Consider the following 115,343-nt stretch of genomic DNA (forward strand, 5'->3'; position numbering starts at 1 on the left):
GGATGCTCGACCTGTCCGGCGGGGACGTGACGGCGCTGGAGGAGATCGCCGTCGCGCACGAGGCGCTGCTGACCCGCGACGAGCCGGATCTGGTGGCGATGGCCCGGCTTGCCGTGCACCGCGACCGGATGACCGACCGGAACCGGCGGATCCCGGAGCACCTGCCCGGAGTGTGGGCGGCGCTGGGCCAGGTGGAACGAGCCGACGCCCTGCTGCGCTCCATCCTCGCGCCGCCGCGGCGCGCCATGGCGCTCGGCCACGTCATGACCGCGCTGGCCGCCCGCGGGTCGATCGACCGAGCCGAACAGCTCGCCCGGGACATCGCCGACGGCAGCCAGCTCGACGAGATCCTCCTCGGCCTGGCGAGTGCGGCCGCCGAGCGGGGCGGTCTGGTGCACGCCGAACGGATCGTCGGCTCGATGTCGAACCCCGGTGCTGACGCCTGGCGGCGGCTGGCGAGGGCGACGTTGGTGGCCGGTGACCTGACAGGTGGCCGCCGGCTGGCAGGCCGGGCGCTGAGAGCGGCATCCGACCTGCCGTACGCGGGCTCCCGGGCGCACCAGGGGGCCACCCTGGTCCCCCTGCTGCTGCACTGCGGCTACTGGGCGGCCGGCGAGCGCGTCGCCGAGCGTCTCGACGCCGAGGCGCGCGTCGCCACCGACCGGGCGCAGCGGGGCGAGGTGGTGATCGCGCTCGCCGAGGCGCTCGCCAAGTTGGGCGCCGGGTCGTACACCCGGGACCGGCTCCCTGCCGTCGTGGACCGGGCCGTCGCCTCGGCCCCCTCCTGGCGGCTGCCGGCGTTGGCGGGCACACTCGCCGGCGGCGGCTGGTACGAGCTGGCCGAACGGGTCGTGGCCGCGTCGCAAACGCCTCGCGACCAGGTTCGCGTACTGGCCCGGATGGTCGAGGCGGCGCCGGTCTGGTCCGACGCCGCTGCCGAGCGGATCGATCGGATGCGGATGCTCACCGACACCCTGAGGGCCGGCGAGGACCGCTCTGCCGCGTTGCGCGACGTCGCCGACGCGGTGGCCGCCCACGGCGACGAGTTCCGCGCCCTCAATCTGGCGCGGCTGCTGAGCCAACCGTCGGAGCGGATCGACCTGTGGTGCCGGCTGGGCCAGTCGTTGCAACGCGCCGGTCAGTCGCGGCGCGCCTACCTGGCGGCGGCCGCGGCGATCCGGCTGCTGCCGTTGGTCGACGACGCCGGTCAGCGGCGCGCCGCGGGTCGCGGGATGCTGCGGCTGCTCGTCGCGTGTGGCCGGCCCGAGGAGGCGACGACCCTGGCGTCGGCCGTGGAGGAATCCGACGAGCGGGCCGACGCCCTCGCGCTCGTCGCCGCGGAACTGGCCCGGGCCGGCGACCCGGTGACCGCCGGCACGCTGGCCCGGCAGGCCGAGGCGGCGTACGCGGCGGCGGCCGGTGGTGACGGCGGCAGGTCGGCGGTGGTCGCCGGGGTGGTCGGCCTCGCCGCCGGGGAGTCCGTCGACCGCTCCCTGGCGGTGGTGGAGCTGGCGCCGAGCACCGAGGACCGCGCGTGGGCGCTGGTCGGGCTGGCGCGGTGGTGCGCGGCGACCGGCGGCCCGGAGCTCGCCGACACGCTGGCCCGGCGGGCCCGGCAGGCCGCCGGGCAGATCCGGGACCGACGTGACCGGGGACTGCCGCTGACCGTCCTGCTGCCGCCTCCTCCGGCGCCGCCACCGGCCGTGAACTGGGATCCCTACCCAACCGCCCGTTCGGTGCACGACCCCGACGCGGGCCCGCTGCTGCGCCGGCTTGAGGAGGACCCGGCCCCGCCCGGGCTGGTCGATCAGGCGGAGGCGGTGACCCGCGCGGTCAGCGACCCGGACGACCGGGACCAGGCGCTGGCGGTGCTGACCGGCCTGCTCGGCCGGGCCGGCGAAATGGACCGGGCGGAACGGCTGGCCGCGCAGATCGAGGACCGGCGGATACGGGCAGAGGCGCTGACCGCGCTGACCAGAGCCGCGACCGAGCGCGGCGCGACGGACCGGGCGCAGCGGCTGGCCGGCTCGATCGACGAGGGGCACTCGATCGACGAGGAGTACCACGGAACGTGGGCGCTCACCGCGCTGGCCGAGACATTGGCACAGGCCGGCGCCCCGGACCGCGCCGAGGCCGTGATCCGCTCGATCTCGGCGGACGAGCGTGGCGACGCCGTGGGCCGGTTGGCCGAGGCGCTGGCCCGACACGGTCATCCGGGCCGGGCCGAGCAACTGGCCCGATCCATACCCGAGCGCCACCGTCAGGCCAAGGCGCTGACCGCGGTGGCCGGGTGGGCGCCGCCGGCTCAGGCACGTCGCCTGCTCGCCGCCGCGCTGCACCTGGGCGGCTGGACCATCTCGTCCGAGGTGCTGGCCCGGGTGGAGCCGGCCGCCGGGCTGGCCGTCGCCGACGAGTACTTCGCCCTCACCGGGGCGTCGTGGTGGCGGGAGGCGCTGGCCGCGCAACCGGGCCCGGACACATCGGGCACCGCGGTCGGGTGAGCCGCTCGTAGCCGAGCACCGCCACCCCGAGCGCGACGCCCCAGGCGAGGAACACCAGCTCGGTGCCGGCCGCTGCCCAGCCACGACCCAGCTCCGCCCAGTCGGTCCGGCCGTCGGCCAGCGCCGTGCCCATCAGCCACACGCCGATCAGCCCGTACGAGGTGAGCGCCACCGCCACCACCGCCGCCGGCCCGAGCACCAGCGGCCGGGGCACCGGTCGGCCGGCCCACGGCGTCCAGCGTGGAAACACCTGACCCCACCGGTGGGTCAGCCCGAGGGTGAGCAGCCCGCCGGCCGCCGGTGCCGCGGTCAACGCCGCTACCAGGGCCGGTGACAGGTCCCGTCGGGCCGCGTCGAGCACGGATGCCGGGATGCCCAGCGGCACGCCCCACCACCACAGCAGGTGCGGCAGGGTGAACCCGAGCAGCGGCAGCGCGGCGGCAGCGTACGCCCAGCCGCGCAGCGAGGCCGGGACCGGCCGCGGCCCGCGGGCGCCGGGATGGCCGCACCCGGGCCGGCGGGCGGCCACCGCGACCCGCGCGAAGAGCAGTCCCCCGGCGAGCATGGCCACCCGGTGCAGCACGTCCCGCCAGTCGGTGGGCCGCCCGGCCGCTCCCGCCGGCAGTTCGAAGAGCAGATGGCCCGGGAAGGAGAGCACCACCAGAGCGAGCGCCGCCGCGGCGGCGGACCCGGCGGTGACCCGACCGGGCCGCCGCGCCGCCGCCGCGGCGACGACCAGCAGCAGTACGCACAGGACGACCGCGCCCCAACCGGTCACCAGCGGCAGCGTCGTCACGTCGTCGGCGCCACAGCCGCTGGCCAGTTCCGCCCTCCCGGGTGACCGGGTGCGGTCACACGCCGTCCAGCCCCAGCGTCCACCGGTGGCCCAGTAGAGCCGGACCAGCCCGTAGGCGGTGGCGAAGCCGAGCGCGGCGAGCGCCTGTCGTCGATGTCTCGTCAGCATGCCTCCACGCTGCCCATGCTGGACGCGGCGAGGATGACCCGGCCGGGGGACCTGCCTCCCCGACCGGAGGGATCGCCCCGGGGCGACTTCGGCCCAGGGAATATCGGGTCGACACCGACCGGCGGCGATGTGGATCGTGGCGGCATGACGAACACCTGGCCTCGCCCGTTCCGCTGGTTGTACGCCGCCGACCTCGCCACCGGCCTCGGCAACCAGGTCGGCATGATCGCCGTGCCGGTGCTGGCGGTGGAGGTGCTGCGCGCCGGTCCTGGCCAGGTGGGTCTGCTCGGCGCGCTGGCCTGGGTGGCGTTCCTGTTGATCGGGCTGCCTGCCGGGGTCTGGGTCGACCGGGCTCCCCGACGGACCGTGATCATCGTGGCGGACCTGGTCCGGGCCCTGCTCTACGCCTCGATCCCGGTGGCCTGGTGGGCCGGCTGGCTCGGCATCGGCCAGCTCTACGCGGTGGTGCTGCTCACCGGGGCGGCCACGGTCTTCGGGGACGTGGCGGCGCAGAGCCTGGTGCCGCAGCTGGTCGGCCGGGACCGGCTGGTGGCGGCGAACTCGTTGATCGTCTCCACCTGGGGAGTGCTACAGGTCGGCGGGCGGGGCCTCGGCGGCGTCCTGGTGCAGCTGCTCACCGCGCCGGTGTCGCTGGCCGTGAACGCCGTCGCGCACCTGGTCTCGGCCGCCGCGCTGACCCGCATCCCGGTCCCTCCCGCACCGGCTGACGACGGCTCCCGCCCGCACTTCGGCCGGCAGCTCGGCGAGGGCGTACGGCACGTGCTGGGCAGTCCGCTGCTGCGCCCGCTGGCCGTGTCGACCAGCGGCATCAACCTGTCGGTCAACCTGATCACCGTCCTGCTCCCGGTGGTGCTCCTGGGCGACCTGGGCCTCTCCCCCGGGATGCTCGGGCTCTTCCTGGCCGTCGGCGGGGTGGGGTCGGTGCTGGGCGCGGTGACGGCCCGTCGGCTCGCCGACCGGATCGGGCCGGGCCGCTCGCTGTGGCTGCCGGGCCTGCTGGTGGCGCCGGCCGGGGCGCTGGTGGCGATGGTCGACACCGGGGCGGCGTTCTGGCTGGCGACGCTCGGCTGGCTGGCCATCGCCTGGCGGACCGGGATCGGCAACGTGATCGGGGTGAGCCTGCGCCAGACCTCCACCCCGGACGCCCTGCTCGGCCGGATGAACGCGACCTTCCGGTTCCTGCTCACCGGCGCCCTCGCCGTCGGCGCCGCGCTGGCCGGCCTGCTCGGCACGTACGTCAGCGTGCGGGCCACCCTGTGGATCGGCGCGATCGGCAACGCGCTGACCTGGCTGCCGATCCTGCTCTCGCCGCTGCGCAACTGGCGGCAGCCGGCCACGACTCCCCCGCAGCCGGTCGCGCAGCCCGGCGGCGCCCGTCGCTGAGCACTGTTACTCCCGTGTTACGCCACGGCGAAGCTGCTGCCGTACGCCGGGCGGACCGTGGAGTCGGAGCCGACGAGCGACCCGGAGTCGACCGGTCGCCGATGGCCCGACGACGGGAGGGAACCCGACCATGAGGATCAGAAACGCACTGCTGGCGGCGGTGCTGCTGTTGGCCGCGCTGGTGGCCGGCGGCGCCGCCAGCGCCTCGGCGGCGACCGCGTACTGCGGGATCACCTGGGGTAGCGGGGCGAAGACGGCCGGCACGCTCAGCGGCAGCCCGCTGGTCGACGTCCGGGCCGGGCAGGACACCTGCTGGGACCGGGTGGTGTTCGAGTTCGCCGGCCCGGTGACCGGCTACTCGGTGGCCTACGGCGAGACGTACACCGAGGGGCAGGGGACGGCGATGTCGCCGTACACCGCCGGTGGCGCGCTGCTGAGCGTGTCGCTGCGCGCGCCCGCGTACGACGGGTCGCAGGTGGCGACCGTGCCGTACCGGGTGGGCGACCACGAGCTGAACGCTCTCGGGTACCGGACGCTGCGGGACGTGGTGTTCGGCGGCAGCTTCGAGGGTTACACCACCTTCGCGGTGGGCGTGCGGGCTAACCTGCCGTTCCGGGTGTTCGTCCTGGCCGGGCCGGGCACCCACAGCCGGATCGTGCTGGACGTCGCCCACCAGTGGCAGGCGTGATCCGCGCCGGTGCCGAGGGGCCGCCCGGCCCCTCGGCACCGGCCGTTCCGGCAGGTCCGCCCGGTCGCAACCGGCTCTACGCTGGGGTGGTGGAGGGCCGCGTGCTGGTCGTCGAGGACGATGCCTCCATCCGGGAGGTCACCGCCCTCGGTCTGCGCCGGGCCGGTTTCCGGGTCGGCACCGCCGCCGACGGACCGGCGGCGCTGGCCGCGTGGCGGGCCGGACCGGTCGACCTGATCGTGCTGGACGTCATGCTGCCCGGCCTCGACGGGTTGGCGGTCTGCCGGGAGATCCGGCGCACCAGCCAGGTGCCGATCCTGATGCTGACCGCCCGCACCGACACCATCGACGTGGTGGTGGGGCTGGAGTGCGGCGCCGACGACTACCTCCGTAAACCGTTCGACCTGCCGGAGCTGGTGGCCCGGGTGCGGGCCGTGCTGCGCCGGGCCACCGTCGCGGCCGAGGAGGACAGCCTGCTGGTCGGGCGGCTGGAGGTGGACGCCGCCCGCTTCACCGCCCGCAAGGACGGCCAGGAACTGCCCCTGACCGCCACCGAGTTCCGGTTGCTGCTGGAGCTGGCCCGCCACCCCGGTCGGGTGTTCACCCGCGAGGTGCTGCTGGACCGGGTGTGGCAGCACTCCCACCTGGGGGACACCCGGCTGGTGGACGTGGCGGTGCAGCGGCTGCGGGCCAAGGTCGAGGACGACCCCGCCCACCCTGTGCTGGTCCGCACGGTCCGCGGCGCCGGCTACAAGCTGTCCCCCTGACGGGAGCGCCGATGGCCACCGCCGCCGTCTCCCCGGGCCGCCTGCGCCGCCGGCTGGTGGTGGCCTTCGTGCTGGTCGCCGGGGTGTCCGCCGGGGTGCTGGCCGTCGGGTCGTACCTGCTGCTGCGGCAGGCCCGCCTGGACGGCTCGGTGCAGCAGGCGGCCGCCGACACCCGCTACGAGCTGGTGCTGGCCGCGCAGTTCGTGCCGCTGACCGATGCCCACCGCGCCGACCTGCTGACCAGCTTCGCCGCCGGCGGCCGGCAGGTGCTGCTGCTCGACGGCGACGGCCCGGCCGCCGCCCCGGGACCCACGCCGGGCACGACGGTGCGGTCCGCGGTCGCTGCCGGCCAGCTCGGGTACGAACGCCGCCGCGACCACGGCCGGCAGTTGCTGCTGGTGGGTGGCCGGATCCCCGGCTCGACGGCGCAGCTCTACTCGGTCACCGTCGAGGACGGCATCCTGGCCGACCTGCGCCAGCTGCGCACCGCGCTCGGGGCGGGCTGGGCGGCGGCGGTGCTGCTCGCCGCGGCGGTCGGGCACACCCTGGCCCGGCGCACCCTGGAGCCCGTGGGCCGGGCCAGCCGGGCCGCCCGGGACGTCGCCGAGGGCCTGCTCGACACCCGCCTGCCGGTACGCGGCCGCGACGAGTTCGCCGACTGGGCCGCGGCGTTCAACGAGATGGCGCAGGCGTTGCAGGCGAAGATCGAGGCGCTGTCCCGGGCGCAGGCGCGGGAGCGGCGGTTCACCGCCGACGTGGCGCACGAGCTGCGTACCCCGGTCACCGCCCTGGCGGTCGCGGCCTCGCTGCTGGACGAGCACCTGGACGTGCTGCCCGACGACGCCCGCTCCGGCGCGCGGGTGCTGGTCGCCGACGTGGTGCGGTTGCGCCGGTTGGTCGAGGAGCTGATGGAGGTCTCCCGGCTGGACGCCGGCGGGGAGCCGGTACGGCCGCAGCCGGTGGACGTGCCCGCCCTGCTGCACGCGATCGTCGACGTCCGGGGCTGGTCGGACCGGGTGACCGTGGTCGGCGCCGGCCGCCGGTTCGTGGCGCACACCGACCCCCGGCGGCTGGAGCGGGTGCTGGCGAACCTGGTCGGCAACGCCGTCGAGCACAGCACCGGCGAGCGGCGGGCCACCGTGCGCCGTGCCGGCGAAACGCTGGTCGTCACGGTGACCGACCAGGGGCCGGGGATCCCCGCCGCGCACCTGCCGCACCTGTTCGACCGCTTCTACAAGGCCGACCCGGCCCGCAGCGGCCCGGGCAGCGGGCTGGGCCTGGCCATCGCCCGGGAGAACGCCCGACTGCTGGGGGCCCGGCTGACGGTGCGCAGCCAGGTCGGTGTCGGCACCGAGTTCCGGCTGGACCTTCCGGTCGACCCCGACGGGGGCGCCCGATGAACCGAACCTGCGCCGCGCTGCTGGTAGCCGCGCTGCTGCTGACCGGCTGCGCCGACGACCGGACCGGGACGCTCGGGCCGGCGCCCACGCTGCCCGTTCCGGCCAGCACCACCGGCCCGGCGGCACCCGCCACGCCGACCGCCCCGATCGCCACGGGCACCTCCGCGGCCGGACCGGTTCGGAGCGGGCCCGCGACGGCCGGGCCGACTCCCGTCGGCCCGGTGCCGGCCAGCACGGCCCCCACCGGGGCGGCTCCGGCCGGCACGGTGACCGTGCAGCTGTGGCTGGTGCGCGACGGCCGGCTGGCACCGGTCACGCGCACCCGGCCGCAGACGCCGGCCACCTCCGCGTTGGCCTTGGACGAGCTGGCCGCCGGGCCGTCGGCGGCCGAGGCGTCCACCGCGCTCACCACGCTGGTGCCCGAGGGAGTTCGGATGGTCCGGATCAGCGGGGGCACCGCCACCGTCGCCGCGCCGCCGGCCCTCACCGACGGGCCGGCCGGCACCGTACGGCTGCGCCGCGCGCAGCTGGTCTGGACGCTGACCCAGTTCCCCGCCGTGCGGCGGGTCGACCTCGGCGACGGCCGGGGGCCGACCAGCCGCGCCGACTACGCCGACCTGCTGCCGCCGATCGTGGTCACCGGGCCGGCGATCGGGCAACGGGTCGGCAGCCCGGTCACCGTCACCGGCAGCGCGCAGGTCTTCGAGGCCACGGTGAGCGTCCGGGTCCTCGACCGCGACCGCCACGTGATCGGCGCCGGCTTCACCACCGCCACCTGCGGCACCGGCTGCCGCGGCGACTACCGGGTGGCCGTGCGCTACCGCCTGGCCGCGACCGGCCAGGGCACCGTCGAGGTGTACGAGGTGTCGGCGCGGGACGGCTCCCGGATCAACGTGGTCGCGGTGCCGGTCGTGCTCGCATCTGCTGAGTGACAGGACGCGGCCGGGGCCCGGTCACTGGCCGCGCAGCGGTGGCGCCTCGTAGATCCAGCCTTCGCCGTCCGGGTCCCGCCCGACCAGCTGGTAGACGAACGTCTCCGCGCCCTCGTGCGGCCCGTGCAGCTTCAGGTCGTACGTCTGCGGCGGGCTGTCACCGTCCGGGACGTCCCAACGGACGCGCTGCCCGTCGTACGGTCCGCCACGCAGGCGCAGGTTCACCTCGGCCATGTCCCGGACGCTAGTCGAGGCGGACAGGCGCCGGGGCCGGCTCGGTCGGGCATCCGCCCACAGGGGTGAGCTCTGGGTGACCTGCCGCCATCAGACAAGGCGCTGGATGCTCACCTCAGCCAGCCGAGGAAGCGTCGGTGCAGAGCCCCCGCCCGCACCCAGCTGCTGGCCGAGCCGACGGGCCGGCGGATGGCCGGCAAGTGGGTCGGGTTCGGCGAGGACATGGACGTCAACACCGGGCCGTGGGAGCTCGTCTTCCAGGACGCCTCGACCTCCAAGGCAACGCTCGACCGGTACAACACGGGGGCGACGTAGCAGCTGCGGCGAGATGCTCCTGCCTTTCACTGCCGGACCCGGAACCGATGTCTCCCGTGATCGCCCCAGCGGCAGAGCCGGTGAAGAGGGCGTTGGCGCAGTCGGGGCAGACCTGACGGCCGGTGATCGTCTCCTGGAACGGCTCCTTCACCCGTCGTCCGCAGTCCGGGCACTCACGGCTTGACAGACCCATCAGTCCCTCCCCGCTTCCGGTGTCGACCAGGCTAAATGAGCGTCGCCAGCGAGCCTGCCGAGCGAAGGCCCGGGTGGCGACGGGCCGGCCAAGTCGACGCCAAGCGGTCGCCAGGCGGCACGACCGAGAGTCGGGCAGGACAACGCGCCTGCCGATGTCGGCCGGCGCCGGGCCGGTCCGCCAGGGCCGGTCCGCCCCGAGTGGGCCGCGGAGCGCAGCGGCCGGAGGAGACCATGGACACGAGCATCACCGAGAGCGAGCCGAACCTCGTCGGCTTCCGGATCAACCACCGCACCATGCGCGCCGACACCCGCCGGCTGGCAGACCTGGCCGAGCGCGTCGCTGACGGCCGGATCGCGTACGACCTGCGTCGCGGGAAGGCGCTGCGGACGTACGTGCGGCTGCTCTGCGACGGCATCCACCATCACCACCGGATGGAGGACGAGGTGCTCTGGCCTGTGCTGACCCGGTCGGCCGCCACCGAGGTCGAGCTCCGGGACCTCAGCGACGACCACGCGTCGCTCGATCCGGTGCTGGACGAGACGCGCGGCGCGGTGGACGGGCTGGTCGCCGTCCTCACTCCGGGCGGCCCCGAGCAACGGGTACGGTCCGCCGCGGGTCGCCTCGCCACGGTCCTGGCCCAGCTGCGCGACCTCCTCGACGAACACATCGAGGAAGAGGAGCGGTTGATCTTCCCGGTGATCCGGCGGTACGTCAGCGTGGCGGACTGGACCACGGTGGAGCGGGCCGTGCGCAAGGGTGGTGCGCTGCGTTTCGAGCTTCCCAGGATCGAGCGCTACGCCCGGCCGGAGGAGTTGGCGGAGCTGAAGCGGATCGCGGGCCCGGTGCTGCGGTTGATGCTCGCGGCGTTGCGGCCGGGCTTCCGCCGCCGGGAGGCGACCGTGTTCGGCGGCTGACCGGATGGACGCCGCCGGGTCAGTGCACCGCCGCCACGTACGCCGACTCGTCGCTCCACGGCACTGCGCCGACGGCGCGGGCCAGCCGGAGCCCGGCGGCGCGGTGCCTGGCGGCGGCCGCCGGGTCGCCCAGGGTGGCGGCGAGTTCGGCGAGGGTCTGGTCGACCGGCCCGAGTGAGATCGAGCCGCACTCCAACCCGGCGAACCGCCCGGCCCACGGCAGCAGCTCGCGATAGCAATGACGTGCGGCCGGGGCGTCGCCGATCCGGGCCGCGACCTGTCCGCGCAGCGTCGTCCAGTACAGCCACAGGTAGTCGGGGCGGATCGGCGCCTGCGGTCGCCAGACCCGCCGGGCCTCGGCGTGGTCACCGGCGGAGAGCAGAGCGTGGGCCAGCACATCGTGCGCGTCGTCCGGCATCCGGGCATGCACCTGCCGGATCTCCCCGAGCACCTCGTGGCCACGTCCGACGGTGCTGAGCACCGTGAACCGGCCCATGAGCCCCATCGCCGCCGCGTTCGGGCCGCCGACCCGGCCCATCCGGTCGCTGACCTCGGCGTACCGGCGCAACGCCTCCTCGAGGTCACCCCGGAAGAGGGCGCTCAGGCCGGTGAACCACCCCATCACGGCCAGGATCAGGCCGAGCTGTCCGGTGGTGGCCTCCTCGACGGCCCGGTCGACGTGGTGCCTGGCCCGGTCGAAGTCGGCGTCGGCGAGGGCCGCCTGATGGAGGATGTGGTGGGCCTCGCAACGGTACGCGGTGAGGCCGGCGGCCTCGGCCGTCGCAAGCAGTTCCCGGCCGACGACGGGCAACTCGGCGCGGAACGCCGGGGCGACCGTGACGAAATAGCGGGCGTTGAGGGCTCGGCAGAGCACCTCCGGGTCGTCCTGCCGGCGGGCCAGCGCGAGACCCTCCCGGGTGACCTGGTCGGCGCGCTCCTGGTCGGCGCCCTCGATCTCGAAGGCGAGCACGCTCAGCAGCCGGGAGCGCAGCACCGGACGGTCGTCGCCGACCCGGGACAGCTCCTGCTCCAGGAGCCGGACCAGCGGCTCGTCGACCAGGCGGTCGGGCCGGATGGTCCAGGTGACCGGGGCGTCGAAGCAGGTCAGCGCGGCGTGCACGGCGGCGGGGTCACCGATGCCGGTGGCCAGCCGGATGGCCTCGGCCCGAGCGGCGCGGGCGGTGAGCACGTCACCGGCAAGCGCGGCGGCCGCCGCCAGGTGGCAGTGGACGTCCAGACGGATCCGGTCGGGGGTGTTCGGGGCCAGGTCGACGGCGCGCAGCGCGCCGGCCCAGAGCGCGGCGGCCTCCCGCGGCGCACCGAGGTCGCCGGCACGGCGGGCAGCGGCGGCGAGATGGCTGATCGCGTCGGCGGCGGTGGCCGGGGTGAGGGCGGCGAGCGCGTGCCGTCCCTTCCCCGCCACGTCGTCGACCCGCCGCTGCTGGAGCACGGCGAGGATCCGGTTGTGCAGCCGGGTGCGCCGCAGCAGCGGAACGCTGTGGTAGAGCGCCTCCCGCATCAGCGCGTGGGCGAAGCGGACCCGGCCCGGTTCGGGTTCGACGAGCAGCCCGGCGGTCACCCCGGCCTCCAGTCCGTCGAGGACGGGTTCCTCCGGGCCGCCGTCGACCGCGAGCAGCAGGTCGACGTCGGCGTCCGGTCCGAAGACAGCGGCGTGCCGCAGCACCGTCCGGGCGGCGGCCGGCAACCGCGCCAGCCGGCGGGCCAGGACGTGGCCGAGCCCGGCGGGAATGCCGTCCAGTGCGGCCGTCGGCCCTTCGGCCGCGATCAGCTTGGCCAGCTCGACGGTGAACAGCGGGTTGCCCGCGGACCGTTCCCGGACGCTGCGCAGCAGCTCAGAGTCGGTGCTGTCCACCCCGTGCCGCCGGAGGAGTTCGGTGACCGCGTCCGCGTCGAGCCCACCGAGCTCCAGTTCGACCGCCGGTACGCCGGCCAGCGCGGCCCGGGCCGCCACCAGGTCGTCGGTCACCTCGTGCGGCCGGTACGTCGCCACGACCAGGACGGGTGATCGGGCCAGGGCGGTGGCGAGGTGGCGCAGGATCTGCAGGGTCTCACCGTCGGCGCGGTGGACGTCCTCGACCAGCACCAGCAGGGGGCCGTGCCGGGTCAACCGGGACAGGTAGGCGGCCAGCGCCCGGCGGAGGTGGAACTCGTCGTACTCGCCGCGGGTGCCGGTCGGCGGGGCGCTGTGCAGCAGCAGGCGCAGGCCGTGGGCCTCCGTCTCGTCGAGCGGGAGGTGCCGGCGGGCGGCGGTGACCACCTCGTGCCAGGCCCAGGCCGGTGGCGCACCGGCCACCTGCGGGCAGGTCCCGGTGACCGAACGCCAGCCCGCAGCCACGAGCGTGTCGGCGAGGTGACGGGCCACCGTGGACTTTCCCGCTCCCGCATCCGCGCCCACCCAGCAGAGGCCGAGGCCCGCCCCGGCGGCCCGGTCCGCCGCGGCACGCAGGCGGGCCAGTTCCGCCGTCCGGCCCACCGGCCGACCCGCGCGGCCCTCGGCGGCGGGCATCTCCCCCGGTTCGGCCGCCACGGCCAGGGACTCCGGTCGGGTGATCCGGGTGGTGACCTCCAGCCGGGGGCTCTGCCGCAGCAGGTCGGTCTCCAGACTCCGTAACTCGCGGCTGGCGTCGATGCCCAACTGCTCGGCCAGCGTGGCGCGGACCGTACGCAGGACGTCGAGCGCGTCGGCCTGTCGCCCGAGCCGGTACAACGCCACCGCGAGCAGCATCGCGGCCTGCTCGCGCAGCGGATGGTCCCGCACGTGTGGGTGGAGGTCGAGGACGACCTCGCTGGGACGGTCCAGGTCGAGCAGCAGCTTCGCCCGCTGCTCGACGGCGCCCAGCCGTAGCTGGGCGAGCCGCTCGGCCTCCCGCTGCGCCCACGGCTCCCCGGCGAACTCGGGGTACGCCGTCGCCCCGGCCCAACAGGCCAGCGCCTCGTCGAGGCCGGCCACCGCCGCGACCGGCCGATTGTCGACCGCCGGCGTCGCGGCCCGCAGCGCCGCCTCGAACCGCCAGGCGTCCACGTCCCGGGTCGGCAGCCGCAGGGCGTACCCGGGGGCGACGGTGACGAGGGTCCGGGCGGGGGTACGGGCCGGGCGATCGGGTTCCAGCGCCCGGCGGAGGTTCGACACGTACACCTGCAGAGCCGCCTGCGCGCGCGGGGGCGGGTCGCCCGACCACAGGTCCTCGACGAGCCGGTCGACCGAGACCGGATGGCCGCCGCCGGCGACCAGCCGGGCCAGCACCGCCCGCTGCCGGGGCGCGCCCAGGTCGATCGGGACGTCGGCGCGGGTCGCCCGCACCGGGCCGAGGACGCCGATTGTCGTCACGCCGTGACCCTAGCCAGGTGCGCCCACCGTGGAGATCCGGCATCCGACAGTCGCGCCCGGCAATCCCGGCCGGCCCGCCAAGGCGGGCTTAAGCCTGCGCCAACCGCGTCCCGGCCTCATGGAGTCCACGCCTCGTCCCGCGCCCGTGGGACACCGGAGGAAGGACACCCATGAGAACCAGGAAGGGCCACCTGCACCGGTGGCTCGCGGCCGTGACCGCAGCCGGCCTGCTCGTCGGATCGGCCGGGCCGGCGGTCGCCGCCGACCCGGTCGGCTATGACGAGCAGGCCGTCCACCACTCGCTGTTCGCCGCCGTGGTGCAGGTCCGTGAAGGCGGCACCCCCGCACTGGTGGACGCCGTACTCGCCGCCGAACTGAGCGACTGGCGCACCGCGCACCCCACCGCCGACACCGCCACGACCAACGCCCACCTCACTGCCACCACCGCCCTCGTCGGGCAGGCCGTCACCGCATCCGACGAGTCACCGGGGAAGCTGCACCTGCTGGGCGCGGCGGTGGAGAAGCTCGCCGGCAGCGGTGAGGCGCAGCCCGGCGGCACCACGCTCACCGCACTGCTGCGCAGCGTGACCGGTGAGGAGCTCGGCGGAATCGTCCCGCCGATCGAACAGATCCGCAGCGGCACCCAGGACTCCATGTGGGAGATGCTGTCCCGCGGCGCGCTCACCCAGGTCTGGGCGACGCTGCACGCCCGGGCCGCCGCCGACCCCGTGCTCGCCGAGGTCTGGAACGCCGCCGCCGGCGCCCGACTCGGCGTACGGCTGGACACCCCCGCGGACGATCTGGCGCAACTTCCCGAACTCAGCGGCCACCTCGACCTCGCCGCGATCACCGCGAAGCGGTACGACAAGGACGCCTACCGGGCAGAGATCCAGGCCCAGCTCGACAAGGCGCTCGCCGAGCTGCGGGAGCGGACGGCGGCCGCGGTGACCGACGCGGTGGCCCGGTCCGACCGGTTCCCGATCGACGGACCGGACAAGCCGACCAGCGCCGACGAGGCCGCCGCCAAGGCCAAGGCGGAGGCCGACCGCAAGCTCAACGAGAAGCTCGGCCAGGCCGTCACCGTGCTCGGCAAGCTCGCCGGCATGGTGGACAAGCAGTTCGGCAGGCAGATCGAGACCATTGCCAAGGCCGTCGTCGGCGCGATCTCCGCCATCACCACCTACACCGCGGCGATCTCCGCCGCCGGGATCACCACCGCGGCGCTGGCGATGTCCACGTTCACCCTGGTCGGTGGCCTGGTCGGGGCCGCCATGATCCTGCTTCCGCTGTTCACCTCCGGCGGCGGCGCCGACGACGCCACCGGGGCGCAGATCGCCGCGTTGCGCGACCAGATCAGCCGGCTCGCGGCCGGCATGGACCGGCGGTTCGACCGGATCGAGAAGATGCTCGGCGCCCTGTACGACGGGTTGACCGCCCAGCTCACCGCGCTCGCCCGGGAGCTCACCGAGGTACGCGCCCAGCTCACCGTGATCGCCGGACAATTGATCGTGCTCGACCAGCGGGTGGACGGCCTGGCGTTGGCGAGCCAGGCGGCGTTCGAACAGATCGCCCAGCAGCCGCTGCGCACCGGCATCGACCGGTACGTGCACCGGGAGGCGCGCACCGGATCGACGATCGACTCCTTCGCCACCTACTTCGACCAGGCCGACTCACCGACGCGTACGTTCGCGGTCGACTCGGCACGGCAGGCGCCCTTCGTCGTCCCGACCGGCACGTCGCTGACCGACCCGGTCGCGACCGTCGGCCTCCACCTGCCGGCCGGCGCAATCGACTACCTGGCCCAGTGGGCGGGCGCCCGCGGGGTGGCACTGCCACCCGCGCCCGGCGATTCGCCGACCGCCGGAGTGGCGAACCCGTCGGCGTGGCTGCTGGGCGCCCGGGCGAACCTGATCCTGCAGCTGCAGAACCCGCAGTACGCCGCGCAGGTCGGCGCCGCCGAGACCCAGAGCACGATCGCCGCCGGCGAGGCGGTGAACCGCCGGGTGCGGCAGTTCAGCGCCCCGGGCCCGGACGGTGGCACCAACGCGCTGTTCCAGCGGCTCATCACCGACTACCGGGCGGCGACCGGCCAGTGGAAGGCGGCCCTCGACGAGGTCGGCCGGGCGGTGCGCTGGGTGGAGACCGACCGCGACTACGACATGTGGGGCAGCGTCGACCAGGACATCCCGGCGGCGGGCCGGATCGCCGACGTGCCCCGCATCCCCTACTGCGGGGGTGGCGGCTCGGTCAGCACCCCGACCCGGGTCAACCGGGCGGCCCTGCCGAACGTCTACCACCTCGCCAACTACGCCATGCCGCCCGGGCACCGGCCGGAACTGCGCTCCTGCCTGGACGCCGACTTCGTCGACGTGGAGGTGATCGACGGCCCGCGTACCCAGCGGACCAACGGCGACCTGCGACTGGTGGTCCGGCAGCAGGCCAAGTGGCTCGGCGGCGACTGGCAGGACGTCCGCACCGTGACGTGGCGGACCCACCTGACCGACATCTGCCTGTGGGACCAGCGGTCCAACCCGCCGAGCGGCTACTGCCGGGAGCCCGACTACTACGTCAACCAGAAGTGGGAGTCGACGTACCGGCCGGCGCTGGACAACACCGGGGCGGTGGTGGACAACGACGCCGCGCCGGCTCAGGCGCGTACCAAGACGCGGGCCATGCTCACCGGCAAGCAGCGCTACTACTACCGGGTGGCGGCGCTCGGCACCGGCGTCGACCGTCCGGCGGCCGGCACCTGGTCGGTCTCCCAACAGCTGTGGGACGCCGGGAAGAAGGTCTCCGACGCGGTCCGTATGCTGCAGATCTTCTCCGAACTCGGCTGGTCGTCGGCGTTGGAACGCGACGACGTGCTGCACGGGCAACTCTTCGGTGACCGGTCGCTGCCCGCGGACTACCGGTTGCCCCGCAGCCAGGACAGCTACAACACCGGTTCGCTGCACCTGGCCAACGCCTACCAGCGGGCACTGGCGAACTACGCCACCTGCGCACAGCCCCTGGACTGGGATCCCTGTCAGGCAGACGTCTCCGGGCTCGACCCGATGCTCGGGCAGGAACGCTTCGGCGCCGGGTGCGCCCCCGCTCCGGCCGGTCAGGCGCCGCAGGATCCGCTCGGCTCGTGCATCATGCAGGCCGCGACGGTGGGTGCCGGCACTCTGGCCGACCGGTACGGCTACTGGTCCGGCCGGATCAGGGCCGGCGGTCACCAGGAGGGCCTGACGTCGGTCAAGACCGTCGTCGGCCTGCTGCGGGCGACGAACGTCAGCGTGCACGCCGGCTGACCGGAGGGGACCGGGGGCGCACCGTGGGGTGTGCCCCCGGACGACCCGCTGAGGGCCGACGCGGACCAGGGCACCGTGACGGAGGCGGCAGCTCGAATTGGCGGCCCAGTGGGCGCACACCTCGAAGCGGGTCAGCCGCGCGTCAGGTCCAGTCGAAGCCAGTCGGCCAGCGCCGCGATCTCGGTGTCGACGGCGTCGGCCTCCTCCGCCGTGAACGGCTCGTCCTGGTGCACCGCGTCCACCCGCAGCACGCCCGCCCGACGATCGGCGGTGGCGTCGAGCTTGCCGACCAGGCGGTCGCCGTGCAGGAGCGGCAACGCGTAGTAGCCCCACCGCCTCTTGCCGGCCGGCTTGTACATCTCCAGCCCGTACTCGAAGCCGAAGAGCTCCAGGGTGCGTCGGCGGTCGTGGACCAGCCGGTCGAACGGTGACAGCAGGGCGGCACGACCGGTGAAGGGCTGCCCGAGCCGCGCCGGGTCGACCCGCCACCGCCCCTTGACGCCCGCCACCTCCGCCGGCTCACCGGCCTCGCCGACGTCGTACGGCTCGATCGGGACCTTGGTCGTGCGGGCGCGGGCGATCCCCAGGGCGCGCAGTCGGCGCTCGTCGCGGCGGCGCAGCGCGTCGGCCAGCGGCACCACCGGATCGTCGGGGTAGACCCGTTCGGCGAGGTCCCACAGCCGGTCGCGGCCCGACCGGCCGGCGACGGCGACCTCTCCGCGCGCGGACATCACCTCCAGCAGCCGGATGACGTTCTGGTCGTTGGTCCAGCCGGTCGACTTCCAGGGCACGACGCAGGTGTCCGGGAGCCGGCGCGAGGGCAGCGGCCCCTCGGCGGTCAGCCGGGCGAGGATGTCCCGGCGGCACGCGTCGTTGGCCCGCACCCACTCCCGCTGCCGGGCCTGCCAGCCGACCGCCGGTCCGTCCCGCCGCTCGGTCATCTCGGCCCGGTACAGCGCCAGGTCCTCGGCCGGCCGGATAGTCGCCGCCAGCTCGATCAGCGCCCGGCCGCCCAGCGCCGCGACCAGGTCGGCCGCCGCGTACGCCGGGCCGAGGCGGCTCCACGCCACCAGGTCGGCCGTCGGTGCGACCGCCGCCGTCGGGTCGATCTGCAGCAGGGTCAGGTGCCGCACCGTCTCGACCAGCCCCGCCGGGCGCGCCGCGTCCAGCAGCTGCGCGCGGACGGCGATGCGACGCGCGTCTGCGAGCGAGAGCTGGTGGACGGTCATCCCCGGAGGCTAGCCGGACGGTGACGCCGAGGCTGCCCGGTGGGAGCCGCCGAAATCGGTTGCCGGGCACGACCCGGACCGACAGGGTGTACGCCATGACGTTCTGACGGCCCGCCTCCGGTCCTCCCGCACGCCACGGCGCCCATCGGTGCCGTGCCGCCGTCCGTCCATCCTCTCCGCGAGAAGTGAGCCTTCTTGTCCGCGTACCCCACGCTGCCCGGATCCGCCGCCAGTGTCACCGTGTTCGCCTCCCCCACCAGCTGGATCGAGTCCGCCGCGCTCGACCAGTGCCGACAGGTGGCCGCCCTGCCCGGCATGGTCCACGTCGCCGGCATGCCGGACCTGCACCCCGGTAAGGGCGCCCCGATCGGCGCCGCGATGACCTCGACCGTGCTCTACCCGCTGCTGGTCGGCTCCGACATCGGCTGCGGGATCGCCGTGTTCCCGATCCGGCTCAAGCGGGCCGTACCGGAGCGGCTCGCCGCCCGCTTCCCCGACCTGGACCGGGCCCTGGACCCGGAGCGGGACGCCGACGACCCGGCCTGGGCCGTCGTCGAGGGCGACGTGCCGGCCGGCCACCTCGACGGGCTGGGTACGGTCGGCCGCGGCAACCACTTCGTCGAGCTGGCCCGGATCGGGACGGTCCTCGACCCGTCGCACGCGCGGCGGCTCGGCCTCGACGCAGGCGACCTGGTGCTCGTCGTCCACAGTGGCTCGCGCGGCCTCGGCGAGCGGATCCTGCGGGAGCACACCGAGGTCCACGGCGCGGGCCCCGCGCCCGATCCGGCGGCCTACCTGGCCCGGCACGACGCGGCCGTGCGGTGGGGTGCGCTGAACCGGCGGGTGCTGGCCGCCCGGGTGGCGTACGCCCTCGGGGTGCAGCCCTCCGCCCCGGTCGTCGACCAGTGCCACAACCTGGTCGAGGTGCGCGACGGGCACTACCTGCACCGCAAGGGCGCCGCCCCGGGCGACGGCCGGGACGTGCTGGTCGCCGGCACCCGCGGCACACCGTCCTACCTGGTCGCCGCGCACGCCGGACCGCAGGCGAACCACTCGGTGGCGCACGGCGCCGGCCGCAAGATGTCCCGCGCCGACGCCCTGCGCCGGGGGCGGGCCAAGCACACCGTCGAGGAGCTGCGCCGCACCGCGCTCGGGTCGGTGGTGGTGTGCGGCGAGCGGCAGCTGCTGTTCGAGGAGGCGCCGACGGCGTACAAGCGGATCGAGCAGGTGATCGGTGACCTGGTCGACCACGGCCTGGCCACCCCGGTGGCCACCACCGTCCCGCTGGTCACCTACAAGACACCCGACGCCGGCACCGGGTCGCGGCCGGACCGGCGGCGGGGGCGGCGATGAGCGTCCACCTGCTGCTGTCGGCCGGGCGTGGTCCGCAGGAGTGCGCCTGGGCGCTGGCCCGGCTGCTGCGCCGGCTGGAGGCCGACGCCGCCCGGCACACCCTGACCGTCCACCGGTTGGAGACCGTTGCCGGGGAGCGGCCCGGCACCCACCGCTCGGTCCGGTTGCGGATCTCCGGCGCCGACGCCGAGGCGTTCGCCGCCGGCTGGACCGGCACCCTGTGCTGGCAGGCGCCCAGCCCCTACCGTGCCGGCGTGGGCCGGAAGAACTGGTACGTGCTGGCCCGACCGTACGAGCCGGGCGGGCCGGCGACACCGTTCTCCGAGGCGGACGTCGAGGTGGTGCCCTGCCGCACCGGCGGGCCCGGCGGGCAGCACCGCAACAAGGCCAGCACGGCGGTCCGCGCCACCCACCGCCCGTCGGGTCTCGTCGTCGTGGTCGACACCGAACGCCAGTTCACCCTGAACCGGCGCCTGGCGGTGCGGCGGCTGCGGGAGCGGCTGGCCCACGGCGACGAGGCGGCCCGGGCGGCGCTCGACGCGGCGCGCTGGCAGGTCCACGACGACCTGGTACGCGGCGATCCGGTTCGCGTCGAGCGTCCCTGACCGGCCCGCCGCCACGCCTCCGGTCCGGGGCGCCGCCCGCCGATGGCCAGGACGACGGTCGCGGTGGCGAGGGGCCGGAGTCTCGTGTGGTCTCCCGAGATCGACGCACGTGCACCTCCTGCCTACTCACCCGGCCGGGGCGGGGCAACCTCAACGGGCCCCCTTCCCTACGGTGCGCGGGGCGACTACGGTCGCTCTCAGCTGCTCACACGTCCTCTCCGGTCACCGCACCGGCCCGGCGAAGGGAGCCATCATGACGATCGGTCACGTCGGTGTCGGTCACGGGCCACGCCGGGTACTGGCCCTGCACGGCTGGTTCGGCTCGGCGCGCGGCTGGGGCTGGCTGCCCGAGCTGATCGACGGCGAGCGTTTCACCTGGGCTTTCCTCGACTACCGGGGCTACGGCGAGCGGATGGCCGTGGCCGGCGAGCACAGCATCGCCGAGATCTCCGCGGACGCGTTGGCGTTGGCCGACTCCCTCGGCTGGGAGACGTTCTCGGTGGTCGGGCACTCGATGGGTGGCAGCGCCGCCCAGCGGGTGCTCGCCGACGCCCCCGACCGGGTGGAACGCCTGGTCGGCATCAGCCCGGTCCCGGCCGGCGGGGTCCCCTTCGACCTGCGGAGCTGGGCGCTCTTCGACGGCGCGGCGGGCAACCCGGACAACCGGCGGGCGATCATCGACCTGACCACCGGCAACCGGCTCGCCGGGCACTGGCTGGACGCGATGGTCCGCTTCTCCCTCGACCAGTCCACCCCGGAGGCGTTCGGCGCGTACCTCACCGCCTGGGCGCGGACCGACTTCACCGACGAGGTGAAGGGCAACCCGGTGCCGGCGCTCGCCGTCGTCGGCGCGCACGACCCGGCGTTGGGCGCGGACACCATCCGGGAGACGTGGATGCGGCACTATCCCAACGCCGACCTGGAGGTGCTCGCGGAGGCCGGGCACTACGCGATGTACGAGACGCCGGTCCGGCTGGTCACGGTGGTCGAGGAGTTCCTCGGCCGGTGACCGTCGACCCGACGCCGCTGGTCGACCCGCGCACCTACCTGCACGGCGTCCCGTACGACCTGCTCGCCGCGCTGCGGGCGGCCGGGCCGGTGGCGTGGGTGGACGAGCCGCCGCTGCTGGGGCTGCCCGGCGGCCCCGGCTTCTGGCTGGTGCTGCGGCACGCCGAGGTGGCCGGGGTGCTCAAGCAGCCGCAGGTCTTCTCCTCCCGGCTGGGCGCCACCCAGGTCCGCGACCCGGCCACGCCGGACGACCTGGCCTACGTGCGCCGGATGATGCTCAACATGGACCTGCCGGAGCACGGCCGGCTGCGTCGCCCGGTGGCCCGGGCGTTCACCCCGCGCGCGGTCGCCGCGCTGGAGGCGTCGATCCGCGCGAACGCGGTGACGCTGGTCGAGCGGGTGCTCGGCGACGCGGACGAGGGCACGTTCGACTTCGCCCGGGACCTCGCCGCCGACCTGCCGCTGCTGACCCTCGCCGACGTGCTCGGGGTGCCGGAGCCGGACCGCTGGCTGCTCTACGACTGGTCGAACCGGGTGATCGGCTTCCAGGACCCCGAGTACGCCGGGTCGGCGGCGTTCGACCCGGACGCCGGCACCGCCCTGGCACGCCAGGCGCTGCGGCACCGGCCGGCCCCGGACGCCGACGGGCGGATGCCGGACCCGCGTACCCGGGCCGGGATGGCCGATCTCTACGCGTACGCGCACCTGCTGGCCGAGTCCAGACGCCGCGACCCGGGGCCGGACGTGATGTCGGTGCTGCTCGCCGAGCGGGGCGACGAGCGGCTGTCGGTGGCCGAGTTCGAGAACATGTTCTGGCTGTTCGCGGTGGCCGGCAACGAGACGGTCCGCAACGGCCTGCCCGGGGCGATGATCGCCCTGCTGGAACACCCGGCCGAGCTGGCCCGGCTGCGCCGGGACCCGGCGCTGCTCGACACGGCGGTCGACGAGCTGCTGCGCTGGTGGACGCCGGTGATGGTGTTCCGGCGCACGGCGGCCCGGGACACCGAGATCGGCGGGCGGCCGGTGCGGGCCGGCGAGAAGGTGGTGGTGTCGTTCACGTCGGCGAACCGGGACGAGCGGGTGTTCGCCGACCCGGACCGGCTGGACCTGGGCCGCCGGCCGAACCCGCACCTGACCTTCGGGCACGGGCCGCACTTCTGCCTCGGCGCGCAGCTGGCCCGGTGCCAGCTGCGGGCGCTGTTCGAGGCGCTGCTCGCCCGCACCACCGACCTCGGGTACGCGGGTGAGCCGGTCTATCTGCGGTCGACCTTCCAGCGTGGGGTGAAGCGGCTGCCGGTGCGGTGGCGGCGCGCTGCGGCACGCCCGTCGCTCCCTTAGGTCCATCGGCTACGTGGTGATCCAGGCGTTCGCCACCCACCGGCACCGCCTGTGGGCCGTGCTTGCTGCCGCCGGGCTCGCCCTGGTGGTCGGCACGGTCGCCTGGACGAGACTGCGCCCGCCCCGCTGACCGCGGCGCGGTCGGCGCCCGCCCCCCGACGGGCGCCGACCGGTGTCACCCCTTGACGCAGACCACCTGCTTGAGGTGCGCCACCACCTCGACCAGGTCCTCCTGCTGCGCCATCACCTCGGTGATGTCCTTGTACGCGCCGGGGATCTCGTCGACCACCCCGGCGTCCTTGCGGCACTCCACCCCGGCGGTCTGCCGCTCCAGGTCCTCGGTGCTGTACGTGCGCTTCGCCTGCGCCCGCGACATCCGCCGGCCCGCGCCGTGCGAGGCCGAGCAGTACGCCGCCGGGTTGCCCCTGCCCCGCACGATGTACGAGCCGGTGCCCATCGAGCCGGGGATGATGCCCAGGTCCCCCGCGCCGGCCCGGATCGCCCCCTTCCGGGTGACCAGCACCTCCACCCCGTCGTAGGTCTCCTCGGCCACGTAGTTGTGGTGGCAGGAGATCGGCGCGTCGTAGCTCACCTGCGGCAGCTGCTCGCGGACCACCTCGCAGAGCACCGCGAGCATGACCGCCCGGTTGCGCCGCGCGTACTCCTGCGCCCACCACAGGTCACGCCGGTAGGCGTCCATCTCCGGGGTGCCGGTGAGGAAGACCGCCAGGTCCCGGTCGGGCAGGTCGGTGTTGTGCGGCAGCGCCTGCGCCACCCGGATGTGCCGCTCGGCCAGTTCCTTGCCGATGTTGCGGGAGCCGGAGTGCAGCATCAGCCACACCCGGCCGGCGTCCGGGCCGTCCTGCTCCAGGCACACCTCGATGAAGTGGTTGCCGCCCCCGAGGGTGCCCAGCTGGTGCCGGGCCCGGCTCTCCAGCTGCCGGACCCGACGGTCCAGGTCACCGAAGCCGGTCCAGAAGGCGTCCCAGCCGCCCTGCTCCAGGCCGCGGACCCGCCGCGGGTCGACCGGGTCGTCGCGCTTGGCGAAGCCGACCGGGATGGCCGCCTCGATCGCCGACCGCAGCGCCGACAGGTCGTCGGGCAGGTCGGCCGCGGTCAGCGAGGTCCGCACCGCGGACATGCCGCAGCCGATGTCGACGCCGACCGCGGCCGGCGAGACCGCCTGCCGCATCGCGATCACCGAGCCGACCGTCGCGCCCTTGCCGAAGTGCACGTCCGGCATGACGGCGACGCCCTGCACCCAGGGCAGGGCGCCGATGTTGCGCAGCTGCTTCGCCGCCTGCGGCTCGATGGCGTACGGGTCGGTCCAGACCCGTACCGGGGCGCGGGTGCCGGGCAGCGGGGTGAAACCCATGATCGTCTCCTCGTGCGGGGGTGGGGTGCGGCCGGTGGTGGCCGGGCGGGAGCCGGGTGACGAAAAAGCCGCCCGGACCCGTCGTGCGGGTGGGCGGCTGCGCGTGTCGCGCGGGCGCTAGGAGCGCCGCCACCCGGGTCGGTACCGCTGCCACGAGCAGGGGTACGGGTTTCGTTCGCCGGCCGGCAGCCGGACACCGCCGCGCGGCATGGACCGCGGGGTCTCGGTGCGGGCGCGCTGCGACACGGCGTACTCCCTCGGGGTGGGTCTCGGATGACCTTGCGGCATTGACGGTAGGCCCGCGGCGGGACCACCGCAATCGATATCGGACCGGCGTCAGCTGCGGGGCGACGCGGCGGTTCCGGCCCTTTCGAACAGACGCTCGCCCTGGTGCTGGACGGTCGCCGAGCCCAACGTGACCAGGGTGAGCACGACGGCGAGCACGGCGAGCGCCGGGCCGCGCCGGGTGGCGGGCGGGTCGAGCAGGGCGCGTACCCGGTCGGGGACGTCCCCGCCGGTGGCGGCGGGGAGCGGGCCGGCGTCGTGCCGGTGGCGGGCCAGGGCGGCGCGGGCCAGGGCACGGGCGACCACCCGACGGTCCCCCAACCGGGCAGCGGCGTCCTCGTCGGCCCACCGCTCGACGGCGTTGCGCAGCGACCGGGCGGTGGTGCCGAGGGTGGGGTTGGTAGCGGCGACCAGGTCGATCACGGTGACCCACCAGGCGTGCCGGTGGGCCAGGTGGGAACCCTCGTGGGCCAGAAGCGCGCGGCGCTCATCGGCCGGCAGGGCACGCAGCATGCCCCGGGTGACCACGATGCGGCCGGTGGCCTCGGGGGTGGTGAAGGCGTCGGGCCGGTCGGTGTCGAGCACCACCAGCGCGCCCGGTTCACCGAGGCGCCCGCACTCGCGGTGGGCGGCCCGCATGGCGGCGCCCCGCCGAACCAGGAAGACGCCGGCGCGGGCGACGGCGACGGCGAGCACCGTGAGGGTCACGGCGGCGACGGGCCAGGGCAGCGGCGCCTGCGAGCGCAGCGCCTGGGCGGACCAGGCGCCGGCGGCGGCCACCTCGGCGTCCTGCCCGACCCAGGTGGCGGCGGTGACGGCGGCGGCGAACCAGAGCGCCGCGGTGACCAGCAGCCCGGCGGGTGCGAGCAGGCGCACCGCGAGGGCCGGTCGGAGGGTACGGCTGAGCCACGGCCCGCAGCAGGCGTATGCCGCGGCGGAGGCCAGCACCACCAGCAGGGCGATGATCACGAGTGGTCCGGTTCAGCGCGCTGGAGGAGGGTGACCAGGAGCGCCTCGTCCTCCGGGGTGAGCGCGCCGACGAAGCGGGTCAGCACGGCGGAGCGGTCGGCGTCGTCGTCCAGCAGCCGCCGCATCTGGTGGGCGACCACCTGGGCCCGGTCGCGTACCGCCTGGTAGGTGTAGCCGCGGCCGGCGGGCAGCCGGGTGACCCGCCCCTTGTCGTGCAGCCGTCCCAGCACGGTGGTGACGGTGTTGTAGGCGAGAGCGGGATCGAGGCGCTCCCGGACGGCGGCCGGCGCCAGTGGGGCCTCGGCGGCGGCGAGCACCGCGAGGATCTCATGTTCGAGGTCGCCGTGCCCGCGGCGTCTGCTCTTCACCCATCCCCCGAAACTACGAATCTTGTAGGAGTAAGCTGCGAACTACAAACATTGTAGGTGCGACCCAGGGAGTGTGATGGACGTCGGAGTGTTCGACGAGGTCAACCGGTTCGCCGAGGCAACCCCCTGGCTGCACGCGGCGGTGACCGGATACGCCGCCTACGGCGTGGCGCTCTTCGGGTTCCTCATGCTGGTCGGGTGGTGGGACGCCCGCGCGGGCGGCAGCCCGGAACGGGTGGCGGTCGCGCTGCTGGCTCCGGTGGCCACCGGGGTGGCGATCGCGGTCAACCAGCCACTGGTGGCCCTGTTCCACGAGCCCCGCCCCTACACCGACCACCCCGGGATCCTGGTGCTGGCCACCCGCAGCACGGACTTCTCGTTCCCCTCCGACCACTCGGTGATGGCCGGCGCCGCGGCGGCCGCCCTGTGGTTCGTCTCCTGGCGTCTGGGGCTGGTCACCGCGGTGGCCGCGGCGCTGATGGGGTTCTCCCGGATCTACATCGCCGCGCACTACCCGCACGACGTGCTGGCCGGCCTGGCCCTGGGGGCAGTGGTGGCGGTCGTCGTCGTGCCGCTCACCCGGCCACTGGCCACCCGGCTGGTGACGGCCGCCGGCCACACACCGCTGCGCCCCCTCGTCACCGCCGGCTCCCGGGCGGTGCCCGCACAGCTCACCGCCGGCGGCCCCGGCCGCACTCCGCCGGGCACCGGTCACTGACCCCCACCGGCACCCGCACCGGTCCCGCACGACGCCGGGGCCCGGTCGGACGTCTCGTTCGCGCCGCTCAGTCCTTCTTGCACTTCAGGAAGGAGAAGCGCCCGGCCAGCTCGGGCAGCTCGGTCCCGCCGCACCAGGCCTGCGCCAGCTCGGCGATCGGCAGCAGGTCGCAGGCGTCGCCGTAGGCGCGGGCCCGGCCGCCCTCGGAGATGTCCACCATGAAGTAGCGGGCCTCCCGGGCGACCCGGATCCGGATCACGCCACGTTCGCAGGCGATCTCGGCGTGGGCGTACCGCCCGGGGCCGGTCTCGGGGCCGGTGACCCGGCCGATCGAGATGCCGTGCCGGTCGGCACACTCGGTGAGCGCGGCGGCGAGCCCGTCGTGCTCGGCCAGGTCCGGGTAGAGGCGGACACCCAGCGCGGTGGACGCGTCGCTCATGACTGACTCCCACTTCCTCGTGACAGAGACCAGCAGCGCGCAGGTTACGGGGATGTTTCCGGCGCGCCTGGCCATCCTGTCCCTCCCGTGCGCCCCTGGGCAATAGGAACCGTCGATTTCCTCCGTGCGGAGGACGAACGACCCGGGCCGGTCGACCCCGCGTACGATCCACGCCCATGGCGCGGATCCGTTGTGACTTCTTCTCCGAGGCCCTCGGCATGGGCACGTCCATGACGGTGCTCCTGCCCGACCCGGCCGGCGCCGGGATCGGCATGGCCGGTGGCGCGCCGGCCGGCGACCCGCCCGTGCTGTACCTGCTGCACGGCCTGACCGACGACGACACCGCCTGGACCCGGCGCACCTCGATCGAGCGGTACGTCGCCCCGCTGGGGCTGGCCGTGGTGATGCCGAACGCCGGGCGCAGCTTCTACACCGACGAGGCGCACGGCAACCGGTACTGGGAGTTCCTCAGCGAGGAGCTGCCGCGGGTCTGCCGGTCGTTCTTCCGGCTGTCGGACCGCCGGGAGGACACCTTCGTCGCCGGCCTGTCGATGGGCGGCTACGGCGCGCTGAAGTGGGCGCTGCGCCACCCCGAACGGTTCGCCGCCGCCGCCAGCCTCTCCGGCGCCCTGGACGTCGCCAACCGGCGTGACCACCCGACCAACCCGCTGAACCCGGCGGTCTGGCACACCGTCTTCGGTGACCGGCCGGTGCCGCCGGAGGACGACACCATCGCCCTGCTGGAGGCCGCCGGCGCCGACCTGCCGGCCCTCTACCTCGGCTGCGGCACCGAGGACCACCTGCGCGAGGACAACGAACGCTTCCTCGCCGTCGCGCGGCGCCGGGGCGTACCGGTGGAGGCGCGCTGGTCCCCCGGCGCCCACGACTGGGACTACTGGGACGCCGCCATCCGCGACGTGCTGGCCTGGTTGCCGCTGCGCTGAGCGCGGGCCCGGCCGGTCGCCGCCGGCCAGGCCCGCAGCCAGCGGGGCACCGGCATCGGGTACGCGACCACCGCGGCGGCCGCCATCACCGCCAACCCACCGGCGGTACGCAGCGCTCGTGCGCTCATCGTCTCGTTCCTTCCCGTGCGGGCGGGGGTCAGCCGCGGGTCAGCACGACCTTGAGGGCCCCGGTCTCCGCCGGCCGGGCGAAGACGTCGTACGCCTCGACGATCTGGTCCAGACCGAACCGGTGGGTCACCAGGTGGCCGGTGTCCAGCTGGCCGGCGACCAGCATGTCCAGCAGCTTCGGGGTGGAGTGCGTGTCGACCAGCCCGGTGGTGATGGTGACGTTGCGGATCCAGAGCTGTTCCAGGTGCAGCGTGGCCGGCCTGCCGTGCACGCCGGCCGAGCACCCGGCCGGGCCGCGTCTCGGGCACGTCGCCACCGAGGATGTGCAGGTCGGTGCCGCAGATGGTGACCGCGTCGACCCGGATGACCGCGTCCCGGGGGTCGGCGACGGTCGGATCGGGCACCTCGGTCCAGGACTTCTCGCCCGGCCCGCCGTACACCAGTGCCTTCATGGTTCCTCCTCACGCCGTTGTCGCCTCCCACGTTTCTCCGCGGGAACGGCGGCGGGCAGGGTCGGAGGACCCTTCGGCGGGGACCTGGGACCCGCTCAGTGCCGGGGCGTGAGCGCCAGCGCGGCGAGGGCGGCCACCCCGGCGGTCAGCGCGGCCTCGTCGAGGCGCATCTCGGCGGAGTGCACCGGCGCCACCGGACCGTCCGCCGGTCGGGTGCCCAGGATCAGCATCGCGCCGGGCGTACGTTGCAGCAGGTAGGCGAAGTCCTCGCTGGCCGGGATCGGTGTCGGCAGTTCGCTGACCCGGTCGTGGCCGAGGACGCCGGCGACCGCGTCGAGCGCCCAGCGGGCCTCCGCCGCGTCGTTGACCGTCGGCGGGTAGCCCGGGTCGATCCGGACCTCGGCGGTGCAGCCGTGGGCGGCGGCGACCCCGGTGGCCACGGTGGTGAGGGCCTCGGTCACCAGGGCCCGGGCCGCGTCGCTGAAGGTGCGGACGGTGCCCTGGGCGGTGGCCGTGTCCGGGATGATTCCGGCGCCGGGGGTGCCGGCGTCGAGCCGGTTGACGGTGACGACCACCGGGTCGAAGACGTTGAACCGGCGGGTGACCATCTGCTGCACGGCCAGGACGATGGCGCAGAGCACCGGCACCGGGTCGGCGCCCAGGTGGGGAAGGGCCACGTGCCCGCCGACGCCGCGTACCGTGACGGTGAGCCCGTCCGCGCCGGCCAGCAGCGGGCCGGGCCGGGTGGTGACGCTCCCGGACGGCAGCCCCGGCACCTGGTGCAGGGCGTACGCCCGGGCCGGCGCGAAGTCACCGTCGAGCAGACCGTCGGCGAGCACCGTCCGGGCGCCGTCGTGCCCCTCCTCGCCGGGCTGGAACATGAGGATCACGTCGCCGGGCGGTCCCGGCCGGGCGGCGGCGATCAGGTGGGCGGCCTCCACCAGCATGGCGGTGTGCGCGTCGTGGCCGCAGGCGTGCATGGCGCCGGCCACCTCGGAGGCGTACGGCAGGCCGGTGCGCTCGGCCAGCGGCAGCGCGTCCATGTCGGCACGCAACAGCACCGGCGGCCCGTCCCCGCGGCCCGCAAGCCGGGCCACCACCGCCGAGGAGGTCGTGCCGGTGCGCACCTCCAGAGACAGCGGACGCAGGGCGTCGAGCACCGCGGCCTGGGTAAGCGGCAGCCGCAACCCCAGCTCGGGGTGGCGGTGCAGCCGCCGGTACAGCTCGGTGAGCGGGGCGCGGCGACGCTCCGCGAGGGCCGGCAGCCCGGCCAGGTCGACGCTGGGAGACGCCATGGGTCGAGGATCGGCGGACCGGTCCGGCGGGTCAAGCCTCCGGCCGCCCGGGTCGCCCTTCGGACACCGGCCACCCGGGCAGCTCGTGGAACTCGGGCCGGTGTCAGGCGCCGACGCTGCCGTCGATCGCCTCCCGCAGCAGGTCGGCGTGGCCGTTGTGCCGGGCGTACTCGTGCATCATGTGCAGCATCACCAGCCGCAACGACACGTCCTCGCCCCAGCGCGCCTGGTGACCGGTGACGTCGAGCGACTCGGCCTCCCGCTCGATCCGGCGGGAGTGCTCGACCTCGGCCTGCCACACCGCGAACGCCTCCGGGCCGGTCGACCCGTCCGGGTCGTACGCGGCCTGGAAGTCGCCGGTGGCAGACCAGATCAGCCCGATCTCCTCACCGGCGATCACCCGCCGGAACCAGGTCCGCTCCACCTCGGCCAGGTGCCGCAGCAGGCCGAGCAGGCTGAGCGTGGACGGCGGCGAGGAGCGGCGGCGCAGCTCCTCGTCGCCGAGCCCGGCGCACTTCATGGCCAGGGTGGCGCGGTGGAAGTCCAGGAAGGCGCGCAGGGTCTCGCGCTCCCCCGCCCGCAGCGGCGGCCCGATCCGGTCGATCTCCATGTGGTTCCCCTCCCGTGCGGACGCCCCCCGCTGGTCGTCGAAGGTATTGGCAGCGTCCGACCGGGAGCCTAGTGTCGGCGGATCGATCCACCCTCGAAGGGACGATCATGAACCCCCAGATCCGACGTTCCGCGCTGCTCGCCTCGGCGGTCGCCGCGGCGCTGGTCGCCGGCGGCACCACCGTGCAGGCGGCCGGCGACCCCTACTCCGGCACCGCCGGCGCCACGGTCTTCGCGCCGAACCCGGTGCAGCAGCTCGGCGACCAGACGCTGACCGACGCCAAGGACGCCGACTACCCGGCGCTGGCCGGCGCGTACCGGTCGGTGTCGCTGACAAACCTGGACGGCTCCGGCACCCTCACCGGCCGCTACGTCCGGGTCAGGAGCGACACCGGCACGCCCGCCCGGGCCGTGGGCGGCTCCTTCCCCGCCTGGCACCGCGACGCCGACCAGTTCGAGCAGGTCATGGGGTATCACTGGGTCAACACGGCCCAGGCGTACCTCCAGTCGCTGGGCTTCGGCAGCACGCTGCGCCCGGTCAACCAGCGGCAGATCGAACTGCGGGTCAACCAGTACGGCGGGGACAACTCGTTCTTCCGCGACGACAAGGCCAACATCACCCTCGGCAAGGGTGGCGTGGACGACGCCGAGGACGCCGAGGTGATCGTGCACGAGTACGGCCACTCGGTGCAGGACGGGCAGGTCCCCGGCTTCGGCACCAACCTGGAGTCCGGCGCGATCGGTGAGGCGTTCGGCGACTACCTGGCCGTCGCGGTGAGCAGCTGGGCCACCGGCGTGCCCACGAGGACCCCGCAGGCGTGCGTCGCCGACTGGGACTCGGTGTCGTACACCAGCAAGGCCCCGCACTGCCTGCGCCGGCTCGACGGCACCAAGGTCTACCCCGCGGACGTACGCGGCGAGGTGCACGCCGACGGGGAGATCTGGTCCCGGGCCCTGTGGGACATCCGCACCGCCCTCGGCGACCGCCGGGCCAGCACCCTGATCGTCGAGGCCCAGTTCGACTTCGCGCCGGACACCTCGTTCCGGGACGCCGCGCTGGCCACCGTGGCAGCCGCCGAGCGCCTCTACGGCGCCTCCGCCGCCACGGCGACCCGCTCGGCGTTCGCCGCCCGCGGCATCCTCTGACCGTCGGCCTGCCTGCTCCCAGGGTTTGCGGGGTGGCGGCGAGGGTAGCGGTGGCGGTGCACCCGGCCGCGTCCGCGCGCCGCCACCTGCGTACCCCTGGAGGCCACCGATGTCCTCGATCCTCGCGTCGCCCGCCGCGGGCCCGGGCCTCCTCGCCCCCGAGTCGCTGATCTCGACGTTCGGGCTGATCGGCATCCTCGCCGTGGTCTTCGCCGAGTCCGGCCTGCTGATCGGTTTCTTCCTGCCCGGTGACTCGCTGCTGTTCACCGCCGGCCTGCTGGTGGCCGGTGGCCGCTACCTGAGCCAGCCGCTCTGGCTGGTCTGCCTGCTGGTGGCGGTCGCCGCGATCGCCGGTGACCAGGTCGGTTACCTGTTCGGCAAGCGGGTCGGCCCGGCGCTGTTCCGTCGGCCCAACTCGCGGCTGTTCAAGCAGCAGAACGTGGAGCGGGCCAACCGGTTCTTCGCCCGGCACGGCGCCCGCTCGGTGGTGCTGGCCCGGTTCATCCCGGTGGTGCGCACCTTCACCCCGATCATCGCCGGGGTGAGCCGGATGCCGTACCGCACCTTCCTCGCCTTCAACGTGATCGGCGGGGCGCTGTGGGGCACCGGCGTCACCGTGCTCGGCTTCTATCTGGGGCGGATCCCGTTCGTCCGGGACAACATCGAGTTCATCCTGATCGGCATCGTGCTGGTCTCGGTGGTGCCGATCGGGATCCAGCTGCTGCGCTCCCGCCACGCGGGTCACCGCCACGACGCCGACCGGGCCCGGGCCGCCGCGACCCCACAGGACGCCTGAGCGGGCCGCGCCGGTCGAGCGGTCAGCCGGGCCGCAGCGCCGAGCGGGCCACCGGGAAGTCGAAGTAGGTGTCCGGGTACGGCTCGGCGGTCCACCGGTAGTGCCACCACTCGCGCGGGTAGTTCTCGAAGCCCTGCGCGGTCATCAGCCGCCGCAGCCGGTCCCGCTCCGCCCGGGGCGTGCCGCTGATCCGGGGGTCGTCGGTGTGCGCGAGCGGGTCGAAGCAGTCGAACCCGGTGCCCATGTCGACGCTGTCGTCGCCGAACCGGCGACCGGCCGGGCCGGTGCAGGCCACCAGCGGTTGCCCGGGCGAGTAGCCGGGCTGCGCCGGGGTCGGCACCGGGACCAGGGTCAGGTCCAGCGTGCTGCCGCGGCTGTGCGCGGTGGGCGCCCCGACGTATCCGTCGGCGAAGAGCCGCGACTTGGCCACGGTCGGATAGAACTCGGCCTTCATCCGCTGCTCGCCGGGCTGCTTCGCCCAGGCCACGAAGTCGTCCACGGCCCGGCGGGGCCGGTAGCAGTCGTACACCTTGAGGCTGTGGCCCTGCGCCAGCGCGGCGGCCTGCACCCGGCGCAGCGCGTCGGCGGCTCCCCTGGTGAGCAGGCAGAGCGGCTCGGCGTAGCCGGCGATCGGCCGGCCGACGAAGTTGTGCGGGCCGGCGTAGCGGATGTCCGCGCGGATGCTCGGGTCGATGTCGGTGAGCACCACGAAGTCGGCCGGGGCGCGCGGGCCGGTGGGGCTGGGGCTGGGGCTGGGGGTGGGGGTGGGGGTCAGGGTGAGGGTGGGCGGTGGCGGCGCGGGCCGCTGGCAGCCGGCGACCAGCGCGGCGGCCACGACCGCCAGGGCCGCCAGCCGCCGGGCGGTGCTGGGCGGCCCGGACCTCACCCTGCCCTGTCTACCGCACCGCCGGGCGGTCCGAGCGGTAACGGCCGGAGCGGGAGATCTTCCGACCGCCGGGGCGCGAGATGGCCGGGGCCGGCGCGGCCCCGCGGTCAGCGGGTGAGGGCCGCGCGCAGGAAGGTGAGCGCCGCCGCGTCGTCGTCCACACCGCCGGCCTCGTGGCCGTTGTACCGCCACACCGCCAGCTCGGCCGGCCCCCGGTAGGCGTTCACCGCCGCGTAGACCGTCGACGGCGGCACGATCTCGTCCATCAGGGCGACGGAGAACCGGGCCGGGACGGTGGCCCGGCGGGCGAAGGCCACCCCGTCGACGTACCCGAGGGTGCGCAGCGCCCGCTCCTCCGCGTCGCGGTGCACGGCCAGCCAGTCGCGGATCTCCCGGTAGGGATGGGTGTCGGTGACCAGCACCGCCCGGGGGATGTCGCAGAGGAACGGCACGTACGACACCAGCGCCCGGACCTGCGGCGCCAGGGCGGCCACCGCCAGGGCGATCCCGCCACCCTGGCTGTGGCCGAGCACCGCCACCCGCTGCGGGTCGACGGCGGGCAGCGTGCGGGCCGCGTCGACGGCGCGGACCGCGTCGGTGATCAACCGGCGGTAGTAGTAGCGACGGGGGTCGTCGAGGCCGCGGGTGACAACGCCCGGCGCCTCCGGGCCGGCCGCCGCCGGATCGGGGGTGTCACCACGGCTCCACCCCGAGCCCTGGCCCCGGGTGTCCATCTGGAGGTGGGCGAAGCCGGCGCACGCCCACAGCAGGTTCTCCAGCGGGTGGCCGCGGCCGCCGCCGTAGCCGACGTACTGCACCACGGTGGGCAGCGGACCGGGCGACCCGGCGGGCACCCGCAGCCAGGCCCGCACCGGCTGCCCGGCGAAACCGGGAAGGGTCACGTCGTGGACCTCGACGGCGGCCAGCCCGGTCTGGACCGGGACCGACCGCACGGCGTCGTCGCAGGCCCGCGCCTCGGCGAGCGTCTCGGCCCAGAACCGGTCGAAGTCCGCCGGCTCCCGCAGCGCGCTGCGGTAGCCGCGTAACTGCTCCTCGGGCAGGTCGGTGTGCACCGTCGGCCCGCCGGCGCCTACCGGTGCGGCCGCTGCGGCACGCGCGGCAGCACGAAGGGCGGCCCGGAATAGATCAACTCGGCCTTCAACTCCTGGTACGCCAGCTTGGGCCGGTAGTTCTCGTCGTACACCGTGGCCAGCCCCTCCGGCGGGTCACTGAACCAGCCCGGCACCCAGGAGTGCCGGTCGGTGAACCCCCAGAGCGTGAACGACAGGCAGTGCGGGGAGGACAGGCAGGCCCGCAACAGCACTCCGAAGTTCGCCGCCGAGGCCTGCAACCTCGGGTTGATCTCGGCGGAGTCGCCGGCCCGTACGCCCTCGGTGAGCTGGCTGCGCACGTCGACCTCGGTGAACGCGGTGGCCAGCCCCAGCCCCGCGAACCGCTTCAGCGCGGCGGAGACACCGAAGGTGTCGTAGTTGACGTACTGGGTGCCCAGGTGGCCCTGGCTGCCGATCCCGTCGATCGGCACGCCCCGGGCCCGCAGGTCGCGGGCCATCTCGTAGACGAACTGGGTCTTGTCGTTCGCCGGGTCCCCCGACCCGAAGGCCTCGATGTTGTAGTCGTTGTAGAACAGCAGCGCCTTCGGGTCGGCAGCGCGGGCCCAGCGGAACGCGTCGGCGATGTAGCCCGGACCGAGGTGCTCGGCCCAGAAGCCCTTGTAGTGCAGGGTGGCCGGGGTGTCCCAGGGGTCGCTGACCGCCTCGTTGACCACGTCCCACTGCCAGATCCGGCCCCTGAAGTGGGTCACCACGGCGGTGACGTGGTCGCGCAGGATCGCGCGCAGCTCGGCGGTGCCGATCGAGCCGTCGACGACCCCGTCGGTCAGCCAGGTCGGCAGCTGGTTGTGCCAGACCAGCACGTGCCCGCGTACCCGCTGGTGGTGCGCGGCGGCGAAGGCGACCAACTGGTCGGCCGGTCCCCAGTCGTAGCTGCCGCGGGTGGGTTCCAGGCTCTCCCACTTCATCTCGTTCTCGGCGGTGACGGTGGAGAACTCCGACCCGGCGAGTTCGCGGTAGCGGGGGTCGGCGGGGTCGGCCAGCGCCTTCGTGTCGACGGCGGTGCCGATGTGGAGGCCGTGCCGCTGGGCCAGGTCGCGCAGGCTCTGCCTGGTGGGGTCGTACGGGCGCCCCGCGGCGGCGGGGGCGACGTTGAGGGCGGCGACGGTCGCGACGGCGACCGCTCCCGCGGCGATCCAGCGTCTGAGGGTCATCGGGACTCCTTCTCGGATCGACTCCGGGGAGTCGGCTCCGCCGCCGGTTTCCGGAACGTCGGTGCGGACGTTTCGGGAATCCCGCTCACCGTAGCGGCTCACGTCGATGGAGAAAAGAGCCTTGTCCTCGGTTTATTCTGTCCGTCCTGATACCGGCGAGTTCCGGCGCCGCGCCGAAACTTTCGGAGCCGCGGCGGGGGCCGCCGCCAGGGTCAGCGGCAGGGGCGGCAGGACGAGCGGACGACCAACTCGGTCGGGAGCCGGATGTGGCTGTCGCGTTCGACGCCGGCGATCAGGTCGATGAGCAGGCGCAGCGCCTCGGCGCCCATGCTCTGCAGGGGCTGGCTGATCGTGGTCAGCGGCGGGTCGACCAACGCCGACTCCGGGACGTTGTCGAAACCGATCACCGACAGGTCGTCGGGAACCCCGATGCCCATCCGCCGGGCGACGTCCATGGTGGAGATCGCCGAGAGGTCGTTGCCCGCGAAGATCGCGGTCGGCCGGTCGGCGAGCCCGAGCAGCTCGGCCGCGGTGCCGGCGGCGCTCTCGATCCGGTAGCCGCCGACCCGGACCAGCCGCTCGTCCACCGGCACGCCCGCGTCGGCCATCGCCCGGCGGAAACCGGCCTCCCGCAGCCGGGCCGACTCCAGGTCCGGCCGGCCGCTCATGTGCCCGATCCGCCGATGACCGAGGGAGAGCAGGTAGTTGGTCGCCAGGACGGCGCCGGCGAAGTTGTCCGAGTCCACGGTGGGCAGACCGGACGGGCCGGTGTGCGGGTCGACGGCGACCACGTGGAAGCCGTGCTTGGTCTCCACGACGGTCGGCGTGACGATGACGGCCCCGTCGATCAGGGTGCCGGAGAGCCGGGCCAGCGAGCGGCGTTCCCACCCGACGGCGGCGCCCTCGCCGTCGCCGCTGGAGTAGGCGAGCAGTTGGTAGCCGCTGCCGGCGACCTCCCGGGACGCCCCCTTGAGCAGCTCGGTGGAGAACGGCTCGAACTCGGCGACCAGGATGCCGAGCACGTTCGTCCGGTGGCTGCGCAGGCTCTGCGCGCCCAGGCTGGCCTCGTAGCCGAGGTCACGGATGACCTGCTCGACGCGCTCCACGGTCGCCTGCGCCACGCCGTAGCGGCCATTGACAACCTTCGATACGGTCGCCACCGAGACACCGGCCGTACGTGCCACGTCCGACATCTTGACGCGTTCCGGGAACACCACGCCGACGAGTGTAGAGCCGGCGCGGGGAGCGCGTCACGATGGATAGAAAACGTTATCGATAACGATTGACATCGAGTTACGTGACTGTAAAACTCCCCCGCAACAACCCGACTGACTGGTCGAGGAGACATCGATGACTACGAAGCGTCGTGTGGGCGCACTCCTGGCACTGTTGATGACCAGCGCTTCCCTCGTCGCCGGCTGCGGCGGCGGTGGCGAGGAGGAGGCAGCCCCGCCGGGCGAGCTGTACAAGAACCCGGTGACCCTGACCTGGTGGCACAACGCGCCCCAGGACGGGCCGGGCAAGACCTACTGGGCGAAGGTCGCCAAGGACTTCTCCGCCCTGCACCCGAGCGTCACGATCAAGATCGAGGCGATCGAGACCAACCAGCTCCAGCGCACCCGGATCCCGGCCGCGCTGCTGAGCAACGACCCACCCGACGTCTTCATGTCCTGGGGCGGCGGCGAGCTGCGCGAGCAGGTGGAGGCCGGCTACCTCAAGGACATCACCGACCAGGTCAGGACCGAGGTCGGCAACATCGGCAGCGCCGCCGAGATCTGGCAGGTGAACGGCAAGCAGTACGGTCTGCCGTTCCGGATGGGCATCGAGGGCATCTGGTACAACAAGGACCTCTTCGCGAAGGCCGGCATCACGGCGCCGCCGACCACCTTCGAGGAGCTCAACGCCGCGGTCACCAAGCTCAAGGCGATCAACGTCGTCCCGATCGCCGTGGGCGCCGGCGACAAGTGGCCCGCCGCGCACTGGTGGTACAACTTCGCGCTGCGCGACTGCCCGGTGGACGTCCTGAAGAAGGCCTCCACCGACAAGGTCTTCGACGACCCGTGCTTCGTCAAGGCCGGCCAGGACCTGAAGGCCTTCATCGACACCAGGCCGTTCCAGAACAACTTCATCGCCACCCCGGGGCAGAACGACCCGACCAGCGCGAACGGTCTGCTCGCCAACGGCCGGGCCGCGATGGAGCTGATGGGCGACTGGAACCGCGGCACGCTGGACAACGTCGCCACCGACAAGGCCAAGCTCGCGCAGTTCATCGGCTGGTTCCCCGTACCGGCGATCTCCGGTTCCGCCGGTGACCCGAAGGCGGCCCTCGGCGGCGGCGACGGCTTCGCCTGCGCCAAGGACGCCCCCGCCGAGTGCGTCGAGTTCCTGAAGTACATCGCGAGCCCCGAGGTGCAGAAGGGCTACGCCGAGACCGGCACCGGCCTGCCCGTGGTCAAGGGCGCGGAGGCCGGCATCAAGGACCCGGCGCTGAAGTCCATCCTCCAGGCCACCTCCGAGGCGAGCTACGTGCAGCTGTGGCTGGACACCGCCTACGGCAGCACCGTCGGCACCGCGATGAACGACGGGATCGTCGCCATCTTCTCGGGGAGCGGGACGCCTGAGAAGGTCGTCTCGGCCATGAAGGCAGCCGCGAGCAAGTGACGTCGGCAAACCAGACCCGGAACCCCGCCGGCGGCGTCGCCACGCCGCCGGCGGCCCGCCGGCCCGCCGCACCCGCGTCCTCCCGCCGGGCCGAGACCCGCCGCAAGTGGTACGAGATCATCGGGCTCACCACCCCGGCGCTCGCCGTCTACGTGATGTTCGTGCTGGTCCCGATGGGCTTCGCGGTCTACTACAGCCTGTTCCGGTGGCGTGGGGTCGGACCACCGACCGAGTACGTGGGCCTGCGGAACTACGTCCTCGCCTTCGGCGACCCGATCTTCCTCGACGCGCTGCGCAACAACGCGATCATCGTCGCCGGGTCGCTGCTGATCCAGGGACCCCTCGCCCTGGGCATCGCCCTGCTGCTCAACCGCCACTTCCGGGGGCGGGCGCTGTTCCGGCTGCTGGCGTTCGTGCCGTACGTGCTGGCCGAGGTCACCGTCGGCATCATGTGGAAGCTGCTCCTCACCGACGGCGGCACGGTCGACGCGCTGCTGCGGTCGGTCGGCCTGGGCGGCCTGGTGCGGGCGTGGCTCGCCGACCTCGACGTCGTCATCTGGACGCTGCTGTTCGTCCTCACCTGGAAGTACGTCGGCTTCGCCATCATCCTGCTGCTCGCCGGGCTGTCGAACGTGCCGCAGGAGCTGACCGAGGCCGCGGCGATCGACGGGGCGGGCTGGTGGCAGACCCAGCGGCACGTCACGCTCCCGCTGCTCGGCCCGACGATCCGGATCTGGATGTTCCTGTCGATGATCGGCGCGCTCCAGGTCTTCGACGTGGTCTGGGTGACCTCGGTGCCCGCGGTGCGCTCGCTCGGGGCGTCGGGAACCATGGCGACGTACATGGTGGACAACGGGTTCTTCGCCCGGCTCTGGGGCTACGGCAACGCGGTCGCCGTCATCCTCTTCGTCATCTCCTTCGTCGCGGCGCTGCTGTTCCAGCGCTTCATCCTGCGCCGGGACATCGAGGGCGCCATCACCGGAAGGGCGAACCGACCGTGACCACGCACCCCGTCCACTCCCCGTCCGCCGGGCGCCGCCCGCTGTCCTGGGGCACACCGCTGACCTACGCCCTGGCGCTCGCGGTCGCCGCCGTGTCGATCACCCCGATCCTCTACGTGGTCGTCGGTGGTTTCCGCACCACGCCGCAGATCGTGGCCGACCCGGCCGGCCTGCCCGACCCGTGGGTCTTCGACAACTACGCCCGGGTGCTGACCCAGAGCAACTTCTGGCGGCAGGCGTTCAACAGCGCGGTGGTCGCCCTCGGCACCACGCTCGGTGTCGTGGTGCTCGGGTTGTCCGCCGCCTTCGTGCTCGCCCGGTACGTCTTCCGCGGGCGGGAGGCGCTCTACACCTTCTTCACCCTCGGCCTGCTCTTCCCGGCCGGGGCGGCGATCCTGCCGCTCTACCTCATGCTGCGCGACCTGGGCCTGGTCAACTCCTACTACGCGGTGATCCTCCCGCAGGTCGCCTTCCAGCTGCCGCTGACGATCGTCATCCTGCGCCCCTTCCTCGCCGCCATCCCCCGCGAGCTGGAGGACGCGGCCGCGATCGACGGCGCCGGCCGGATCGGCTTCCTCTGGCGGATCGCGCTGCCGCTGTCCCGGCCCGCGCTCGTCACCGTCGGGGTCCTCGCCTTCGTGGCCAGCTGGAACGCGTTCCTGCTGCCGCTGCTGGTCCTCGGCGACGTCAACCTGCACACCCTGCCGCTCGGCGTGCAGAACTTCTCCAGCCAGTTCTCCACCGACACCGCGGGCGTCCTCGCCTTCACCAGCCTGGCGATGCTGCCCGCACTGCTCTTCTTCACCCTCGCCGAGAGGCACATCGTCGGCGGCCTCCAGGGCGCGGTCAAGGGCTGAGCGGCGGCGGTACGAGCACAACCAGAAAGGCACACCATGACAGAGGTCCACGCGGTGGTGGACGGGCCGGCCCCGGCCCGGGCGCCCGGCGACCACGACCGGCCGGCCGGCGAGGCACGCGTACGCGAACTGCTCGGCCGGATGACGCTCGAGGAGAAGGTCGCCCAGCTCGTCGGCTTCTGGGAGAAGGAGGACGGTGAGGCGGTCGCGCCCCTGCAGGGCGAGTTCGGCGACGCCCTGCGGCTCGAGGACTTCGCCCGGCACGGACTCGGCCACGTCACCCGGGCGTACGGCACCCGCCCGGTCGACCCGGTCGCCCGCGCCGAGGAGCTGTGGCGGTTCCAGCGGAACCTGGTCACCGGCACCCGGCTCGGCATACCCGCCATCGTCCACGAGGAGTGCCTCACCGGGCTCTCGGCCTGGCGGGCCGCCACCTTCCCCACCCCGCTGGCCTGGGGCGCCGCGTGGCACCCCGAACTCGTCGGCGAGATGGCCGCCGCGATCGGGGCCTCGATGCGGGCGCTCGGCGTCCACCAGGGTCTGGCCCCGGTGCTCGACGTGATCAGGGACCCGCGTTGGGGCCGGGTCGACGAGTGCGTCGCCGAGGACCCGTACCTGGTCGGCACGATCGGCACGTCGTACGTGCGGGGCCTCCAGTCGCAGGGGGTGCACGCGACCGTGAAGCACTTCGCCGGCTACTCCGCCTCGCGCGCCGGACGCAACTTCGCCCCGGTGCACGCCGGCCCCCGGGAACTCGCCGACGTGCTGCTCCCCCCGTTCGAGATGGCCGTCCTCGACGGCGACGTCCGCAGCGTGATGCACTCCTACGCCGAGATCGACGGCGTGCCGGTCGCCGCCGACCCGACCATGCTGACCGGCGTGCTGCGCGACCGGTGGGGCTTCGACGGCACCGCGGTGGCCGACTACTACGGCGTCGCGTTCCTGCACCTGCTGCACCACGTGGCGGGTGACCACGCGGAGGCGGCCGGGCAGGCGCTCACCGCCGGGGTCGACATCGAACTCCCCACCGGCGACGCCTACCTCACCCTGCCGGAGGCGGTCCGCGCCGGCCGGGTCGACGAGGCGCTCGTCGACCGGGCGGTGCTCCGGGTCCTGCGCCAGAAGCGGGACCTGGGGCTGCTCGACGCCGACTTCACCGACGAGCCACCGCGGGCGGTCGACCTCGACTCCCCGGCGCACCGGTCGATCGCCCGCCGGCTCGCGGAGGAGTCGGTCGTGCTGGTCGCCAACCGGGACGTCCTCCCGCTGCCCGCCGGCCGGCGACTGGCGGTCGTCGGCCCGAACGCCGACCGGCAGGCGGCGCTGTTCGGGTGCTACTCGTTCCTCAACCACGTACTGGTCCAGCATCCCGGCGTGGCGACCGGCATCGACGTGCCGACCGTCCTCGACGCGGTCCGCGACGAGTTCGACGCCGACCTGGTCACCTGGGCGCGCGGCTGCGACGTGGACGGCGACGACCGCTCCGGGATCGCCGAGGCCGTCGCCACCGCGTCCGCCGCCCAGGTGGCCGTCCTGGTCGTCGGCGACCACGCCGGTCTGTTCGGGCGGGGCACCGTCGGCGAGGGATGCGACCGGGAGGACCTGGAGCTGCCCGGCGTCCAGCGCGAGCTGGTCGAGGCGGTCCTGGCGACCGGCACACCGGTGGTCCTGGTGCTGCTCACCGGCCGGCCGTACGCGGTCGACTGGGCGCTGTCGCGTTGCGCGGCGGTGGTGCAGGCGTTCTTCCCCGGCGAGGAGGGCGCCGGGGCGATCGCCCGGGTCCTCTCCGGGCGGGTGAACCCGTCCGGGCGGCTGCCGGTCAGCCTGCCCCGCTCGGCGGGGGCCCAGCCGTACTCCTACCTGCACCCGGCGCTCGGCCAGGGCAGCGAGGTGACCAACCTGCCGGCGACACCGGTGGCGGAGTTCGGCCACGGCCTGTCCTATACGACGTTCGGGTACGCCGACCTCACCGTGCCGGCCACCGTGCCGACCGACGGGGCGCTGTCCGTGACGGTGCGCGTGACGAACACCGGCCCGGTCGCCGGCGACGACGTGGTGCAGCTCTACGGCCACGACCCGGTCGCCTCGGTGACCCGGCCGGTGGCGCAGCTGCTGGGCTACCGGCGGGTCCACCTGGAGCCGGGCCGGTCGGTCACCGTCGCGCTGACCGTGCCCACCACCCGGCTGGCGTTCTCCGACCGCACGCTCACCCGGGTCGTGGAGCCCGGCGACGTCGAGCTCTGGGTGGGCACCAGCGCGCGGCGGGAGACCGAGGCGTCGACCGTCCTGGTCGGCCGGACCGTGCCGGTCACCAACGACTCCCCGCGGTGGACGACCACCACGATCGGTTGAGCCGGGTTCGCCGGTCGTCCCCGCGGGGACGACCGGCGGACCGGGCCCGTCCCGCCGGCCGGTTCCCGGAACGTCTCCGGAACCTCCGCGGCCCTTCCACGCTGTCGACGACCGCCACGGGTACGGCAAGATGACCGGGTGGGCGGCCGGGGCGGCACGGTGGGGTGAAGGAGACGCGGTGGGCGCGGACGACGAACGCAGGGTGACCATCACCGCGATCGCGCGGGAGGCCGGCGTTTCCGTGCCGACGGTGTCGCGGGTGCTCAACGGCCGCTCCGACGTGGCCCCCGGCACCCGGGAACGGGTGGAGGAGCTGCTGCGCCACCACGGCTACCGACGCCGCTCCGCCCGTACGGTGACCCGCGCCGAGCTGGTCGACCTGGTCTTCAACGACCTGGACAGCCCGTGGGCGGTGGAGATCATCCGTGGGGTGGAGGACGTCGGGCACAACGCCGGCGTCGGCACCGTGGTCTCGGCCATCCACAGCCGGTCCACCTCGACCCGGCAGTGGTTGCAGAACCTGCGGGCCCGGGCCAGCGACGGGGTCATCCTGGTGACCTCGGACGTCACCCAGCCGCTGCACACCCAACTGCGCCGGCTCAACGTGCCGGTGGTGGTGGTCGACCCGGCAGGAGCCCCGGCCACGGACGTGCCGACCGTCGGCGCGACCAACTGGGCCGGCGGGATCGCCGCCACCCAGCACCTGCTCGAGCTCGGGCACCGCCGGATCGGCTTCGTCGCCGGCCCCACCCACCTGCTGTGCAGCCGGGCCCGGCTGGACGGCTACCGGGCGGCGCTGGAGGGGGCCGGCGTGCCGCTGGACGACCGGCTGGTCCAGCCGGGCGACTTCTACCACGCCTCCGGCTTCGCCGCGGGCGCCGCGCTGCTGGAGCTGGCCGACCCGCCGACCGCGATCTTCGCCGCCAGCGACCAGATGGCCTTCGGGGTGTACGAGGCGATCCGCCGGCACGGGTCGCGGGTGGCCGACGACGTCAGCGTGGTCGGCTTCGACGACCTGCCGGAGGCCCGCTGGGCCTCGCCCCCGCTGACCACCGTCCGGCAGCCGCTTGTCGAGATGGGTCGGCTCGCCGCCCGCACCGTGCTGCGGCTCGCCCGGGGCGAGCAGATCGAGTCACCCCGGGTGGAGCTGGCCACCGAACTGGTGGTCCGGGACAGCTCGGCGGTCCCGCGCCGGCCGGGGCGGCGCTGAGGGGACCGCCCCCTTTCAGTCGGGTTCCGGAAGTTCCGGCGCCGGCAGGGCGGTCGACGAGGCGGCGAGCCGGGTGGCCTGTCGGCGGCGGCGGGCCAGCAGGACCGCTCCCCCGGCGACCACCAGGGCGCCCACCGCGGCGGCCGGTGTGCTGCCGGGCCACCCGCCGCCACCGCCGGCGGCCGTCCCGTTCAGCCCCGCGGCCCCGGCGAGCGCCGACGCCGCCACCGTGACCGACGGGCTCGGCGAGGTCGCCTCGCCGGGGCGTACCAGCCGGCCGACCGCCGCGTCGCGGGGCAGCGCGAACCCCCAGTCGAGCAGGGACGCGCCCTGCTGCCAGCCACGCTGGGTGGGGATCTCCGCGCCGAGCAGGGTCACCACCAACCGCCGGCCGCCCCGCTCGGCCGCCCCGACGTAGGTGTGCCGGGCGACGTCGGTGAAGCCGGTCTTGCCGCCCAGCGCCCCCGGGTAGTGGTCGAGCAGCTGGTTGTCGTTCTGAATCTGGAACGGCTTCTCGTGCAGGGCCGGCTGGCCGGGGATCTCCGCCACCCGGGTCGCGGTGTACCGGCGGAACGCCGGATCGGCGAAGCAGGCCCGGGCGATCAACGCCAGGTCGTACGCGCTGGTGAACTGGCCCGGGCCGTCCAGGCCGGACGGGGTGACCGCGTGGGTCTGGAGCGCGCCGAGCCGGCTGGCCTCCTCGTTCATCGCCCGCACCCCGCCGGCCAGCCCGTCGGGCCCCCCGCCGAGCCGGGCCAGGGCGTTGGCGGCCTCGTTGCCGGACTTCAGCAGCAGCCCCAGCCAGATCGTCTCGATCCGGTACCGGCCGCCCTCGGCCAGGCCCACCGCCGAGCTGCCGGGCTCGATGGCCAGGTCCCCGGCGGTCAGGGTGACCTCCCGGTTCGGGTCCAGCCGGGGCAGCATCGTGGCGGTGAGCAGCAGCTTCTGCACGCTGGCCGGGCTCGCGTACTCATGTGGGCCGCAACCGCCGAGCACCGCGCCGCTGTCCAGGTCGGCGACCACCCACGAGGTCGCGGTGACCGGGGGTGGCGCGGGCGCCGACGGGGGCGTCACCAGACCGGCGGTGGCCAGCGCCGCGCCACCCACGGCCCGGGCGGCCGGGTCGGGCGCGGGAGGCGGCTGCGGCGGCGGGCTGGCCGGGGCGGGGACGTTCGGGCACGGCGGCCCGGCGGCCGGTCGACCGGCCCTGGTCGGCGTCCCGGCCCGCGCCTGGGCCAGGCCGGCGGTCGGCGTGCCCGCCGGGCCCTGGGCCAGGGCGGGCGCCGGCACGGTCGACGCCGGGGCGAGGAGGGCGGCGGCCAGCGCCGCGAGCAGGCCTCTCATGGTCGCCGAGGCTAGCCACGCCCACCCGGACGGGTTGCCCGCTCAGCCGTTCGCGTCCGGCCGTTGCGGTCAGCGGGTAGCCTGCCGCCCACCCGGAGGCGGGCTGCCGGGACGCCGGGCACGCCACCGTCGCCCGCCCGCGCCGAGCACCACACCGGTCGCGACGGCCGCCAGCAGCAGCGCCGCCCGGTCCAGCACCGGTCGTAGCGGGGCCGCCGAGACGCGTACCGGCCCGGCGGTGGACGCGCCGGCCGGGACGGTCCACGGGTGGGTGTCGGTGACCGGGGGCAGGCCGTCGCGGAGCACGGTCACCCCCACCCGCCACCGGCCGGGGCTGTGGATGTCGTCCACGGTCACCACCCAACCGTCGCCGGTGCGGGTGACCGGGTGCACCGCCCGTTCCCCGTTCGGGCCGGTGAGCAGCAGCGACACACCGGTCACCGGGCCGGGGGCCGGGCGGCGGGTGTCGTCGACGCCGACGCTGACGATATTGCGTCCCGGCCGGTTCGGTCGCAGGGCCACGGTGTCGACCAGGTCGGACATCTGGCCGGTGACCTGCGGCTCGGCGCCCGCGACGGCGGTCTGCGGGAACGCCGGCCCCCGGCCCGGACCGGCGGCGGCGAGCGCCCCGGCCAGGCCGAGCGCGACGGCGAGCAGACCGGCCTCGACGCGCAGCCCGCGGCGGGGCAGGTCGGTGCGGCGCAGCCGCCGGGCGGTCCGCGCGCCGAGCAGCACGGCACCGACGGCCACGGCGACCTTGGCCATGAGCAGCAGCCCGTACGGGGAGCCGACCAGGGCGTCCACCGAGGCCACCTGGGGGCCGGTGAGCAGCAGGCCGGTGACGACCAGCAGGGCGAGGCAGGCCACGGCGAGGGTGGCGAAGGCGCGCAGCAGGGCGCGTACCTGCGGGCCACGGTCGGGGGCGTGCCGCAGCCGGGGCAGCAGGGCCAGGGCGGCGGCCAGCACACTGCCCGCCCAGCCGCCGGCGGCCAGCACGTGCACCCCGCCGACCAGGGCGGTCCGCCCGGGGCCGCCCATCGGGTGACCGAGCAGTGCGGTGCCGCTGGCCGCGGCGACGGCCCCGATCGCGCCGACGACCACGGTCGCGGGCATCCGGCCGCCGGTCGTCGGCGCGCCCGGTGCACGAGCGAGCCCGACAGCTGGGAGGATGCCCGGCGGGTCGTCCACGGCGGTCGGGAGGACTCCCGGAGCGTCGACCGTGGAAGGCGGGAGGAAGCCCACCGGGTCGTCGGGAGACAGGACGACGGGCGACGGGCCGTCGGCGGGTCGGCGGGCGGCGAGCAGCGCCACCACGACCAGCGCGGCCGTGCCGGCCTCGCGGAGCAGCCAACGACCGCCGGTGAGCTGCGCGGCCAGCAGCCGCCACCGGTCGCCCGCCCCGGCCAGCTGGACGGCCAGCAGCAGGGGCCCGGCGAGCAGGGCGACGATGCCCGCGTACCCGGCGACGATGAGCAACCGGCGGCGCAGCGCGACGGCCCCCGGGTCGGCGCGGCGGCGGCCGGCGGCGTGCAGCAGCGCGAGCGCGGCGCCGCCGATCAGCACCGACAGGCCGAGCAGGCCGACGGCGCGGGCGACGGTCTCCCGGGGGCCGGGGCCGACCGGACCGGCCACGCCGACGGCGGTGACCTGCCGGCCGACGCCGAAGACCAGGGTGCCCCGGGTGGTGTGCAGGTCGTCGGAGGAGAGCGTCCGCCAGGAGACGTGGTAGGTGTTCGGCGGCAGCGCGGGCAGCCCGGCGACCAGGGTGACCGGTTCCTCGCTGTCGGCGTCGTCGGCGGCGGGCGCGCCGTCGGCGTCGCGCAGCGCCAGCCCGGTCACCGCCCAGTGCCGGCCGTCCCCGTCGACCAGGCCGACCCGGGCGGCCGCGAGTTCCACGTGCTCGGTGAAGGCCAGGGTCAGCGTCTCCGGCGCCCGGTCCAGGACCGCGCCGTCGGCCGGCGCGCTGCTGGCCAGGTAGGCGTGGGCCTGCGCCGGCGCGGGCCCGGCCAGCACCGTCAGGGCGGCGACGCCGACGGCGAGGAGCAGCCGGCCGATCCGGGGCACGCCGGTCACCGCACCGGCACGTGGGCCAGGCGGCGCTGCCCCGACGTGATCTCGATGGTGTCGCCGCGCCGCACCGCGCCGCCGTTGTTCAGGTAGAGCAGGTAGTAGCTCTGGCCGGGGCGCAGCTCGTGGCCCTGCTTCATCAGCGCCGCCCGCCAGGCAAGCTTGCCGGAGCGCTCGTTGCGCAGCCGGGGCGGATGCTTCGTGTCGTTCTGGAAGGCGGACGCCTTCTGGGTGTCCAGCACCAGGTAGCGCAGCTCCACCAGGCCGCCGTCGCCCACCACGGCCGCCTGGGTGAAGCGGACGCCCAGGGCGGCCTCCAACTGCCCGTCGTGCGGGACCGCGTAACCCGGTCGGGCGGCGGCGTACCCGCCGAAGCGGACGATCGAGACCGCGACCAGCGCCAGCACGAGCAGCGGGAGCACCAGCCGGCCAGGGCGGGGACGGGGGATGCGGAACGGGATCGCGGCCATCGTCGGGCCTCCTCGGGGGGACGGTGGGGCCGGGCGGGAACCCGGCCCCACGTGGCGTCAGGGTGCGGTGTAGCGGGTGGAGGCGTAGTTGTCGAAGCTGAGCGAGCCGGTGGTGGCGGCGGTGCGGGCGACCAGGCCCAGGGCCGCCGCCTCCACCGGGTAGCCGCTGGTGTCGCCGGTCAGGGTGCCGACCGTGACGGCGCCGACCTTGAGGGTGGCCGACCCCGCGGTGGCCGAGACCCAGTCCAACCGGACCGTGCCGCCGTTCGCGGCAACCCAACCGGTGTACGTCCAGCCGGCCGGCCGCAGCAGACCCAGCCGGAACTGGTTGGTGGTGCCGTTACGCCGGTACTGGACGACGGCCACCGCCGCGCCCGACGCGTTGGTCAACTGCTCCACGGTCACCACGGCGGTCTGCGGGTTGAAGGTGCCGAGGACGACGTCCGCCCTGGTGTGGACGGTGCGCTCCGCGGCGGGGGTGTCGTCGACGACGTACCCGACGGTGCCGGCGACCAGTTGGCCGGTGCCGGACGACACCGTGCCGACCACTCGGGACCAGGCGCCGGTGCCGGTGGTGAACCCGTCGGCGAAGATGGCGTTCGGCGGCTCGACGGCGACGGTGACCGCACCGGCCGTACCCCAGTTGCCCAGCGCGTCGCGGGCGCGGACCCGCAGGGTGCGGTTGCCGGCGCCGAACCCGTTGAGGGCGACCGTGGCGGTGACGGCCGTGCCGGCGACCGTCATCGGGTGGCCGTGGCCGACGCCGGGGTCGGCGCCCTCGTACCACTCGGCGGCGGTGACCGCGGAGGCCGCGTCGGTGGCGGTGGCGCTCAGGGTGAGCGTCGCCGCCCCGGCGGTCGGGTTCGGGGTGGCGGTGACCGCGGTGACCACCGGTCCGGTGCGGTCCAGGGTGAAGGTGACCGGGGCCAGCGGGCCCCAGTTGCCGGCGCTGTCGCGGGCGTGCACCAGCACCTGGTGGGCGCCGTCGGTCAGCCCGGTCAGCTCGGTCAGCGGCAGCAGCCCGTAGGTGTTCTCGGTGGCTCCGTTGAACGACCCGTCGAGGGCGACGAAGGTGAACCCGGTGCCGTCGGCCCCGGCCACGTCGAGGAAGCCCTCCGCCGCGCTGACCACCGAGTGCACCCCACCGGCGGTGGGGTCGGTGAACGCGGCGTTGACCCGCAGGTCGGTCGGGTCGGACGCGGAGCCCTTGCGCCCGTCGGTGGCGGCCGGGTCGACCGCGCCGGAGAGCAGCGTCGGCACGGTCCGGTCGACGACCAGGTCGGCGGTGGCGTACGGGCCCCACAGGCCGAACGAGTCGCGGGTGTGCACCAGCACGGTGTGTCGTCCCTCGGCCAGGGCGGCGGCCACCACGGCCGGGATGCTGCCCGACTCGCCGGTGGCGGCGGCGCCCGGGTTGGCCACAATGAGCGGGGTGCCGGTGCCGTTGTCGCCGGTGGTGTCCACGAAGTACTCGGCGGCGGTGACGGTGCCGCCGAGGCCGGAGTCGTCGGCGGAGGCGGCGATCGTGATGTCCCCGGTTCCAGGTGTGGGGGTCGGGGTGAGCGTCACCCCGGTGGTGACCGCCCCGGTGACGGCCAGGTTGAGGGTGGTGCTGCCGACCACGCCCCAGTTGCCGGCGGCGTCGTGGCCGCGTACCCAGATGGTGTGCCGGCCCTGGGTGAGGGTGGTGAGCAGGTCGGCGGGGAGGGTGGCGGTGGCTCCGGTGACGGTGGGGCCGGCGCCGAAGGCGGCGCCGGTGAACGCCAGGCCGGTCCCCTCGGCGATCCGCAGGTCGTCGAGGACCGCCTCGGCCCGGTCCACCACCGAGTTGCCGTTGCGGGCGTCGGTGAAGTCGGCGGTGACCGTCACCGTGTCCCGTACGCTCGCCGGGTTCGGGGCGGCCCGCACGTTGCCGGCGGTCGGCCCGACGTGGTCGCCGCCGTCGGCGGGCGGGTTGGTGTCGAGGAAGGTCAGCATGCCGCCGAAGGCCTGCTGCGGGCTGACCCCGGTGACGGTGGTGCCGTAGCGCTGGCCGGCGTTGTTGAGCTGACCGCCGGACTCGGCGAGGGCGAAGCGCCGCCCGTCCGGGCCGGCCGGGACGGCGACCACGGCGTCGACCGCCTGCCCGGGTTGCAGCGGCACGGTCACCGCGGCCTCCGGGTAGGCGGCCGGCCGGGCGTCCTGCCCGACGATCGCCTGGTCGAGGCCGAACAGGGTCATCGGGTGCGGCTGCACCCCGGCGGCGACGTAGCGCAGCAGCACCCGCCGGCCGACGTCGGTGGCGACCACGTCGGTCTCCGGGAACGCCTTGCCGTTGATCAGCCGGTACTTCGGCGCGTAGGCGCGCAGGTCGTAGCTGAGCGGGGCGGCGTTGAACGCCGGGTCCAGCTCGGTGAGCACCAGCACCGCCTCGTCGTCGTAGACGCTGGCGGCGTCCCCGTACGCGCTGGGCCGCCCGCCGACCGCGGGGGCCCGGACCACCAGCGCCCCGACCAGGCCCATGGCGACCTGCCGGGCGCCGAGGGCGGTGTGGCCCGCCTCGTAGAGGTAGGTGCCGGGGCGGGTCGCGGTGAAGGTGTAGCCGCGGGTGCCGCCGGGTGGTGCGCCGGCGCGGTCCGGGGCGAGCCCGGTGACCGCCGGGAAGGCCAGCGACAAGGCGTCGGCGAGTCCGTTGTGCACGGTGACGGTCACCCGCTGGCCCTGGTCGACCACGAGCACCGGGCCGGGCACCGTGGCTGGTGCGGTGTCGGTGCCGGCGAACCCCCAGATCGGCACCGGAGCCGACGCGCCGGGCAGCACCACCGTGCCGGGCTTCGCCCACACGTCGCAGGTGGCCGTGCCGTCGCCGAGCCGGCAGCCGGTCTGCGGCAGCACCCCCTGCGGCGGGGCGGGGTCACCGGCCAGGGTCGCCGCCCGCCCGGTGGGGGCCGTCGCCGGTGGGGCCGGGGCCGGACCGAACGCCAGCACCGCCGCCGCGACCCCGGCGAGCAGCCGACGCGTACGGGTCGATCTCATCGTCGCCCTCCCCTGCCTGGTCACGCCGGGCACCCGGCGGGCGGGTCGATGCGGATCAGCGTCATCATCCCGCCGAAGCTCGCCCCGTAGTTGGTGGCCTGTTCCAGCGCGTGGCTGTGCGCCACGTGGTAGTACTCGCCGCACTGGTTGTTCTGCACCACGCCGGGCGGCAGCTCGCCGGGCGTCCCGCCGAGGTACGGGTTCTCCGCGAACCAGGTCTCCGGGCCGGGGCCGACGATCTGGTCCTGCAACGAGGGCAGCGGCACCGGGATCGGATTGCCCTGCGGGTCCCAGTGCTCGGCGTCCTTCCAGATCATCAGGGTGTCGACGGTCTGGCCCGGGGAGACGTCGATGAGGAAGTTGGAGAAGGACAGGTCCTGCCCCGCGGGGCCCTGCGCGGGCCGGCCGTCCCGGGCGATCAGCTGCTCGTCACTGCCGTGCGGGTGGAACGGGTAGGCCACCGATCCGGCGTTGAGATATCGGATCAGCGCCGGCTTCGGGTTGCCCACCGGGTCGTACGGCCGGATGTGGATCAACGCCCCGTACGGCTGGGCGGGCAGCCACTCGGCGTGGTTGGGGGCGATGGTGTCCGGCATGCTGCGCCCGTTGATGGTGAAGTAGCGGGCCTTGTACCTGGTGAAGTCGTACGCCCGCCTACGCTCGACGGCCAGGTGCAGGTCGGGGTCGATCTCACCGAGCAGGTAGAGGTACTCGTGGTCGGGGTCGAACGCCGAGTCGGCCCGGTCGTTCTCCCGGTCCGGGTGGCCGGCCGGGCGCACCACGAGGGCGCCGTAGAGGCCCATCTGCACCTGCTTCTGCACGTCGGTTCCGGACTGGTAGAGGTAGGTGCCCGGCGGGCCCGCGGTGAAGGTGTAGGTGACGGCGCCGCTGTTCGCCGCGGCCGTGGTGGTCAGCGAGGTGAGGGTGCCGGCGGCGTCGGTCTCCGGCTGGGCCGGCCGCCCGTCGGCGAGCACCTGCGCCTGGCCGGGGAAGGTGATCGAGGTGGGCTCCGGCAGGCTGTTGTGCAGCACGACGGTCACCTTCGTGCCGGAGGTGACGCAGAGCGTCGGGCCGGGCAGCTGGAACTCCCCGCCGCCGGAGGCGTAGCTCCACATGTAGATCGTGTTGCCGTCGGGCATCGCCGCGTACCCCCCGGTGGCGGTGAGGTCGAAGGCGTTGTCGGCGGCGGTCCGGCACTCCAGGCCGGCGGGCGGGCTGGCGGCCACCCGGTCCGGCCCGGGGACGACGAGCACGGCGACGACGGCCGCCGCGAGCGGCACCGCGCTCAGCCGCTTCCACCGGCCGAGGTCTGCAGGAAGCATCGGTACCCCCATCTCAGGCGTTCGCCCGGGTCTGCGCCGGGAGCGTGCCGGGCGGCGAGATCCGGATCTCGGTGAGCTGGCCGCCACGCCCGCCGCCGGCGTTGGCCAGCGACGTCAGGTCGCGGTCGTAGAGCAGGTACGTGCCGGGTTCCGGTGCGGTGAGGATGACGTCGCGGCTCTCCCCCGGTCCGATCTGCACGGTGCTGGTGACCTGGTACTCGGCGCTGCCGTCGCGGCCGCGCAGCAACGCGGCGTCCTTGCCGACCACCAGCAGGTCGACACCGTCCACGGTGAGGGTGTGGTTTCGGTAGCCGAGGTTGGCCAGCCGCAGCAGCACCCGCTCCCCCGCGTTGGCGGTGATCAGCGACGAGATCGGCTGGTAGCGCAGCCGCCCGGCGGCCTGGCTGAGCGGATCGCCGTTGGGGGCCAGGGTGTCCGGGTAGCAGCGCCCGTTGAAGGCGAAGAAGGACGGCTTGTAGTCGGTCCAGTCGGTGGTCTGGATGTGCGCGTCCCGGTAGTGCGCCTCGGCCCACACCTCGGTGAGCATCAGCGCGAACTCCCGGTCGTAGCGGGTGGAGCCGTCGCCGTCGTTGTAGACGTAGCGCCCGGGGGGCACGTCGGCGGTGCCGGAGTTCTGGGCCGGCCGGACGTAGACGATCCCGGTCATCCCCATCTGGACGTGTTCGACGTCCTCGAAGTGGCAGTGGTACATGTACGTTCCGGCGTCGTGCGGCCGGTAGAAGTAGGTGAACTCGCGGCCGATCGGCACCGAGATGGACAGCTCGGGCACGCCGTCGAAGAGCGGGATGGCGTTGCGGAAGCCGTGCCAGTGCACGGTGTGCCCGTCGACGAGGTCGGGGCGTTGTGACAGTCCGAGATTGGTCAGCTTGATCTTGATGTCGGTCTCCTGGTCGAAGCCGAGCAGCGGGGCAGTGATCTGCGCCTTTCCCCGCTGGCCGGTCACCTCCGTCGCCGACAGGCCGGTGACGTCGCGGAAGCCGAAGACGTACAGGTCGGAGCCGGCCGGGGCGAGCGGGTCCGGCCAGAACGGGCTGATCGGTGGGGAGCCCTGCGGCATGGAGACCCAGCCGTCGGTGGCGGCCAGGTGCAGGCTGGCCGTCGGGTTCGGCACCGCCCGGGGCAGCAGGGCCGCCGGCCGGCGCGGCTGGGCGTCGGAGCCGCTCTCCGGCAGGACCGCCCAGGTGCCCAGACCGGTGAGGCCGGCCAGCAGGGCACGCCGGCTGATGCTCCCCTGCCGTACGGGATCGGTCACGATCTCCTCCTCGATGGGTCGGGGTCCGGGGGCGGCCGCTGTGGGTCGACCGCCCCCGGCGTACCGGCCGGTCCTGGCCGGCCGGGTGCCGGTACGGGTCAGCGGGGCCGGCGGGTCGGTGCGAGCGGGACCACGGGCAGTTCGTCGGCGCCCGCGTCGGGGTGCGGGAGCGCCCGGGGCTGCCCGTCGATGTCGGTGGGCGGGGCGACGACGGTGGTGCCGCCATAGGTGCGGGTGAGGACGCCCAGGTCGCTGGCGGACGAGGTGGCGTCGGTCAGGTGCCAGTCGCCCATCCGGGTCAGCGGCACCTGCTGGAGCACGATCACCGCCTGCCGGAAGGTCGGGAAGGTGCGGGAGGTGAGCACCGACACCGACACCGGGAACGGGTTGCGGAACCTGGGGTCGAGGCCCACCCGGTTGGTGGCGCTCGGCGCGGTGCCGGTGGTGTCCTGCAACACCGACTCGGTCGGGGTGAGCGGTCCGACCCCGTCGGCGGAGCCCATGTCCCAGTGCCGCACCGCCTCGCCGGCGGGGGCGCCGGCCGCGCCGATGCCGGTGACCGAGACGCCGTTCCACTCGCCGGCCCGGTTGTCCCAGAAGACGTTGTCGAACATCTTCGGCCTGCTGAACGTGGGCGAGCCGGCCGGCAGGACGGCCTGGAGCTGGTCGCTGTTCGCGGCGGTGGACAGACCCGCCGGGGCGGCGCGGCCGGTGCTGGTGGCCGCCGTCGCGGTGGTGAGGTTTCCGGCCACCGTGTTCGCCACGAACCGCACGTCCGGCGCGTCGTCGAGGGCGATGCCGCCGCCCTCGTGGGTGGAGATGTTGTCCACCAGCATGTTGTCGGTCACCGTGACCGGCACGTTGCCGACCTGGAGCAGCCGTACCCCACCGCCGTCGTCGTTGGCCAGGTTCGCCTCCACCAGGTTGCGGTCGATCGTGACCGCGCCGGAGCCGGGCGACAGCTTCGTCGGGTCCGCGGGCAGCTCCCCGGCGACCATCACCCCGCCGGCCTCGTCATACGACTGGTTGAGCCAGATCCGGTTCTCGGTGATCCGCCCACCGGCGGAGCGGCCGTAGTGGCTGATCCCGCCGCCGTACTCGGCGGAGAAGTTGCCGCAGACCGCGTTGTGGTCCACCGAGTAACCCGCGCTGCCGGCGAAGACGCCGACGCCACCGGCGAGGTTGGTGCCGCCGTTGTCCCGGATCTGGTTGCGGGAGACGCTGACGTGGTCGTTGCCGGTGTCCACGTACGGCGTGCCGATCCGGACGCCGCCCGCGTACGCGCCGCTGTTGGCGGCGATCACGTTGTCGGTGATCTCCGCGTAGTGCAGCTGGGAGTGCAGGTAGACGCCGCCACCCTGGGTGATCAGGGCGCCGTCCGCGCCGACCGGGGTGTGCACGCTGCCGTTGGCGTTGACGTTGCCGGGGAAGTCGGACTGGTTGCCGCCGGTGATCCGGAAACCGGAGACGGCCGGGGCGTTGAGCCGGGTGAACTGGTTCTCCCGGCCGAGCAGGGTGACCACCGCCCCGTCGGGCACCTGCGCCGGTGCGGCGTGCGGGATGGCCTGGACCAGGTTCACCCAGGCGGTGCCGGCCGGGTTGTCGATGCCGAAGCCACGCCCGTCGAGCACCGACCCGGGGACGTACGTGCCGTCGGCGTACCGGCCGCCGGGGCCGACCCCGCGCAGCCACACCGAGGAGTGCACGACCACGTTCTCGTAGTAGGCGCCGTACGGGTTGTCGATGCCGGCGGCGTGCGGCCAGACCGCGACGACGGCGGTGCCGCCGGCCCGGCTCGCCGCCTCCAGCGCCGCCTGGACGGTGGCGTACGTGGTCTCCCCGGCGCGGACCGCCGAGGTGGGCGGGTTGACCTGGAGCACCCGGGGGTTGCCGCGGGTGCCGGTGCCCGCCCCGTTGCCGACGATCTGGAGGGTGAGGCCGTCGACGGTCCGCTGGCCGTTGGCGGCGGTCACGCTGAGCACCGCCGCGCCGCGGGTCAGCTCGTCGGTCGGGTTGTTGCGGTTGGTCAGGGTGAGGGTGATCCGCCGGTCCGACCAGGAGGTCACGGTGACCCGCGGCGCCTCGGTGGGGTCGGTGAAGCCGGTGACGTCGACCCGGCCCGGGGTGGCGCCGAAGCCGGTCCCGGTCAGGGTGAGCTGCCGGTTCGGGTCGTTGCCGCGCAGGATCGGCCGGGAGGCGGCGTAGACCTGCGGGACGTCGGCGGCCGGGTCGCAGACCACCGCGCCGAGCTGCCCGGAGTCACCGCCGATGGCCACCGCCGCGACCTGGGTGGGCGCGGTGTCGGTCACCGTGTACAGCCCCGGCCAGGCCTGGAAGTTGGTGGCGATGGTGCGGTAGCGGGGGTTCCAGTTGGCGTTGAGGTGCCCCGGCTGGCCGGGGTCGTTGCCGACGAACCGGTACATGTTCGGGCACGGCCCGGCCGGCAGCGGGCAGTTGTAGGTGCTGGTCGACGGCTCGATCGCCTCGTACATGCCGTTGAAGTCGGTGTCCACGGTGTCCACCAGCCGCCCGGCCCAGTCGTAGAGGCCGACCGGGACGTTCGGCAGGCCCTCCGCCTCGCCGAAGTTGCTGCTGCGCTTGTCCCGGGTGAGGCCGAGGTCGTTGATGACCAGCCCCCAGAAGTGGGTGGGCGGCGGGACCGGGGTGAAGAGGTTGAAGTTGGGGGCGCTGGCCTGCCCGGCGCGCACCTCGACCAGCTTGGTGTCGCAGAGCGGGCGCGACTGGCCCTCGAACGGGCTGCCCCCGGCGTCGCGGAAGCCCGGGTCGGTGACGTGCACGGTGTGCAGCGCGCCGGCGCAGGAGGAGGTGATGCCGTTACCCTGCGACGGCGGCTCACCCGGATCGGGCTGCGGGTCCGGCGGCGCCGGCTGCTCACCGGCCTGGTCCGCCGAGGGCGGGAAGTTCTCCTGGGGCAGGAAGCCGTCGCCGGCGAAGACGTTGACGTCCTCCTCCCGGGTGGGCTGGTACATCGCGCCACCGCCGACCGGGTTGTCCGGGCTCTCCACGGCGACCAGGTAGTCGTCGGGCAGCAGCGGCTCGGTCTGCCCGTCGGGCAGCGGCGCGTACAGCGGCAGGTCGTGGTCGGGGGCCGGGTTGGCCGGGTCGCCCGGCGGGACCAGGTTCAGCTTCGAGTCGGCGAAGGCGTAGTTGCCGTTGACGGTCTGCCCGAAGTTGGTCGGGTCGTTGTCGGTGGGCGCGGCCTGGAAGCCCATCATCGGGGCCTCCACGCACATCTGGTCCGCCTCCCGGCCGAAGTCCGGCAGGGCCTGCTGGTCGGTAAGCGGCCGCCCGTCGAACATCCGCGCGGTGCAGCCACGCCCGGGCTGCCAGGTCTCCGAGGTGTACGCGTCGTTGAGCTCCGGGCCCTTCCGCAGCGACCCGTCCGCCTCGCGGACCGGCTCGCCGTCGGCGTCCCGCACCACCGCGTACAGGTGGACCTTCAGCCCGGGGATGCCCGGCTGGTACGGCTCGGTGACCGCGTACGCGGGGTCCAGCTCGTTGCGGGTGGTGTCGTAGGTGACGGTGCCGGCGATGCCGCCGTTCTCCGTCCCCCGGTACGGCTGGACACCCCAGTCGACCCGGCCGGTGAGCCCGATGATGGGCAGCACGTCGACGTCGACGGCCGCGCCGAGCAGGGTGGTCGGGGTCGGCTCGTTGGGCGCCTGGACGGTGATGCCGGTGGTCCGGTAGCGGGTGTTGAACGCCTCCAGCACCAGCCATTTGGTCAGCGGGTACGCCTCCTTGATGGCGTAGTGCCCGGCGCTGTCGGTGACGACGCTGTTGGTGCCCTGGTCCATCAGGGAGTTGTCGCGTTCCTTGAGGACCACCGGGAAGCGCGGCACGCCCTTCTCCCCCGGGTCCTGCCGGCCGTTGCCGTTGGTGTCGACGAAGACCGTGCCGGTGATCTCGGTGAACCAGCCGACCAGCGGCTTCGCCCCGACGTCGACGGTCCGCCCGCCGCTGACCGTGACGTTGAACGAGTCGAGCAGCATCTCCTGCGGGCCGTCCCACAGGGTCAGCTGGTAGTCGCCGTCGGGCACGTTCGAAATCCGGAACGAGCCGTCCGCGCCACCGCGGTCCAGGTAGACCATCCGGTCGCCGTCGCCCAGGTCGGACAGGGCCACCCAGGGCCGGGCCACCGGCCCGGCGATCTTCGCCCCGGCCACCCCGTCGGCCGGCAGCGTGACCCCGCCCTGGCCACCGACATAGGTGTACGCCTGCACGGCGGTGCCGGTGATCGCCCCGGTGGCGGTGCCGGACAGCGACGTCGGGGAGACGAACCCGAAGTCGACGTACGGCACCGGCTCACCGCCGAGGGTCTGCTCGGTGTCGTAGCCGGTGTCGCCCTCCTGCACCCAGACGTCCCAGTCGTGGCCGCCCTCCAGGGTGGTGGTCTGCACCCAGCTGCGTCCGCCCGGCGCGACGACCTGCGCCGCGTACCGGTCGGGGCCGAGGTTGGGGATGGTGATGTCGCCGTCGGCGTCGCTGCGGCAGCCGGTGGACTCCTCCGCGATCACCGGCCGGCCGTCGTCGTCGAAGACGACCCGACCGGTCGGGTGGTCGACGTCCGGCGCGGTGTGCGCGTACCGCGTGCACAGCGGGTTGCCGTAGTAGTCGACGGTCACCTCGCCCATCACGTCGGCCAGGTGCGCGGTGAACCCGGCCAGCCCGTGTTCCGCGCCGACCTCGTACGTGCCGTCGACCGGTGCGGCGTCCTCGAAGACACGCAGCCGGACGGTGCCCAGCGGCAGCGGGTACGGCTGCATGCCGACGCTCACGTCGGTGGTCCGGCCCGGCGTCACGGTGAAGTGCTCACCGTCGATCTTGTAGCCGTCGGCGGTGACCGAGATCAGGTAGCGGCCGGCGGGCAGCTCGTCCAGGGGCGTACCGGCGGCCAGGGTGCCCTGGTCGCCCTGGGCGACCACCGGCACCGCCCCGGGGGTGTTGCGGATGGACGGCCAGCGGCAGCGGTCGGCGAAGTCCGGCGCGCTGGCCACCCCGGCGCGGGCCGGCAGGCAGTGCTCCGGGGCGTCGTGCGGGTCGCCGGCGTCGTCGGCGGTGATCAGCCAGTGGTAGTCGGGCACCGGGTCACCCCGCTGGATCTGCGGCTGCGGCCCGACCGTGCGGGCGCTCACCACGGCCAGGGTGATCGCGCCGGTGGTCGGTTCGGCGGCGGCCGGTCGCGGCGGTACGACGATCCCGACGAGCAGCAGGCAACAGGCGGACACGAACCAGCGCGGCCAGGTGGAACGACGCGGCATGCCCTCACCCCCTCGGTCAGCGGTGGCCCGCCGCGACGGGTGCGCGGCCGGACTGGTGTGAGGAGCATGGGTCGCGATCCGGCGCCGGGGACCGTTCATGACGAGGCCGTCATCCGACCGTCATCCGCCCGGCGTCGCTGCGTGTCGGAACCGCGACAGAAGTGAGCCCCGTTCGGCGGACGCGTGAACGACCGTGAGGCGGGCTTCATAGAGGCGCCGGATTTTCACCGACGGCTGTGGGGGCACGGTGGGACGGGTACTGGTTATCGAGGACGACGAGCGGATCGGACGGTTGGTCACCCGGGCGCTGGAGGGCGGTGGCCTGCTGACCGAGCGGGCGTCCTCCGGCAGCGCCGGGCTCGACGCGGCGCTGCGCCGCGACTTCGACCTGGTGGTGCTGGACCTGATGCTGCCCGGCCTGGACGGGCGCCAGGTGCTGGACCAGTTGCGCGAGCGGCGACCGGAGCAGCCGGTGCTGGTCCTGTCCGCCGTGCCGGAGATCAGCACCCGGGTCGCGGTGCTGGAGGCGGGCGCCGCCGACTTTCTCGGCAAGCCGTTCGCCGTGGCCGAGCTGCTGGCCCGGGTCCGGGCCCGGATGCGCCCCGCGCCGGGCGGCGACGGCGGCCGGTGGCTGCGGATCGGCCCGGTGCACCTGGACCTGCACCGGCGGCGGGTGACGGTCGACGGCGTCCGGGTGGAGCTGCCACTACGGGAGTTCCTACTGTTGCAGCACCTGATGACCCGGGCCGGCCGGCCGTGCAGCCGCGACGAGCTGCTGGCCGACGTGTGGGGGCTGCACTTCGACCCGGGCAGCAACGTGGTCGACGTGTCGGTGCGCCGGCTGCGCGGCCGGCTCGACCGGGCCGACCGGATCGAGACCGTACGCGGCGTGGGTTATGCGTACGCCGCCGACTGACCGCCTGCTGGCCTGGATCTGGATCGTCTTCGCCACCGTCAACGTGGCGCTGATGTGGTTCCTGCCGGGCGAGGAGACCGTCCCGTTCCACCTGGTCTGGATCAGCCTCGCGCTGGTCTACGGCTTCACCACCTGGCGGTTGTCCCGGATGGTCGCGGCGCTGGCCGCCGTGACCACCACGACCGGGGTGATCCTGGCCCACCACGCGGCCGTCGGCGAGATCCGCTGGGAGGAGACCGCCGAGGAGCCGCTGATGGCGGTGATCTTCATCGTGATGGCCTGGCACGTGCACCGCCGGCACCTGCTGCTGCGCCAGATGCGGGTGCTGCGGGAGGCCGAGCGGGACCGCGCGCACCAACGGGAACTGCTGGTCCGGCTCGCGTCACACGAGCTGCGGACCCCGCTGACCATCGCCCGCGGCTACACCGAACTGCTGCGCGCCACCCACGACCAGCCGTCGACGGTGGAAGACACCACGGTGGTCCTCGACGAGTTGGACAAGGCCACCCGCATCGCGCACCGCCTGGTCACGCTGATGCAGCTGGAGCAGCAGCCCCAGGCCCGGCTGGTCGACCTCGACGCGGAACTGGCCCGGATCGTCCGCCGCTGGGCGCCGGCCGCCGACCGCGACTGGTCCTGCCGGTCGGCCGTCGGCCGGAGCCGGGTGGACCCTGAGCGGCTGGAGGCGGCCCTGGACTGCCTGATCGAGAACGCGGTGAAGTTCACCGCGGCCGGCGACCGGATCGCGCTGGTCGGCCGGCGCGACGCCGGCGGCTGGACGGTGGAGGTGGTCGACTCGGGCGCCGGCATCCCGCCGGAGGTCGTACCCCGGCTCGTCAACGGCCGGCCGGGCCGGCCCACCGCCACCGGCACCGGTCTGGGGCTGGCCATCGTGCGGGCGGTCGCCGGGGCGCTCGGCGGCCGGGTGGTGGTGGGCGTCGGGCCGGACGGCGGCGCCCGGGTCGGCCTGTGGGTGCCCGAACGCGAGCCGGCCGGTACGCCCCGGCCGGGACCGGTCCGGCCGCGGTCGCCGGACGGTCCGGCCACCCCGGCAGGACCGGACCGGTCGGCCCGCAGGCCGGCCGGCCTGCGGCACCCGGTGCGCAGCGTGGCGGACGGTGAGCGGGGCGGCACGCGGCAGGTGTCGTGACGAGGCGCCTGGGGTAGCCCGGGGGAAGGACATCGAAGGAGGAGCCATGACCGACCCCCGATACGCCCCGCTCGGCCTCGCCGCCGCCGGGGACCTGACCGAGGACGCCGGCGAGCGCGACGGTGGTCCCGTCGTCGGCGCCGACGACGCCCGGGCGGACGCCGCGAACGCCGGCGCGGACACCGATCTCACCGGCGCCAGCCGCGACTCCGACGGCACGCCGGTCGGCACGGCCGACGCCGACGCGGACCGGGCCCGGGCCGCCGGCGAGGAGCCGCTCCGGCCGTGACCCTGCCCCGGGGGCGGCCGGTCCGGCCGCTTCCCGGGCACCGGCGGGTCACCGGGTGGCCGGCGCGGAACCTCCGGCCAGCCGGACGCCCACCACGATGGCCGCGGCGGCGACCAGGAGCAGCGGGACCCGCGCACCTGCCAGGGAGAGCGTCTCGTGGAAGGCGGTCACCCCGATCAGCACCCCGGCCACCGGCTCGGTCAGGGTGAGCGCGGTCAGCGGGGCGGCGATCCGACCGCTCTGGAACGCGTTCTGGTTGAGCTGCACGCCCAGCAGGCCCACCACGACCAGCGCGGCCAGGCGCGGATCGGTCAGCAGCGCCAGCGGGTCGCCGGGCCGACCGGACGCCACCGCCTTGAGCAGGGCCGCGGCCATGCCGTACAGGGCGCCGGTGGCGACGCCGAGCAGCGCCCCCCGGGCCCCGCCGGCGCTGGTGCGGGCCGCCAGGAGGCAGAGGGCCACCACGCCACCCACGCCGGCCGCCACCCACCACCAGGCCGTGGTGGTCGGGGCGTCGACCCCCGCCCGAGGGTCCGCGACGGCCAGAAAGCCGATCAACCCGGCGAGGCCGACCAGGGTCGCCACCAGGTCGCGGCGGCGCGCCCGCCGCCGGTTCCAGGCGGCCTCCAGCAGGACGGCCATGAAGAGTCCGGTGGCCATCAGCGGCTGCACCACGGCCAGTGGCCCGTACCGCAGCGCGAGGGCCTGGGCCAGCGTGCCGACGACGTCCGGGACCCAGCCGAGCTGCCACAACCGGGTGCCCAGCAGCCGCCAGAGCAATCGGGGATCCAGCGCCCGCCGCGCCGGCTGCCGCTTCGCCGCGCGCTCGTGCATGGTGGTGGAGAGCGCATAGGCGAAGGCCGCCACCAGGGCGGCCAGCACCGCGACGATCACCGGTCGAGTGCCCGCTGCTCGCCCAGCGGTCCCACCGTCCAGCCCTGCCGCCGGCAGTGGGCGAGCAGCCGGGGCAGCGCGGCGAGGCTGGACCGCCAGGCGCCGGGGACGGCCGTGCAGTCCGAGTCGTGCAGCAGGATCGTCCCGCCCGACCCGAGCCCCGCCCGGACGGTGTCGTGGACGCTGTCGCCGGTGGCGGTGCGGGTCCAGTCCCGACCCCAGCAGGTCCAGAGCACGGGCCGCAGGTCGAGTCGGCGCGCCGCCAGCAGCGCCGCGCCGGTGAGCACCCCGTACGGGGGACGGAAGAACAGCGGCCGGCGGCCGGTCACGGCGGTCACCAGGTCCCGGGTGCGGGACAGCTCCCGCCAGGTCGCCACCGGCCCGCGCAACAGCAGGTTGCGGTGGTCCCAACCGTGTACGCCGATCTCGTGCCCGGCGTCGACGATCCGCCGGCCCAGCTCCGGGGAGCGTTCCAGCATGGAGCCGAGCACGAAGAACGTCGCCCGTGCCGAGTGCTCGGCCAGGACCGCCAGGAACCAGGGGGTCGACTCCGGGTCCGGGCCGTCGTCGAAGGTCAACGCCACCCGGCCCGATCCCACGCCACCGTTCAGCCCGGGCAGGCACCACGACCGCAGCCCGGGCACGGCGAGGAGGGCCGGCGCGACCTGCGCCGCGGCGAGCGACGCGGCGGCGGTACGCAGTGCCGGGGTCGCCCGGTTGAGCGCGACGGCCCAGGGCGGCGCCCCGCCCGGGTGCGGCCTCACCGTCGTCCGGTCCTGGTCAGGGCCGCCGACTGGGCCACGGCGACCAGCACGGCCATCGCGTCACCCACGGTGTCCGCCAGCGCGGTCACCAGGGTGCGGACCCGCCCGGCGGACACCCCTGCCGGCGGGGGAGCCACGGCCAGCTCGGCGACCAGCCGGGCTGGATCGGCCGGGCCGGCCGGGCGGGCGCTCCCCCGGACGGGCGGCGCCGCGGGTCCACCGTGACCGGGGCGGCGCGGTGCGGTGTCGTCGTCGAAGGCGGCGGCCAGCGCGTCGAAGGCCGGCCGCAGCTGCTCCGGCGAGGGCACCCACCGGGTCAGCCCGTGCCGGGCCAGCACCGAGGCGTTGGCCCGGCCGTGCCCGGGGATCGGCCGGTAGGTGACCACGGGCAGCCCGCTGACCAGCGCCTCCTGGCAGGTCAGACCGCCGGCGTTCTCCACCACCAGGTCGACGGCGCGCATCAGCGACGGCATGTCGTCGACCCAGCCGAGCACGTGCTCGTGGTGGCGGAGCAACCGTTCCCGCAGCGCCTCGTTGCGCCCGCAGACCACCACCGGCCGGACCCGACCGGTCGCGGCGACCTCGGCCACCGTGGTCTCCACCTCACCGGCCCCCCAGGCGCCCGCCACGATCAACGCCAGCCGGGCGTCGCGGGGCAACCCGAACCGGTCCCGCGCCCGGGCCCGGTTCCCGGCCGGCGGGGTGGCGAAGGCGGCCGGGACCAGTGGTTGCACCTCGCGCAGTTCGACCGGGTCCGACACGTCGCGCAGCTCGGCGTGGCGCAGCGCGCAGTACACGTCCACGCCGGGTGACACCCAGGTCGGGTGGACCACGAAGTCCGTCACGTAGGTGACCACCGGCACCCGTAGCCGGCGGCGCATCGGCCCGAGGAGCTGGTTGGCGAAGGGATAGGTGGTGACCACCGCCCGGGTGTCCGGCGGGATGCGGCGGCGCATCCGGCGACGGACCGGGCGCAGCAGGGCCCGGACCAGCACCACCGACGCCCGGGAGCGGCTGGTGACGGTGAACAGCGCCTCGTAGCCCCACGGCAGCCACCGCAGCATCCCCCGGTACGCCTCCCGGAACGCCCAGCCCACCGGCGCGGGAAGGGTGTCCAGCAGGTTCACCCGGTCGACCAGGAAGCCGTGCTCGCGCAGCCGCCGGGACAGCTCGGCGGCCGCGGTGTCGTGGCCCGCGCCCACGTCGGCCGACACCACGACGACCCGGCCGCGGCCCTGCTCCCTCATCCGCCGCGCATTCCCACCGCCGGGTGATCCAATCCGGTCACCTGCCGGTCGGCAGTCAGACCAGTTGCCGCCGCACCAGCAGCCGCAGCGCGACGTACCCCGGGGCCACCGGGATCCAGAAGCTGGCCAGCCGGTAGACCAGCACGCCGGCCACGGCCGTCGCCACCGGGATCCCGGCCAGCAGCAGACCGGACACCAGGGCGGCCTCGGTGGCGCCGAGGCCGCCCGGGGTGGGTGCGGCCGTTGCCACCCCCTCCCCCACGATGCACACCAGCACCACCGCGGGCACCGGTGACAGCGCCACCGGCAGCCCCACGGCGAGCAGGGCGAACCACAGACAGGCGCCGTAGGAGAGGGTGAGGCCAACGCTCACCACGATCAACCGGCGGATCCGCCCGCTGCCCCGCAGCACCCGGACCGCGTCGGCGACCTGGTGGCGCGCGGAGCGCACCCGGCCGCGCAGCCGGGGCACGGCGAGCGCCGCCGCCACCAGCGCCAGCACCCCCGAGGCGACCAGCAGCACGGTCGTGGACCGGCCGGTGGCCGCCCCGGTGAGGTGCCGGCCGGTGGTCCGGGCGAACGGCAGCAGCACCGGCAGCAGCAGGAGCACCGACAGGACGCCGGCCGCCCGGGTCACCGCGACCGCCGTGGCCGCGGCCGGCACCGACAACCCTCGCCGGCGCAGGTACCGCACGCCGAGCGCGACGCCGCCGACGCTGCCGGGCGCGACCCGGTTCGCGAAGGCCGCGGCGACCTGCACCAGCACCGCCTCCCGCAGCGGCACCCGCTCGGCGGTGGCGAGCCGCAGCGCGGCGGCGCTGAGCGGGTAGGTGGCGGCGGCGGCGCACAGGGTGGCGGTGGCCCACCCCGGTTGGGCGTGCGCCGACGCGTGCGCGGCGAGCCGGACCTGGGGGAGCTGGCGCAGCAGGAGGTACGCCAGCACGCCCAGCATCACCACCAGGAAGACGTCCCGCCGGCCGACCCGGCCCAGCCACCCCCGGCGACCGGGCGGGTGGTCCCGGCGCCCGTCGTCCGCGGGGTGGCCGGGGAGCAGTCGGGTCAGGCCGGCCGCGAACCAGCCGACCAGCAGCCCACCCAGCACGTCGACCGGCAGGTGCGCGCCGACGTAGATCCGGGCGAGGCCGACCGCCCCGATCGCCGTCCAGACCAGCCAGCGCCACCGCCGGGGCAGCGCGGGGGCCAGTACCAGGCCCAGCGCGGTCGCCACCGCCACGTGCCCGGAGGGGTAGCCGTAGCCGTCGGGGACGTGGGCGTGGAGGCGGACGTCCGGCAGGTATCCGGCCGGCCGTCGGCGGGCCACCACCGACCGGATCGCCACCGCGGACCAGTAGCCGAGGTTCCCCGCGAGCAGCAGGTCCAGGGCCAGGCGGAACCGCCGGGCGGCCGTCGCCGTCGCGGCCGCCACGAGGACGGCCGGGTACGAGCCGAGGGACATCACCGCCACCAGCGCCGGGGTGGACGCCGTCGGCAGCCGGTTGAGCAGCCGGAACAGGTCGCGTTCCACGGGTCCCGGTGGGCGGTGCCGGGCCCAGAGGCTGAGCGCGGCGAGCAGAGCGCCGGACAGGGCCAGGCTGAGCAGGGACGCCGGGGAGGGTCGGTGGGGCCGGGCCGTCACCTGTGGGCTACCGGCGCGGCGTCGGTGGCCCGGCACGGCCGACCGGCGCGGTCGGCGCCAGGCTGGAACGGTCCATGGGTCGACCATAGGCGCGGCCCCGGCGCCGGGACCCCGCAACCGGTCAGCCGGCCGGCGTCGTCGTACGGGCCTGGTGGGCGGTGTGGTCGTCGCGGGGGTGGTCGGGCAGGTCCCGGTCGGCGTGGGTCAGGCGGCCCGGCGCCGGCCCGGACCGCGACGGCGCCGACCGCGATCCCCCCGGCTGCGGATCAGGAGCACCGTCACCAGCACGAACAGCACCACGCCCGCCCCGGCCGCCACCGGCCACCACCGTCGGGTCCAGTCCTCGGCGGCCCGGTACGCCGCCGCCGTCCCCGGGGTGTCGGCCGGGTCCGGCTCGGAGGCCGCCGGCGGGGGCGAGGCGGCCGGTGCCGCCTCTTCCGCGGTCAGCTCCCCCGGCTTCACCAGCCGGCCCACCGAGGCGTCCTTCGGCAGGGAGAAACCCCAGTCCAGCAGGGCGGCCCCCTGCTTCCAGCCGGCCAACGGGTAGCGCTCCGCGCCGAGCAGGGTCACCACCAGCCGCCGGCCGGCGCGTTGCGCCGCGCCGACGTAGGTGTGCCGGGCCAGCTCGGTGAAGCCGGTCTTGCCGCCCAGCGCCCCCGGGTAGTTGTAGATGAGCTTGTTCTCGTTCTGGATCTGGAAACCGGTCTGCTTCAGCGCCGGCTGGGCCGGGATCGTGGTGCTGCGGGTCAGCGCGTACCGGCGGAAGTCGGGGATGGCGAAACACGCCCGGCCGATCAACGCCAGGTCGTACGCGCTGGTGAACTGGCCCCTGCCGTCCAGGCCGGAGGGGGTCACCGCGTGGGTCTGCAACGCGCCCAGCTCGCGGGCCTTGGCGTTCATCGCCGCGACCCCGGCGGGCACCGACCCGGCGCCGAGTCGGGCGAGCAGGTTGGCCGCCTCGTTGCCGGAGTTGAGCAGCAGCCCCAGCCAGAGGGTCTCCACCCGGTAGCGGCCGCCCTGCACCAGGCCGACCGCCGAGCTGCCCGGTTCGATGTCCAGGTCGGGCCGGGTGACGGTGGCCAGCTGTTTCGGGTCGAGCTTCGGCATCATGGTGGCCGCCAGCAGCAGCTTCTGGGTGCTGGCCGGGGTGCCGTACTCGTGCGGGCCGCAGGCGCCGAGCACGGCGCCGCTGTCCAGGTCGGCGACCACCCAGGAGGTCGCGGTGAGCGCCGGCGGCGCGGGCGTGCCGGGCGGGACGATCAGGCCGGGGGTGGCCAGGGCGTCGCCGCCCACCCGCTGCGCCTCGGGCACCGCGGGCGGCGGCACGGGCCTGGGCGGCCGGGCCGCCGCCGGTGGCACCGTGTGCGGGCACGGCACCGGCGTGCCGGCCGGGGCGGCGGCGGCCCGGGGGCCGGCGACCGCCGGGACCGGCGTCGTCACGAGTACGGCGGCGGTGACCGCGGCTGCCAGGGCCCGTCCTCTCATGGATGAGGAGGGTAGCGGGGAAGATCGGATGGCGGGTGACCCACCCCGGCGTGGCGCGCGATCAGCCCGGCAGGGCCGTCCCGCCGGAGTTGAGGTGGAATGCCCGCTCCTCGGCCACCTCCCGCGCACGCAGGAACCGGGTGGTCCACTCCGGATCGGCCTGCGGGATCCGGTCCACCACGTGCTCGTCGAGCGGAGCGCCGCCGCGGCGGGGCAGCAGCCCCACCGCGACGACCGTGTGCCCGTCCCGGCCGTAGTGCACCACCTGCCAGCGGGCCGCGCGGGCGGCCCGCCGGTCCACCGCCCGCCCGACCGCGAGGCAGAGCGGGAGGATCGCGACGACCAGCGGGAGGAGCAGGATCAGCACCCGCACCACCGGGCCACCCCCCTCACTTCAGCGGTACGGTGGCTCCGGCGCCCGGCGCGTACGTGGTGACGCCGGGCGGCAGCGCCTTGATGATGTCGATCTGCGCGCACGCGGAGCAGGCGTTGTAGCCCTGCTGGCGGGTCTTGTTCGCGTCGGCCTCGGCCCGGGCCTGGGCCACCTTGGCCTGGGCCTCGCTGACCGCCGCGTACGCCGCCTGGGCCTTGTTGACCGCCTCCTGGACGGCCTGCGGCAGGGTCACCCGGGCCAGGTTGAACTTTATGCCCTCGAAGAAGTCACCGCCGAGCATCTCGGCGAGGTCCTTGGGCAGGCTCTCGTTCACCGCCTCCTGGACCTTGGCGATGTTGGTGTTGTTGGCCTGTCCCGCCGCGTCCGGGTCGCCCGGGCCGGCGGCCGGGGCCCGCTGGGCGCCGTTCTGGACCAGGGCGCAGCTGGAGACCAGCTCGGCGCAGCGGAACTTGCTGATCTGGATGCGCAGGTCGTTGTCGATGACCGGCCGGACGATCGCGTCGAGGAAGCTGCTCCAGCCCTCGTCGCCGTCGTAGGCGTAGCGCAGGGTGCCGTCGACGCCGCGGAACTGCCGGGTGCCGAACTTGGTGTCGAACTGCTCGAGCGCCTTGGCGTTCAGGTTGAGGGTGAAGTAGATGGTGCCCTCGATGCCCATCTCCACGCCGTCGCTGGAGGGGGTGTTCACCACGTCCACGCCGGTCTTGTCGCCCCGGGCGGGGTCGGCGGTGATGGTGTAGAAGCGCTGCTGGGCCGGATAGCGGTGCATGGTGGAGTAGAGGCCGGTCCAGGTGCGGGCCGACCCGGCGGGCACCACCTGACGGACCCGGTTGTCGTCCAGCCAGCCGCCGTTGCGCACCACGCCGACCTCCCCGCCGGCGGTCTTGTCGAAGCCGCTGACCAGGGCGCCGGCGGCGACGATCAGCACGAGCACCGCGGCCAGCACCGATCCGACGATCGCGAACGCCCGGGACGGGACCCCGGACGGCATTCCGGCCGGCGCGCGGCGGTACTGCGACGTGTTCATGGCGGACCTCCCCGATGTGGCGGGCGACGCCCGCGCTCCGGCATCAGGTTGACAGCCGCCGTCAACCCGCCGGCCCCGCCGCGTTCGGCGGCGGCAGCTCGGTTGCCGGACGGCGCAGGGAGCGCAGCCAGCGCCGCTGCCACGGGGTCTCGATGGCCCGGCGGTGGTAGTTGGCACGCGTCCAGGTCACCGCCCGGTCCACCGGCAGCCCGTCCAGCACGGCCAGCGCGGCCAGCGCCGTCCCAGTCCGGCCGATGCCGCCCCGACAGGCCACCTCGACCCGCTCCCCCGCGTACGCCCGGCGCAGCGCCTCACCCAGCGCGTCCAGCGCGTCGGCCCGGTCCAGCGGTATCCAGAAGTCGGGCCACCGTACCCGCCGCCACGCCCACTCGGGCACCGGCCCGTCGACGAGGAGCAGGGTGAAGTCGGCCGGTGACGCCGGCGCCCGGGCGGGCCGGCCGCGTACCCGCGCCCCGCTGGGCAACACCACCACACCGGTACGGTCCGACCAGGAGGCGACAGCCATTCCGGCATCCTGCCCGCCGATCCGCCCGATGTCCCGCACCGCCGGGCCGCGGGGCGTGTCGGCAGCGGCGGACCCGCCATCCGCTGCGACACACGGGCGGGCGCCCGCCGGATCTCGAGGATCCGACGGGCGCCCACCTGTTTCCAGGGAAGGAAAACGTTCGGTCGTGCTCAGCCGTCCAGCCGACGGCGCCGCCAGGCCAGGGTCAGCAGCACCATGACCGCCCCGGCGCCGACCAGGCCGCCACCGAGCTTCATCGGCGTGCCGAGGCTGGCGCCGGTGACCGGCAGCCGGTGGTGCGGCGGCCTGGTGGCGGGCGGGCCGGCGATGACGGTCAGCGTCGCCTGGGCGGTCCGCCCGGACGTCCGGCCGGTCGCGGTGAAGGTGTAGACGCCCGGACGGGTCGCCCGGTAGGAGGTGACGAAGTCGTCGAAGGCGTCGGCCCGCACGGTGAAGTGCAGGACCGGTGGCGCCCCACCGCCGCTGTAGCTGGGGGCGGGGTTCGGCGCCGCGGCGTACGCCACGGCGGCCATCGCAACCGTGCTGCCGTCAGCGCGCCGGGCGGTCACCGCGGCGGGCGCGGCGATCGGCAGCCCGGTGATGGTGACGTCGATGTCGACGAGCTCGTTCGGCAGGAAGCCGGTGCCGTTCAGCGTGACCAGCTGACCCGGGGTGGTGGTCGTCGGATCCACCGTCAGGGTGGTGACCGGCGGGTAGTCCGGCGGTGGTTGGGTCACGCTCGCCGACGGTGTCGGATCCGGCAGCGGTTGCGGCTGCGCCGCTCCTGCCGCCACCGGCACGGCGGCCACCAGGGCCAAGCCGGCCGCGAGCGCCATGATGATGCGGTTTCGCCGCATGATGGGTTCCCTCCTACTGTGCACAGCTTGGTGCGGTGACAACTTGGGTGGTCCATGGGGTGGCGGTGGGGGTGAGTCGTAGCGCCGCACTGTCCGCCGGGTTCTTGCCGGTGAGCAGGCCGACGTCGAGGGTCCGGGTCCGCCCGGGCCGTACCTCGACGGTGGCGAGGGCGACCTGGCGTGGCCCGTCGAAGCCGCCGCCGAGCCCGAGCGTCCGGCCGTCGAGCCGGCCGTCGAGCACGGAGCCGCCGGCCGGGCTGTAGACGGAGACGAGGGTGCGGATGGTGTACGGGTCGCCGGCCAGTCCGAGTCCGAGTACCGACTTGCTGAGCCCGGACGAGGGGGCGACGGAGTGGAGCGTGAAGCGCAGGCGCAGCTCGCGTCGGCCGTCGGCGCGGCAGGCCCCGACCGTGAGCGTCGCTCCCGGACGCAGGTAGTAGCCGAGCTTCGCGCCGCTGCCGTCGTTGAGGAAGATCCCGACGGTCGGCACGGCGTCCTTCAGCGGAAGGGCTCCGGTCAACCGGCTGTCGTCCAGCATCTTCTGCTCCTCAGATCGGGCACTCCAGAACAGTAACCTCCCTTCCGTGATCGATCGGTCAAAAGCCGACAAAAGCACTCGGGGATCTACATTTCTGGTGAACAGGGCGTTGAACACCGCGGCGGCGGAGGCGGCGAAGTAGCCGTCCTGCTGTTCGTCGTCGAGGTCCCGGTACGCGTCGCTGAGCAACGTCCGGACCGCCCCGTCGCCGGTGAGCGCGGGCCCACCGGCGACGGTGACCGGGCCGATCGCCGTGAGCAGGTACGACAGCACCACCGGGTCGACCGCCAGCACCCCGTCGACCGTCGAGCCGCCGCGCCGCCGGTACATCTCCCGGTAGAGGGCGGCCGCCGTCGGGAAGTGCGGGGTGAGGTTGACGTCGGCCGGATACATGCCCGGCAGGTCGCTCCAGAGCGCCCGAGCCTGCTTCGGGACCGGCAGCGGCGGCACGAACCGGCCGATCTTCACGCTGGTGCCCTGCTCGACCATGCGGATCCGGCCGTCCTCGGCCCGGACCACGGCGTACGCGCCGATCATGCCGCCGGTCGCCCGCAACTCGGCCGGGTTCTGCGACAGCAGCAGATAGCTTCGCGGCCCGTCGGCGCCGAGCAGCGGCGGCAGCAGCTTCGCGCCCCGCTCGGCGGCGCCGGTCAGCCCCGCCAACCGGTCCATCTCGGTGCGCAACGCGGCGAGCGCCACCCGGATCTGGCTGACCAGACTCTCCTGCGGCACGGCGGCCAGCCGTGACCGGACCTCCTGGACCACCCGGTCGGCCGCGGTGAGCTCACCCGACACGGCGGTCAGCCGGTCCAGGTCCAGCCGTCCGCCGCGGGGCACCAGCGACGCCAGGTCCGTGCGCAGCAGGCTGGGAAACGCGCCCCGAGCCAACTCGTCGACGGCGACCGCGATCTGGCGTACGGCGCTGAGGTCGTCACCGGCCCAGGGGGCGCGCTCGCCGAGCCGCCAGCCGGGGTCCCCGGTCGCCGAGCGGGCCTTGGCGGACTGCTCCTGGAGGGCCGCCAGGGTGCGCTGCGCCCGGTCGACGTCGCCGGAGATCACGTCGGCGCTGAGCTCGCGGGCCAGCCCCGCCGCGTTCACCAGGTGCGCCCGGGCCTGCCAGCCACGGAAGGCGACCCAGCCGACGCCGAGCAGCACCAGCGAGCCGACGACCAGGGACCCGAGCAGGGCCCGACGGATCTTCGCCCTCCTGCGCCGCCGCGACCGCCGGCGATCCGACACACCCTTCTCGGTCACACCACACTCCACTCCGAAACGGACACACGCCATCGAACGCGTCTTCCGCGATGAACAACGATCGTCGACCGCGATCCGGACGGACCGCCGCCGAAATCCCCTATCCGAGGGCGCTGGGCTCCGCCGCGGCGGTGCCCCGGGCCGGGTGGCCGGCCTCCTGCAACATCCGCTCGATCCGGTCCACCCCGGCCCGCAACGACATCTCCCGCAGGTACGCCTCCCGGCCGCGCCGGCCCATCTCGGTCCGCGCCTCGGCCGGGATGGTGGAGGCCAGCCAGAAGCGGTCCGCCAGCGCCGCCCAGTCCTCCGGCCCGCAGGACAGGCCCGCGCGGGCCCGTTCCACCAGCTCCACGGTGTCCCCGCCGGCCGACGCGACCACCGGCGCCGCGCAGCAGAGGGCGGCCTGGAGCTTGCCGGGCACGCTCCCGCGCAGCTCCGGCAGGTCCCGCAGCATCACCAGCTGATAGTCCGCCGCCGCGTAGAGATCCGGCATCTCCAGCGCGGAGCGCCGCTCGACGAAGCGCACGTTGTCGGCCCGGAGCTGGTCGGCGAGCCCCCGCACCCGCCGCTCCTCCCCGCCCGAGCCGACCAGCACCAGGTCCATCCGGTCGCCGAGCGCCGCCGCGGCGCGTACCGCGGTCTCCAGGCCCTGACGCCGGCCGATGGTGCCGGCGTGCATCACCACGGTGCGGTCGCCCCGGCGGACCAGGTCCCGCGCCGCCCGGGACGGCTCCGTCGGGCGGAAGATCCGCTCGTCGGTCCAGTTGAGCACCAGCTTCACCCGGGCCGGGTCGGCGCCGGCGGCCGTCACCAGCTCCCCCATCGCCGGCGCGGCGACCGCGATCGCGTCGGCCTCCCGGTAGACCCGGGACATCGTCGCGCCCATCCGCCCCGCCCAGCGGCGCTGCTCGGCGGGCCGGGCGGCCTCGTCCTCGTCCGCCCAGACGTCCTGCACGTGCAGCACGGTCGGCACCCGGCCCAGCAACCGCAGCAGGGCGGCGGTGGCGAAGGTGGTGGGCGGAAGCTGGAAGACGTACAAGGCGTCGATGTCGGCGAAGTACCGCCGGCCGGCCACCGCGACACTACCGGCGAAGGAGAGGTACGCGGCCATCCGGGAGCCGGCCGAGCCGTCGCCGCGGGCGTACCGGGGCACCCGGCGGACGGTGAGCCGCTCGCTGTGCGTCTGGTGCCGCCAACGCTGCCGCCAGCCCGGATAGACGTGACCGCCGGGATAGTCCGGAAAGCCGGTGAGCACCCGCACCTCGTGGCCGCGGGCGGCCAACTCCTCGGCGAGGCTCCCCGGGACGAACGCCGGCTCCGGCGGGAAGTGGTACGACAGGACACCGATCTTCATCGGGCGCCTCCGGATCGGTCCGGCGCGGCGGGGCCCGGTCCCGCCGGTGCGTCGGCATAGGATCTGGTCCGCCCCTCACCGGCCGGCCGACCCGCGCCGGCCGGCGCAGCCGTCACCCCGACGCCGTCGGAAGGGGCCTCCGTGGCCGACCGCATCCTCTTCGTCTGCCATGCCAACCTGTGCCGGTCCCCGATGGCCGAGTACCTGGCCGCGAAGCTGATGGAGAAGCTTCCGGTCGAGGTCGCCAGCGCCGGCACCGCCGCCGAGGACGGCCGGGCGATGCATCCGTACGCCGCGCAGGTCGCCGCCGGGACCGGAACCGACCCGGCGGGCTTCCGCAGCCGCCGGCTGCGACCCGAGCACCTCCTCGACGCCGGGCTGGTGCTCACCGCGAGCCGGCGGCAGCGCTCCCTGTGCGTCTCGCTGGCTCCCGCCGCGCTGCACCGCACCTTCACCCTGCACCAGTTCGCCCGTCTCGCCGAGGCCGCCGGGCGACCGGCCGGCGCGGACGGCGGCGTGCTGCGCACGGCGGTGCAGGCCGCCGCCCGCTGCCGGGGGCGGCTGCAACCCGCCGCCCCCGGCGCCGACGACCTCTTCGACCCGATCGGCGGCACCGCCGAGGACTTCCGGCGCTGCGCCCGGCAGATCGAGCGCGCCGTACTGCCGGTCGCGGCGCTCATCGAGGCAACCGGGTGAGCTGCTGGGTCTCGTCGTGGACGGGACCGCCGCGGGCGTGCGCCCCGGCGGTCGCGGACCGGGCGCCGTCCACCGGGACGGCACCCCCCTGCGGCGGCACCAGCACCTTGTAGCTCTCGTAGCCGTACGCGTCGGCCTTGGCCATCTTCGCCATGTTCAGGACGCAGCCGAGCAGCCGGACGGAGACCGACTGCAACGACTGGGCGGCCGCGGCCACGTGCGTGCGGTCGGTGCGCCCGTGCTGGCTGACCAGCAGCGCGCCGTCGGCCTGCACGGCGACCACCACGCCGTCGGTGACCGTGCGCAGCGGCGCGGTGTCGATGACCACGATGTCGGCCGACTGGCGCAGCACCACCAGCAGGTCGGCCATCGCCTTGGAACCGAGCAGCTCGCTGGGGTTGGGCGGGGTCGAGCCGCTGGGCAGCACCAGCAGGGACTTGTCCCCCCAGCGCTGCACGACGTCGCCGACCTGCACGTCGCCGAGGAGCACGTCGGTCAGGCCGACCCCGGACTCCAGGCCGAGGTAGTCGGCGACCTTCGGCCGGCGCAGGTCGGCGTCGACCAGCGCCACCCGCCAGCCCGCCTCGGCCAGCGCGATGGCCAGGTTGCAGGAGAGCGTGGTCTTCCCCTCCCCCTGGAGCGCGCTGGTCACCGCGATCACCCGGGCCGGCTCGTGGACGTCGACGAAGCGCAGGTTGGTACGCAGCTTGCGGACCGCCTCCGCGCGCGCCGAGTTGGCCGCGTCCCCGATGATCAGCGGCGCCGAGCGGGCGCTGCTGTCGAAGGGGATCTCGCCCAGCAGCGGGCTGCCGGTCACCCGTTGCAGGGTCAGCGAGTCGCGCAGGCGGGTGTCGAGGCGGGTACGCAGCACCGCCAGCGCCAGGCCGGCGAGCAGCCCGGCCAGTGCCCCGAGGGTCAGGTTGCGGACCGGGTTCGGCGACACCGGCGTCGAGCCGACCCGGGGACCGCTGATCACCTCGACCTTGATCGTCGCCCCGCCGCCGTCGGGGGGCGTCTCGACCTGCTTGACCAGGCTCACGAACTCGGCGGAGACGGCCTCGGTGAGCTTGAGGGCGCGGGCGGCCTCGGTGTCGGTGACGGTGGCCCGCAGCAGCACCGTGTCCGGCACGGAGGCGGCGGTGATCCGGCTCTGGACCTGGTCGGCGGTGAGCCCGAGCGGGGTCCTCGCCACGACGGTCTGCGCCAGGCGGTCGCTGCGCAGCAGGTCGACGTAGGACTTGACGCGCTGCTGCATCAGGAAGTTGCCCTGGTACGCCTCGCCGACCCCCTTGCTGGACGTGGTGACGAAGAACGTCGCCGAGGCTTCGTACCGGGGCACGCTGCGCACGGTGACGAGGGCGGAAGCGCCGAGGGCGACCATCACCGTGACCACCACGACCCACCAGTTGCGGCGAATCAGGCGCAGGCTGCTGCGTACGTCCATCAGGCCGCCCTCCCCTCGGAACGGACAACACCGCTGAGCTGCACGAAAAACCCCCTAGTAGCGACACTCGTCGTGTAAGGATGAAAACCCCCACAGGACGCTAGACGAGCACGAACCGAATGTAGACGATTTAGAACTCAAATTGCCGCAAACCCCCTCAGGCGGCTACCCGCAACCAGAGGGAGCCCATGAACCCCGCATCGCCCACCTCGACGAACCCGGCCACACCCATGGCGAACCACCGGCGCGTCCGGGCCCTGTCTCTGTTAACGCTGGACGCCGCCGCCTGGTGCGCGGGTTTTCTGGCCGCCGCCACCACCCGGTACGAATTCGACCTCACCGAGCGGATCAGCGCGCTCGTCCTGGGCGCCGCCCTCGCCTGCGCGGCCGTGCACGCCGGCCTCAACCGGGTCCGCCTCGTGCTGTGGGGGCGGCACCCCCTGGGCAGCGCCGGAGACGTCCGGGACCTGGCCGCCGCCGGCGCGGTGACCATCGCCCTCGCGCTGGCGGTGCTGCTGCCGGTGCACTCCCGGCCGATCCCGGCCAGCACGCCGCTGGTCGGCGGCGCGATCGCCCTGCTGCTGATGATGGGCAGCCGGGCGACCTTCCGGTTCCACCGTGAGCAGCGGGCGCAGGCCGTCCCCTCCACCTCGCGGGCCCTGGTCTACGGCGTCGACGGCACCAGCGAGCGGCTGCTCCGCGTGCTGCTCGACGACCCCGCCGGCCGGTACCGCCCGGTCGGCCTCCTCGACGACGACCGCGAGCACCGGAACATGCGGCTCGCCGGAGTCCGGGTGCTCGGCGGTCGCGAGCAGCTCGCCGACGCCGTCCGGGCCACCGGCGCGGACACCGTCATCCTCGCCACCGGGCACGCCGACCCGGAGCTGGTGCGGGACGTCCGCGGGCGCACGCTGCAGGCCGGGGCGGCCTTCAAGGTGCTCCCCCCGGTGCACGAGCTGCTCGACCGCCCGGTGGCGGTGACCGACGTACGCGATGTGCAGATCACCGACCTGCTCGGCCGCGCCCAGCGGGTCGCCGAACTGGCGGTGGACCGCAACGGGCTGGCCGGGCGGCGGGTGCTGGTCACCGGCGCGGGCGGCTCCATCGGCTCCGAGCTGTGCCGGCAGATCGCCCGCTGCGACCCCGGCGAGCTGATGATGCTCGACCGGGACGAGTCCGCGCTGCACGCCCTGCAGATGTCGCTGGACGGCCGGGCGATGCTGGACGGGCCGGAGCTGATCCTGGCCGACATCCGGGACCGGGACGGGATCGCCCGGGTGATCGCCGACCGGCAGCCGGACGTGGTCTTCCACGCCGCCGCGCTGAAGCACCTCACCCTCCTGCAGCGCCACCCCGGTGAGGCGGTCAAGACCAACCTGCTGGGCACCCTGAACGTGCTCGACGCGTGCCGGGACGTGGCCGAGTTCGTGAACATCTCCACCGACAAGGCGGCCGACCCGGTCAGCGTGCTCGGCTACTCCAAGCGGCTCACCGAGCGGCTCACCGCCCACTACGCCGAGCGGTTCGGCGGGGCGTACCTGAGCGTCCGGTTCGGCAACGTGCTGGCCAGCCGGGGCTCGGTGCTCACCGCGTTCGAGGCCCAGCTGCGCGCCGGACTGCCGATCACCGTCACCCACCCGGACGTCACCCGGTACTTCATGACCGTGCAGGAGGCGGTGCAGCTGGTGCTCCAGGCCGCCTCGATCGGCCGGGGCGGGGAGGCGCTGGTGCTGGACATGGGCGAGCCGGTCCGAATCGCCGACGTGGCGCGGCGGCTCGCCGACGAGGCGCCGGGCGGCGCCGAGATCGTCTTCACCGGGCTGCGCCCCGGCGAGAAGCTGCACGAGGACCTCTTCGGCGCCGACGAGGTCGACAGCCGCCCGCTGCACCCGCTGATCTCGCACGTGCGGGTGCCGGCGCTGCGCCCGGAGGAGGTTCGCGCGCTGGACCCGTACGGCGACGCGGCGGAGCTGGTGAAGCGGATGGAGGCGCTCTGCACCCACCGGTCCGCGATCCGGGAGGCGCTGCCGACCCCCCGGTGAGGCCCAGGTCGCAGCTCGTCGACTCGGCGGTGCCGGGGCAGCGGCCCCGGCCTGGCCGAGCACCTGGAACACCGCTGGCGGCCGGTCTCCGCCGGCTTCGCGGTGCCCGTCTTCGCCTTCTTCGCCGCCGGCGTGTCCCTGCGCGAAGCCGACCTCGGGGCGGTGCTCACCGACCCGATCGTGCTCGGCATCGCGGCCGGTCTGGTGCTGGGCAAGGCGATCGGGATCTTCGGCTCGACCTACCTGCTGGCCCGCTTCACCCGCGCCGAACTCGACGAGGACATCAGCTGGACGGAGCTGGTCGGGGTGGCGTTGCTGGCCGGCATCGGGTTCACCGTGTCCCTGCTGATCGGGGAGCTGGCGTTCGGGGTGGGCAGTGCCGCGGACGAACGGGTCAAGCTCGCCGTACTGGCGGGGTCGGTCACCGCAGCCGTGCTGGCCTCGATCGTGCTGGTCCGGCGGAACAGGGTCTACCGGCGGATCGCCGAGCTGGAGGCCCGCGACGCCGACGGCGACGGGGTGCCGGCGTCTACCAGGAGCGGCCCGGCCGGGAGGCCTGAGCCGCCGTCGGGGAGGTCCGGTGGCGCGTCGACCGCGCCACCGGACCTGCGGTCACCGGCGGTGCTGCCCGGCGCGCTGCTCGCGCTCCTCCTCGGTGTCGCCGAGCGCGTCGGTCAGCGGTTCGGTGAGGTCGTCGCCGGGGACGGCCACGGCCTCGGCCCGGTCCTGCTCGTCCGGGCGTCCGCCGGGCGGCGGCTCGGGGGCGGTGGCACCACCGGCGAAGCCGTACTCGTTGGGCTCGTCATGCTTGCTCATGCGGTGATCCTCCCGCTTTCTCCCGGTTCGCGGAGCACTGTCCAACCGTGATCGTTCCCGCCTCCGGAGCGCCGAAACAACGGCGCCCGTGGCCCGGCCGCCAGCACGGACCAGAGCACCCGGCGCAGCCCGATGATCGCCGCCGCGCCGGCCAGCTCGGTCCAGCCCTGGTCGACGCCGAGGCGCAGCAGACCGGCGGCGGTCAGCAGGTCCAGCAGCACCCGCAGCGCGGTCCGCCAGGATCCGGTGCCGATCAACACCGCCAGCCCGGAGACCAGCCCCGCCGCGGCGACCAGCGCCGCGATCACGGCGGCGGCCCGGGCCGGCCCACCTGCTGCTGCTCCTGGGCGATCTCCCGGCGCAGGAAGAAGTTGAGCGCCGTCCGGATGGTGGCGATCGCGGCCAGCTTGGCGATCTGGTCGAAGGTCGGCGAGACCGCCGTACGCAGGATGTCCGCGGCGAGCTGGAACTCCAGGCCCAGGGTGAGGAACCGGCCCAGCGACAACCGGATCGGGGTGAACACGGCGGCGTCGCGGCGCCGCAGCCCGTCGACGACGAACCGCAGCGCCGCCCAGACCGCACCGACGAAGATGATCACTGCGCCGGCGATCTCCACCACGGCGACCACGACCTGGTCGCCCTGGTGCAGCAGCTCCTCCAGCCTCACCCGCAGGCGTTACCCGTCCCCGGGGCCGGTAGTCGGCGCTCAGGTCAGCTCGCGCACCGCCTCCAGGATCAGCCACAGGCCGCTGATCGCGAAGAGCACCGCGGCGCCGTACTTGATGGCCTTCTCCGGCAGCTTCTTGCCGAGCAGCCGGCCCACCAGGATGGCCAGCGCGTCCGCGGCGACCATGCCGACCGTCGAGCCGAGCCAGGTGCCGAACCAGCCGTACTTGGTGGCCAGGGTGATGGTGGCCAGCATGGTCTTGTCACCCAGCTCGGCCAGGAAGAACGCCACCCCGACCGCGATGATCGCGGACTTGCTGGACTGCTCGGCCTTGCGCCGTTCGGCCTCGGTCAGCTCGTCCCCGCGCAGGGTCCAGGCGCCGAAGGCGAGGAACGCAAGACCGGCGATGAGCGAGATCCAGCCGGTAGGCAGGGTGGCGCCGAGGCCGTAGCCGATGCCGACCGAGACCAGGTGCACCACCGCGGTGGCGACGGTGATGCCGATCAGAACGGTGACCGGCTTGTAGCGCGTGGCGAAGGCCAGCGCCATCAGCTGGGACTTGTCGCCCAGTTCGGCGACGAAGATGACGCCGAAGCTGACGACCAGCGCGACGAGGAAACCTTCCATGACAACCTTCCCGATCCGAGCCGGGACAAGGTACGGGGCGCCCTCGACCCGGCTGCGTGTGCACAGCCTGAGTCGAAGGTCTCGCCCGCCCCACCGCCGGTGGGGCCGCGTGGCCGGACGCGGAACGCGTCAGCATGTCGACCACGACATTGGGGGCTACTCCCCTTCGCGCCGACCAGCCTAGCCGACCCACCCCGGATCGGCCGGCCGGGGTGAACGGGCTCACCGCCGGCCGACCGCCACCCGGGCCGGGCGGGGCTCAGTCCGCGCGGGCCAGGCTCACCCCGAACAGGCCACCCGGGTCGGTCCAGAAGTGTTCGGTGACGAAGCCCGACGCCGCCAGCTCCGCCCGGATCCGCTCGGGCCGGAACTTCGCCGAGATCTCCGTACGCAGCTCCTCCCCCGCGGCGAACTCCACGTCCAGGTCCAGCACGCGTACCCGCATCGGCCGGCGGGCCCGCAGCCGCATCTCGATCCACTCCTGCTCCGGGTCCCACGCCGCCACGTGGTCGAACGCCTCCGGGTCGAAGTCCGCGCCCAGCTCGCGGTTGATCACCCGCAGCACGTTGCGGTTGAAGTCCGCCGTCACCCCGGCCGCGTCGTCGTACGCCGGCACGATCACCGCCGGGTCCTTCACCAGGTCGGTGCCGATCAGCAGCCAGTCACCGGCCTCCAGGGCGGCGCGCATGGCGGTGAGGAACTCGACCCGCTCGATCGGCAGCAGGTTGCCGATCGTGCCGCCGAGGAAGGCGACCAGCCGCCGCCCACCGGTCGGCAGCCGGTCCAGCTGCCGGGTGAAGTCGCCGACGATGCCGCGGACCCGCAACTGCGGATAGTCGGTGGCGATCTGCGCCGTGGACTGGCGCAGCGCGCTGACCGAGACGTCCAGCGGGACGAAGGTGCCCAGGCCGCCGCGCCGGGTGAAGGCGTCCAGCAGCAGCCGGGTCTTCTCCGACGAGCCCGAACCGAGCTCGATCAGGGTCTTCGCACCGGTGCAGTCGGCGATCTCACCGGCCCGCTCGGCCAGCACCGCCCGCTCGGCCCGGGTCGGGTAGTACTCCGGCAGCCGGGTGATCTCCTCGAACAGCTCGCTGCCCCGGGCGTCGTAGAACCACTTCGGTGGCAGCCACTTGGGTCGGGCGGTCAGCCCGGCCCGGACGTCCTCCCGCAGGCTCCGCCCGATGTCCTGCTCCTCCAGGTAGATCTCCAGTGGCTCCGCGCTCATCAGCCGTCCCTTCGCCTCGATGCGTGTCTGCCTGTTGCGGTACCGCGAACCGGGCCGGTGGGGTGCCGCCGCCGGCCGGAGGTCATGCGCCCACCAGGGCGCTCAGCCGGACGCCGGACGTGGTGGCCACCACCAGCCGCCCGTCCGGCACCGGACGCCAGGCCGGGTCGTCGTCGCAGGGCTCGGAGGCCACCAGGACCGAGTCCGCGGTGGCGAGCACCGACAGGGCGTGCCCGGCCACGCTGGCCACCACCGTGCTGCCGTCGGTGAGCAGCAGGTTGAGCCGCGAACCGGGGGCGACCCCGGTCACCGCCGCGACGGTCCCGGCGACCGCATCCGCCAGCTCGGCGCCGGCCCGCAGCCGGTGCCGGACCAAGGCCCAGAGCAGCGCCGAGTCGGTCGGCGCGTCGAGGGTGAGCAGGTCGCGCACCGGCAGCTCGGCGGCGAGCCCGGCCACCGAGTCCGGCCAGCCCCGGACCACCCCGTTGTGGCTGAACAGCCAGCGGCCGTCGGCGAACGGCGCCGCGGCGGTGGCCACCACCGGCATCCCCACGGTGGCCGACCGGACGGCGGCCAGCACCGCGCCGCTGCTGGTCGCCGCCGCCAGCTCCGGCAGCGTCGGGTCGCTCCAGATCGGCGTGTCCCGCCGGTAGCGCACCGGCGTGCCGCCGCCGCGCGCCGGCTCGCCCCCGCCGTCGCGTCGCTGCCCCGGCGCCGGGTCGCGGGGATACCAGCCGACCCCGAACCCGTCGGCGTTGACCGTCCCGCCGCCGCGCATGTCGCGCGGCGCCCAGGACTGGCGCAGCAGCGAGTACGGCGGGTCGAGCAGCAGGGTGCGCAGGGCGACCGGCGGCCCGAGGTACGCCAGGTGCCGGCACATCAGCGGCCCGCCCCCGACCCCGGGTGGCCGGCCGTCACCCGCGGGCCTCCTCGGCGGTGGCGTCCCGGGCGCAGCGGAAGCCGCTGAAGATCTGCCGCCGGATCGGGTAGTCCCAGTTGCGGAAGGTGCCCCGGCAGGCGGACCGGTCGGTGCCGAACGAGCCGCCGCGCAGCACCCGGTGGTCGTCGCCGAAGAAGACCTCGGAGTACTCCCGGTACGGGAAGGCGGTGAAGCCGGGATGCCCGCGGAAGGTCGTCGAGGTCCACTCCCACACGTCGCCGACGAGCTGGTGCACCCCGAGCGGCGAGGCGCCGGCCGGGTACGCGCCCACCGGCGCCGGCCACAGGTGCCGCTGGTCCAGGTTGGCGTGGGCGGAGGTGGGATCCTCGTCGCCCCACGGGTAGCGGCGGGACCGACCGGTGGCCGGATCCCAGCGGGCCGCCTTCTCCCACTCGGCCTCGGTCGGCAGCCGCCGGCCCGCCCAGGCCGCGTACGCCTGCGCCTCGTGGAAGCAGACGTGCACCACCGGCTCGTCGTCGCGCACCGCCGACCAGCGGCCGAAGCGCCGGTACGCCCAGCCGTCGCCGTCGCGCCGCCAGTGCATCGGCGCGGTCAGGTCCGCCTCGACCCGGTGCCGCCACCCCTCGGTGCTCCACCAGCGCGGGTCGTCGTACCCGCCCTCGGCGATGAACCGCCGGTAGTCCCCGTTGGTCACCGGGGCGGCGTCGATGACGTACGCGGGCAGCTCGACGGTGTGCGCCGGGCGCTCGTTGTCCAGCGCCCACGGGTCGGTCGAGGTGCCCATGGTGAACGGCCCGGCCGGCACCAGCACCTCGCCGGCCACCCGCGCGGTCGGCTCGGGCGGCGGTGGGGCGTGCAGGACCGGCGGCCCGGAGCGCAGCTGGTGGGTGGCGAGCATGGTCTCGTCGTGCTGCTGCTCGTGCTGCACGATCATCCCGAACGCGAACCCGTCCTCGACCAGCTTCCGGTCGGTGAACCGGGCGGCGTCGAGCAGGTCGTACACCTTGTCCCGGACCTGCGCCACGTACGCCCGCGCCTCGGCCGGCGGGAGCAGCGGCAGGGACGGGCGGTCCTTGCGGGGCTGTTTGAAGGCGTCGTAGAGGTCGTCGATGTCCTGGCGGACCGGTGGACGCCGGCCGACGTCCCGGACCAGCCAGAGCTCCTCCTGGTTGCCCACGTGGGCGAGGTCCCAGACCAGCGGCGACATCAGCGGTGAGTGCTGCCGCACCAGGTCCGCGTCGTCCACCGCGTCGGTCAGCAGGGCGGTCCGCTCCCGGGTACGCCCCAGCTCCGTCGCGATCCGGCCGCGCAGCCGCTCGGCCTCCGGTTGGTCGGTGATGGTCACCGCAGTCCCCTCTCCGCGGCGGCGAGCCGCCGCCGGATCCCTCGGCTGGTCTCCTCGTGCACGTCGGCGGGCAGGTGCAGTCTCGGCAGCGCGGACAGCGCCAGCTCGAACAGCGCCGCGGCGGCCCGGGCCAGCGGCGGGTCGGACAGCCCGTAGCGGGCGGCGGCGTGCCACCGGTCGCCGACCGGACCGGCGGCGTCGAGAGCCGCGGCGACCGTGCCGGGCTCGGCGAACAGCGCCGTCAGCACCGCGAGGGGGATCCGCCAGTCCCGGTCGGGCTGGGCGTCGAGGTAGCGGATCTCCAGGTAGCCGCGGGGGCGTACCGGTGGGAACAGGGTGCTGACGTGGTAGTCCAGGTCGTCGGTGGTGGGTGGCCGGGGCAGCGCGCCGTCGATCCAGTCGGCGAAGGTCACCCCGGCCGGCGGGGTCCAGTCGGGGCCGGCGCCCCGCACGCACAGCAGCGGCGCGGCCAGCACGTACTCCGTCCAGGCGGCGACGGGATCCCGGTCGGCGCGGTGCGGTGACCAGACCGGCCGGGTCCGGGCCGGGTCGATGGCCAGCCAGGCGGCCATCCGGGCCGACGCCCATCCGGTCCGGCGGCCGGCGTGCCGGTCGGCGGTGGCGAACGCGGCGAGCAGCGGCGGGCCGACCGCGTGCACCGCCGCCCACCGGACCGGCAGCTCCGCCGCCTCCCCCGCGTCGAGGCAGACCTGGAGGCCGGCGGTGCTGTACATCATGGTGCGGCCGGCCGGGCCGCGGCGGTCGAACACGCATCGCATGGCCCGGTAGCGGGGAGTCTCGACCACCGGCCGCGGGACCCGCCAGGGGTCGATGCCGGTGCCGCCGAGGACCAGTCCGGCCGCATCCAGCAGGCCGGTCAACTGGTCGATGTCCCCCTCGGTGGCGCTGATCAGCGCGGCGACCGAGGGTCGCGGTGGGGTGGAGATCTCCACCTGCCCGCCGGGCTCCACCGTCACGGCCCCGCCGTGGGCCAGTGGCTCCGCCGGACTGCCACCGTCGAGCGTGGTCGGGCTGTGCCGCCCCAGCGCCCGGCGGAGCCGGTCCCGATCCACCGGGCGCGCCGGGTCGGCGGCGTCGTGCACGGTCCATTCCAGTTCCACGCCGGTGTGCACCGGCGGCCCGGTCTTGAAGCAGATCCGGGCGAGGTGACTGGCGGCGGTGTCCGCCTCCCGCAGGACGGGCCGGTCCAGCTCGGGCATCGTCACCAACGGTCCGGCTCCTCCCCCGCGCTGGGTCCGCCTCTGCCGTCGGGCGCCACCCATCGTCGCCGGGGGCGGTGTCCGCGGTCTCACCATCTTCTGTCTAGCAGACGAATTTCGCCGGCCGGGCTGGACGGGTTTTTGTCCGGGTCGGTCGGCCGGGGTGGCCCGGCCCGTCGGCCCGCGCGGGCTCAGTCGGTGCGGCGGGCGGTCGGCTGGGCGCCGGCGGTGGACTCCGGCCCGGCGGGACGGGTGGCGGGGGCGGACGCCGCGCGGGTGGCCCGGGCCGACGGGCCGGTGGCCGGCTTCGACCGGTGCGGGGAGGCGCCCGGGGCGGGTGCGGTGCGGTGCGGTGTGCCACCGGGCGCCGGCGAGGTGCGGTCCGGCCCCGGGGTGCCGTCCCCGCCGGAGGGCGGGACCATCTGCCGGCAGTACCCGTCGACCCGCTCGGCGCCGCCGGCCGCCTCGACCAGGGGCCGGAACCCCGGGGTGCGCAGCACGGTGACCCGCTGCCCGGCCGGCTTGGCCAGGTAGGCCCGGCACAGGCCGGAGACCTGGGCCGGGGTGGGTCGGACACCGCCACCGGGCGCTCCCGGCGTCGGGCCGGCGCCCGGCGTGGGAGTGGGCGTGGGGGTACCGGAACCAGGTCCGGATCCGGTGCCGGTGCCGGGCCCGGTGCCGGGCCTGGTGCCGGTGCCGGTGGGCGAGGACCCGCCGGTCGGGCCGGGGCCGGCCCCGGAGGTGCCCGGCCGGGGTGTCGGGTCGTCCTGCCGATCCAGGGTCACGGCCGCGAACGCCGCGCCGGCTGTCGCGGTGGCGGCGACCCCGGCGATCCAGGCCAACGCGCCGGTGGTCAGCCGCCGGCCGGTCGTCCGCGTCGGCGCGGGCGCCGGTGCGGCCCGGGCCGCGCGGAAGGCGGCCAGCGCCTGCTCCTCCCCGGCCAGTTCCCCCGGACGCGGGGGTGCCGCGGCGGCGGCGAGCAGCCGGGCCAGCGGGTCGGCGGGCGTCGCCGGGCGCGGGGTCGCCGCACCGTCGAGCAGCCGCTCGCTCTCGTCGCGGTCGACGGGTCGGTCGGACCGGTCGGGCCGACGCGGAAAGATCATCCGGAATCCCCTCACCTCAGCCGTCCGCCGGTTCGGCCCGCGAGGTGTCGGGCGCCTGCCGGCCCCGGCCGCTGCGCGGCCGAGGGGGCGCCCCCTCGGCCGTGGCGGGCGGTGGGGACTGGTCGTGTCGTTCCATCATCGCGGCGAGCCGGCGCAGGCCACGGTGGGCGGCGGTGCGCACGGCCCCGGGTCGGCGGCCCAGCACCCGGCCGGCGGTCTGGGCGTCCAGCCCGATGACCGCGCGCAGCAGCACCGCCTCGGCCTCCCGCGGGGGCAGGGTGGCGATCATGGCCAGCGCCGACTCGGTGCCGATCGTCTCGCCGGCCCGCTCCTCGGTGTCGGCGTCCCCGGCCAGCTCACTGAGCGCCTGCACCGGCACCGGCAGCGAGGGGCGCCGGCGCTGGCGGCGCAGATGGTCCATCGCCCGGTTGCGGGCGATGGTCACCGTCCAGGCGCGGAACTCGCCCCCGGCGAAGGTCGGCAGGTCGCGGGAGATCTGCAACCACGCCTCCGAGGCGACGTCCTCGGCATCCACGCCGACCAGCGCGGTCAGGTAGCGCAGCAGGCCCGGCTGGAGACTGCGGTAGAGGAAGCGGAACGCCTCCTCGTCCCCGGCCTGAGCGGCGGTGACGGCCTCGTTCAGCTCACCGGTCATGGAGCCGCCGTCCCGGCCGTGACGCGGCGGTCCGGTCCGACGCCGTGCGCCACCGGACGCACGGTCCCGGTTCCCAGCACCACCTTCAGCCCCCCGCTGACCTGATCACCCCCGACGTCGTCCGCCCGGGCGACAGGTGCGTCGCCCGGCACCGGGCACGGCCGGCGTCGGGCACGGCGTACCGGAGCCGTGGGGTCGGCCCGAGCCGCGCTAACGGTAGGAGCGCACGCGGACGGGAACAAGCCACCGCAACGCCAGCCGGGAGTGACATATCTCAACTTGCGCGTACGGGGTGTCGCCGTAACGAACGATGGTCCGTTGACGCTCCGTCGCGTACGCCCCCCGGACCGGCTCAGTCGGAATGACCGTTGTGCCTGCGCAACGGCCCCCTTGATCGATTTGCGTTACCACTCGCCTGCACGCGGTGACAGACTAGCCGTGGCGTCAAGGGGCGCCGGAAACCGTCCGGTCCCGCCCGTCGGCCCGTCACCGAGACGCTGGCACATCCTTTTCGCCGACGCTGGGTACCGTAGTCCCCGTGTTGTCTTCGGGAGTCGTGCTCAGCGGTCGGTACCGCCTGGACGAACGTGTCGCCACCGGCGGCATGGGTGACGTCTGGCGCGCCACCGACCAGGTGCTCGGGCGCCAGGTCGCCGTAAAGGTCCTGCTCCCGGCGCTGGTGTCCGACCCCGACTTCATCGCCCGCTTCCGGGCCGAGGCCCGGATCATGGCGGCGCTGCGCAACCCCGGCATCGTGCAGGTCTTCGACAGCGGCGAGGACCAGCTCCCCGACGGCGCCCGGGCCGACTACCTGGTCATGGAGTTCGTCGAGGGCGAGCCGCTGTCCCGGCGGATCGAGGCCGCCGGCCGGCTCGGCGTGGCCGAGACCATGTCGGTGGTGGCCCAGGCTGCGCAGGCGTTGCACGCCGCGCACGCCGGCGGGATCGTGCACCGGGACGTCAAGCCGAGCAACCTGCTGGTGCAGGAGGACGGCACCGTCGTCCTGGTCGACTTCGGCGTCGCCCGGTCGACCAACGTCACCAGCATCACCAGCACCAACGCGGTACCTGGCACCGCGCTCTACATGGCGCCCGAGCAGGCCTCCGGCCGTCCCGTCTCGGGCGCGACGGACATCTACGCCCTCGGCGCGGTGGCCTTCTGCTGCCTGACCGGCGGCCCGCCCTTCACCGGGGAGAACCCGCTCCAGGTCGCCGTGCGGCACCTGGACGACGAGCCGCCGCCGCTGCCGGACGAGATCCCGGCGCCGGTGCGGGACCTGGTGACCCGGGCCCTCGCCAAGGATCCCGCCGATCGCTTCGCCACCGGCGCCGCGATGGCCGAGGCCGCCCGGGCCGCCGTGGGCGACCCGTCCGCGCCGACCACCGTGGCGGCGGTTCCGCTGCGCGGGGCCACCGGCACCACCCGCGACGACATTCCGGCCGTCCCGGCCGGCGCCACCGTGGCGGGCCCGGCGAACCGTCGACTCCGGCGCGGCCCGCTGGTCGGGGCGGTGGCCGCGGTGGTGCTCGCCATGGCGAGCCTCGCCGCCGCGCTGAGCGCCATGAATCCGCCCGACGGCGAGAAGGCGGTTGACATCCGGAGCACGACGCCCGCGACGGCGCCCAGCGGCGAACCGGCCCCACCCCGGCAGGGCGGCGGCGGGAACGCCGAGGACGAGGTGGTCCAGCCGATCGGCCGGCCGGGCGGCGGCGGCTACAACCGGCCCACCGGGGCCACCAGCGGATCGCCCCGACCCACGACGTCCACCAGCGCCTCGCCCTCGCCGAGCGCGTCCAGCGCGCCGGCGACGCCGTCCCCCACCACCACGACCAGCGCCCCGGAGCCGACCGTCACCAGCACCTCCCCGGCCGCCCCGGTCGACCCGGTGCCGACCACGACCGAGCCGACCGTCACCACCGAGCCGGTGCCGACCGACCCGCCGGCGCCGACCGACCCGCCGGTCGAGCCGCCGACCGGCTGACCCGGTCCGCCGGGCCGGGCCGGGCCGGGGTTCACTCCGCGCCGAGCGCGGCCACCACCGGTCGGGCCAGCGCCCGCCGGGCGGGCAGCACCGAGGCGGCCACGGCCGCCAGGAGCGCCGCACCGACCAGCAGCCCCAACCGACCCCACGGCAGGGTCAGCGTGAAGCCGCCGGCGATCCGGGCCAGCGCGCCCATCGCGGCGCCGGCCACCAGCCCGCCCAGCGCGACGCCGAGCAGCGCCCCGGCCGCCGCCGTCAGCGCCGCCTCCAAAACCAGCAGGAGGCGCAGCCGGCTCCGGCTCAGCCCCACCGCCCGCAGCACGGCGTGCTCGCGGGCCCGTTCCAGCACCGACAGGCCGAGGGTGTTGGCCACCCCGACCAGCGCGATCACCACGGCCAGGCCGAGCAGCACCGTGACCAGCCCGAGCAGCATGTCGACGGTGCCGGTGAGCATCCGCTTGTAGGCCGCCCGGTCCAGCAGGTTGACCGTCGGGTACGCCCGCAGCACCTGCTCGATCGCCGCCCGCGCCCGGTACGCCGGCACGCCGGCCGCCGGCTGCACCTCGGTCAGGAAGCCGCGCTCGGTGGGAAACAGGGCCGCGAAGTCGGCGTCCGGCAGCTCCACGACGTGACCGGCGCGGACCCCGCGCATGCCGCCGAGCGAATCACCGTCGGCCACCACCGCCGCCACCTCGAACCGCCGACCGGCGACGCCCACCGACGACCCGTCCGTCCACCCCCGTTCCCGGGCCAGTTCCCGGTGCACCAGCACCCGCCCGGGCCTCAGGTCGGTCCGGCTGCCCTCGATCACCGCACCGGCCGACCGGGCGACCAGCGCCGGGTGGACGGCGCGGACCTCGACGCCGTCGACGACCCGGCTGCGCTGCTCGTGCACCACGCCCAGCTCGGGGCGGGCGGCCAACGCGGCGGTGACCCCGGCGGGCAGGTCGCTGCCGATCCCGGTGACCAGGTAGTCGACCCCGATCCGGGAATCCACGGCACGCTCGATGCTCGCCTTGACGCTGGCCGCACCGACGACGAACGCCGACACCAGGGCCACCCCGACGACCAGCGCGCCGGCGGTGGCGGCGGTGCGCCGCGGGTTGCGTACCGCGTCGGCCACGGCGAGCGTCGCGGTGGCGCCCAGCAGGGACCGCAGCGGCAGGGCGCAGAGCCGCACCAGGGCGGGCACCAGCAGCGGGCCGTACAGCACGACGCCCAGGAAGGTGAGGATCCCGCCGGCCGCGACGAGGAGGACCTGCCCGAGGGCGACCGCCGCCGCGAGCGCTCCGCCACCGGCGGCGAGGACGACCGCGCCCGCCACCAGCCGGACGCGGCCGGGACGGCGGGCGGGGGCGAGCGCTCCGTCGGTGAGCGCGGCCACCGGCGGCACCCGGCTGCCCTGCCAGGCCGGCAGCGCCGCCGCCACCAGGGTGGTCACCGTTCCCACGGACAGGCACGCCAGCACCGTCGACGGCCGCACCGCGACGGCCCCGCCCGACCCGGCGGGCAGGTCGAGCGCCGCGCCGACCCACCGAAGGACGACCGCCAGCCCGACCCCGGCCAGCACCCCGAGCGCCGAGGAGAGCAGCCCCAGCACCCCGGCCTCCAGCAGCGCCGCCCGGAACAGCTGGCCCCGACCGGCGCCCACCACCCGCAGCAGGGCGGTGCGCCGGGTCCGCTGGGCCAGCACGATGGTGAAGGTGTTGGCGATGACGAAGGCGGCCACCACCACCGCCACGGCGGCGAAGGCCAGCAGCACCATGGAGAACTGGCGTACGTCCCGGACGGCCTCCGCCACCGCGGCGTCGAGGATCTGCTGGCGGGTCCGGACGGTGCCCGCCGCGCCCACCGCGTCGGCCACCCGGGCGGTCAGGGCGGCGGTGGGCGTACCCGGCGCGGCGGCCACCAGGATCCGGCCGTAGCCGGCCGCCCCGGTGGCCGCCAGGGCATCGGCGCCGACCAGGCCGATGAACGGACCACCGACGTCGCGGACGCTGCCGGCCACGTCGACCGTGCCGACCAGGGTGTACGCCCGGGCCGCGCCGCCACCCCCGCCGACCCGGACCGGGGCGCCGAGCCGGAACCCCTGCCGGGCCACCGTCGGCGCGTCGAGCACCACCTCCCCCGGGCGACCGGGCAACCGGCCGGCCACCACGTCGTACGAGCGCAGGGCCGGTTCGGTGGGCACGGCGACGAGCAGCGCGTAGCCGAGCACCGGCCGCCCGTCGGCGCCGAGCAGGCCGCCCTGGGCGGTCAGCTCCCCCGCCGCGGCGGCCACCCCGGGCACCGCCCGCACCCGGTCCAGCAGCGCCGGTGGCAGGGCGGTGGTCCCGGCGTACACCCCGAGGTCGGTGTGCCGGTCGAAGGCGCCGGCCCGGGCGTACGCCCCGGCGCGCATCCCGTCGGTGACCATCAGCGTGCCGGCCAGGAAGGCGACGCCGAGCACGACGGCGAGCGCGCAGAGCGCCGACCGGGACGCCTCGGCCCGCAGCGTGCGCAGGGTGACCCGGAGCAGGCCGGTCGGCGGCGCGACGCGGCCCCGACGGCCCGGGCGCGCGGGCGACCCCGGGGCGGCGGGCGGGGCTGGTGGAACGGACATCGGTCGACCCCCGTGCGGTCGGTGACAGGACGTCTCCGACGCTAGGGACGCCCGCACCGACGCCGCGTCCGTCCGCCGGGGCGGGCCGACTCCGCCCCGGGTCGCCCCCGACCGGGCCGTCCCCTACGCCCCAGGTCGTAGGGCGGCTCGGCGTAGGGCGGCTCAGCCGCCCGGGACCACCAGTCCGCTCTCGTACGCCAGCACCACCACCTGCACCCGGTCGCGCAGCCGCAGCTTGGCCAGGATCCGCCCGACGTGGGTCTTCACCGTCGCCTCGGCGACGTGCACCCGGGCGGCGATCTCCGCGTTGGACAGGCCCTCCGCCACCAGCAGCAGCACCTCCCGTTCCCGGTCGGTGAGCAGGGCCAGCCGCGGGTCCTCGGCCGGCCCCGGGCCGAGCTGGCCGGCGAACCGGTCGAGCAGGCGGCGGGTGATCGGCGGCGCGACGACCGAGTCGCCGGCGGCGACCACCCGGATCGCGGCGAGCAGCTCCTCCGGCGGCACGTTCTTGAGCAGGAAGCCGCTCGCCCCGGCCCGCAGCGCGGCGAAGGCGTCCGCCTCGGTGTCGAAGGTGGTGAGCACCAGCACCCGCGGCGGGCCGGCCGGCCGGTCGAGGCAGATCCGCCGGGTCGCCTCCACCCCGTCCATGGTGGGCATGCGCACGTCCATCACCACCAGGTCGGGGCGGGTCCGCTCGACCACCCGCAGCGCGTCGGCGCCGTCGATCGCCTCGCCGACCACCTCCAGGTCGGGTTGGGAGTCCAGCACCATCCGGAAGCCGGCCCGGACCAGCGCCTGGTCGTCCGCGATCACGATCCGTACCGTCATGCCGGGGTCCCCTCCGTGCCGGGCGCCGCCGGGAGCGGCAGCCGCGCCTCCACCCGCCAACCGCCGCCGGGGTGCGGACCGACGGCCAGGCTGCCGTCGTACACCCCGACCCGCTCGCGCATGCCCACCAGGCCGTGCCCGCCGGGCGGCGTGGGCCGCTCCGGTCGGCGGCCCCGGCCGTCGTCGACCACCCGGACCACCACGGCCCGGTCCTCGCGGGCCAGGTCGACCGCGACGGCGGCCCCGGCCCCGGCGTGCTTGAGCGCGTTGGTCAACGCCTCCTGCACCACCCGGTACACGGTCAGTTCCAGCCCGGGTGGCAGGGCCGGCTCGGCGGGGGCCGTGTACGTGGTCCGCAGCCCGGCGGCGCGGAAGCGGTCCAGCAGTGCGGGCAGCTCGGCGACCGCCGCCCGGCGGTGCGTCGGCTCGGGGACCACCTCGGCGACGTCCGGGTCCGGCTCGCGCAGCACGCCGACCAGGCGGCGCATCTCCCCCAACGCCTGCCGGCCGGTGTCGGCGACCACCCGGACGGCCTCGCGGGCCCGCTCCGGGTCCCGGTCGAAGGTGTAGCGGGCGCCGTCGGCCTGGGCGATCATCACGGCCATGCTGTGCGCCACCACGTCGTGCAGCTCCCGGGCGATCCGGGCGCGTTCCCCGGCCACCGCCGCGCGGGCCTCGGCCTCCCGCTCACGTTCCAGGGTGGCGGCCCGTTCCTCCAGGCTGCGCACGTAGAGCCGGCGGGTACGCACGTTGACCGCGGCCAGCCACACTCCCCCGGTGACCAGGCCGAACCAGATCGCGCTGATCCACCACACGGCCGGGCTGACCGCTGTGCTGGCGGCCAGCAGCACCCCGACGGCGGCCACCGCGCCGGCGATCACCCCGTCGCGCAGCCGGTCGGCGTAGGTGACGACGCTGTAGAGCGCGATCAGCACGGCGACGTCGTAGGCGAGCGGCCCCCAACCGGCGAGCACCTGGACCAGGGCGAGCAGCCCGACCACCACGGCCACCGCCGACGGGTGGGAACGGCGCAACAGCACCGCCACCGCCATCGCCGCGCCGACCAGCGTCGCCACCCAGCCGCCCGGCTGCGCGGCCGCCCCGGCGACGGCGAAGAGCACCACCAGCGCGCTCACGGCGACGTCGAAGGCGACGGAGCGCAACGGGCGGCCGAGGACGGTGCGGTTCACGGTCACCCAGCGTACGGGCCGGACCGGTGTCGATGCTGCCCCCGGCCCGCCCGGCGGGCGGCCGGTGTCGTGGCAGGATCGGCGGCGTGGATCCCGCCGGCGGCCCGAACGCCCGCACCGAGCGCGCACCCGGGCGCCGGGCGCACCCGCTGGACGTGGTGGCCGTCGTGCTGGCGGTGGCCGGCGCCGGCTGCGCGCTGACCGGGTTGCTGCCCCGCGCCGAGGCCGTCGCCACCGTGCAGCGCATCCTGCCGCTGCTGCTCTTCCTCGCCACGGTGGTGGTGCTGGCGGAGCTGACCGCGGTGGCCGGGGTCTTCGACGCGGTGGCCACCCGCCTGGCCATCGCCGCCCGCGGCCGGTACGCGGCGCTCTTCGGGCTCTGCGTCGGCTTCGCCTCGCTGACCACGATCGTGCTGAACCTGGACACCACGGCCGTGCTGCTGACCCCGGTGATGCTGGCGCTGGCCCGCCGGCTGGGGCTGCCCGCGGTGCCGCTGGCGATGACCACCGTCTGGCTGGCGAACACGGCCAGCCTGCTACTGCCGGTGTCGAACCTGACAAACCTGCTCGCCGCCGACCGGATCGAGCTCGCCCCCCTGTCGTACGCGGCCCGGATGGCGGCGCCGCAGCTCGCCGCGGTGGCGGTCACGGCGGTGCTGCTCTGGTTCTGCTGGTGGCGGCCGAGCCGGCGGGGCGGGGGCGGGTTCCGCACCCCGTCCCGGCACGTGCCGGCCGACCGGTGGCTGTACCGCACGGCGGTCGCCGGCTGCCTGCTCTTCGTCGCCGGCATCCTGGCCGGGGTCCCGATCGGGCTGGCCTCCACGGTGGCGGCGGGGCTGGTGTTGGCCGGTTTCCTGGTGCGGTCCCGGGGCGCGCTGCGCCCGGGGCTGGTCCCGTGGCGGCTGCTGGTCTTCGTCACCGGCCTGTTCCTGGTGGTGCAGACGCTCGGCCGGTACGGCCTCGACGACCTGGTCGGGTGGCTGCTCGGCCCGGCCGGTGGGGCGCTCGGCGCGCTGCGCGCCGGGGGCACCGGGGCGCTGCTGTCGAATCTGGTGAACAACCTGCCGGCGTACGTGGCCGGCGAGGCGGTGCTCCCGGTCGGCGACGAACCGCGGCTGCTGGCCCTGCTGATCGGCACGAACGTCGGCCCGCTGGCCACCCCGTGGGCGTCGCTGGCCACGCTGATCTGGTACGAGCGCTGCCGGGCCGCCGGGGTCACCGTGCCGACGTCCCGGTTCCTGGTCACCGGCGCGCTGCTGGCGGTGACCGCCACCCTGGCCGCCGTGGCCGCCCTGCTGCTGACCGGCTGACCGGCCGGGTCAGACGGGTCGGCGGGTCAGCGGGTCGGCGGGTCAGCCGGCGGGCGTACGGCGGGTCGGGCGCGACCGGACCAGCCGGCGCACCAGCGGGGCGGCGTTCCACCGGGCGGCGCCCATCAGGTCGCGGGCGTGCTCCAGCACGGTGTGGTCGGGGCGGGCCAGCCCCTCGGCGATCGCCCGGTCGAGGTCGTTGCCGCAGCGGGTGAGCACCGTGTCGAAGTCCCGCCGGACCGGTTCCAGCCGGTCGTAGCCGAAGGAGCGGTGCAGCCGGGCGAAGAGCGGCTTGTAGAGCCGGGTCCGCTCGTGCAGCCCCGACGAATACGACATCGGGTTCTTCGGCCGGCGCCGGACGTAGTCGGGCAGCACGTCGGCGAAGGCCTGCCGCAGGATCCACTTCTCCTGGCCGTCGCGCAGCTTGAAATCCACCGGCAGCCGCATGGCCAGCTCCACCACGCTCAGGTCCAAGAACGGCACCCGGGCCTCCACGCCGTTGCCCATGCTGGCCCGGTCGATGCGCTGCAACTCGGTACGGCACAGGTTGCGGATCTTGTGCAGGACGAGTCGTCGGGAGGGCTCGGGGCCGACCTGGTGGTACATCGGGTAGCCGCCGAACAGCTCGTCGGAGCCGTCGCCGGTGAGCACCACCTTGATCCCCAGCTCGTGCAGCCGGCGGAAGATCGGCACCGACACCACCGCGTTGATGATGTCGCCGTACTCGGTCAGCTCGGAGACGCGGATGGCCTCGCGCACGTCGGCGAGCCGGATGTCGCGCGGGCGCAGCTCGATCACCTCGTGGGCGACGCCGAGGTCGGCGGTGAGCCGCCGGGCGTACGCCACGTCCGGGCTGTCCGGCACGCCGACGGTCACCGCCACGCAGTCGGGGTGCTGTTCGCGGACGTGCAGCAGCGCCAGGGAGCTGTCCAGACCGCCGGAGAGCACCACCCCGACGGTGAGGTCGGTGTCCACCCGCATCCGGATGGCGTCGGTGAGGGCGACCCGGACGAGCAGGGCGGCCTCGTCCGGGTCGTCCACCACGGGCAGCCCCTCGCCGAGGGTGAGCAGGTCGACGTGCGGGACGAGCCGCACCTCGCCGTCCGGGTGGGCCCAGCCGTGGTGCCCGGGTGGCACCTCGACGATCGGGACGCCGTGCCCGACCAGCGCCTTGACCTCCGAGGCGACGTGCAGGCAGCCCGGGGTGCGGGCCCAGTACAACGGCTTGACCCCGAGCGGGTCGCGGGCCAGGTAGGCCCGGCCGGTGGCCCGCTCGACGACGGCGAAGGCGTACTCGCCGCGCAGCCGGCGGACCGCGTCCCCGCCCCAGCGCAGGAAGGCGGCGAGCACCACCTCGGTGTCGCTGCCGCTGCGGAAGGCGTACCCGAGCCGCGTCAGCTCCGCGCGCAGCTCGTGGTGGTTGAAGACCTCGCCGTTGTAGCAGAGGACGTACTCCTCGTCGGCCGACACCCAGGGCTGCACGGCCCGCTCCCGGTCCACCACCTTCAGTCGGCGTACGCCGGTGAGCAGGCCGTTCTCCTGCCGGGTCTCGGTGACCTCACCGCGCGGGGCGAGCACGGCGAGCATCTGCCGGAAGACGGCCGGGTCGGCCTCCGGTCCGAGGCTCAGGGCGATGCCGCACACCGGCTCAGATCCCCAGCTCGGCCTCGTACGCCCGGCGCAACCGCGCCCGGGCGGCGGGCGCGAGGCAGACGTGCCACGCCTGTCCCTCGTCGACCACGTTGACCTCGCCGGCCGCCTGCCGGGCCAGCAGCAGGTCGGCCAGGACGTCGGCGGCGCCGAACCGGCGGAACCAGTGCATCTCGACGTCGACGGCCCAGCCGAGGCAGTGCCCGCTGGGCACCATCGCGGCGTAGCCGAGGCGGCGCAGCCGGTGCTGGTGTTCGGCGCTGCGGACCAGGCTGGTCACCCAGAGCGGCGGGGTGGCGGGCGGCGCGGTGGCGGTGAACTCCCGGCCGATGTCGTTGAGCAGCGCCACCACCTCCCGGCGGGAGCGGCGGAAGCGGACCCCGGCGGTGTGCGGGCGGGAGCCGGGCAGCATTCGCCGGCGGACCGCCCGCAGCCCCCGGCCGACGACGGTCGCGGGTTGCTCCTGGTAGCGGAAGCGGATCAGGTCGCGCCGGCGCAGCCACTCCAGGTCGACCAGCTCCTGGCTGCCGTCGACCTCGGCGTCGGTGAGGAACGGCGCGGTGTCCCGCCACCACATCACGTCGATGCGGGAGAGCAGGTAGATCCGGACCAGGGCGGTGAGGTCGACCGCCGAGGTGCGGCCGTTGGGCTGGTAGCGGGCCATCTCCAGCAGCAGGGTCTCCCGGGCGCCGACGTACCCCTGCGGGGTGGCGTCGAGCACCGCGACGATCGCCGGGTCGCGCAGCCGGTCGTCGAGCAGCGCCTGCCGGGCCCGGGTGGAGGGGGCGTCGGTCAGGGCGCCCAGCTCGACCAGGAGGTCCAGCACCGCGCCCCGGTACGCGGCCACGTCCGGCATCGCCGGGGCGGCCGGCAACGGCGGCCGGGTGGACGTGCCGGACGGGAGGTAGGAGCCGGGCTGGTGTCCGGGACTCCGGCTGGGCACGCGCATGGTGGAGGTCCTCTCCCGGTACGACACGGTGTGCTGAACCTGAAACCCACCGTAGGCACCCGGAACGAAAGGACCCCGAACAATCCTCCCGTCTCACCCCAATGAGGGGCGATTCCCTCCACCTGCGCCGAGCGACTGCACCCGCGCGTACGACGGGACGTCCGGCAGAGCGGGAGCGGCGCCGTCGCGGACGCTGGTGGCGACGTCGAGGGCGGCGCCGAGCGCGGCGCGGAACAGCAGCGATCCGGTGCTCACCCGGGCCACCCCCAGCCGGCCGAACTCGGCCAGGTCGGGTCCGCCCGGCCGGTACAGCAAGTTCAGCGGCGCGGCCAGCTCGGTGACGAGGACCCGGACCGGCCCGGGATCGGTGACCCCGGGGGCGAAGACGCCGTCGGCGCCGGCGGCCAGGTACGCCCGACCCCGGTCCAGGGCCTGCTCCAGCGGGTCGGCCACGCCCAGCCACCAGGCGTCGGTGCGCGCGTTGACGAACAGCCCCGGCACGGCCGCCTTCACCGCCGCCACCTTAGCCGCGGTGACCTCGACCGGGGCCAGGTCACCGTCGGCGCGGCCGTCCTCGAGGTTGACCCCGACCACGCCCAGGTCGGCCAGCTCGGCGACGTAGCCGGCCACCTCGGCGGGGTCGTCGCCGAACCCGGCCTCCACGTCCACGGTGAGCAGCACCGGCAGCGGGGCGAGCAGCCGGGCCAGGGTGAGGTTCTCCTCGCGGGTGGCCGCCGCGCCGTCCGGCAGCCCGTGCGCCGCGGCCACCCCGAGGCTGGTGGTGCCGACGGCCGGGAACCCGGCGGCGGCCAGGGCGGCGGCCGACGCGTGGTCCCAGGCGTTGGGCAGCAGCAGCGGTCGGCCGGGGCGGTGCAGGTCGTGGAAGGCGGCACGGCGGTCGGTCATCGGAACCTCACCTCGAGACGGGTCGGGACACGGAGGGTGGGATGCGGGGCGTACCGGACCGGTCCGGGGGCCGGTCGGCAGCGCCCGCGCAGCACGTCGAACACCCCGGCGGCCAGCGCGAGCGCGTGCCGCTCGCCGGGGCAGCCGCGGGGGCCGGCGCCGAAGGTGAGCGCGCCGTCCGGCCGTCCGGGCGCGAAGCGGTCCGGGTCGGCGAAGACCGCCGGGTCCCGGTTGGCCGCGTCGAAGCGCAGCAGCACCGCCGCGCCGGCGCCGATCTCCCGCCCGCCCAGGTTGGTCGGGGCCACGGCCACCCGGCGGGTGCCGCGGACCGGCGGGTCGAGCCGGAGCACCTCGGCGAGCAGGTCGGTCGAGTCGTGGCCGGCCGGCGCGTCGAGCAGGTGCCGGGCGGCGGCGCCGACCAGGCCGGCGGTGGCGTCGCAGGCCTGCACCAGCAGCCCGAGCCGGTTCGCGGTCCGCTCCGGCCCGGCGCCCGGCGACCGCGCGAGCAGGTCGGCCACCGCGGCGTCGGCGCGGCGGACCAGGTCGGCGGCGGCACCCGGGTGGTAGGCGGCGGCGACGTCGGCCACCGCCGGCCAGGCCGACGCGGGCCGGTCCAGGCCGAGCCGCCCGGCCAGCACCTGCACGGGTACGCGCCGCGCGAGAGCGCCGATCACGTCGACCCGGTCGCCCGCCCGGTCGAGGATCGCGGCGGTGGCGGACGCGGCCTCGGCGCGCAGCCCGACCGGGTCGAGGACGGCGAGCGCCGCGACGCCGTGCGCTCGCCGGGCGGCGTGCCGCTCGGGGGCGCTGAACCGGCTGACCGTGCCGCGCAACCAGGCCAGCGTGCCGGGTGGGCCGGCCGGTCCGGCGACGGGGACCGTCAGGGCCGGGTCGGTCAGCGCGGCGAGGACGTCGGCGTACCGGGTCACTGACCAGCCGGCGCCGGAATCCGGGGCGGGTGGACCGCAGGGCGGGGTGTCCGGGGCGGGATCGACGACGGGCCAGGCGTGGGTCACCCGGCCGAGGCTAGGTGCGCCACGCTTCGGCGCGGACCGAACCGTCCCCGCCACGTTCAGGCGCGGCCCCCGCCCGTCGCCTCGCGCGGCGGCGGTGCGAGGTCGGCGGGGGCGACGCCGAGCAGCGCGGCGAGTCCGTCGGCGCCGGCCGGGGTGAGTCGTACCGCCCGCCCGGCGCCCGGGACGATCCAGCCGAGGTCGAGCAGGCGCCGGCAGAGCGCCGCGCCGAGCGCCCCGGCCAGGTGCGGCCGCCGTTCGGTCCAGTCGAGGCAGTCGCGGACCAGGGGACGGCGGGCGCCGCGCAACGGCTCGGCCGGGACGCCGAGCGCGGCGAGCCGGTCCCAGCCGGTCGGGGTGACGGCGAGGCCGCCGGCCCGGTCGAGCAGGCCCCGGCGGAGCAGTCCGTCGAGCAGCGTCACCCCGAGCCGGCCCGCCAGGTGGTCGTAGCAGGTCCGGGCGTACGCCAGGGCGGTGCCGGCGGCGGCGACCCGCAGCGAGCCGGCGGGCCTCGGTGGGGCCGGGGCGTGGCCGGCCAGGTCCTCGATCAGCTGGGCCACCGACGGCCCGGCCAGCCGCAGGTAGCGGTGCCGGCCCTGCCGCTCCTCGGCGAGCAGGCCACCGCGGACCAGCCGGGTGAGGTGGTCGGTGGCGGTGGACGGGGCGACGCCGGCGTGCCGGGCGAGTTCTCCCGCGGTCCACGCCCGGCCGTCGAGCAGGGCCAGGCAGATCGCGGCCCGGGTGTCGTCGGCGAGCAGCCCGGCGATTGCCGACATCCCCCGGCCGGCGGAGGCGATCGCGTTCATCGCCTCATGATGCCCCGCGTCCCGCGGCGATCCCGACCCGGCAGCTCTTTACAACGTTGTAGCCAACGTTGTAGACAGTGTGGACCGCAGTGACCCTTGTCGACTTTTGAACGCCCGACCACCAAGGCAGGTTCGATGGGACACCTCCAGCGCGGCGGCGCCGTTGCCGCCGTACTCGGTCTGCTGCTGGCCGCGACGCCGGCCGCAGCAGACCCGCCCGACCGCTACCGCAATCCGATCTCCGCCGACTTCGCCGACACCTTCGCCGACCCGGTCGTCGTCCGCGGCCCCGACGGCCTCTGGTACGCCTACGGCACCAGCGACCCGCTCAAAGAGGGCGAGAAGACCGCCCACCGGGTGCCGGTGGCCCGCTCCGCCGACCTGGTCGACTGGACCTACGTCGGGGACGCCTTCGGCCCCGACCAGCGTCCCGCCTTCGCCGCGCCCGGCGCCGCATTCTGGGCCCCCGACGTGCGCTACGTCGACGGCCGCTGGGTGATGTACGTGACGGTCACCGACACCACCGTCTCCGACGACACCTTCGACACCGCCGTCGGGGCGGCGACCGCGCCCAGCCCGGCCGGCCCGTGGACCTTCAGCGACACCCCCGTCGTGGCCCCCCGTCCCGGGCCCGGCGGCGGCTACCTGTGGACCATCGACCCGAGCCAGTTCACCGACGTCGACGGCACGAAGTACCTCTACTACGGCAGCTACTACGGCGGGGTATCGGTCACCGAGCTCTCCCCCGACGGGCTGCGCGCGGTCGGCGAGCCGACCCTGGTGGCGATCGACAACAAGTTCGAGGGCAGCTACGTGCTGCGCCACGACGGCTGGTACTACCTCTTTGCCTCCACCGCGAACTGCTGCGCCGGGCCGGCCACCGGCTACTCGGTGCACGTCGGACGCTCCCGCAGCCCACACGGCCCGTTCGTCGACCGCGAGGGCGTGTCGCTGACCGCGTCCCGGGCCGGCGGCACCCCGGTGCTCACCCAGAACGGCAACCGCTGGATCGGCACCGGCCACAACGGCTTCCTCACCGACCTGTCCGGCCAGGACTGGATCGTCTACCACGCCATCGACCGGGCCGACCCGTACCTGGACGAGCCGTTCGGCATCAACGAGCGGCCGATGCTGATCGACCGCCTCGACTGGGTGAACGGCTGGCCGACGGTCAACGCCGGCGCCGGGCCGTCCGACGGGCCGCGACCCGCCCCGGTCACCACCGCCCGCCTCGACGAACGCTTCACCTCCGCCTCGCTCGCCGGTTGGCGCACGGCCGGCGACTGGCGGGTCACCGGCGGGGCACTCACCGGCACCGGCACGCTGACCTCCCGGTCGGCCACCGGCGGGGACGTCCGCGCCGAGGCCGACCTGCGGGTCGGCGACGCCGACGCCGCCGGGCTGTCGCTCGGCGGCCGGGTCACCGTCACCGTCGACGCCGCCGGCCGGCTGACCGCCAGCCAGGGCGACCGCACCGCCACCTCCGCCGCACCGGCCAACTTCGACCCGGCCGACCGGCACAACCTCGCCGTCGAGGTACGCGGCCGCCAGCTCGTCGCCGAGCTGAGCCCCGCCCGCCTCGGCGACCAGCTCGCCACCGTCGCGCTGCGGCTGGACCGCCCCGCCGCCGGCCCGCTCAGCCTGGTCGCCACCGGCGGTCGGGCCGAGTTCGACAACGTCAGCGCCGCCCGGCTGTACCGGCCGGCGCACCGCCTCGCCCCCACCCCGCGGGTCGGCGCACCCCTGCCGGCGTACTCCGACGAGTTCTCCGACGGGCTCGCCCCGGCGTGGCAGTGGGTCCGGCGCAACCCCGACGCCACCGTCGCAGACGGGCAGCTGCGCTGGCCGGTCGAGGCGGCCGACCTCACCGGCACCAGCAACAGCGCCGGAGTGCTGCTGCGCGACGCCCCCACCGGCGACTACGTCGCCGAGACCAAGGTGACCCTGGACCTCGGCGAGGAGACGGTCCGCAACTTCCAGCAGGCCGGCATGGTCGCGTACGTCGACGACGACCGGTTCGCCCGACTGTCCCAGGTCGCGATCTGGAACACCCGGCAGGTCGAGTACGGCTACGAGCTGCCCTTCGCCGGCCAGCCGGTGTACGGCGGCAACATCGTCGGCCCGCCGGCGAAGACGACGTGGCTGCGGCTCGCGCACCACGTCGACCCGGCTACCGGGGAGCACGAGTTCCGGGCCGGGTCGAGCCGGGACGGGGTGACGTGGACCTGGGGCGGGGTGTGGACGTTCCCGGCCGGGACGACGCCGAGGATCGGGCTGGTGGCGCACGGCGGGGACCAGCCGCCGGTGACGGCCGAGTTCGATTACCTGCGGTTCTACCGCTGAGGCGGACGGTGCCGCCCACCTCACCAGGTGGGCGGCACCGCCGTGTCGGCGGTCAGGAAGGTCACCGTCCGGCTCTCCCCGTCGTAGCTGCGCGCCGCCACGAACTCCCCCACCGGCCGGTCGCCGCCGACCGCCGCCCGGGCGGTCCGCCGGTCGGCGTCCCGGAACCGCAGCGCGAGACTCAGGTGCGGCACCCACCGGCCCGGCCGGTGCCACGGATTGGCCCCCTCGGCGTCGCCGAGCACATCCCAGACGGCGGCGTGCAGCGCCACCAGCTCGGGGGTGGGCCGCAGCAGCCAGACCAACGGCGCGCTGCCGTCGAGCACCTCGACCCGGTCCAGCCGGGCCGGCACCGGCAGCACCGCGGCGCAGAGATCGGCCAGGCGTTCCTGCGCCCCGGGCGGGAACGCGTCGACCGCGGCGAGGGTCAGGTGCGGCCGGTTGGTGGGGTGGACGTTGCGGGCCAGGCTGGGCAGCCCGGCGGCGGACAGCCGGGACCAGGCCGCGCGTACCCCGTCCTCCAGCCGCGTGGAGCAGAGCAGTTCGACCGTACGCACGCCCGTCAGGTTAGACCCGGCCCGTGTGCCGGGCGGCCCGACGGGGAACCGTGCTGGCATGAGCATGCTGAACTCCGACGAGGAACGACACCTGCGCCGGGCGATCGCGCTGGCCGCCACGGCCGCCGGGGCCGGCGACGGGCCGTTCGGGTCGCTGCTGGTGGCCGGGGACGGGCGGGTGCTCGCCGAGGAGGTCAACACCGAGCGGACCGACCGGGACGTCAGCGCCCACCCGGAGCTGAAGCTGGCCCGTTGGGCGGCCCGCGAGCTGGACGCCGACACCGCCGCCGGCACCACCATGTACACCAGCTGCCAGCCGTGCCCGATGTGCGCGTTCGCGATCGACCGCTCCGGCCTGGGCCGGGTGGTGTACGCGCTCAGCGCCGACCAGCTGGTGACGTTGCGTCCCTCGGTGGCCCCGGCGCCGCCCCGGGTGACGTACCTGGGACCGGCGCTGCTCGACGAGGCGCGCGTTCCGGTCGAGGAGGACTGACCTACAGCCAGCCCGCGTCGCGGGCGATCCGGACCGCCCCAGTTCTGCGGCGTGCTGGACGTCGTGGTCGGGGTGACCGTCGCGCTGGCCCTGCTGGCCGGGTGACCCCCGGACGTGTCGCGCGCGACGGTTGTGCCGGTCGGCGGAACGCGCCGACCGGCATGATGAAAAGCTTTGCCCATGAGTTCCGCACCCGTACCGACCGACCCCACCCCCGCCGACCCCGACGAGGCCGCCGCCTTCGCGGACCTCGGACTGCGGGACGAGCTGCTCGGCGCGCTCAGCGCCCTGGGTTACGAGGAGCCGACCCCGATCCAGCGGGAGGCGATCCCCACGCTGTTGAGCGGCCGGGACCTGCTCGGCCAGGCGGCGACCGGTACGGGCAAGACCGCCGCCTTCGCGCTGCCGCTGTTGCAGCGGATGCCCGACGACCGGTCCGGCGGCGAGCCGCTGGCCCTGGTGCTGGTGCCCACCCGGGAGCTGGCGGTGCAGGTCTCCGAGGCCTTCCACCGGTACGGCAAGGACCTGGGCGCCCGGGTGCTGCCGATCTACGGCGGGCAGCCGATCGGCCGGCAGTTGCGCGCGCTGGACCTGGGCGTGGACGTGGTCGTGGCCACGCCGGGCCGCGCCCTGGACCACATCGCCCGGGGCACCCTGCGGCTGGGCAACCTGAACACCGTGGTGCTGGACGAGGCCGACGAGATGCTTGACATGGGCTTCGCCGAGGACATCGAGGCGATCCTCGAGCACGCGCCGGAGCAGCGGCAGACGGTGCTCTTCTCGGCCACCATGCCGGCGCGGATCGACGGACTGGCCCGTAAGCACCTGTCCGATCCGGTGCGGATCCAGATCGGGCGGGAGCAGCCGGTCGCCGGGGAGGCGCCCCGGGTGCGGCAGAGCGCGTACATCGTCGCCCGGGCGCACAAGCCGGCGGCGCTCGGCCGGGTGCTCGACGTCGAGTCCCCCACCGCGGCGATCGTCTTCTGCCGCAGCCGGGAGGAGGTGGACCGGCTCACCGAGACGATGAACGGCCGGGGCTACCGGGCCGAGGCGCTGCACGGCGGGATGAGCCAGGAGCAGCGCGACCGGGTGATGGGGCGACTGCGCTCCGGCACGGCGGACCTGCTGGTGGCGACCGACGTGGCCGCCCGTGGCCTGGACGTGGAGCAGCTCACCCACGTGGTGAACTACGACGTGCCGTCGGCCCCGGAGTCGTACGTGCACCGCATCGGTCGGGTGGGCCGGGCCGGTCGGGAGGGCGTGGCGATCACCCTCGCCGAGCCGCGTGAGCACCGGATGCTCAAGACCATCGAGCGGGTGACCGGCCAGCGGATCGCCATCGACAAGATCCCGACGGTCGCCGACCTGCGGACCCGTCGGCTGGAGCTTACCCAGGCGGCGCTGCGGGAGTCGCTGCTGGAGGACGACCTGGAGCCGTTCCGGGTGATCGTGGAGACGCTCAGCGACGAGTTCGACATGATGGAGGTGGCGCTGGCGGCGGTGCGGCTGGCCCACGAGGCGACCCTGCCGGGCTCCGCCGACGAGGACGAGGAGATCCCGCAGGTCGCGGTCCGTCCGCAGCGGGAGACCCGACCGGGGTACGAGGGGCGTGGTGCCGACCGTCGCGGTGGCGGCGGCCGGCCGCGTACCGGCGGCACCACCCAGGTCTTCATCGGTCTGGGCCGGCGGGCGGGGGTCCGGCCGCAGGATCTGGTCGGGGCGATCACCGGGGAGACCGGCATCAACGGCCGGGACATCGGCTCGATCGAGATCGCCGACCGGTTCTCGCTGGTGGAGGTGCCGGTGGGGGTGGCCGACGAGGTGATCCAGGGGCTGCGGGGCAGCACCATCAAGGGACGCAAGGCGACCGTGCGCCGGGACCGGGACGGTGACGGTGACGGCGGCGGCGGCGGCGGCGGCGGCGGCGAACGTCGCTACGAGTCCCGGGAGCGGCGCGACCGCCGCTGACCGGGGCGGGTCGGGGACCCGCCGCGGCGCCGGTCCGGACCGGCGCGTCCGCGACCGGCCGACGCGACACGTCGGGGCCGACCCGACCGGGCCGGCCTCGACGTGGGGCGGATCAGCAGTTGCGGATGGACCACACCGGGTCCCAGTTGTAACTGCCCCGGCCGACGGTCGTGAACGACTTCAGGGTGCCGCCGCTCTGGTTGTAGAAGTACACCCGGACGCCGCCGTACTGGTTGTTGTAGTAATAGCCGGTGCCCTGCCAGTACGAAAGCGTGTAGCGGTTGCAGTAGTAGAGGTCGAAGACCTTCCAGGTTCCCCTTGTCGGGTCCCACACCGAGGCGCAGAAGTATCCGGACGCACAGGAGACGGTCTGCGGGCTCGACGTGTACCGGACGGTGGTGGCCGGGCTGATCGTGGGCGAGACGGCGGCCAGCACGGCCCCCGCCTGCGCGCCGCCGGAGGTGACCTGTTGACGGGGTGCGGCCGCGGCTGCGGCCACGGCATGGCTGGTGGTGGCGTGGCTCTCGGCCGGTCGGGCGGCGGCCGGGGCGGCCACCGCCAGCGTGCCGGCCATGGTCACACCACCGAGCAGCGCGAGCAGCCGAGCCGACCTCCGGAATCCGGCCCGGCGCGGGGTCCCGCGCGACGATTCAGCGTGCATGTGACGCTCCTTTCACAAACGGTCGTCTGGCGGCCGGCTGCGAGCAAATGCCTCGGCGAAGCCGGTCGACGGGAGCCTAGAACCGCCGACTGATCGACAGCCAGGTCGGCTTCCGTCATTTCGCAACCGATGCCAAAGGATCGCCACAATGTGAATGGAGATTCAACTGGATTCGAATTTTCCAGCAAGAAAGTGAAAGTGGTATAGGGAGATTCGCGTACCGGTCGACGGGTCAACCGGACCGGCCACCGACAGTTCGAGGGCCGGACGACCTCGGGCGGCCGACCCCGCGTCGGGGTCGGCCGCCCGTGGTGCCGTCAGGCGGCGGCGAGCGGCTGCCCGCCCAGCGTCTGGGCGTCGACGTCGGCCGGGCGCAGCGCCAGGGCGAGCACGTCGGCGACGTCGGCCAGGGTGTGGATGGTCAGCGCCTCGCGGACCTCCGGAGGCAGGTCGTCCAGGTCCGGCTCGTTGCGGGCCGGGATGATCACCTCGGTCAGGCCCGCCCGGTGCGCGGCCAGCAGCTTCTGCTTCACCCCGCCGATGGGCAGCACCCGGCCGGAGAGGGTCACCTCGCCGGTCATGCCGAACTCGGGCCGTACCGGCCGGCCGGTGACCAGGGAGGCCAACGCGGTGACCATGGTGATGCCGGCGCTGGGGCCGTCCTTGGGCACCGCGCCCGCCGGGAAGTGCACGTGGATCCGCCGCCCGGCCAGGGCGTTGGGGTCGATGCCGAGCCGCCGACCGTTGGAGCGAAGGTACGACAGCGCGATCTGCGCCGACTCCTTCATCACGTCGCCGAGCTGCCCGGTCAGGGTCAGCCCCGGCTCGCCCTCCATGCTGCTGGCCTCGATGAACAGCACGTCCCCACCGGCGCCGGTCACGGCCAGGCCGGTGGCCACGCCGGGCACCGCGGTCCGCTCCGCCGACTCCGGGGTGAACTTCGGCCGCCCCAGGTAGCGGGCCAGGTTGCCGGTGTCCACCCGGACCGGCGCGGGGTCGGCCGCCAGCGCCACGGTCACCTTGCGCAGGATCTTCGCCAGGGCGCGCTCCAGGTGCCGGACGCCGGCCTCCCGGGTGTACTCGCCGGCGATCAGCGCCAGCGCCCCGTCGGCGACGGTCACCTCGTCGGCGGTCAGTCCGGCCCGGTCGAGCTGCCGGGGCAGCAGGTGGTCGCGGGCGATGGCGACCTTCTCGTCCTCGGTGTAGCCGTCCAGCGTGACCAGCTCCATCCGGTCCAGCAGCGGGCCGGGGATCGACTCGACCACGTTGGCGGTGGCCAGGAAGAGCACGTCGGACAGGTCGAGGTCGACCTCCAGGTAGTGGTCGCGGAAGGTGTGGTTCTGCGCCGGGTCGAGCACCTCGAGCAGGGCCGCGGCCGGGTCGCCGGAGTAGCCGACGGCCAGCTTGTCGACCTCGTCGAGGAGCACCACCGGGTTCATCGAGCCGGCCTCGCGCAGCGCGCGGACGATCCGGCCGGGCAGCGCGCCGACGTAGGTGCGCCGGTGGCCGCGGATCTCCGCCTCGTCCCGGACGCCACCGAGGGAGACCCGGACGAAGTTGCGACCCAGGGCCCGGGCGACGGACTCGCCGAGGCTGGTCTTGCCGACGCCGGGCGGGCCGGCGAGGGCGAGCACCGCGCCGGAGCCACGCCCGCCGACCACACCGAGGTTGCGCTCGGCCCGGCGGTTGCGCACCGCGAGGTACTCCAGGATGCGGTCCTTCACGTCGGCCAGGCCGGCGTGGTCGGCGTCGAGCACCGCCCGGGCCGCGGCCAGGTCGGTGTTGTCCTCGGTACGCGTGTTCCACGGCATCTCGAGGACGGTGTCCAGCCAGGTACGGATCCAGCCCGTCTCCGGAGAGGCGTCACTGGCCCGCTCCAGCTTGCCGACCTCGCGCAGGGCGGCCTCGCGGACCTTGTCGGGCAGGTCGGCGGACTCCACCCGGGACCGGTAGTCGGCGGAGCCGTCCGGCTCGTCCTCGCCGAGCTCCTTGCGGATGGCGGCGAGCTGCTGGCGGAGGAGGAACTCGCGCTGGGACTTCTCCAGCCCCTCCCGCACGTCGCTGTTGATCTGCTCGGTGACCTCCTGCTCGGCCAGGTGCTCCTTGACCCAGCCGACCAGCAGTTCGAGCCGGGCGGTGACGTCCGGCGCGCCGAGCAGTTCGGTCTTCTGCCCGAGGCTGAGCCAGGGCGCGTAGCCGGCGGCGTCGGCCAGCTCGGAGAGGTCGGTCATCCGCTCCATGGCGTCGATGACCTGCCAGGCGCCGCGCTGCTGGAGGACCGAGGTCATCAGCGCGCGGTACTCGCGGGCGAGTTCCCGGGCCTTGCCGGCCGGGGCGGGTTCGTCCAGGGGGGTGGCCTCGACCCAGAGGGCGGCGCCCGGTCCGGGCACGCCGGAGCCGATCCGGGCGCGGGCCAGGCCGCGGACCACGGCGGCGGGCTCGCCGTCGGGCAGCCGGCCGACCTTCTCGATGGTGGCGATCACGCCGACGGGGCCGTACTCGCCGTCGATGCGGGGCACGGCGAGCAGCTTCTTGTCGCCGGTGGCCCGGGCGGCGTCGACGGCGGCCTGGGTGGTCGGGTCGAGGGTCACCGGGATGACCATGCCGGGCAGCAGGACGGCGTCGGTCAGGGGCAGTACCGGAAGAGTAGCCATCGAACACCTGCTATCACGTTGGGTTGAGCGTGTCTGGCTCAAGTCAGCGGACGGGTCCGTTGTTCCGGGCTGTGACCCAGCACACGCCGGGACGCCGAGGCCGGTTCGTCGACCGGCGATCCGGCCCGCCGGAATGGCGCACCCGCGGGATTGACCGGAGGCGGATTTCCGAGGATCGGGACGACGCGCCGAATGGAAATTGGTGGGTAATGTTGCGATTATGCCCGGCCATACGTCAAACTCTGGGGCAGAACCAGCCCGACACGAGGAGTAATTGGCGATGGCAAGGAAGGTAATCACCGTTCTGACCGACGATCTCGACGGCGGAAAAGCCGATCGGACCGTCGAGTTCAGCCTGGACGGCGTGGCGTACACCATCGACGTCTCCGACGAGAACGCGGGGGTTCTGCGCAAGGCTCTGGACCCGTACATCAGCGCCGGTCGGCGCATCGGCCGCGGTCCGGTCGACGCCGGTCGCGCCACCCGCCGGCCCGGCCGTCCGGCCGGCGCCGGAATGGACCGGGAGCAGAACCGGGCCATCCGGGAATGGGCCACCAAGAACGGCCACGAGATTTCCGAGCGGGGTCGGATCCCGGTGTCGGTCGTCGAGGCGTACAAGAACCGCTGAGACAACCGGCGCGGTCACCCGCGGACACGTCGGGGTCACGCTGGGAAAGCGGCGTGATCCCGGTGGGCGCCTTTCCGCCGTTCACCATTTTCCGCCGGCCCGGCAGCCGCGGCGCGGCGGGTTCCACCCGAGGATCGGGCGGCCCGGGGACATCCCGGGCCGCCCGATCCTCGTCAGTCGACCTGGATGCGCACCACGTCGAACGCGGGCGTCTGGTTCGCCCGCTCCATCATCGGAATCCGGTGCGAGCCGTCCCCGGCCCAGACCGCGCACTGCGCCGTGCCGGACTGCGGCAGGCCCGGGATCTGGATGAGGACGTCGTCGGGCTGGGCGCCACCACGCCCGTCCTCGGTGGCCACGAAGAACGCCGGCACGTCCTGCGGCGCGGGCGGCTCACGGTCGCTCTGCAGCATCCGGCAGGCGGTGTGGAAGTGGCCGCGCACCAGCCCCTGGTCGTTCAGCAGCGAACTCTCCAGGTAGTAGCCCCCCTTGCCCGCGGCGAGGAACCGGTCGCGGACCAGGTTGCGGGTGGTCACCCGCAGCGTGAACGCCTGGTTGCGCTGCACCTGCCCGGGGAACTGGGTGATCAGCAACGACGGGTTGTTCGCCGCCGCGCCGACCTCACCGAAGGCCGTGCTCACGCACCGGTTGCCGTTCTGGAAACCATCGTGCGCCTGCAACCTGCTGTTCCCGCAGTCCTTCGCCAGGACGCCGAGCCCGTTGTCGTTGTTGCCGCCGCCGTTGTTGTTCCCGCCATTGTTCGCGCCGCCGTTGCCGGCGCCACCGTTGTCGTTTCCACCCGTGGCGCCACCGTTGCCCGCGCCACCATTGGCGCCGCCGTTGTCCGCGCCGCCGTTCGCGCCACCGTTGTTCGCACCGCCGTTGTTCCCGCCGCCGTTGTTGCCGCCGGCCAGCGCGCACTCGGCGAGCCGGTCGAGGCCCTGCGGGCGCTGCGCGACCCGGCCGATCGCGGTGGCGATCCGGTTCAGGGCGGCCCGCCGCTTGTCGGCGAGCGGTCGCAGGATCGCGTTGTTGACGAAGTCCGGACCGTTGGCGCCCTCGGCGGCGAGCCGGCGGTTCGCCTCGGCGATCTGCCGCTGGAGCAGGGCCAGGTTGCGGTCGACCTCGTTGCGGGCCGCCGCCGGCACCTGCTGGAGCTGGCCGGTGGCGTCCGGGCAGGCCACGGTGGTCGCGCCGGCGCCCGCGCCACCCGCCGTGGTGTTCTGGCACTCGGCGACCGACATCTGCCCGTCGCCCCAGTGGTTGCGCACCCAGCGACCGTTCTGCCAGGTCCGGGTGGTGCTGCCACGACCGCTCGGCGAGGTGGCGCCCGGGCTCGGCGCCACGCACGAGACCGCCCTGGTGCGGGTGCCCGTCGGCCGCTCGTGGGCCGACGAGATCTGGGTGACGGCGACGATCCCGCCGAAGACCGCGAGCGTGCCGACCACGGCCAGCACCCGCTTGCTCCGCGCGTTACCGGATGACCGGCGCGCGGTTGTGGACCTGCGCATCGAATTGCTCTCCTTCTCGATCCGGTAGTTGACCCGCGACCTCGCCGGATCGACGAATTCGGGGTCTGCCACCCCGGCGAGGAACACGGCGCCGTTCCGGCCGTACGTCGATGACCGACGATGCCCCTTCCGCACCGTCCGCCGCGCCCGCCGGGCGCGGCCGGGAAGATCTGCGTCCGTTCGGGCAGGAGTACGGAGTGCGGGCCGCCAGGGTTCAACCGGGCGTACGCGGATTTCCGGGAAAAGGAGCGGCGGGGGACGACACCCGCCGAATGCGCTCAGTCGGCGCAGAGGTGCGCGAAGGCGAAGCCGTCCACCAGCTCGTCGGAGCGCTCGTTCAACTCCACCACCGACCGGCGCAGCTCGTCACCGGTGACCAGCTCCGGCGTCACCCCGGTCAGGTCGCGCAGCCGCTCGCCGAGCGCCGCCGCGGCCAGGTCCTCGGCCAGCCGGGCGGCGTCCACCCCGCTCCAGACCCCGTGCTCCCAGATCCGCACCCGCTCCACCAGGCACCGGTCCGGGCGCACGGAGACCCAGCTCCAGCCCTCCGCCGGCCCGCCCCGCCACCGCACGTGCAGACCCCGCACCAGCGGGTCTGCCAACCGCCGGTCCACGTACGCCTCGACCGCCGCCGTACGGGCCAGCGCGCCGAGATCGTTCACGTGGCCGCTACGCCCATCGGGCAGCCGGCCGACGATGTCGCGGAAGCCCACCGACGCCGGGTCCGGGTCACCGCCCGCGCCGTCGACGTCGACGACCCCGGCGTACCGGCGGGCGTCCAGGACGTACCCGATGATCCGCCGGCTGTGCCCGGCGGCGCCCGGCGTGGCGCTCTCCACCGTGAGCACCGGGAGCCCGACCGCCGCGCAGACGGCCGTCGTCGCCCGCTCGACCCGGTGCCGGGGCGACCCGGACGGCGCCGGTGGCGCGATCCGCAGCGCGAACGCCGGCAGCCCGGTGCGGGCGTCGCAGACCACCTGGTCGAAGCCCTCGCGCAACGCGGAACTCCACTGGTGCCCGGTGATGCCCGGCGGGCGACCGGTGACCAGCTCACCCAGGCGGCGATCGGGGTGCACGACCGGATCGGCGCCGGACCGGTCCGGGTCGGCGGTGAGGGGACGCAGCCAGGCGCCGGTGCCGGTGCTCGTCATCGTGGTGGGATCCATCCGTGGGGCGGTCGACCGGCCCCGAGTCTAGGTCGCCGATCATGGGCGGCGGCTCGGCGGTGCGGCCGAGCCGCCCGGTGGCCGGCCGACGCAGCGGATGCGCCGCTCGGGCCGATTATCTAGGCTCACCGGGTGCCACAGAGTGGAGCAGAACCGCAACGATCGACCAAGCGCGCTCTCGTCGCCGTCTCGCACGCCATCGAGCAGGCCGCGCTGGCCACCGCGGAGGACGGCCCGCTGCTGGTCGTCGCGCTGTTCCAGCGGCTGCCGTACTTCGAGCGGGAACGCGCCCGGTACGCGCGGATCGCCGGCACGGCCGCCGTGACGGTGATCGGCATGGTCGGCCAACTCCCGGCCGACCTGCCGCCCAACGTGGTGGGTGTGACGCTGGACGAGGCGGAGGAGCTGGGCCGCGAGTGGAGCGTGGTGGCGCTGACCCCCCGCTTCGGCGCCGCCCTGGTGGCGTACGACCGGGGTGAGGTGGAGCCGGCGCCCACGCTGGAGGCCGGACGGCTCTTCGACGGCGGCTGGAGCTTCCGGCGCGACGCCGCGTTGCACGAGGCGCTGCGGCTGCGCGACCGCCTCGGCGACCGGGTGTCCGGTCCGGCCCGCGCGGCCTTCGACGCGGTCCTGGAGCGGGTACGGGACCTGCCCGCCACGCCCGGGGAGAGCCGGGCGGAGGCGGCGCTGCGGCTGATGGCGGAGCGGGCCGAGCGGGCCGGGGCCGAGCCGGTCGAGGAGCGGCCATCGCTGCTGGACGAGCCGGCGATGCGCCGGTGGACGCTGGCCGACGGGGTCACCGCCTCCGGCACCCTGCCGGTGGCGGTGATCGGCGTCCGGGTGGCGGAACCGGCCGGCACCCCGGAACGCTTCGGCCGGCGCAGTCTGGCCCGGGAGACCCAGGCCGTCGTGGCCGCCCTGACCGCGGTGCTGCGCCCGGTGGACCGGGCGGTACGCCTCACCGAGCACGAGTACCTGCTGGTCCTGCCGGCGCTCACCGAGGAACAGGCGGTGGCCGTGGCCGGCCGGGTCCACGAGTCGATCGGCGGACTGGCCCGCTCGTACCCCTTCGTGGCCTACGCGGTGCACGCGGCGGTCGCCGTCACCGACCGGCGTCCGCTGCCGGTGGCCGAGGTGCGGCACGCGGTCGAGTGGGCGGCGCGGGAGGGTGTGCCGGTGGCCACGGTCGCCCGGGAGGCGGTGGCCGCCGGGCCGCGCTGACCGGGCCCGCGGCTCAGCGCCAGACCACCACCTCGGACAGCGGCTTGCGCGCCAGGTCCGGCACGCCGGCCCCGTCGGCCGGGTAACCGACCGGGATGATCAGGTAGCCCCGCTCCTCCGCCGGCCGGTCGAGCAGCTCGTTGAGGAACCGCATCGGGCTCGGCGTGTGGGTGAGGGTGGCCAGGCCGGCGTGGTGCAGGGCCGCGAGCAGGAATCCGACGGCGATCCCGACCGACTCCTTGACGTAGTACGGCCGGGGCGTGCGCGGCCCGCGGTGCACCTCGAAGACCACGATCACGGCCGGGGCGGTCTCCAGGAAGGGCTTGCTGGCGTCGGTGCCCAGCGGCGCCAACGCGGCCAACCACTCTTCCGGTGCCCGCCGCTCGTAGAAGACCCGCTCCTCCGCCTCCGCCGCCGCGCGCAGCCGGCGCTTCAGCCCGGGGTCGGTGACCACCACGAACCGCCACGGTTGCACGTTCGCGCCGCTGGGCGCGGACGCCGCCGCGCGCAGCGCCTCGGCCAGCACGCCGTCGGGCACCGGCCGGTCGCTGAACTCCCGCACGCTGCGGCGCCGGGTCATGGCCCGGGCGAAGTCGCGGGCCCGGGACAGGGCCTGGTCGGCCGGGACACCGTAGTCGGGGACGGGCAGGGGCGACGCGGGATCCGGGTTCGTCGACACCGGACCATTGTGGACGTGACCATCGGTCCCGGCCACCGGACGGACCCGCGAGGGCCGGTCCCGGCCGGGCCGGCATGATCGGTACGGGCGCCGCCGGCGCCGGGGAGGGGGTACGCGTGCGGGTCGTGTCGTTGGTGCCGTCGCTGACCGAGGCGGTCGCGGTGACCCTGCCCGGGGTGCTGGTCGGGGCGACGGACTGGTGCACCCATCCGGCCGGGCTGGACGTCGCCCGGGTCGGCGGCAGCAAGTACCCGGACCTCGACCGGGTCCGTGCCCTGCGGCCCGACCTGGTCCTGCTCAACGTGGAGGAGAACCGCCGCGAGGACGCGGACGCGCTGGCGGCCGCCGGGGTGCCGGTGCGGGTGACGTACCCGCGTACCGTGCCGGCGGCGCTGGACGAACTGGCCGGCCTGCTGGCCGACCTCGGTGCCCCCGGCGAGCCGGGGTGGCTGGCCGCGGCCCGCCGGGCCTGGGCGGACCCGCCCGCCCTGCCCCGGGTACGCACGGCCGTGGTGCCGGTGTGGCGCCGGCCGTGGGTGGTGCTCGGCGCGGAGACCTTCGCCGGTGACGTGCTGCGCCGGCTGGGCGTGGTCAACGCCTACGCCGGGGACCCGGAGCGGTATCCCCGGCCCGGCCTGGACGAGCTGCGGGCCCGCCGGCCCGATCTGGTGGTGCTGCCCGACGAGCCCTACCGGTTCACCGCCGAGGACGGTCCGGAGGCCTTCCCCGGAGTGCCCTGCGCACTCGTCTCCGGCCGGCACCTCACCTGGTACGGCCCCAGCCTCGCCGAGGCGCCCGCCGTGCTCGCCGCGGCCCTGTCCGCGCCCCTCTCCCCCGCCGGCTGACCCGGCCCCGTCGCACGCCGTGCGGGGCGAACGGCCCGAGCCCGCCGGGTCCTTCGCGCCTGGCCGGCCGACCCTCGACGGGATGGACTGCGGGAGGAGGCGAATGACGGACGCGACCGGACCGGTCGACGAGCGGGCCCGCGCGGTGGCCCTGCTCGACGACGAGATCCGCGGCCTGGCCCTCCGCGAGGGACCCGGCTGCGTGGTCTCCGGCGAGGTCGTCGAGGGACCGCCCGCCGAGGTGCTGGCGTCGGCGGCCCGCGGCGCCGACCTGCTGGTGCTGGGCAGTCACGGGCACAGCCGGCTGCGGCACACGGTGCTCGGCTCGGTGAGCGAGGAGTGCGTCCGCCGGGCCACCTGCCCGGTGGTGGTGGTGCCGGTGCCCGCGCCGACCACCCGGGTCTCGACCGAACCCGCCCTGCGCGCCTGACCCCGACGGCAGCGGCCCCACCGGCGACGGTGGGGCCCGCTGCCGCACCGGCATCCGTGACGCAGGTAGCCAGCGCCGCGGTGACAACCGTTTCGAGCGTGATACCTCAGAGTCATCATTATTCCTCCGAGGTATCACGCTCGCGGAGCCGTCCACTTCGCCACCCACGGACCCGAGCGCGGCCCGGGACCGCGGCTCAGGCCACCGGGGTGACCGGGCCCGACGGTGACTCCACCAGGGTGGTGTCGTCCACGTCGTAACCGACGGCGTTCACCACCTGGACCACGCCGCCGACCTGCGCGGCGAGCCGGCCGGCCAGATCCACCGCGGTACGCCGGTCCAGGCGCCCGTCGAGGGTGACCACCCCGTCGCGGACCTGCACGGTGACCAGGCCGTCGCGCACGGCCAGCACCCGACGCAGCACCTCCTGCACCACGTCCTCACGGATCTCCGCGTCGGTACGCAGGTGCACCCGGAGCAGGTCGCCACGGGTCACGATGCCGACCAGCCGGCCGAGGTCGTCCAGCACCGGCAGCCGCTTGACCGCGTCGCGGTCCATCTGCCTCGCCGCCGCCGGCAGGGAAGCCTGCGCGACGGTGGTGACCGCGGGAGCGCTCATCAGGTCCCGGGCGACCAGCCCGTCGGCCTTCTCCCGCGCGGCACGCCGCCGGCGCCCCTCGAAGACCCGCCGCTGCTCCGGGTGGCCGGACCGTTCCACCTTGTGCAGCAGGTCGGTCTCGGAGACCACCCCCAGCACCCGGCGGAACCCGTCCACCACCGGCACGCCGCTCACGCCCCGGCGGATCAGCACGTCGACGATCTGCCGGTACGGCGTCTCCTCCCCGACCGTCGCGACGTCCCTGGTCATCACGTCGCCCACCTGCCACGTCCTCATGACGGCCTCCTCGCCGAGTCGTTCCACCCGCGACGCTACGAGCGGGCCGGTGGCCCGGTCAGAGGCGGCGGACCGGCGTCGCACGGCCGACCGGACCACCCCGATCGGGGTCCAAGGTCCCGGGTGGACGGGGCCCGGTCGGCCCTGCTGTCGACGCATCGGCAGGAGTGGAATGAATGTGCCACCGAGAAGCGCGGTGCGAGGCACAAGAAGGGACGTGGAGACCATGACCGCGACAACTGAGCGGACCACCGCCAACACCATCGCTCCGGCGGCCGGGACCACCCGTGAGAAGGCCACCCGGTACGTCTTCGCCGGGCTGCGGATCGCGCTGGGCTGGGTCTTCCTCTGGGCGTTCGTCGACAAGCTGTTCGGGCTCGGCCACGCCACCCCGGAGAAGGGGGCCTGGATCAACGGCGGCAGCCCCACCAAGGGCTTCCTCGCCTTCGGCGCCAGCGGCCCGTTCAAGGGCTTCTACAACGGGATCGCCGGAGCCGCCTGGGCGGACTGGCTGTTCATGCTCGGCCTGCTGGGCATCGGCGTCGCCCTGATCCTCGGCATCGGGATGCGGATCGCCGCCATCGCCGGCACCGTCCTGCTGGTCCTGATGTGGACGGTCGTCCTGCCCCCCGAGAACAACCCGTTCATGGACGACCACCTGATCTACGCGGGTCTGCTGGCCGCCCTGGCCCTGGTCGGCGCCGGGAACACCCTCGGCCTCGGCGGGACGTGGCAGAAGCTGCCGATCGTCCAGCGCCTCCCCTGGCTCCGCTGAACACCACCCCCGGCGGGCGTCACCGATGGTGACGCCCGCCTTTCGCGTACGCCCACCCGCCGCCGCTGCGGGGCGGCCCCCCTCGGGGACCGGCGGGGATCGGTGGGTCGCTATCCGGCAGGATCGATACCGACCGCAGAACCGTGACCGAGGTGGGAGAGCGCGAATGAACAT

The 115,343-nt window shown here is 74.9% G+C and carries 97 protein-coding genes and 2 pseudogenes (2 of these 99 cut by a window edge); 39 read left to right on the plus strand and 60 right to left on the minus strand.

The window, feature by feature from the left end; translation table 11 throughout:
- Positions 1-2,501, plus strand: partial view of a hypothetical protein gene (locus GA0070564_RS08180; protein ID WP_141714723.1) — the 3' portion only. The gene continues 1,177 nt to the left of window position 1, outside the view; the window shows 2,501 of its 3,678 coding nt (coding positions 1,178-3,678); the start codon falls outside the window, past its left edge; its stop codon occupies positions 2,499-2,501.
- On the opposite strand, the gene GA0070564_RS08185 is transcribed toward GA0070564_RS08180, so the two are convergent.
- The gene (locus GA0070564_RS08185; RefSeq protein ID WP_091605142.1) at positions 2,425-3,465 is read right to left on the minus strand and encodes a hypothetical protein; all 1,041 of its coding nucleotides are present in this window, start codon (positions 3,463-3,465) and stop codon (positions 2,425-2,427) included. The genes GA0070564_RS08180 and GA0070564_RS08185 overlap by 77 nt on opposite strands.
- A 144-nt stretch (positions 3,466-3,609) precedes the next feature.
- Between GA0070564_RS08185 and GA0070564_RS08190 the strand changes: the two genes are divergently transcribed.
- The 5 genes from GA0070564_RS08190 (at position 3,610) to GA0070564_RS08210 (ending at position 8,656) form a co-directional block, all read left to right on the plus strand.
- The gene (locus GA0070564_RS08190) at positions 3,610-4,869 is read left to right on the plus strand and encodes an MFS transporter (protein WP_091605147.1); all 1,260 of its coding nucleotides are present in this window, start codon (positions 3,610-3,612) and stop codon (positions 4,867-4,869) included.
- Between the two features lie 130 nt (positions 4,870-4,999).
- Positions 5,000-5,557, plus strand: coding sequence for an AMIN-like domain-containing (lipo)protein (locus GA0070564_RS08195; RefSeq protein WP_091605151.1), 558 nt, complete (start codon positions 5,000-5,002; stop codon positions 5,555-5,557).
- Positions 5,558-5,646: 89 nt separating this feature from the next.
- On the plus strand, positions 5,647-6,324 hold the full coding sequence (locus GA0070564_RS08200) for a response regulator transcription factor (RefSeq protein ID WP_091606944.1): 678 nt from the start codon (positions 5,647-5,649) through the stop codon (positions 6,322-6,324).
- 11 nt (positions 6,325-6,335) lie between these two features.
- Positions 6,336-7,724, plus strand: a complete 1,389-nt coding sequence (locus GA0070564_RS08205; RefSeq protein ID WP_091605156.1) for a sensor histidine kinase — start codon at positions 6,336-6,338, stop codon at positions 7,722-7,724.
- Complete coding sequence (locus GA0070564_RS08210; protein WP_091605161.1) at positions 7,721-8,656, plus strand: Gmad2 immunoglobulin-like domain-containing protein; 936 nt, start codon at positions 7,721-7,723, stop codon at positions 8,654-8,656. The genes GA0070564_RS08205 and GA0070564_RS08210 overlap by 4 nt, the downstream gene beginning before the upstream one ends.
- A gap of 21 nt (positions 8,657-8,677) precedes the next feature.
- On the opposite strand, the gene GA0070564_RS08215 is transcribed toward GA0070564_RS08210, so the two are convergent.
- Positions 8,678-8,890: a hypothetical protein gene (locus tag GA0070564_RS08215; RefSeq protein ID WP_091605166.1), complete on the minus strand. Its 213-nt coding sequence runs from the start codon at positions 8,888-8,890 to the stop codon at positions 8,678-8,680.
- Positions 8,891-9,049: 159 nt separating this feature from the next.
- On the opposite strand from GA0070564_RS08215, the pseudogene GA0070564_RS08220 reads away from it, so the two are divergent.
- A pseudogene (locus GA0070564_RS08220) lies at positions 9,050-9,205 on the plus strand (DNA-binding protein); the annotation flags it as partial.
- Between the two features lie 426 nt (positions 9,206-9,631).
- Positions 9,632-10,315 (plus strand): hemerythrin domain-containing protein, encoded by a 684-nt coding sequence (locus tag GA0070564_RS08225; protein ID WP_091605169.1) that lies wholly within the window; start codon positions 9,632-9,634, stop codon positions 10,313-10,315.
- A 19-nt stretch (positions 10,316-10,334) separates the two neighbouring features.
- On the opposite strand, the gene GA0070564_RS08230 is transcribed toward GA0070564_RS08225, so the two are convergent.
- Positions 10,335-13,664 (minus strand): ATP-binding protein, encoded by a 3,330-nt coding sequence (locus tag GA0070564_RS08230; RefSeq protein WP_091605174.1) that lies wholly within the window; start codon positions 13,662-13,664, stop codon positions 10,335-10,337.
- A gap of 170 nt (positions 13,665-13,834) precedes the next feature.
- Here GA0070564_RS08230 and GA0070564_RS08235 point away from each other — a divergent pair, with 170 nt between their 5' ends.
- On the plus strand, positions 13,835-16,957 hold the full coding sequence (locus GA0070564_RS08235) for a hypothetical protein (RefSeq protein ID WP_091605177.1): 3,123 nt from the start codon (positions 13,835-13,837) through the stop codon (positions 16,955-16,957).
- A 131-nt stretch (positions 16,958-17,088) separates the two neighbouring features.
- On the opposite strand, the gene GA0070564_RS08240 is transcribed toward GA0070564_RS08235, so the two are convergent.
- Entirely contained in the window at positions 17,089-18,186 is a 1,098-nt protein-coding gene (locus GA0070564_RS08240) for a DNA glycosylase AlkZ-like family protein (RefSeq protein ID WP_091605180.1), read from the minus strand.
- 195 nt (positions 18,187-18,381) lie between these two features.
- Here GA0070564_RS08240 and GA0070564_RS08245 point away from each other — a divergent pair, with 195 nt between their 5' ends.
- From GA0070564_RS08245 to GA0070564_RS08260, 4 genes are all read left to right on the plus strand, one after another.
- Complete coding sequence (locus GA0070564_RS08245) at positions 18,382-19,539, plus strand: RNA ligase RtcB family protein (RefSeq protein ID WP_091605184.1); 1,158 nt, start codon at positions 18,382-18,384, stop codon at positions 19,537-19,539.
- A complete protein-coding gene (prfH, locus tag GA0070564_RS08250) occupies positions 19,536-20,144 on the plus strand; it encodes a peptide chain release factor H (RefSeq protein ID WP_091605186.1) in 609 nt (202 codons plus the stop codon). Before GA0070564_RS08245 ends, prfH begins: the two co-directional genes overlap by 4 nt.
- Positions 20,145-20,397: 253 nt before the next feature.
- Positions 20,398-21,153, plus strand: a complete 756-nt coding sequence (locus GA0070564_RS08255) for an alpha/beta fold hydrolase (protein WP_091605191.1) — start codon at positions 20,398-20,400, stop codon at positions 21,151-21,153.
- A complete protein-coding gene (locus GA0070564_RS08260) occupies positions 21,150-22,490 on the plus strand; it encodes a cytochrome P450 (RefSeq protein ID WP_091605194.1) in 1,341 nt (446 codons plus the stop codon). The genes GA0070564_RS08255 and GA0070564_RS08260 overlap by 4 nt, the downstream gene beginning before the upstream one ends.
- 175 nt (positions 22,491-22,665) lie before the next feature.
- Here the strand turns inward: GA0070564_RS08260 and GA0070564_RS08265 are convergent, their stop codons facing one another.
- From GA0070564_RS08265 to GA0070564_RS08275, 3 genes are all read right to left on the minus strand, one after another.
- Positions 22,666-23,865, minus strand: a complete 1,200-nt coding sequence (locus GA0070564_RS08265; RefSeq protein ID WP_091605197.1) for an RtcB family protein — start codon at positions 23,863-23,865, stop codon at positions 22,666-22,668.
- A gap of 336 nt (positions 23,866-24,201) precedes the next feature.
- Positions 24,202-25,119 carry a M56 family metallopeptidase gene (locus GA0070564_RS08270; protein ID WP_091605200.1) on the minus strand — a complete coding sequence of 306 codons (918 nt, stop codon included), beginning with the start codon at positions 25,117-25,119 and terminating at the stop codon, positions 24,202-24,204.
- Positions 25,116-25,487 carry a BlaI/MecI/CopY family transcriptional regulator gene (locus GA0070564_RS08275; protein WP_245669865.1) on the minus strand — a complete coding sequence of 124 codons (372 nt, stop codon included), beginning with the start codon at positions 25,485-25,487 and terminating at the stop codon, positions 25,116-25,118. The genes GA0070564_RS08270 and GA0070564_RS08275 overlap by 4 nt, the downstream gene beginning before the upstream one ends.
- A 76-nt stretch (positions 25,488-25,563) precedes the next feature.
- On the opposite strand from GA0070564_RS08275, the gene GA0070564_RS08280 reads away from it, so the two are divergent.
- Complete coding sequence (locus GA0070564_RS08280) at positions 25,564-26,205, plus strand: phosphatase PAP2 family protein (protein WP_091605209.1); 642 nt, start codon at positions 25,564-25,566, stop codon at positions 26,203-26,205.
- Positions 26,206-26,272: 67 nt separating this feature from the next.
- Here GA0070564_RS08280 and GA0070564_RS08285 read toward each other — a convergent pair whose 3' ends face one another.
- A complete protein-coding gene (locus GA0070564_RS08285) occupies positions 26,273-26,644 on the minus strand; it encodes a hypothetical protein (RefSeq protein WP_091605212.1) in 372 nt (123 codons plus the stop codon).
- Positions 26,645-26,820: 176 nt separating this feature from the next.
- On the opposite strand from GA0070564_RS08285, the gene GA0070564_RS08290 reads away from it, so the two are divergent.
- The gene (locus GA0070564_RS08290; RefSeq protein WP_091605216.1) at positions 26,821-27,588 is read left to right on the plus strand and encodes an alpha/beta hydrolase; all 768 of its coding nucleotides are present in this window, start codon (positions 26,821-26,823) and stop codon (positions 27,586-27,588) included.
- Here GA0070564_RS08290 and GA0070564_RS28810 read toward each other — a convergent pair.
- From GA0070564_RS28810 to GA0070564_RS08305, 4 genes are all read right to left on the minus strand, one after another.
- Positions 27,537-27,716, minus strand: coding sequence for a hypothetical protein (locus GA0070564_RS28810; RefSeq protein ID WP_141714724.1), 180 nt, complete (start codon positions 27,714-27,716; stop codon positions 27,537-27,539). The two genes, GA0070564_RS08290 and GA0070564_RS28810, sit on opposite strands and share 52 nt — an antisense overlap.
- Before the next feature lie 29 nt (positions 27,717-27,745).
- Positions 27,746-27,988, minus strand: a complete 243-nt coding sequence (locus GA0070564_RS29795; protein ID WP_245669866.1) for an MDR/zinc-dependent alcohol dehydrogenase-like family protein — start codon at positions 27,986-27,988, stop codon at positions 27,746-27,748.
- Positions 27,989-28,264: 276 nt separating this feature from the next.
- Entirely contained in the window at positions 28,265-29,464 is a 1,200-nt protein-coding gene (locus GA0070564_RS08300; protein ID WP_091605221.1) for a M20 metallopeptidase family protein, read from the minus strand.
- A 103-nt stretch (positions 29,465-29,567) separates the two neighbouring features.
- Positions 29,568-30,074: a DinB family protein gene (locus GA0070564_RS08305; protein ID WP_091605224.1), complete on the minus strand. Its 507-nt coding sequence runs from the start codon at positions 30,072-30,074 to the stop codon at positions 29,568-29,570.
- Positions 30,075-30,181: 107 nt separating this feature from the next.
- Between GA0070564_RS08305 and GA0070564_RS08310 the strand changes: the two genes are divergently transcribed.
- Together GA0070564_RS08310 and GA0070564_RS08315 are read left to right on the plus strand one after the other, a co-directional pair.
- Positions 30,182-31,219, plus strand: coding sequence for a M4 family metallopeptidase (locus GA0070564_RS08310; RefSeq protein WP_091605227.1), 1,038 nt, complete (start codon positions 30,182-30,184; stop codon positions 31,217-31,219).
- A 109-nt stretch (positions 31,220-31,328) separates the two neighbouring features.
- Positions 31,329-32,015 (plus strand): DedA family protein, encoded by a 687-nt coding sequence (locus GA0070564_RS08315; RefSeq protein ID WP_091605229.1) that lies wholly within the window; start codon positions 31,329-31,331, stop codon positions 32,013-32,015.
- Between the two features lie 22 nt (positions 32,016-32,037).
- On the opposite strand, the gene GA0070564_RS08320 is transcribed toward GA0070564_RS08315, so the two are convergent.
- The 4 genes from GA0070564_RS08320 to GA0070564_RS08335 form a co-directional block, all read right to left on the minus strand.
- Positions 32,038-32,901: a M15 family metallopeptidase gene (locus tag GA0070564_RS08320; RefSeq protein WP_245669867.1), complete on the minus strand. Its 864-nt coding sequence runs from the start codon at positions 32,899-32,901 to the stop codon at positions 32,038-32,040.
- 107 nt (positions 32,902-33,008) lie between these two features.
- Complete coding sequence (locus GA0070564_RS08325) at positions 33,009-33,974, minus strand: acetylxylan esterase (RefSeq protein ID WP_091605232.1); 966 nt, start codon at positions 33,972-33,974, stop codon at positions 33,009-33,011.
- Positions 33,975-33,991: 17 nt separating this feature from the next.
- Positions 33,992-35,185 (minus strand): endo-1,4-beta-xylanase, encoded by a 1,194-nt coding sequence (locus GA0070564_RS08330; protein ID WP_091605236.1) that lies wholly within the window; start codon positions 35,183-35,185, stop codon positions 33,992-33,994.
- 212 nt (positions 35,186-35,397) lie between these two features.
- Positions 35,398-36,402, minus strand: coding sequence for a LacI family DNA-binding transcriptional regulator (locus tag GA0070564_RS08335; RefSeq protein ID WP_091605239.1), 1,005 nt, complete (start codon positions 36,400-36,402; stop codon positions 35,398-35,400).
- 133 nt (positions 36,403-36,535) lie between these two features.
- Between GA0070564_RS08335 and GA0070564_RS08340 the strand changes: the two genes are divergently transcribed.
- From GA0070564_RS08340 to GA0070564_RS08360, 5 genes are all read left to right on the plus strand, one after another.
- Positions 36,536-37,846: an extracellular solute-binding protein gene (locus GA0070564_RS08340; protein WP_091605243.1), complete on the plus strand. Its 1,311-nt coding sequence runs from the start codon at positions 36,536-36,538 to the stop codon at positions 37,844-37,846.
- Positions 37,843-38,847, plus strand: coding sequence for a carbohydrate ABC transporter permease (locus tag GA0070564_RS08345; protein WP_091605247.1), 1,005 nt, complete (start codon positions 37,843-37,845; stop codon positions 38,845-38,847). The genes GA0070564_RS08340 and GA0070564_RS08345 overlap by 4 nt, the downstream gene beginning before the upstream one ends.
- The gene (locus GA0070564_RS08350) at positions 38,844-39,704 is read left to right on the plus strand and encodes a carbohydrate ABC transporter permease (protein WP_091605251.1); all 861 of its coding nucleotides are present in this window, start codon (positions 38,844-38,846) and stop codon (positions 39,702-39,704) included. The genes GA0070564_RS08345 and GA0070564_RS08350 overlap by 4 nt, the downstream gene beginning before the upstream one ends.
- A 36-nt stretch (positions 39,705-39,740) precedes the next feature.
- On the plus strand, positions 39,741-42,056 hold the full coding sequence (locus GA0070564_RS08355) for a beta-xylosidase/alpha-l-arabinosidase (RefSeq protein ID WP_091605256.1): 2,316 nt from the start codon (positions 39,741-39,743) through the stop codon (positions 42,054-42,056).
- Between the two features lie 178 nt (positions 42,057-42,234).
- The gene (locus tag GA0070564_RS08360; RefSeq protein ID WP_091605260.1) at positions 42,235-43,266 is read left to right on the plus strand and encodes a LacI family DNA-binding transcriptional regulator; all 1,032 of its coding nucleotides are present in this window, start codon (positions 42,235-42,237) and stop codon (positions 43,264-43,266) included.
- A gap of 15 nt (positions 43,267-43,281) precedes the next feature.
- Here GA0070564_RS08360 and GA0070564_RS08365 read toward each other — a convergent pair whose 3' ends face one another.
- The 7 genes from GA0070564_RS08365 to GA0070564_RS08390 all read right to left on the minus strand — a co-directional run bounded on the left by GA0070564_RS08365 (position 43,282) and on the right by GA0070564_RS08390 (position 58,039).
- Positions 43,282-44,610 carry a D-alanyl-D-alanine carboxypeptidase family protein gene (locus GA0070564_RS08365; protein ID WP_091605263.1) on the minus strand — a complete coding sequence of 443 codons (1,329 nt, stop codon included), beginning with the start codon at positions 44,608-44,610 and terminating at the stop codon, positions 43,282-43,284.
- A 69-nt stretch (positions 44,611-44,679) separates the two neighbouring features.
- Positions 44,680-46,683, minus strand: a complete 2,004-nt coding sequence (locus GA0070564_RS08370) for a copper resistance CopC family protein (RefSeq protein WP_176730603.1) — start codon at positions 46,681-46,683, stop codon at positions 44,680-44,682.
- Positions 46,680-47,147 carry a hypothetical protein gene (locus GA0070564_RS29240; protein WP_176730604.1) on the minus strand — a complete coding sequence of 156 codons (468 nt, stop codon included), beginning with the start codon at positions 47,145-47,147 and terminating at the stop codon, positions 46,680-46,682. Before GA0070564_RS29240 ends, GA0070564_RS08370 begins: the two co-directional genes overlap by 4 nt.
- 57 nt (positions 47,148-47,204) lie before the next feature.
- The gene (locus tag GA0070564_RS08375) at positions 47,205-50,162 is read right to left on the minus strand and encodes a multicopper oxidase domain-containing protein (protein WP_091605270.1); all 2,958 of its coding nucleotides are present in this window, start codon (positions 50,160-50,162) and stop codon (positions 47,205-47,207) included.
- 20 nt (positions 50,163-50,182) lie between these two features.
- Positions 50,183-51,484 carry a multicopper oxidase domain-containing protein gene (locus GA0070564_RS08380; RefSeq protein ID WP_141714725.1) on the minus strand — a complete coding sequence of 434 codons (1,302 nt, stop codon included), beginning with the start codon at positions 51,482-51,484 and terminating at the stop codon, positions 50,183-50,185.
- 13 nt (positions 51,485-51,497) lie between these two features.
- Complete coding sequence (locus GA0070564_RS08385; protein WP_218104898.1) at positions 51,498-52,757, minus strand: multicopper oxidase domain-containing protein; 1,260 nt, start codon at positions 52,755-52,757, stop codon at positions 51,498-51,500.
- A gap of 98 nt (positions 52,758-52,855) precedes the next feature.
- Positions 52,856-58,039: a hypothetical protein gene (locus GA0070564_RS08390; protein ID WP_091605277.1), complete on the minus strand. Its 5,184-nt coding sequence runs from the start codon at positions 58,037-58,039 to the stop codon at positions 52,856-52,858.
- Between the two features lie 247 nt (positions 58,040-58,286).
- On the opposite strand from GA0070564_RS08390, the gene GA0070564_RS08395 reads away from it, so the two are divergent.
- From GA0070564_RS08395 to GA0070564_RS08405, 3 genes are read left to right on the plus strand one after another with little or no spacing between them, the layout of a single operon-like run.
- On the plus strand, positions 58,287-58,955 hold the full coding sequence (locus tag GA0070564_RS08395) for a response regulator transcription factor (RefSeq protein ID WP_091605281.1): 669 nt from the start codon (positions 58,287-58,289) through the stop codon (positions 58,953-58,955).
- Positions 58,936-60,105: a sensor histidine kinase gene (locus tag GA0070564_RS08400; RefSeq protein WP_091605286.1), complete on the plus strand. Its 1,170-nt coding sequence runs from the start codon at positions 58,936-58,938 to the stop codon at positions 60,103-60,105. The genes GA0070564_RS08395 and GA0070564_RS08400 overlap by 20 nt, the downstream gene beginning before the upstream one ends.
- Before the next feature lie 46 nt (positions 60,106-60,151).
- Complete coding sequence (locus GA0070564_RS08405; protein WP_091605290.1) at positions 60,152-60,394, plus strand: hypothetical protein; 243 nt, start codon at positions 60,152-60,154, stop codon at positions 60,392-60,394.
- 48 nt (positions 60,395-60,442) lie between these two features.
- On the opposite strand, the gene GA0070564_RS08410 is transcribed toward GA0070564_RS08405, so the two are convergent.
- From GA0070564_RS08410 to GA0070564_RS08460, 11 genes are all read right to left on the minus strand, one after another.
- On the minus strand, positions 60,443-61,288 hold the full coding sequence (locus GA0070564_RS08410; protein ID WP_091605294.1) for a DMT family transporter: 846 nt from the start codon (positions 61,286-61,288) through the stop codon (positions 60,443-60,445).
- Positions 61,285-62,052 carry a polysaccharide deacetylase family protein gene (locus GA0070564_RS08415; RefSeq protein WP_245669868.1) on the minus strand — a complete coding sequence of 256 codons (768 nt, stop codon included), beginning with the start codon at positions 62,050-62,052 and terminating at the stop codon, positions 61,285-61,287. The genes GA0070564_RS08410 and GA0070564_RS08415 overlap by 4 nt, the downstream gene beginning before the upstream one ends.
- Positions 62,049-63,299, minus strand: a complete 1,251-nt coding sequence (locus GA0070564_RS08420; protein ID WP_091605299.1) for an MGDG synthase family glycosyltransferase — start codon at positions 63,297-63,299, stop codon at positions 62,049-62,051. Before GA0070564_RS08420 ends, GA0070564_RS08415 begins: the two co-directional genes overlap by 4 nt.
- 55 nt (positions 63,300-63,354) lie before the next feature.
- Positions 63,355-64,935 (minus strand): flippase-like domain-containing protein, encoded by a 1,581-nt coding sequence (locus tag GA0070564_RS08425; protein WP_091605302.1) that lies wholly within the window; start codon positions 64,933-64,935, stop codon positions 63,355-63,357.
- 204 nt (positions 64,936-65,139) lie between these two features.
- Entirely contained in the window at positions 65,140-66,420 is a 1,281-nt protein-coding gene (locus GA0070564_RS08430; RefSeq protein ID WP_091605307.1) for a D-alanyl-D-alanine carboxypeptidase family protein, read from the minus strand.
- Between the two features lie 61 nt (positions 66,421-66,481).
- Positions 66,482-66,796 (minus strand): hypothetical protein, encoded by a 315-nt coding sequence (locus tag GA0070564_RS08435; protein WP_091605312.1) that lies wholly within the window; start codon positions 66,794-66,796, stop codon positions 66,482-66,484.
- A 13-nt stretch (positions 66,797-66,809) separates the two neighbouring features.
- On the minus strand, positions 66,810-67,838 hold the full coding sequence (locus tag GA0070564_RS08440) for an SPFH domain-containing protein (RefSeq protein ID WP_245669869.1): 1,029 nt from the start codon (positions 67,836-67,838) through the stop codon (positions 66,810-66,812).
- Between the two features lie 61 nt (positions 67,839-67,899).
- Positions 67,900-68,364 (minus strand): protein-tyrosine phosphatase family protein, encoded by a 465-nt coding sequence (locus GA0070564_RS08445; protein ID WP_091605315.1) that lies wholly within the window; start codon positions 68,362-68,364, stop codon positions 67,900-67,902.
- A gap of 170 nt (positions 68,365-68,534) precedes the next feature.
- The gene (locus GA0070564_RS08450; protein ID WP_091605319.1) at positions 68,535-69,221 is read right to left on the minus strand and encodes a hypothetical protein; all 687 of its coding nucleotides are present in this window, start codon (positions 69,219-69,221) and stop codon (positions 68,535-68,537) included.
- 13 nt (positions 69,222-69,234) lie between these two features.
- Complete coding sequence (locus GA0070564_RS08455) at positions 69,235-71,013, minus strand: DUF4012 domain-containing protein (RefSeq protein ID WP_245669870.1); 1,779 nt, start codon at positions 71,011-71,013, stop codon at positions 69,235-69,237.
- Positions 71,014-71,113: 100 nt separating this feature from the next.
- A complete protein-coding gene (locus tag GA0070564_RS08460; RefSeq protein ID WP_091605328.1) occupies positions 71,114-72,367 on the minus strand; it encodes a glycosyltransferase family 4 protein in 1,254 nt (417 codons plus the stop codon).
- Positions 72,368-72,508: 141 nt separating this feature from the next.
- On the opposite strand from GA0070564_RS08460, the gene GA0070564_RS08465 reads away from it, so the two are divergent.
- A complete protein-coding gene (locus GA0070564_RS08465) occupies positions 72,509-73,063 on the plus strand; it encodes an arsenate reductase/protein-tyrosine-phosphatase family protein (protein ID WP_091605332.1) in 555 nt (184 codons plus the stop codon).
- On the opposite strand, the gene GA0070564_RS08470 is transcribed toward GA0070564_RS08465, so the two are convergent.
- Complete coding sequence (locus GA0070564_RS08470; RefSeq protein WP_091605337.1) at positions 73,044-74,507, minus strand: tyrosine-protein kinase domain-containing protein; 1,464 nt, start codon at positions 74,505-74,507, stop codon at positions 73,044-73,046. The two genes, GA0070564_RS08465 and GA0070564_RS08470, sit on opposite strands and share 20 nt — an antisense overlap.
- A gap of 188 nt (positions 74,508-74,695) precedes the next feature.
- Between GA0070564_RS08470 and GA0070564_RS08475 the strand changes: the two genes are divergently transcribed.
- Complete coding sequence (locus GA0070564_RS08475) at positions 74,696-76,549, plus strand: nucleoside-diphosphate sugar epimerase/dehydratase (RefSeq protein WP_091605339.1); 1,854 nt, start codon at positions 74,696-74,698, stop codon at positions 76,547-76,549.
- Positions 76,550-76,585: 36 nt separating this feature from the next.
- Positions 76,586-77,109 (plus strand): annotated as a pseudogene (locus GA0070564_RS08480) (Na+/H+ antiporter NhaA); the annotation flags it as partial.
- A gap of 52 nt (positions 77,110-77,161) precedes the next feature.
- Here GA0070564_RS08480 and GA0070564_RS30315 read toward each other — a convergent pair.
- From GA0070564_RS30315 to GA0070564_RS08530, 10 genes are all read right to left on the minus strand, one after another.
- A complete protein-coding gene (locus GA0070564_RS30315) occupies positions 77,162-77,365 on the minus strand; it encodes a hypothetical protein (protein ID WP_091606960.1) in 204 nt (67 codons plus the stop codon).
- The gene (locus tag GA0070564_RS29245; RefSeq protein ID WP_176730605.1) at positions 77,362-77,673 is read right to left on the minus strand and encodes a hypothetical protein; all 312 of its coding nucleotides are present in this window, start codon (positions 77,671-77,673) and stop codon (positions 77,362-77,364) included. Before GA0070564_RS29245 ends, GA0070564_RS30315 begins: the two co-directional genes overlap by 4 nt.
- On the minus strand, positions 77,670-78,032 hold the full coding sequence (locus GA0070564_RS08495) for a DUF1622 domain-containing protein (RefSeq protein ID WP_088971733.1): 363 nt from the start codon (positions 78,030-78,032) through the stop codon (positions 77,670-77,672). The genes GA0070564_RS29245 and GA0070564_RS08495 overlap by 4 nt, the downstream gene beginning before the upstream one ends.
- A gap of 39 nt (positions 78,033-78,071) precedes the next feature.
- Positions 78,072-78,659, minus strand: a complete 588-nt coding sequence (locus tag GA0070564_RS08500) for a TMEM165/GDT1 family protein (protein ID WP_091605342.1) — start codon at positions 78,657-78,659, stop codon at positions 78,072-78,074.
- Positions 78,660-78,918: 259 nt separating this feature from the next.
- Positions 78,919-79,884, minus strand: a complete 966-nt coding sequence (gene egtD, locus GA0070564_RS08505) for an L-histidine N(alpha)-methyltransferase (RefSeq protein ID WP_091605346.1) — start codon at positions 79,882-79,884, stop codon at positions 78,919-78,921.
- Positions 79,885-79,966: 82 nt separating this feature from the next.
- Positions 79,967-80,764, minus strand: a complete 798-nt coding sequence (gene egtC, locus GA0070564_RS08510) for an ergothioneine biosynthesis protein EgtC (RefSeq protein ID WP_091605349.1) — start codon at positions 80,762-80,764, stop codon at positions 79,967-79,969.
- 34 nt (positions 80,765-80,798) lie between these two features.
- Positions 80,799-82,130, minus strand: coding sequence for an ergothioneine biosynthesis protein EgtB (egtB, locus tag GA0070564_RS08515; RefSeq protein WP_091605352.1), 1,332 nt, complete (start codon positions 82,128-82,130; stop codon positions 80,799-80,801).
- Complete coding sequence (egtA, locus tag GA0070564_RS08520) at positions 82,127-83,359, minus strand: ergothioneine biosynthesis glutamate--cysteine ligase EgtA (protein ID WP_091605356.1); 1,233 nt, start codon at positions 83,357-83,359, stop codon at positions 82,127-82,129. Before egtA ends, egtB begins: the two co-directional genes overlap by 4 nt.
- A 182-nt stretch (positions 83,360-83,541) precedes the next feature.
- The gene (locus GA0070564_RS08525; protein ID WP_091605360.1) at positions 83,542-84,453 is read right to left on the minus strand and encodes a hypothetical protein; all 912 of its coding nucleotides are present in this window, start codon (positions 84,451-84,453) and stop codon (positions 83,542-83,544) included.
- Between the two features lie 16 nt (positions 84,454-84,469).
- Positions 84,470-85,108, minus strand: a complete 639-nt coding sequence (locus GA0070564_RS08530; RefSeq protein WP_091605363.1) for an RNA polymerase sigma factor — start codon at positions 85,106-85,108, stop codon at positions 84,470-84,472.
- A 538-nt stretch (positions 85,109-85,646) separates the two neighbouring features.
- Here GA0070564_RS08530 and GA0070564_RS08535 point away from each other — a divergent pair.
- Positions 85,647-87,089 carry a serine/threonine-protein kinase gene (locus GA0070564_RS08535; RefSeq protein WP_091605366.1) on the plus strand — a complete coding sequence of 481 codons (1,443 nt, stop codon included), beginning with the start codon at positions 85,647-85,649 and terminating at the stop codon, positions 87,087-87,089.
- Positions 87,090-87,120: 31 nt separating this feature from the next.
- Here the strand turns inward: GA0070564_RS08535 and GA0070564_RS08540 are convergent, their stop codons facing one another.
- The 3 genes from GA0070564_RS08540 to GA0070564_RS08550 all read right to left on the minus strand — a co-directional run bounded on the left by GA0070564_RS08540 (position 87,121) and on the right by GA0070564_RS08550 (position 91,715).
- Positions 87,121-89,691 (minus strand): FtsX-like permease family protein, encoded by a 2,571-nt coding sequence (locus tag GA0070564_RS08540; protein ID WP_342672534.1) that lies wholly within the window; start codon positions 89,689-89,691, stop codon positions 87,121-87,123.
- Positions 89,692-89,853: 162 nt separating this feature from the next.
- The gene (locus tag GA0070564_RS08545; RefSeq protein WP_091605370.1) at positions 89,854-90,519 is read right to left on the minus strand and encodes a response regulator; all 666 of its coding nucleotides are present in this window, start codon (positions 90,517-90,519) and stop codon (positions 89,854-89,856) included.
- Positions 90,516-91,715, minus strand: coding sequence for a sensor histidine kinase (locus GA0070564_RS08550; RefSeq protein WP_091605374.1), 1,200 nt, complete (start codon positions 91,713-91,715; stop codon positions 90,516-90,518). The genes GA0070564_RS08545 and GA0070564_RS08550 overlap by 4 nt, the downstream gene beginning before the upstream one ends.
- An 80-nt stretch (positions 91,716-91,795) precedes the next feature.
- On the opposite strand from GA0070564_RS08550, the gene GA0070564_RS08555 reads away from it, so the two are divergent.
- Positions 91,796-93,019 carry an ArsB/NhaD family transporter gene (locus tag GA0070564_RS08555; protein WP_245669871.1) on the plus strand — a complete coding sequence of 408 codons (1,224 nt, stop codon included), beginning with the start codon at positions 91,796-91,798 and terminating at the stop codon, positions 93,017-93,019.
- 42 nt (positions 93,020-93,061) lie between these two features.
- On the opposite strand, the gene GA0070564_RS08560 is transcribed toward GA0070564_RS08555, so the two are convergent.
- From GA0070564_RS08560 to GA0070564_RS08580, 5 genes are all read right to left on the minus strand, one after another.
- Positions 93,062-94,663 (minus strand): asparagine synthetase B family protein, encoded by a 1,602-nt coding sequence (locus tag GA0070564_RS08560; protein ID WP_091605378.1) that lies wholly within the window; start codon positions 94,661-94,663, stop codon positions 93,062-93,064.
- Positions 94,664-94,667: 4 nt separating this feature from the next.
- Entirely contained in the window at positions 94,668-95,618 is a 951-nt protein-coding gene (locus tag GA0070564_RS08565; RefSeq protein ID WP_091605382.1) for a DUF5715 family protein, read from the minus strand.
- 93 nt (positions 95,619-95,711) lie between these two features.
- Positions 95,712-96,524, minus strand: a complete 813-nt coding sequence (locus GA0070564_RS08570) for an isocitrate lyase/PEP mutase family protein (RefSeq protein ID WP_091605387.1) — start codon at positions 96,522-96,524, stop codon at positions 95,712-95,714.
- Positions 96,521-97,540 carry a cytochrome P450 gene (locus GA0070564_RS08575; protein ID WP_091605390.1) on the minus strand — a complete coding sequence of 340 codons (1,020 nt, stop codon included), beginning with the start codon at positions 97,538-97,540 and terminating at the stop codon, positions 96,521-96,523. Before GA0070564_RS08575 ends, GA0070564_RS08570 begins: the two co-directional genes overlap by 4 nt.
- Positions 97,541-97,596: 56 nt before the next feature.
- Positions 97,597-98,343, minus strand: coding sequence for an ArsR/SmtB family transcription factor (locus tag GA0070564_RS08580; RefSeq protein ID WP_091605393.1), 747 nt, complete (start codon positions 98,341-98,343; stop codon positions 97,597-97,599).
- A 135-nt stretch (positions 98,344-98,478) separates the two neighbouring features.
- On the opposite strand from GA0070564_RS08580, the gene GA0070564_RS08585 reads away from it, so the two are divergent.
- Positions 98,479-100,686, plus strand: a complete 2,208-nt coding sequence (locus GA0070564_RS08585; RefSeq protein WP_091605398.1) for a family 43 glycosylhydrolase — start codon at positions 98,479-98,481, stop codon at positions 100,684-100,686.
- Positions 100,687-100,706: 20 nt separating this feature from the next.
- Here the strand turns inward: GA0070564_RS08585 and GA0070564_RS08590 are convergent, their stop codons facing one another.
- Entirely contained in the window at positions 100,707-101,243 is a 537-nt protein-coding gene (locus tag GA0070564_RS08590) for a 2'-5' RNA ligase family protein (protein WP_091605403.1), read from the minus strand.
- A 58-nt stretch (positions 101,244-101,301) separates the two neighbouring features.
- Here GA0070564_RS08590 and GA0070564_RS08595 point away from each other — a divergent pair, with 58 nt between their 5' ends.
- Positions 101,302-101,736, plus strand: a complete 435-nt coding sequence (locus GA0070564_RS08595; RefSeq protein ID WP_245669872.1) for a nucleoside deaminase — start codon at positions 101,302-101,304, stop codon at positions 101,734-101,736.
- A 180-nt stretch (positions 101,737-101,916) separates the two neighbouring features.
- Positions 101,917-103,704: a DEAD/DEAH box helicase gene (locus GA0070564_RS08600; RefSeq protein WP_091605407.1), complete on the plus strand. Its 1,788-nt coding sequence runs from the start codon at positions 101,917-101,919 to the stop codon at positions 103,702-103,704.
- 112 nt (positions 103,705-103,816) lie between these two features.
- Here GA0070564_RS08600 and GA0070564_RS08605 read toward each other — a convergent pair whose 3' ends face one another.
- Entirely contained in the window at positions 103,817-104,365 is a 549-nt protein-coding gene (locus GA0070564_RS08605) for a hypothetical protein (protein ID WP_091605410.1), read from the minus strand.
- 317 nt (positions 104,366-104,682) lie between these two features.
- The gene (gene lon / locus GA0070564_RS08610) at positions 104,683-107,019 is read right to left on the minus strand and encodes an endopeptidase La (protein ID WP_091605413.1); all 2,337 of its coding nucleotides are present in this window, start codon (positions 107,017-107,019) and stop codon (positions 104,683-104,685) included.
- 280 nt (positions 107,020-107,299) lie between these two features.
- On the opposite strand from lon, the gene GA0070564_RS08615 reads away from it, so the two are divergent.
- The gene (locus tag GA0070564_RS08615; RefSeq protein ID WP_091605416.1) at positions 107,300-107,647 is read left to right on the plus strand and encodes a histone-like nucleoid-structuring protein Lsr2; all 348 of its coding nucleotides are present in this window, start codon (positions 107,300-107,302) and stop codon (positions 107,645-107,647) included.
- A gap of 173 nt (positions 107,648-107,820) precedes the next feature.
- On the opposite strand, the gene GA0070564_RS08620 is transcribed toward GA0070564_RS08615, so the two are convergent.
- Together GA0070564_RS08620 and GA0070564_RS08625 are read right to left on the minus strand one after the other, a co-directional pair.
- Positions 107,821-109,158 (minus strand): hypothetical protein, encoded by a 1,338-nt coding sequence (locus GA0070564_RS08620; protein WP_176730606.1) that lies wholly within the window; start codon positions 109,156-109,158, stop codon positions 107,821-107,823.
- 278 nt (positions 109,159-109,436) lie between these two features.
- Complete coding sequence (locus tag GA0070564_RS08625) at positions 109,437-110,309, minus strand: hypothetical protein (RefSeq protein ID WP_091606974.1); 873 nt, start codon at positions 110,307-110,309, stop codon at positions 109,437-109,439.
- A 147-nt stretch (positions 110,310-110,456) separates the two neighbouring features.
- Between GA0070564_RS08625 and GA0070564_RS08630 the strand changes: the two genes are divergently transcribed.
- A complete protein-coding gene (locus GA0070564_RS08630) occupies positions 110,457-111,545 on the plus strand; it encodes a DICT sensory domain-containing protein (RefSeq protein WP_091605422.1) in 1,089 nt (362 codons plus the stop codon).
- A gap of 13 nt (positions 111,546-111,558) precedes the next feature.
- On the opposite strand, the gene GA0070564_RS08635 is transcribed toward GA0070564_RS08630, so the two are convergent.
- Complete coding sequence (locus GA0070564_RS08635) at positions 111,559-112,224, minus strand: nitroreductase family protein (RefSeq protein ID WP_245669873.1); 666 nt, start codon at positions 112,222-112,224, stop codon at positions 111,559-111,561.
- Between the two features lie 116 nt (positions 112,225-112,340).
- Between GA0070564_RS08635 and GA0070564_RS08640 the strand changes: the two genes are divergently transcribed.
- Entirely contained in the window at positions 112,341-113,069 is a 729-nt protein-coding gene (locus GA0070564_RS08640; RefSeq protein WP_091606977.1) for a helical backbone metal receptor, read from the plus strand.
- A 103-nt stretch (positions 113,070-113,172) separates the two neighbouring features.
- Positions 113,173-113,499: a universal stress protein gene (locus tag GA0070564_RS08645; protein WP_218104899.1), complete on the plus strand. Its 327-nt coding sequence runs from the start codon at positions 113,173-113,175 to the stop codon at positions 113,497-113,499.
- 196 nt (positions 113,500-113,695) lie between these two features.
- Here the strand turns inward: GA0070564_RS08645 and GA0070564_RS08650 are convergent, their stop codons facing one another.
- Positions 113,696-114,394 carry a CBS domain-containing protein gene (locus tag GA0070564_RS08650; RefSeq protein ID WP_091606986.1) on the minus strand — a complete coding sequence of 233 codons (699 nt, stop codon included), beginning with the start codon at positions 114,392-114,394 and terminating at the stop codon, positions 113,696-113,698.
- Between the two features lie 217 nt (positions 114,395-114,611).
- Here GA0070564_RS08650 and GA0070564_RS08655 point away from each other — a divergent pair, with 217 nt between their 5' ends.
- Both GA0070564_RS08655 and GA0070564_RS08660 read left to right on the plus strand, forming a co-directional pair.
- Entirely contained in the window at positions 114,612-115,169 is a 558-nt protein-coding gene (locus GA0070564_RS08655) for a DoxX family membrane protein (RefSeq protein WP_176730607.1), read from the plus strand.
- Between the two features lie 172 nt (positions 115,170-115,341).
- Positions 115,342-115,343: a 2-nt sliver of an FKBP-type peptidyl-prolyl cis-trans isomerase gene (locus tag GA0070564_RS08660; RefSeq protein WP_088973803.1), read on the plus strand. Its footprint extends 376 nt past the window's final position; a 2-nt sliver of its 378-nt coding sequence is all that appears in the window; its start codon straddles the right edge of the window (only 2 of its three bases are visible, at positions 115,342-115,343); its stop codon lies off the right edge, out of view.

The sequence above is a fragment of the Micromonospora mirobrigensis genome (assembly GCF_900091555.1).
Lineage (GTDB): Bacteria > Actinomycetota > Actinomycetes > Mycobacteriales > Micromonosporaceae > Micromonospora > Micromonospora mirobrigensis.

Coding starts and splice junctions, on each gene's coding strand:
- GA0070564_RS08185 (WP_091605142.1), bottom strand. CDS start 3,465: ATGCTGACGAGACATCGACGACAGGCGCTCGCCGCGCTCGGCTTCGCC.
- GA0070564_RS08190 (WP_091605147.1), top strand. CDS start 3,610: ATGACGAACACCTGGCCTCGCCCGTTCCGCTGGTTGTACGCCGCCGAC.
- GA0070564_RS08195 (WP_091605151.1), top strand. CDS start 5,000: ATGAGGATCAGAAACGCACTGCTGGCGGCGGTGCTGCTGTTGGCCGCG.
- GA0070564_RS08205 (WP_091605156.1), top strand. CDS start 6,336: ATGGCCACCGCCGCCGTCTCCCCGGGCCGCCTGCGCCGCCGGCTGGTG.
- GA0070564_RS08210 (WP_091605161.1), top strand. CDS start 7,721: ATGAACCGAACCTGCGCCGCGCTGCTGGTAGCCGCGCTGCTGCTGACC.
- GA0070564_RS08215 (WP_091605166.1), bottom strand. CDS start 8,890: ATGGCCGAGGTGAACCTGCGCCTGCGTGGCGGACCGTACGACGGGCAG.
- GA0070564_RS08225 (WP_091605169.1), top strand. CDS start 9,632: ATGGACACGAGCATCACCGAGAGCGAGCCGAACCTCGTCGGCTTCCGG.
- GA0070564_RS08235 (WP_091605177.1), top strand. CDS start 13,835: ATGAGAACCAGGAAGGGCCACCTGCACCGGTGGCTCGCGGCCGTGACC.
- GA0070564_RS08240 (WP_091605180.1), bottom strand. CDS start 18,186: ATGACCGTCCACCAGCTCTCGCTCGCAGACGCGCGTCGCATCGCCGTC.
- prfH (WP_091605186.1), top strand. CDS start 19,536: ATGAGCGTCCACCTGCTGCTGTCGGCCGGGCGTGGTCCGCAGGAGTGC.
- GA0070564_RS08255 (WP_091605191.1), top strand. CDS start 20,398: ATGACGATCGGTCACGTCGGTGTCGGTCACGGGCCACGCCGGGTACTG.
- GA0070564_RS08265 (WP_091605197.1), bottom strand. CDS start 23,865: ATGGGTTTCACCCCGCTGCCCGGCACCCGCGCCCCGGTACGGGTCTGG.
- GA0070564_RS08280 (WP_091605209.1), top strand. CDS start 25,564: ATGGACGTCGGAGTGTTCGACGAGGTCAACCGGTTCGCCGAGGCAACC.
- GA0070564_RS08285 (WP_091605212.1), bottom strand. CDS start 26,644: ATGAGCGACGCGTCCACCGCGCTGGGTGTCCGCCTCTACCCGGACCTG.
- GA0070564_RS08290 (WP_091605216.1), top strand. CDS start 26,821: ATGGCGCGGATCCGTTGTGACTTCTTCTCCGAGGCCCTCGGCATGGGC.
- GA0070564_RS28810 (WP_141714724.1), bottom strand. CDS start 27,716: ATGAGCGCACGAGCGCTGCGTACCGCCGGTGGGTTGGCGGTGATGGCG.
- GA0070564_RS08300 (WP_091605221.1), bottom strand. CDS start 29,464: ATGGCGTCTCCCAGCGTCGACCTGGCCGGGCTGCCGGCCCTCGCGGAG.
- GA0070564_RS08305 (WP_091605224.1), bottom strand. CDS start 30,074: ATGGAGATCGACCGGATCGGGCCGCCGCTGCGGGCGGGGGAGCGCGAG.
- GA0070564_RS08310 (WP_091605227.1), top strand. CDS start 30,182: ATGAACCCCCAGATCCGACGTTCCGCGCTGCTCGCCTCGGCGGTCGCC.
- GA0070564_RS08315 (WP_091605229.1), top strand. CDS start 31,329: ATGTCCTCGATCCTCGCGTCGCCCGCCGCGGGCCCGGGCCTCCTCGCC.
- GA0070564_RS08330 (WP_091605236.1), bottom strand. CDS start 35,185: ATGACCCTCAGACGCTGGATCGCCGCGGGAGCGGTCGCCGTCGCGACC.
- GA0070564_RS08340 (WP_091605243.1), top strand. CDS start 36,536: ATGACTACGAAGCGTCGTGTGGGCGCACTCCTGGCACTGTTGATGACC.
- GA0070564_RS08355 (WP_091605256.1), top strand. CDS start 39,741: ATGACAGAGGTCCACGCGGTGGTGGACGGGCCGGCCCCGGCCCGGGCG.
- GA0070564_RS08365 (WP_091605263.1), bottom strand. CDS start 44,610: ATGAGAGGCCTGCTCGCGGCGCTGGCCGCCGCCCTCCTCGCCCCGGCG.
- GA0070564_RS29240 (WP_176730604.1), bottom strand. CDS start 47,147: ATGGCCGCGATCCCGTTCCGCATCCCCCGTCCCCGCCCTGGCCGGCTG.
- GA0070564_RS08375 (WP_091605270.1), bottom strand. CDS start 50,162: ATGAGATCGACCCGTACGCGTCGGCTGCTCGCCGGGGTCGCGGCGGCG.
- GA0070564_RS08380 (WP_141714725.1), bottom strand. CDS start 51,484: ATGCTTCCTGCAGACCTCGGCCGGTGGAAGCGGCTGAGCGCGGTGCCG.
- GA0070564_RS08390 (WP_091605277.1), bottom strand. CDS start 58,039: ATGCCGCGTCGTTCCACCTGGCCGCGCTGGTTCGTGTCCGCCTGTTGC.
- GA0070564_RS08400 (WP_091605286.1), top strand. CDS start 58,936: ATGCGTACGCCGCCGACTGACCGCCTGCTGGCCTGGATCTGGATCGTC.
- GA0070564_RS08405 (WP_091605290.1), top strand. CDS start 60,152: ATGACCGACCCCCGATACGCCCCGCTCGGCCTCGCCGCCGCCGGGGAC.
- GA0070564_RS08420 (WP_091605299.1), bottom strand. CDS start 63,299: ATGAGGGAGCAGGGCCGCGGCCGGGTCGTCGTGGTGTCGGCCGACGTG.
- GA0070564_RS08430 (WP_091605307.1), bottom strand. CDS start 66,420: ATGAGAGGACGGGCCCTGGCAGCCGCGGTCACCGCCGCCGTACTCGTG.
- GA0070564_RS08440 (WP_245669869.1), bottom strand. CDS start 67,838: ATGAACACGTCGCAGTACCGCCGCGCGCCGGCCGGAATGCCGTCCGGG.
- GA0070564_RS08445 (WP_091605315.1), bottom strand. CDS start 68,364: ATGGCTGTCGCCTCCTGGTCGGACCGTACCGGTGTGGTGGTGTTGCCC.
- GA0070564_RS08450 (WP_091605319.1), bottom strand. CDS start 69,221: ATGCGGCGAAACCGCATCATCATGGCGCTCGCGGCCGGCTTGGCCCTG.
- GA0070564_RS08460 (WP_091605328.1), bottom strand. CDS start 72,367: ATGAAGATCGGTGTCCTGTCGTACCACTTCCCGCCGGAGCCGGCGTTC.
- GA0070564_RS08470 (WP_091605337.1), bottom strand. CDS start 74,507: ATGGACGTACGCAGCAGCCTGCGCCTGATTCGCCGCAACTGGTGGGTC.
- GA0070564_RS08475 (WP_091605339.1), top strand. CDS start 74,696: ATGAACCCCGCATCGCCCACCTCGACGAACCCGGCCACACCCATGGCG.
- GA0070564_RS30315 (WP_091606960.1), bottom strand. CDS start 77,365: ATGAGCAAGCATGACGAGCCCAACGAGTACGGCTTCGCCGGTGGTGCC.
- GA0070564_RS08500 (WP_091605342.1), bottom strand. CDS start 78,659: ATGGAAGGTTTCCTCGTCGCGCTGGTCGTCAGCTTCGGCGTCATCTTC.
- egtD (WP_091605346.1), bottom strand. CDS start 79,884: ATGAGCGCGGAGCCACTGGAGATCTACCTGGAGGAGCAGGACATCGGG.
- egtC (WP_091605349.1), bottom strand. CDS start 80,764: ATGTGCCGGCACCTGGCGTACCTCGGGCCGCCGGTCGCCCTGCGCACC.
- GA0070564_RS08525 (WP_091605360.1), bottom strand. CDS start 84,453: ATGATCTTTCCGCGTCGGCCCGACCGGTCCGACCGACCCGTCGACCGC.
- GA0070564_RS08530 (WP_091605363.1), bottom strand. CDS start 85,108: ATGACCGGTGAGCTGAACGAGGCCGTCACCGCCGCTCAGGCCGGGGAC.
- GA0070564_RS08540 (WP_342672534.1), bottom strand. CDS start 89,691: ATGTCCGTTCCACCAGCCCCGCCCGCCGCCCCGGGGTCGCCCGCGCGC.
- GA0070564_RS08545 (WP_091605370.1), bottom strand. CDS start 90,519: ATGACGGTACGGATCGTGATCGCGGACGACCAGGCGCTGGTCCGGGCC.
- GA0070564_RS08565 (WP_091605382.1), bottom strand. CDS start 95,618: ATGCGCGTGCCCAGCCGGAGTCCCGGACACCAGCCCGGCTCCTACCTC.
- GA0070564_RS08570 (WP_091605387.1), bottom strand. CDS start 96,524: ATGACCGACCGCCGTGCCGCCTTCCACGACCTGCACCGCCCCGGCCGA.
- GA0070564_RS08580 (WP_091605393.1), bottom strand. CDS start 98,343: ATGAACGCGATCGCCTCCGCCGGCCGGGGGATGTCGGCAATCGCCGGG.
- GA0070564_RS08585 (WP_091605398.1), top strand. CDS start 98,479: ATGGGACACCTCCAGCGCGGCGGCGCCGTTGCCGCCGTACTCGGTCTG.
- GA0070564_RS08595 (WP_245669872.1), top strand. CDS start 101,302: ATGAGCATGCTGAACTCCGACGAGGAACGACACCTGCGCCGGGCGATC.
- GA0070564_RS08600 (WP_091605407.1), top strand. CDS start 101,917: ATGAGTTCCGCACCCGTACCGACCGACCCCACCCCCGCCGACCCCGAC.
- GA0070564_RS08605 (WP_091605410.1), bottom strand. CDS start 104,365: ATGCACGCTGAATCGTCGCGCGGGACCCCGCGCCGGGCCGGATTCCGG.
- lon (WP_091605413.1), bottom strand. CDS start 107,019: ATGGCTACTCTTCCGGTACTGCCCCTGACCGACGCCGTCCTGCTGCCC.
- GA0070564_RS08615 (WP_091605416.1), top strand. CDS start 107,300: ATGGCAAGGAAGGTAATCACCGTTCTGACCGACGATCTCGACGGCGGA.
- GA0070564_RS08620 (WP_176730606.1), bottom strand. CDS start 109,158: ATGCGCAGGTCCACAACCGCGCGCCGGTCATCCGGTAACGCGCGGAGC.
- GA0070564_RS08625 (WP_091606974.1), bottom strand. CDS start 110,309: ATGACGAGCACCGGCACCGGCGCCTGGCTGCGTCCCCTCACCGCCGAC.
- GA0070564_RS08645 (WP_218104899.1), top strand. CDS start 113,173: ATGACGGACGCGACCGGACCGGTCGACGAGCGGGCCCGCGCGGTGGCC.
- GA0070564_RS08650 (WP_091606986.1), bottom strand. CDS start 114,394: ATGAGGACGTGGCAGGTGGGCGACGTGATGACCAGGGACGTCGCGACG.